Annotated in this window: 77 protein-coding genes; 46 read left to right on the top strand and 31 right to left on the bottom strand. The window is 34.9% G+C overall.

Annotated elements, in window-relative coordinates:
* Positions 1-306: 306 nt before the first annotated feature.
* The 3 genes from KO527_RS16890 to KO527_RS16880 all read left to right on the top strand — a co-directional run bounded on the left by KO527_RS16890 (position 307) and on the right by KO527_RS16880 (position 4206).
* On the top strand, positions 307-1551 hold the full coding sequence (locus tag KO527_RS16890) for an SPOR domain-containing protein (RefSeq protein WP_216041465.1): 1245 nt from the start codon (positions 307-309) through the stop codon (positions 1549-1551).
* Between the two features lie 110 nt (positions 1552-1661).
* Positions 1662-2531: a LysR family transcriptional regulator gene (locus tag KO527_RS16885; protein ID WP_216041464.1), complete on the top strand. Its 870-nt coding sequence runs from the start codon at positions 1662-1664 to the stop codon at positions 2529-2531.
* Positions 2532-2691: 160 nt separating this feature from the next.
* On the top strand, positions 2692-4206 hold the full coding sequence (locus KO527_RS16880; protein WP_216041463.1) for a leucyl aminopeptidase: 1515 nt from the start codon (positions 2692-2694) through the stop codon (positions 4204-4206).
* Positions 4207-4441: 235 nt separating this feature from the next.
* Here KO527_RS16880 and KO527_RS16875 read toward each other — a convergent pair whose 3' ends face one another.
* The 3 genes from KO527_RS16875 to KO527_RS16865 all read right to left on the bottom strand — a co-directional run bounded on the left by KO527_RS16875 (position 4442) and on the right by KO527_RS16865 (position 9646).
* On the bottom strand, positions 4442-7588 hold the full coding sequence (locus KO527_RS16875) for an efflux RND transporter permease subunit (protein ID WP_216041462.1): 3147 nt from the start codon (positions 7586-7588) through the stop codon (positions 4442-4444).
* A 3-nt stretch (positions 7589-7591) separates the two neighbouring features.
* Positions 7592-8788: an efflux RND transporter periplasmic adaptor subunit gene (locus tag KO527_RS16870; RefSeq protein WP_216041461.1), complete on the bottom strand. Its 1197-nt coding sequence runs from the start codon at positions 8786-8788 to the stop codon at positions 7592-7594.
* 291 nt (positions 8789-9079) lie between these two features.
* Positions 9080-9646 carry a DUF4136 domain-containing protein gene (locus tag KO527_RS16865; RefSeq protein WP_216041535.1) on the bottom strand — a complete coding sequence of 189 codons (567 nt, stop codon included), beginning with the start codon at positions 9644-9646 and terminating at the stop codon, positions 9080-9082.
* A 152-nt stretch (positions 9647-9798) separates the two neighbouring features.
* Between KO527_RS16865 and KO527_RS16860 the strand changes: the two genes are divergently transcribed.
* A complete protein-coding gene (locus tag KO527_RS16860; RefSeq protein WP_216041460.1) occupies positions 9799-11568 on the top strand; it encodes a DEAD/DEAH box helicase in 1770 nt (589 codons plus the stop codon).
* Positions 11569-11629: 61 nt separating this feature from the next.
* Here the strand turns inward: KO527_RS16860 and KO527_RS16855 are convergent, their stop codons facing one another.
* Positions 11630-11971 (bottom strand): ribonuclease E inhibitor RraB, encoded by a 342-nt coding sequence (locus tag KO527_RS16855; protein WP_216041459.1) that lies wholly within the window; start codon positions 11969-11971, stop codon positions 11630-11632.
* Between the two features lie 122 nt (positions 11972-12093).
* Between KO527_RS16855 and KO527_RS16850 the strand changes: the two genes are divergently transcribed.
* Genes KO527_RS16850 through KO527_RS16830 form a run of 5 tightly spaced genes read left to right on the top strand, consistent with a single transcriptional unit; the run spans position 12094 to position 19818 of the window.
* Positions 12094-12642: a type II secretion system protein gene (locus tag KO527_RS16850; RefSeq protein ID WP_216041458.1), complete on the top strand. Its 549-nt coding sequence runs from the start codon at positions 12094-12096 to the stop codon at positions 12640-12642.
* A 30-nt stretch (positions 12643-12672) separates the two neighbouring features.
* A complete protein-coding gene (locus KO527_RS16845) occupies positions 12673-14403 on the top strand; it encodes an autotransporter assembly complex family protein (RefSeq protein ID WP_252733825.1) in 1731 nt (576 codons plus the stop codon).
* Entirely contained in the window at positions 14400-18065 is a 3666-nt protein-coding gene (locus KO527_RS16840) for a translocation/assembly module TamB domain-containing protein (RefSeq protein ID WP_216041457.1), read from the top strand. Before KO527_RS16845 ends, KO527_RS16840 begins: the two co-directional genes overlap by 4 nt.
* 33 nt (positions 18066-18098) lie before the next feature.
* Positions 18099-18938, top strand: a complete 840-nt coding sequence (locus KO527_RS16835) for a transporter substrate-binding domain-containing protein (RefSeq protein ID WP_216041456.1) — start codon at positions 18099-18101, stop codon at positions 18936-18938.
* On the top strand, positions 18931-19818 hold the full coding sequence (locus tag KO527_RS16830; protein WP_216041455.1) for a peptidylprolyl isomerase: 888 nt from the start codon (positions 18931-18933) through the stop codon (positions 19816-19818). Before KO527_RS16835 ends, KO527_RS16830 begins: the two co-directional genes overlap by 8 nt.
* A gap of 51 nt (positions 19819-19869) precedes the next feature.
* Here the strand turns inward: KO527_RS16830 and KO527_RS16825 are convergent, their stop codons facing one another.
* Positions 19870-21420, bottom strand: coding sequence for a winged helix-turn-helix domain-containing protein (locus KO527_RS16825; protein WP_216041454.1), 1551 nt, complete (start codon positions 21418-21420; stop codon positions 19870-19872).
* A 185-nt stretch (positions 21421-21605) separates the two neighbouring features.
* On the opposite strand from KO527_RS16825, the gene KO527_RS16820 reads away from it, so the two are divergent.
* On the top strand, positions 21606-23048 hold the full coding sequence (locus tag KO527_RS16820) for a serine hydrolase domain-containing protein (RefSeq protein ID WP_216041453.1): 1443 nt from the start codon (positions 21606-21608) through the stop codon (positions 23046-23048).
* A gap of 64 nt (positions 23049-23112) precedes the next feature.
* Here KO527_RS16820 and queF read toward each other — a convergent pair whose 3' ends face one another.
* Positions 23113-23961 (bottom strand): NADPH-dependent 7-cyano-7-deazaguanine reductase QueF, encoded by an 849-nt coding sequence (gene queF, locus KO527_RS16815; protein WP_216041452.1) that lies wholly within the window; start codon positions 23959-23961, stop codon positions 23113-23115.
* 67 nt (positions 23962-24028) lie between these two features.
* Here queF and syd point away from each other — a divergent pair, with 67 nt between their 5' ends.
* Entirely contained in the window at positions 24029-24580 is a 552-nt protein-coding gene (syd, locus tag KO527_RS16810) for a SecY-interacting protein (RefSeq protein ID WP_216041451.1), read from the top strand.
* 107 nt (positions 24581-24687) lie between these two features.
* On the opposite strand, the gene KO527_RS16805 is transcribed toward syd, so the two are convergent.
* The 3 genes from KO527_RS16805 to KO527_RS16795 are packed head-to-tail and all read right to left on the bottom strand — an operon-like array spanning position 24688 to position 26836.
* Positions 24688-25359, bottom strand: coding sequence for a M15 family metallopeptidase (locus tag KO527_RS16805; protein WP_216041450.1), 672 nt, complete (start codon positions 25357-25359; stop codon positions 24688-24690).
* Positions 25356-26486: a succinyl-diaminopimelate desuccinylase gene (dapE, locus tag KO527_RS16800; protein ID WP_216041449.1), complete on the bottom strand. Its 1131-nt coding sequence runs from the start codon at positions 26484-26486 to the stop codon at positions 25356-25358. Before dapE ends, KO527_RS16805 begins: the two co-directional genes overlap by 4 nt.
* A complete protein-coding gene (locus KO527_RS16795; protein ID WP_252733823.1) occupies positions 26483-26836 on the bottom strand; it encodes an ArsC family reductase in 354 nt (117 codons plus the stop codon). The genes dapE and KO527_RS16795 overlap by 4 nt, the downstream gene beginning before the upstream one ends.
* Positions 26837-27107: 271 nt before the next feature.
* Here KO527_RS16795 and KO527_RS16790 point away from each other — a divergent pair, with 271 nt between their 5' ends.
* Complete coding sequence (locus KO527_RS16790) at positions 27108-27434, top strand: hypothetical protein (protein WP_216041448.1); 327 nt, start codon at positions 27108-27110, stop codon at positions 27432-27434.
* A gap of 45 nt (positions 27435-27479) precedes the next feature.
* On the opposite strand, the gene KO527_RS16785 is transcribed toward KO527_RS16790, so the two are convergent.
* The 4 genes from KO527_RS16785 to KO527_RS16770 form a co-directional block, all read right to left on the bottom strand.
* On the bottom strand, positions 27480-27986 hold the full coding sequence (locus tag KO527_RS16785) for a PTS glucose transporter subunit IIA (protein ID WP_216041447.1): 507 nt from the start codon (positions 27984-27986) through the stop codon (positions 27480-27482).
* Positions 27986-28375, bottom strand: a complete 390-nt coding sequence (locus tag KO527_RS16780; protein WP_216041446.1) for an ACT domain-containing protein — start codon at positions 28373-28375, stop codon at positions 27986-27988. Before KO527_RS16780 ends, KO527_RS16785 begins: the two co-directional genes overlap by 1 nt.
* Positions 28376-28826: 451 nt before the next feature.
* Entirely contained in the window at positions 28827-30965 is a 2139-nt protein-coding gene (gene pta / locus KO527_RS16775; RefSeq protein ID WP_216041445.1) for a phosphate acetyltransferase, read from the bottom strand.
* Positions 30965-32164 carry an acetate kinase gene (locus tag KO527_RS16770; RefSeq protein WP_216041444.1) on the bottom strand — a complete coding sequence of 400 codons (1200 nt, stop codon included), beginning with the start codon at positions 32162-32164 and terminating at the stop codon, positions 30965-30967. The genes pta and KO527_RS16770 overlap by 1 nt, the downstream gene beginning before the upstream one ends.
* A gap of 169 nt (positions 32165-32333) precedes the next feature.
* On the opposite strand from KO527_RS16770, the gene yfbV reads away from it, so the two are divergent.
* On the top strand, positions 32334-32780 hold the full coding sequence (gene yfbV, locus KO527_RS16765) for a terminus macrodomain insulation protein YfbV (RefSeq protein ID WP_216041443.1): 447 nt from the start codon (positions 32334-32336) through the stop codon (positions 32778-32780).
* A gap of 93 nt (positions 32781-32873) precedes the next feature.
* On the opposite strand, the gene sbcB is transcribed toward yfbV, so the two are convergent.
* Positions 32874-34325, bottom strand: a complete 1452-nt coding sequence (gene sbcB, locus KO527_RS16760) for an exodeoxyribonuclease I (protein ID WP_216041442.1) — start codon at positions 34323-34325, stop codon at positions 32874-32876.
* Between the two features lie 564 nt (positions 34326-34889).
* On the opposite strand from sbcB, the gene KO527_RS16755 reads away from it, so the two are divergent.
* On the top strand, positions 34890-35303 hold the full coding sequence (locus KO527_RS16755) for a hypothetical protein (protein ID WP_216041441.1): 414 nt from the start codon (positions 34890-34892) through the stop codon (positions 35301-35303).
* Positions 35304-35490: 187 nt separating this feature from the next.
* Here KO527_RS16755 and KO527_RS16750 read toward each other — a convergent pair whose 3' ends face one another.
* From KO527_RS16750 to KO527_RS16740, 3 genes are all read right to left on the bottom strand, one after another.
* Positions 35491-36291 carry a hypothetical protein gene (locus KO527_RS16750; RefSeq protein WP_216041440.1) on the bottom strand — a complete coding sequence of 267 codons (801 nt, stop codon included), beginning with the start codon at positions 36289-36291 and terminating at the stop codon, positions 35491-35493.
* Positions 36292-36406: 115 nt separating this feature from the next.
* The gene (locus KO527_RS16745) at positions 36407-36925 is read right to left on the bottom strand and encodes a hypothetical protein (protein WP_216041439.1); all 519 of its coding nucleotides are present in this window, start codon (positions 36923-36925) and stop codon (positions 36407-36409) included.
* 192 nt (positions 36926-37117) lie between these two features.
* Positions 37118-37393, bottom strand: coding sequence for a hypothetical protein (locus tag KO527_RS16740; protein ID WP_216041438.1), 276 nt, complete (start codon positions 37391-37393; stop codon positions 37118-37120).
* Positions 37394-37592: 199 nt separating this feature from the next.
* On the opposite strand from KO527_RS16740, the gene KO527_RS16735 reads away from it, so the two are divergent.
* Both KO527_RS16735 and KO527_RS16730 read left to right on the top strand, forming a co-directional pair.
* Positions 37593-39242 (top strand): cytochrome c peroxidase, encoded by a 1650-nt coding sequence (locus tag KO527_RS16735; RefSeq protein WP_216041437.1) that lies wholly within the window; start codon positions 37593-37595, stop codon positions 39240-39242.
* Between the two features lie 274 nt (positions 39243-39516).
* Positions 39517-40650 carry a CsgG/HfaB family protein gene (locus tag KO527_RS16730; protein ID WP_216041436.1) on the top strand — a complete coding sequence of 378 codons (1134 nt, stop codon included), beginning with the start codon at positions 39517-39519 and terminating at the stop codon, positions 40648-40650.
* 52 nt (positions 40651-40702) lie between these two features.
* Here the strand turns inward: KO527_RS16730 and KO527_RS16725 are convergent, their stop codons facing one another.
* Complete coding sequence (locus KO527_RS16725) at positions 40703-41869, bottom strand: acyltransferase family protein (protein ID WP_216041435.1); 1167 nt, start codon at positions 41867-41869, stop codon at positions 40703-40705.
* A 183-nt stretch (positions 41870-42052) separates the two neighbouring features.
* Between KO527_RS16725 and KO527_RS16720 the strand changes: the two genes are divergently transcribed.
* Together KO527_RS16720 and KO527_RS16715 are read left to right on the top strand one after the other, a co-directional pair.
* A complete protein-coding gene (locus KO527_RS16720) occupies positions 42053-43195 on the top strand; it encodes a histidine kinase (protein ID WP_216041434.1) in 1143 nt (380 codons plus the stop codon).
* Positions 43192-43806 (top strand): response regulator transcription factor, encoded by a 615-nt coding sequence (locus tag KO527_RS16715; RefSeq protein WP_216041433.1) that lies wholly within the window; start codon positions 43192-43194, stop codon positions 43804-43806. Before KO527_RS16720 ends, KO527_RS16715 begins: the two co-directional genes overlap by 4 nt.
* A 61-nt stretch (positions 43807-43867) precedes the next feature.
* Here the strand turns inward: KO527_RS16715 and KO527_RS16710 are convergent, their stop codons facing one another.
* Positions 43868-45823, bottom strand: coding sequence for a methyl-accepting chemotaxis protein (locus tag KO527_RS16710; RefSeq protein ID WP_216041432.1), 1956 nt, complete (start codon positions 45821-45823; stop codon positions 43868-43870).
* Between the two features lie 464 nt (positions 45824-46287).
* Between KO527_RS16710 and KO527_RS16705 the strand changes: the two genes are divergently transcribed.
* Positions 46288-48435 (top strand): tetratricopeptide repeat protein, encoded by a 2148-nt coding sequence (locus KO527_RS16705; RefSeq protein ID WP_216041431.1) that lies wholly within the window; start codon positions 46288-46290, stop codon positions 48433-48435.
* Positions 48436-48538: 103 nt separating this feature from the next.
* On the top strand, positions 48539-49408 hold the full coding sequence (locus KO527_RS16700) for a carboxylate/amino acid/amine transporter (protein ID WP_216041430.1): 870 nt from the start codon (positions 48539-48541) through the stop codon (positions 49406-49408).
* A gap of 68 nt (positions 49409-49476) precedes the next feature.
* On the opposite strand, the gene KO527_RS16695 is transcribed toward KO527_RS16700, so the two are convergent.
* The 3 genes from KO527_RS16695 to KO527_RS16685 all read right to left on the bottom strand — a co-directional run bounded on the left by KO527_RS16695 (position 49477) and on the right by KO527_RS16685 (position 51130).
* Positions 49477-50013, bottom strand: a complete 537-nt coding sequence (locus KO527_RS16695; RefSeq protein ID WP_216041429.1) for a DNA methyltransferase — start codon at positions 50011-50013, stop codon at positions 49477-49479.
* Positions 50014-50144: 131 nt separating this feature from the next.
* The gene (locus tag KO527_RS16690; RefSeq protein WP_216041428.1) at positions 50145-50405 is read right to left on the bottom strand and encodes a hypothetical protein; all 261 of its coding nucleotides are present in this window, start codon (positions 50403-50405) and stop codon (positions 50145-50147) included.
* A gap of 293 nt (positions 50406-50698) precedes the next feature.
* On the bottom strand, positions 50699-51130 hold the full coding sequence (locus KO527_RS16685) for a CBS domain-containing protein (protein ID WP_216041427.1): 432 nt from the start codon (positions 51128-51130) through the stop codon (positions 50699-50701).
* Between the two features lie 380 nt (positions 51131-51510).
* On the opposite strand from KO527_RS16685, the gene nagK reads away from it, so the two are divergent.
* From nagK to KO527_RS16650, 7 genes are all read left to right on the top strand, one after another.
* Positions 51511-52407, top strand: coding sequence for an N-acetylglucosamine kinase (nagK, locus tag KO527_RS16680; RefSeq protein ID WP_216041426.1), 897 nt, complete (start codon positions 51511-51513; stop codon positions 52405-52407).
* A gap of 71 nt (positions 52408-52478) precedes the next feature.
* Positions 52479-53609, top strand: coding sequence for an N-acetylglucosamine-6-phosphate deacetylase (nagA, locus tag KO527_RS16675; protein WP_216041425.1), 1131 nt, complete (start codon positions 52479-52481; stop codon positions 53607-53609).
* Between the two features lie 98 nt (positions 53610-53707).
* Complete coding sequence (gene nagX / locus KO527_RS16670) at positions 53708-54850, top strand: transmembrane glucosamine N-acetyltransferase NagX (RefSeq protein ID WP_216041424.1); 1143 nt, start codon at positions 53708-53710, stop codon at positions 54848-54850.
* 282 nt (positions 54851-55132) lie between these two features.
* Positions 55133-55930 carry a glucosamine-6-phosphate deaminase gene (gene nagB, locus KO527_RS16665; RefSeq protein WP_216041423.1) on the top strand — a complete coding sequence of 266 codons (798 nt, stop codon included), beginning with the start codon at positions 55133-55135 and terminating at the stop codon, positions 55928-55930.
* A gap of 176 nt (positions 55931-56106) precedes the next feature.
* On the top strand, positions 56107-56463 hold the full coding sequence (locus tag KO527_RS16660; protein ID WP_216041422.1) for a helix-turn-helix domain-containing protein: 357 nt from the start codon (positions 56107-56109) through the stop codon (positions 56461-56463).
* Positions 56456-57385 (top strand): NAD(+) diphosphatase, encoded by a 930-nt coding sequence (gene nudC, locus KO527_RS16655; RefSeq protein ID WP_216041421.1) that lies wholly within the window; start codon positions 56456-56458, stop codon positions 57383-57385. Before KO527_RS16660 ends, nudC begins: the two co-directional genes overlap by 8 nt.
* Before the next feature lie 178 nt (positions 57386-57563).
* Positions 57564-58733: a cystathionine beta-lyase gene (locus tag KO527_RS16650; RefSeq protein ID WP_216041420.1), complete on the top strand. Its 1170-nt coding sequence runs from the start codon at positions 57564-57566 to the stop codon at positions 58731-58733.
* A 46-nt stretch (positions 58734-58779) separates the two neighbouring features.
* Here the strand turns inward: KO527_RS16650 and KO527_RS16645 are convergent, their stop codons facing one another.
* Complete coding sequence (locus KO527_RS16645) at positions 58780-59805, bottom strand: LacI family DNA-binding transcriptional regulator (protein WP_216041419.1); 1026 nt, start codon at positions 59803-59805, stop codon at positions 58780-58782.
* Positions 59806-60109: 304 nt separating this feature from the next.
* On the opposite strand from KO527_RS16645, the gene glk reads away from it, so the two are divergent.
* Both glk and KO527_RS16635 read left to right on the top strand, forming a co-directional pair.
* On the top strand, positions 60110-61093 hold the full coding sequence (glk, locus tag KO527_RS16640; RefSeq protein ID WP_216041418.1) for a glucokinase: 984 nt from the start codon (positions 60110-60112) through the stop codon (positions 61091-61093).
* Positions 61094-61123: 30 nt separating this feature from the next.
* Positions 61124-62146 carry a LacI family DNA-binding transcriptional regulator gene (locus KO527_RS16635; protein ID WP_216041417.1) on the top strand — a complete coding sequence of 341 codons (1023 nt, stop codon included), beginning with the start codon at positions 61124-61126 and terminating at the stop codon, positions 62144-62146.
* A gap of 78 nt (positions 62147-62224) precedes the next feature.
* Here KO527_RS16635 and KO527_RS16630 read toward each other — a convergent pair whose 3' ends face one another.
* Both KO527_RS16630 and KO527_RS16625 read right to left on the bottom strand, forming a co-directional pair.
* Positions 62225-62470, bottom strand: coding sequence for a YdcH family protein (locus tag KO527_RS16630; RefSeq protein WP_216041416.1), 246 nt, complete (start codon positions 62468-62470; stop codon positions 62225-62227).
* A 9-nt stretch (positions 62471-62479) separates the two neighbouring features.
* The gene (locus KO527_RS16625; RefSeq protein ID WP_216041415.1) at positions 62480-62794 is read right to left on the bottom strand and encodes a TraR/DksA C4-type zinc finger protein; all 315 of its coding nucleotides are present in this window, start codon (positions 62792-62794) and stop codon (positions 62480-62482) included.
* A gap of 182 nt (positions 62795-62976) precedes the next feature.
* Here KO527_RS16625 and KO527_RS16620 point away from each other — a divergent pair, with 182 nt between their 5' ends.
* On the top strand, positions 62977-64014 hold the full coding sequence (locus KO527_RS16620; RefSeq protein ID WP_216041414.1) for an isoaspartyl peptidase/L-asparaginase: 1038 nt from the start codon (positions 62977-62979) through the stop codon (positions 64012-64014).
* A 35-nt stretch (positions 64015-64049) separates the two neighbouring features.
* On the opposite strand, the gene KO527_RS16615 is transcribed toward KO527_RS16620, so the two are convergent.
* Entirely contained in the window at positions 64050-65090 is a 1041-nt protein-coding gene (locus KO527_RS16615) for a GGDEF domain-containing protein (RefSeq protein ID WP_216041413.1), read from the bottom strand.
* Positions 65091-65330: 240 nt separating this feature from the next.
* Between KO527_RS16615 and hrpA the strand changes: the two genes are divergently transcribed.
* Positions 65331-69272, top strand: a complete 3942-nt coding sequence (gene hrpA / locus KO527_RS16610) for an ATP-dependent RNA helicase HrpA (protein WP_216041412.1) — start codon at positions 65331-65333, stop codon at positions 69270-69272.
* A 137-nt stretch (positions 69273-69409) separates the two neighbouring features.
* Positions 69410-69706: a PilZ domain-containing protein gene (locus tag KO527_RS16605; protein WP_216041411.1), complete on the top strand. Its 297-nt coding sequence runs from the start codon at positions 69410-69412 to the stop codon at positions 69704-69706.
* 159 nt (positions 69707-69865) lie between these two features.
* Here KO527_RS16605 and KO527_RS16600 read toward each other — a convergent pair whose 3' ends face one another.
* Positions 69866-71056, bottom strand: coding sequence for a class I SAM-dependent methyltransferase (locus KO527_RS16600; RefSeq protein ID WP_216041410.1), 1191 nt, complete (start codon positions 71054-71056; stop codon positions 69866-69868).
* A 127-nt stretch (positions 71057-71183) separates the two neighbouring features.
* Here KO527_RS16600 and KO527_RS16595 point away from each other — a divergent pair, with 127 nt between their 5' ends.
* From KO527_RS16595 to KO527_RS16580, 4 genes are all read left to right on the top strand, one after another.
* A complete protein-coding gene (locus KO527_RS16595; protein WP_216041409.1) occupies positions 71184-71453 on the top strand; it encodes an acylphosphatase in 270 nt (89 codons plus the stop codon).
* Between the two features lie 100 nt (positions 71454-71553).
* Entirely contained in the window at positions 71554-72096 is a 543-nt protein-coding gene (locus tag KO527_RS16590) for a YtfJ family protein (protein WP_216041408.1), read from the top strand.
* A 119-nt stretch (positions 72097-72215) separates the two neighbouring features.
* Complete coding sequence (locus KO527_RS16585) at positions 72216-73184, top strand: ABC transporter substrate-binding protein (protein WP_216041407.1); 969 nt, start codon at positions 72216-72218, stop codon at positions 73182-73184.
* Entirely contained in the window at positions 73177-74709 is a 1533-nt protein-coding gene (locus KO527_RS16580; protein ID WP_216041406.1) for a HAMP domain-containing sensor histidine kinase, read from the top strand. Before KO527_RS16585 ends, KO527_RS16580 begins: the two co-directional genes overlap by 8 nt.
* A gap of 34 nt (positions 74710-74743) precedes the next feature.
* On the opposite strand, the gene KO527_RS16575 is transcribed toward KO527_RS16580, so the two are convergent.
* Positions 74744-75622, bottom strand: a complete 879-nt coding sequence (locus tag KO527_RS16575) for a LysR family transcriptional regulator (protein ID WP_216041405.1) — start codon at positions 75620-75622, stop codon at positions 74744-74746.
* Positions 75623-75721: 99 nt separating this feature from the next.
* Between KO527_RS16575 and KO527_RS16570 the strand changes: the two genes are divergently transcribed.
* From KO527_RS16570 to KO527_RS16550, 5 genes are read left to right on the top strand one after another with little or no spacing between them, the layout of a single operon-like run.
* Positions 75722-76909 (top strand): MFS transporter, encoded by a 1188-nt coding sequence (locus KO527_RS16570; protein WP_216041404.1) that lies wholly within the window; start codon positions 75722-75724, stop codon positions 76907-76909.
* An 18-nt stretch (positions 76910-76927) separates the two neighbouring features.
* A complete protein-coding gene (locus tag KO527_RS16565; protein ID WP_216041403.1) occupies positions 76928-77467 on the top strand; it encodes a GNAT family protein in 540 nt (179 codons plus the stop codon).
* Positions 77468-77490: 23 nt separating this feature from the next.
* Positions 77491-78627 (top strand): hypothetical protein, encoded by a 1137-nt coding sequence (locus KO527_RS16560; protein ID WP_216041402.1) that lies wholly within the window; start codon positions 77491-77493, stop codon positions 78625-78627.
* Between the two features lie 28 nt (positions 78628-78655).
* Complete coding sequence (locus tag KO527_RS16555) at positions 78656-79033, top strand: hypothetical protein (protein ID WP_216041401.1); 378 nt, start codon at positions 78656-78658, stop codon at positions 79031-79033.
* Position 79034: 1 nt separating this feature from the next.
* Positions 79035-79781, top strand: a complete 747-nt coding sequence (locus tag KO527_RS16550) for a transporter substrate-binding domain-containing protein (protein WP_216041400.1) — start codon at positions 79035-79037, stop codon at positions 79779-79781.
* Between the two features lie 21 nt (positions 79782-79802).
* Here KO527_RS16550 and KO527_RS16545 read toward each other — a convergent pair whose 3' ends face one another.
* Together KO527_RS16545 and KO527_RS16540 are read right to left on the bottom strand one after the other, a co-directional pair.
* Entirely contained in the window at positions 79803-80036 is a 234-nt protein-coding gene (locus KO527_RS16545; protein ID WP_216041399.1) for a hypothetical protein, read from the bottom strand.
* A 96-nt stretch (positions 80037-80132) separates the two neighbouring features.
* The gene (locus tag KO527_RS16540; RefSeq protein WP_216041398.1) at positions 80133-80945 is read right to left on the bottom strand and encodes a 4'-phosphopantetheinyl transferase superfamily protein; all 813 of its coding nucleotides are present in this window, start codon (positions 80943-80945) and stop codon (positions 80133-80135) included.
* A gap of 383 nt (positions 80946-81328) precedes the next feature.
* Between KO527_RS16540 and KO527_RS16535 the strand changes: the two genes are divergently transcribed.
* The 5 genes from KO527_RS16535 (at position 81329) to KO527_RS16515 (ending at position 100030) form a co-directional block, all read left to right on the top strand.
* On the top strand, positions 81329-82123 hold the full coding sequence (locus KO527_RS16535) for a helix-turn-helix domain-containing protein (protein WP_354668633.1): 795 nt from the start codon (positions 81329-81331) through the stop codon (positions 82121-82123).
* Between the two features lie 16 nt (positions 82124-82139).
* Positions 82140-90125 (top strand): type I polyketide synthase, encoded by a 7986-nt coding sequence (locus KO527_RS16530; RefSeq protein ID WP_216041396.1) that lies wholly within the window; start codon positions 82140-82142, stop codon positions 90123-90125.
* Positions 90118-92517 carry a PfaB family protein gene (locus KO527_RS16525; protein WP_216041395.1) on the top strand — a complete coding sequence of 800 codons (2400 nt, stop codon included), beginning with the start codon at positions 90118-90120 and terminating at the stop codon, positions 92515-92517. The genes KO527_RS16530 and KO527_RS16525 overlap by 8 nt, the downstream gene beginning before the upstream one ends.
* Before the next feature lie 10 nt (positions 92518-92527).
* Positions 92528-98338 (top strand): beta-ketoacyl synthase N-terminal-like domain-containing protein, encoded by a 5811-nt coding sequence (locus KO527_RS16520; RefSeq protein ID WP_216041394.1) that lies wholly within the window; start codon positions 92528-92530, stop codon positions 98336-98338.
* A 102-nt stretch (positions 98339-98440) separates the two neighbouring features.
* Positions 98441-100030: a PfaD family polyunsaturated fatty acid/polyketide biosynthesis protein gene (locus KO527_RS16515; RefSeq protein WP_216041393.1), complete on the top strand. Its 1590-nt coding sequence runs from the start codon at positions 98441-98443 to the stop codon at positions 100028-100030.
* Between the two features lie 61 nt (positions 100031-100091).
* Here KO527_RS16515 and KO527_RS16510 read toward each other — a convergent pair whose 3' ends face one another.
* Entirely contained in the window at positions 100092-101051 is a 960-nt protein-coding gene (locus KO527_RS16510) for an integron integrase (protein WP_216041532.1), read from the bottom strand.
* Positions 101052-101227 lie beyond the last annotated feature (176 nt).

Raw genomic sequence — 101227 nt, 5'->3', positions numbered from 1 at the left:
AATAAATATGTGATCAATCTAAATGGCTTAAATATACAATAGCTGCGTTGCTTTCAATCCCAATAGCCAGCTATTGCTCAATCAAGCGCCTTGCCTATATGGATATAGGTACTTAGGTTTTGTCTGGAACAAATAACCTGTGCTCTTGAAAATTTATCCTAATTTATATTAGGCCACTTACTTAACAGAATTGGTATAATTTGCTTAACTGAGGTTAAATTGATAGCCTCAGTTAATGTGAAAAAAGCTCGGTTTTCACCGAGCTTTTTTGTATCTAAATTTTAATTGAACCAGAAGGATTTTGTTTTGTTTAAGTATTTTGCTTTTTTTATTCTGAGTTTATTATCTCTTTCGGTTTTTGCTGATTGTAAAAGTGAGTTTGAGAAGGGGAATTTCGTTGAAGCATTTGGTTTATGTCAAGAAGAAAGCCTAAATGACGCATCACCTGATGCACAATTCATCATGGCCAAAATCTATGCAAAAGGGTTAGGCGTAGGGCGAGATACAACACAAGCGATAAATTATTTAAGCCAAGCGGCACAAAATGGGCATATAGAAGGCATGTTTAACTTAGGCATGGCGTTTGAACTGGGTAAAGGTGTTGATAAAAACATTAATGCAGCATTTGAATGGCAGTTAAAAGCAGCAGAGAAGGGGTGGCTAAAAGCACAACGTAAAGTTGCTAAAATGTATGAGCACGGAAGCGGTGTTCAAGGTGAACCAATTGAAGCATTTAATTGGTATCAAAGAGCGGCAGAACAAGGTGATGCAGATAGCCAATTAGAATTAGGCGCTATTTATATGCAAGGCATATCATTACCAGGCAAATTGATACCACAAGATAGCGTTAAAGGGTTACATTGGATCCGAGAGTCAGCAAAACAAAATAATGCAGAAGCACAATTTGCATTAGCAAGTTTAATCATCGATGAAAAGCCAGAAGAAGCGATTCGCTTTTATAAAAAAGCAGCAGAAAATGGCAATAAATTCTCTATGCATAATCTCGCATCAATATACTTAAAAGGAGATGTTGTTGAAAAAAACTTAGTAACCAGTAAATATTACGCTCAAATGGCAGTTGATGTGGGTCAAAAGTCTAGTCAGAGTATTCTTGACCATATTAATAAAATCGAAAATACAGCCAATGAAGTCAACATGTTAGCTAAAGTTGAATCGGTTATCACAAGCCCAACACCTGAAAGCTTAGTAGCTAAGGAATCCAAGAAATCAGCAATAAAAACCGAAAAACCGGTGTCAAAAAAAACAGTATCAGTAGATAACAAAATCATCTCATTATTAGAAAATACAAATTACATTATTCAACTGGCGAGTATGTCAAAACGGGCTAGTGTAGAAGCATTTTTAAAAAAATATAACCTTAAAGATAAAACCCATATTTTATTTATTTCAAATAAAAATCGCTATCTTGTGTTATCAGAACCAAAAGAATACCTTACTCAAGCTAGAGCGCTTCAAAGTGAATTAAATACACTATTAAATGGATCGTCATGGCTGAGAAAAACGCCAGATATTATATCGCTTATGCAATGATAAAATTTGCTGTATTCATAAATTCTAAAAGCTGTATTCATTATTTATGAATAGTGAAAATATTCTAAGAGTTTAAAATAGCTTTAAATAGATAAATAAAGAGCATAAAAATGGAGTTTTACCACTTAAGATCATTTGTCGTTGTCGCTCAAACTGGCAATCTAACACTTGCAGCAAAGCAATTATGTACAACACCTCCTGCAGTCAGTGCGCATATTAAAAGTTTAGAATCTGAACTGAAAACGGTATTGTTCGAACGTTCTAGTCGGGGTATGGCAATTACTTTAAAAGGTGAAATGTTATTAGAAAAAGCGAAAATCATTTTAGATTGCGCTTTAGATATGGGCAATTGTGCGTTAGAAAATCAAAATGAATTAATAGGAGACTTTAAATTCTCTATTAATCAAAATCCAAAATATCTTAGAGTAACTGATTTATTATCAAATATAGCAGAGCAATTCCCAGGTATAAGCACTCAGCTTATTAACTTTTCATCAGGTAAAGCCATTAAAGCGATAAAGTCAGGAGAACTTGATGGCGGGTTCGTTTATGGAGAAATTCCCCCAGAATTTGAATCGATAGAAATTAAAAAACAAAAAATAACAACAATATCCCCGATTGAATTTGAAGCGACAGATGATACTTTAATGACGGAGTTACCTTTTTTTCCTTGGATCACTATGGGACAAGATTGTCCTTTTGATCAATTTTTAAAGCTAAAGTTGGGGCTAAAATTTACCGAAATCTCAAAAGTTAATGACGATAACTCTCGACTGGAATTAGTTAAATCAGGTTTAGGTTTAAGTTTTTATGAATTAGAAGAGGCATTAAACTATGCTAATCAAAATCAATTAAAGATTCTTGACCAACTTGATTTTGAAGCGCAACTGTATTTTGTAGTTGCTAAAAACCGCATTGATGAACCTGTTGTTAAAGCCATGTTACAAGAAGTGAGAGTTGCTTGGGATATAAAATTATAATTTCCCTTTTAGTGTTTAAGTTATATTTAATAGCATGTTATAAATATTTTAATCGCTGAAAACTAACGGGTAAAACCGCTCATTCATCTCTATTTAATTCTAAAAAAAGTCGATTTAAGGTAAAACAATGCGATATTTTGCACTTAATTAGGTATTCTTCATGCATCTTAAAAAATCACTACTAGGGTTAGGCCTTGCTTTATCTACTTCATCATTTATCGCAAATGCTGAGACAATTCAATTTGAAAATAAAATAACAAAAGACTCTGATACTCTAGTTGTTTTTTATCATCAAGATCAGGCAAGTTCAGATTTTAAAAAATATGATAAGAAAAGCCAAGGACAGCTAAAGCGTGCTATTAAAGCAAATGAATTTAGTGGTAAATATGGTGAGATGCTTGAACTAACTGTACCACACAATATCGCTGCAAATCGCATCGTGATTGTTGGTTTAGGTGAAAAGAAAGCCCTAGATAAAGCTAAAGTAGCTAAACTAGGTGGTAATTTAAGTGGTAAGTTAGAGCAAAAATTCATTGAAAAAATTACAGTTAAGAGTGATGGGATCAGTATTAAATCAGGTGATTTCTCTGCATTATTAGCACAAGGTATTAATTTACGTTCTTACCGTTTTGAAAATTACCATAACGAAAAACGCAGTGTAAAATCATACTTTTTTGATGTAGATAACGCTAAATCTTCTAAAAAAGCATACAAAACTTTAGCGAACATTGAGCAAGGTGTTGTTTTAGCTCGTGATTTAATTTCTGAAACTGCAACAGAAATGACGCCAGTAGATTTTGCAAACGCGGCTAAAGCGCTAGAGTCTTTAGGTGTTGAAGTTAAAATATTAAAACCTGCTGAACTTAAAGAGCTAGGCATGGGCGCTTTAGAAGCAGTAGGGCGTGGTAGTAATGAAGGCGCACGTTTAGTTGTTGCGCATTATAAAGGTAACTCAGATGCACCAATCGCATTAGTGGGCAAAGGTATTACTTTTGACTCAGGTGGTTATAGCATTAAAACCGGCGCTTCAATTGCACGTATGAAGTCAGATATGGCTGGTGCAGCAGCAGTTTTAGGTACTGTAAAATCACTTGCTTTAAATAAAGTTGATGCAAATGTAGTTGCTGTAATGGGCATGGCTGCAAACATGGTATCTGAAAGCTCAGTTGCCCCTGGTGATGTAGTAAGAACTGCTGAAGGTTTAACTGTAGAGATTGTAAATACTGATGCTGAAGGGCGTTTAGTGCTTTCTGATGCGATGTGGTACGCAAGAAAATTCTATGAGCCAAGTGTGATGGTTGATGTTGCAACTTTAACGGGTTCAAAAATCCGCGCTGTTGGTAACGATTATGCCGCTGTTTTTTCTGAAGATGATCAATTAGTAGCGGATTTAACTTTTTCAGGTAAGCAGGTGAATGAAAACTTATGGCGCTTACCATTAGGCTATAAAGATATGCTTAAAACAGATATCGCAGATCTAAAAAATACAGGTTCAGGTGGACCAGGCGCAACAACTGCAGCAAGCTTTTTACAGTACTTTGCTGGTGATGTGAAATGGGCACATATTGATATTGCTGGTAATGCACTTTCAAGCAAAGCAAAAGGAGAAATCTCTACAGGTGGCACAGGCTACGGTGTAAGATTACTTTCTGATTGGATCATGAATAAAAAGTAATATATACCAATTCTAATAAATATGTGATCAATCTAAAAGGTCTAAATATGCAATAGCCAGTTGCCTGCATGGATGCAGGTACTTAGGTTTAGTCTGGAATTATAAACCTGTGCTCTTGAAAAATTATCCTAATTTATATTAGTTCACTAACTTAGTAGAGTTGGTATTTAATCATTAAAAACAAAAAAGGCGCATATGCGCCTTTTTTAATTCCTATAGATAAAGTTCTTATAATTTATTGAACAACCGTATCTGTTTTAATTTCATTAGTATCAATATTTTTCTTACGGCGTATTAAACGCTTAAAGTCTTCAAGCGCTACATACTGACACGGTATTAATAATAAAGTGATCACAGTCGCAAACAATACACCAAAGGCTAAAGAAACTGCCATAGGTATCACTATTTTGGCCTGTAGACTTGTCTCAGTAATAATTGGTATTAAACCGATAAATGTAGTGATTGAAGTTAAGAAAATTGCTCTAAAACGCTTACAGCCAGCTTCTACAACAGCTACCTTCATTGGTATGCCAGCTGCGCGTGCTTTGTTAACAAAATCTACCATTACTAATGAATCGTTAACCACCACACCTGCTGCAGCAATAATGCCAAAGAAAGATAAGCTACTCATAGTCATACCTAAAATAATATGACCAAACATCGCACCAATAACACCAAACGGGATCACTGACATTATTAAAAATGGTTGTGAATATGAGCGTAATGGAATTGCGAGTAATGCAAATATAAGCATCATTGATAAAGCAAAATTACGAATTTGCTCATTCATGCTATCCATTTCTTCTTGAATTTTACCTGCCACTTCGGTACGAATACCTGAATGAGATTTAAGCAGTTGTGGTAAGTAGTTATCTCTGATGTCATTTGCAATTTTAAATGGTTCAGCTTGCTCAGTATCAACAGAAGCCCACACGTTAATAGTACGCATCGCGTTTTCACGTCGGATACTGTTAACACCTTGAACCAGTTCAATTTCAGCCACTTCAGATAATAATACTTCACCGCCAGCAGGTGTACTAATGCGTACATCTTGAATTTGACCAATTGAATTACGTTCTTCAATTGGGTAGCGGATCATTACTTTAAGTTCTTCACCATCTCGTAAAATACGTTGTGCTTCTAAACCATAAAAACCAAAGCTCACTTGAGATGCGATATCGGCTAAAGTTAAACCTAAGCTATGTGCAACCGGTTTTAAATCTAAGCGCACTTCATCAGTTGCTGTTTGCATTGAGTCATTAACATCACCAATACCTTTAATCGTATTAAGTTTTTGTTTTAATTGATTAGCAGCTAAACGAAGCGTTTCAATATTTTTCCCTTCAAGACGGAAGCTAATATCGCCATCATCACGGCCATTACCACCTATGCTATCTCGAATATTTAAACTTTTCAGACCCGCTATTTGAGGCAATTGTGCACGCCACATATCTGCAAGCGCAAAAGTATCCATAACTCGAAGTTCAGGTGATACAAGTTTTGCCATGATACGTGCACGTGTTCTACCTTGTAGACGAACTGTTAACGCTTCAACCATTTTAGAACCGTGTTCTTTTTCAATCTGATTATCAACATCAACGATGAGTTGTTCAAACTGAAGTGCAGCTTTTAAAGTGGCTGCCTCAGATGAAGATAACGTCATATCAATATCAACATTTGCAAAATCATGCGGAATTTTAGGTGAAGCAACAAATTTAACTAATCCACCTGCAAATAAACCACCGCTAATAATCAAAATACTGACAAAACCCATAATAACGGTATATCTATAATGAATTGCTTTTTCTATAGTAGGGCGGTAAACATTTTCAACAAAACGCTTTAAGTTAGTATCTATCAATTCACGAACTACATGTAATGGATTTTTAGGGTTGTGTGGTCTAGGCGTCATACGTGCTAAATGCGCTGGTAAAATAAGTTTAGATTCTACTAATGAGAATATAAGACATAAAATAATCACACCACCAATTGCCATTGAGAATGCTCGGCCAGGTCCATCATCTAACATCATAGGTAAAAAGGCTGCAATTGTAGTTAAAACACCAAATGTAGCCGGCATAGCAACACGTTTTACGCCTCTAACAACACTCTCTAAACTATGGCCATGCTCTTCAATTTCGGCATGAGCCGATTCTCCTATTACGATGGCATCATCTACCACAATTCCGAGCACCAGAATAAAGGCAAATAACGATGCAATATTAATGGTGATATCAAGTCCTGCGGTCGGCATTAATAAAAATGCGCCTAAAAATGATACTGGTAGTCCCATCATTACCCAAAATGCTAAACGTATACGTAAGAACAGCGCTAACATCAAAAATACTAATAAACCACCCCAAACCATATTACTGATCATCATATCTAAACGGCCGTTTAGGTAATAAGTCATATCAATAAATGATTCTAAAGTCACATTTTGTGGTAACTCTTTCTCTTTCGCTTCTAAGTATGAATACATTACTTTAGCTACTTTGGTAATATCTTGATCTTTAGATGCACCAATTGAATAAGTTAATGAATTTTCACCATTAAACTTAGAGTATTGAATACCTTCTTGGAAACCATCGTTGATAGTTGCGATATCACCTAATCGGATCAGAGTACCATCTTCTAAAGTGATAAGCGGTAATTGCTCAAACTCATGACCTTTATAGGCTTGGTTTTCAACACGTAAAGATATATAACCATTTTCAGCTTTGATTTGACCAGCAGACATATTTGCAGAAAAACCACGTACCTTAGCTGCAATATCTCTAAAGCTTAAGCCGTATTCTCTTAATTTATCTGGACTGATCTCAATGCCAATTTCATAAGCTAAACCACTATAAAATTCGGCAACATTGATACCAGGTAACGCTAAAATCTCGTCATGGATTTTATTACCTAAATCTTTGAGTTCATGATTTGTTAAGTCGCCATGTAAGCTTAAAAACATTACTTCTTGAGTGAATTTTTCTTGGCTGACGATTGGTCTTTCCATGCCATCTGGAAAGCTAGAAATAGTATCAACTTGAAGTTTAACTTCATCTAATACTTCTTTGGCATCATAACCTTCATCTACTTCAATCCAAGCTTGTGAAAAGCTACGGCGAGAATAAGTTATGACACGTTTTAAGCCTTGTAACCCTTCTAAAGCGTCTTCAATTTTAACAGTGATCCCTTCTTCCACTTCCTGTGGTGCAGCGCCGGGGTAGGCAACTTGTACTTGAAGCCAGTTACTTTCAAAATCAGGAAACATTTGTTTGCGTATTGTGCCAGCCGTTAAAAGGCCGCCCACTAAGATGAATATCATTAATAAATTTGCCGCAACTGAATTACGAGCAAACCAAGCAATGATACCTTTATTAGTATCAATCATGGTCTAATCCTTTTTCATTGCAAGTTGCGTTTCATCTTTTTCTTGATCAGATGCTTCAGGCTTGGCATATTCGGTTGTTAACTTCATGCCTTCACTTGGATAATCAAGCGCAGTCATTATGACTTTATCACCATGACTTAAACCATTGCTTAATACAATCTGATCGTCAAACTCTCTTAAAATATCAACAGTCTGATAAGTTAAAGTATTATCTAAACTTAATACTGCAATTTTATTATTTTTTACTAAGTGCCGCGCAACCGTAGTAGTATTTTTGATTTCTAACCCTTGGATTTTAGCATTGACATAAGCGCCAAACCTTAAAGGTGGAAAGTCAGAGTTTTGTGCATATGGGTCTTGTACTTGTGCTACTAAATAGCTCATACGGCTTTTTTGATTGATCACGCCTTCACTTCTCACAATTGTGGCTTGCCAGTCGTAATCTTTACCTGCATATTGTGTGGTTAATACAACACTCGCATTTATGCCGCCCTTTATTAGGTATTGCATATCTTTATCTGCAACAGGTAACCTTACTTCGGCTAAGCTAATTGAGTTTAATTCACCAATATTACTGCCAGGGCTAACAACACTGCCTAAACTGACTGTACGTTGTGCAATAATTGCATCATAGGGTGCGCTGATATAAGTGCGTTCTAAATTACGTTTAGCACGTTTTAAAGACGCTTCAGATGCTTTAAAACGTGCCAGTTTTTCAGCTAACTGAGGTTTTCTTAAATACAGTTCAGATGGAATAAACTCATTGCTATTTTTACGAATACGTTCCCATTCAGATTTAGCAACATGGCCTTGAGCGCGTTCTACTTCAAGTGCTGAGCGCGCTTGTGCTAACGTTGCTTGTGCATCTATTAATGCCGCTTCATAATCATTAGGATCAATTCGCGCTAATACATCACCTTTTTTTACAAATCCACCTTTTACAAAGGCTTCAGATACTTCAACAAGTTGGCCGCTTAATTGCGCTACAAGTTTGGTTTGATTTTTTGGTGTGATAAGCCCATAAGAGCTGACGTCTAATGTAATTGACTCAACTGATGCAGGTTGAACTTGAACCAAAGGTAGAATTTCTTTCTCTTCTTTTTTCTCTGGTGGTTTTTTCATAGCTGAGAAGCTGGCCGCAATTCCAACTCCTAGCACTAAAATTCCGACTGGGAATAATATTTGTTTTTTAGTAGCCACAGTGCATTCCTTAGTAACTCATATTGATGACAGTTATAGGATAATCAATATATTGTTTACATAGTGCGTAAAGATGTAACACGGTATGTCATAATTATAGCTGTTAATAGCTAAACTAGCGGGGCTTAAAATATACCCATCTGATTTATAAGGAATAATATAATTTTAGGATATATCTTATGAAGAAATTTAATTTTACAATTGTATGTAAACTATTTTGGAAATGAGAATTGTTTAACTATTTGATATTAAAGATAAAGCCACAAGGTGGCTTTATTCAATATTATTTTTTTAAAGTACTTCTGTTGCTTGAGGAGGGAAGTTACTCAAAATGTTGATGACAGTTTCATTAATGACTTGTGTTCTTTTTTCTGGTTTTTGATTTTTCTTCAATCTACCTTCTTTAGCACCACGCCAAATAAGTTGATTTGAGTTTTGATCAACGATATCAATAATTAAAGTACCTACTTCATATTCACGTACTTTATTATCAGCATGAATATTTGTGCCCCATGGATTACGCCAGTGGTTCCAAGTTGCACTGTAATGAGTAGAGAATGTATCTATATCAATTTTTTTATCAACAGAGGCATGGTAATTGATCAAAACATCTGCCTTATCAATTGAAACCATAGAAAGGCCTTTTTGAGTTAAGTCTGCATTAACAGCTTCTCTAACACGCTTTTCCATAATTGGGTTGATTTGATAATTTTCTACATCTTTAGTGAGGCTGGCATCTTTAACCCAAGCAAAGGTTTTGAAGTTGCTAAAATTAGTAGACTGATCATAATCCCAATCAGGGGTTTGCGAACATGCAGCTAAAAGCAATACTGTGGTTGCTATTAATAGGTTTCTCATCATTTTTACTCCTAAAATCTAATCTGCCAAGAACATATCATAAAAAATGAAAAAATGTGTTTGTTTTAGTCTAGTTAACTCAAATGAACCTAAGATGAACTCTTTATAGAAAACTTCAGTTATAATGACACTATAAAGATTTAGCGTGAGCAATGACTATCTATCAGTTAAGACCTTATCAAAGTGAAGCCGTTCAAAATACCGTATCACATTTTAAAAAATCAGATGATGCAGCTGTTATTGTATTACCCACTGGGGCTGGTAAAAGCTTAGTAATTGCAGAATTAGCACGTATCGCAAAAAGAAAAATTTTAGTATTAGCTCACGTTAAAGAACTGGTAGAACAAAACAGCGAAAAATATAAAAGTTATGGTTTAGAAGCAAGCATTTTTTCAGCAGGTTTAAAACAAAAATCTTTAATCCATCAAGTGACATTTGCCAGTATTCAGTCTATCGCAAAAAATTTAGATAAATTAGATGAAGCTTATTCACTCGTCATCATTGATGAATGCCATCGCGTCAATTTAGAAACAAGCTCTCAATACGCACAAGTTATCAATCAGCTTAAAATCCATAATACATCGTTAAAGGTATTAGGACTTACGGCAACACCCTATCGTATGGGCATAGGTTGGATTTACCATGAGCATTATCATGGATTTGTAAGAGGTGGCGATGATGCGCCATTTAAAAAGTGCATATATGAATTACCACTTAGATATATGATAAAAAATGAATTTTTAACACCGCCTAATATGATAGATGCTGCCATTAGTCATTATGATTTTTCATCAATACCAACAGATAGTTTTGGACGGTTTGATAATCAAGAAATGAGCTTATTACTGAAAGACTCACAAAGGGTGACTAAAGCCATAATTGACCAAATAGTAGAGCTTGCTCAAAATCGCTTAGGTGTGATGATTTTTGCCTCAACTATTGAGCATGCTAAAGAGATTTTAACTTATTTACCACAAGACGACTGTGCTAAAAGTAGATCAGCATTAGTGATAGGCGATACAGAGATATCTCAAAGAGATCGCATTATCACTGAGTTTAAACAACAAAAAATTAAATTTTTAGTGAATGTATCAGTATTAACAACAGGCTTTGATGCCCCGCATGTTGATTTTATTGCAATATTACGTCCTACTGAATCGGTCAGTTTATACCAGCAAATTGTGGGTAGGGGATTGCGCTTAAGTGATAATAAAAAAGACTGTTTAGTGATAGATTATGCTAGTAACGGTTATGACATTTTTTACCCTGAAGTGGGCTCTAAAAAGCCAGATAGCGATAGTGAACCTGTGCAGGTTTTGTGTCCTGGGTGTGGTTTTGCGAATATGTTTTGGGGAAAAACGGATAACGATGGCAAAGTCATAGAGCATTTTGGTCGTCGTTGCCAAGGTGTGTTAGAAAGTGAGGATACATCGCAACAATGTGATTTTAGGTTTAGGTTTAAGCAATGTGATAGTTGTGGTGCAGAAAATGATATTGCAGCACGAAAGTGTCATGAATGCGACTGCGCAATCGTAGATCCAGATGATAAACTCAAAGCAGCACTTAATTTAAAAGACGCACTTGTTTTAAGGTGTTCAGGTATGCAGTTTGAGGAAATCAGTGAGTTTAAAGTCAAAATAACGTATTTTGATGAGGATGGTGCTAGTTGTGATGAGGTATATAACTTTGAAAACTCAGGCTCTATTTTTTATTTTAATCAAGCATTTGGAAAGCGATTATTAGCAGGGCAAGAACCCACGTACTTTAAGTCATTATCACAAGCTCTGGATAAACAGGCCTTTTTTACAGCCCCAGATTTTGTAATAGCCAGAAAAATGAATAAAAAGAATCGCGGAGCGTGGAGAATTGTAGAAAAGCTATTTGATTATGAAGGTAATTACAGAAAGGCGAATCAGATGTAGTTTATGTTCGCCTACAATAAAAGTAGGCGAATTTTTTTTAGCAAAAACGATTAGCTTAAAGCTATTCTTCAGCCATTATTCCCCAGCCATCACCATAGCCATTTAATGGATTAGCAAAGCTTTCAAAATACTGTTCCATTTGGCCTAATAAAGTATGATCGGGAACCATTTTAATAGAAGTGATCACTTCCCAAACACCCGTTTCAGAACACTTTTGTAATTGCGTTTTTGGTGCTAAATCATCTTTTGCAATTTCAATCTCAAATTTTTCAGCATCTGGTTTTTGCTCAAACAAGATAAAAAAGTCAATAACGTGAAGTTGGCTAAGATCTATGCCTGCTTTTGCCATGTCAGCGAGTAATTCACCGTTCTCATCGTTTGGAAATTGTACTTGATTGCTCATTTTATGACTGCTCTTTGTTTCAATTGTGTATATTGTCTTAGAAAATGAGAAAAATAGAAAGATGCAGAGCTAAATATGTTATATTTGGCTGAAAATTATGAGTGAAAGGTGGTTTTTATAATATGTACTTTCATAACAATAAAAAGAATTTAAGTGGGTTCACTTTAATTGAACTTATTATGGTTATCATCATCCTAGGCACTATAGCTATATCTGCAGCAACGCGATTTTTAAATGTTCAAAGTGAAGCAAAGATTGCAAAAATAAAAGCGATTTCAGCCGCAATGAAATCAACGGCAGATCTGGTTTCTGCGAAGGCAATAATAAATAATGTAGTTAGTGGCAATATGGACTTTAATGGTACAAATATTTCAGTGATTAATGGTCATATTGGTGCTCATTGGAATAAATCTTGGCGCTATGCATTAGATATAGGTAAAGAAATATCATACACATCAAAAAATAGTATCTGTACCAAGCATTCTTTGTGTGGAGTGGGTCAGCAAAATTCAGCTCCTGCTTTACCTTTTGTAGTGCAATCACCTGGTAAAGTCGCTTTCATCTGGCTGCAAGGCGAAAAGTTGGCTGATAGGTGTTATGCGTTTTATTACAATCCCAACGATGTAAATAAAACTTCACCTGAGATAGGAACAGTCACTTCAGGCTGTTAATGAGTTTAATTAAATTTTAAAGGAATTAAATTGTTACGTTATTTTTCATATCTTTGGTTATTTTTATTCAGTATGTTTTTACAGGCTAAAGAAAATAACATTTCAGATTTTGAACTATCTGGAATTGAAGGCCAGTTACTTGATAATGTCAGTTTTTATTTAGCAAAAGTAAAAAATGAATCTGCAACAAAGCAATTAAAACGTCATAGCATAGATCAAATTAAGACTAGCTTGAAAGCACTTGGTTATTATGAACCTAAAATAACACTTTCTTTTGAACAAGATGGTGATGTGCAAGACGAGCTAGTGATAATGAAAGTCGATATTGATCCCGGAACAGAAGTGAGAATTGCAAAGTTAAATTATCACCTTCAAGGAGAAGGTAAAGACGATAATGCTTTAACTCAGGTTATTAAAAAGCTTCCTTTGGTTCAGGGAAATGTAATAAATCATGCAATATATGAAAAATCCAAATCTATGATTGAAAGCCAGTTGCTCGAACTGGGCTATTTTGACGCTCAATGGCAAGCAAATGAACTGGGTATATCACTAAAAGATCACAGTGCTATTGTAACTTTTAAGATTAATACAGGCCCTCGTTATACCTACGGGCCAATTGTGATTTCATCAGATACGCCTGCTGTAAAATATATACGTTCATTAGCATCTTTTAAAACAGGTGAAGCTTATCAAGCACATATCATTTCACAATATAATTTAGATATAGCGAGCACCCCTTATTTTAAAAGTGTGCGTGTATATGCCGATATAGAGCAAAGAGAAAATAAACAAATTCCCATCAAAGTTCACGTATTGCACAAACCTGCGAATAGTTATGAAATTGGCGGTGGTTTCTCAACAGACTTAGGAGCGAAAGCAAGAATAAAATGGAGCAAACCTTGGGTTGGCACAGATGGTCATTATTTTGATACCGACGCAGTAGTTACTGAGTTAGAAAAAGAGTTTGAATTCGCATATACAGTACCCGTAGATGATCCTGTAGATGATGTATGGCGTTATGCATTTGGTTATAAAAGTGAAAATAACTCAGATACTCAGAAATATATCCGAACATTGACCACACAATTACAAAGACAGTGGGTTACTCAGTCTAATTGGGTACGCACAGCTTTTATAAAACATGAGCGAGAAGATTTTGAAATAGCGGATGACCCGGGCACAACAGAAATGTTATTACCGGGTATTAGTTTTGCAAAAAAGAAAACAAAAGGTGGAACAACACCATTTTGGGGTAATCAATGGCTACTGTCGGCTGAAGTGGGATTAGATGATGTATTATCTGATACTGATTTATTAAAACTGCAATTTCAAACTGCGCTGTTACGAACTTATCGTAATAACCATCTCTTTTATGTTAAATCAAAGTTAGGCGCAATTTTGGTTGATGATATCAACGACGTACCTGCATCAATGCGCCTTTTTGCTGGTGGCGACCAAAGTATTCGAGGATTTAAATACGAATCAATTTCACCAGTAGATGAGAAAGGAAATCTTGTTGGTGGTAAATATTTAGTCACAGGCACGTTAGAGTATAACTATCAGTTTGCGCCTTCATGGCGGGCGGCTTTGTTTGTAGACGGAGGTACGTCAACAAACGATTTTTCAGAGGATATAGAAGTTGGTACAGGAATTGGTATTCGATGGTTAACACCCATTGGTCCAATTAGAATTGACCATGCTTGGGCAATAACAGATAACAATAATACTCGGTTCAGTGTGACAATAGGACCGGAAATATGAGCAGTAAATTACCAAAAAATATGAATAATTCAAAAGAAACAAAGTCTTTCTTCAAAAAATTTAAACGTTATCTCACATATACTTCGCTGATTCTGTCAACGTTAATATTTTGCATATTATTTACTAGTCCTGGCAATAAGCTAATTGCTTTTACTGCGAATAAGTTAGTCACTGGCTTATCAATAAAATTAGATGATGGACGTTTTTTATATCAAGACCCGTTTTCAGTGACATATGAAAATAGCGCGCTCAATGCCCATATTGAAAATGTCACGATAGGTTTAAATATCTGGCAATGTGCCTATGGTTATCTTAAAAATGAAAATGCAGTGTGTTTAGATGCTTTAGCGTTAAATTCAGCTGATATTACACTGTCTGATGGCGAACTTAATATTGAAAAACTGTCATTACTCATAGGAATTGATAAAGGTGTTAACCAACCCATCCTGAACGTCAAAAAACTACAAGTTGAAAAGATTCGTTTTAAACAAAAACCGGCAGTTGTAATAGCCAAATCTAAACAAACGCTTATTTTTGAACCAATTGATGATGTACTGTTTAAAACACCTATAGATTTTATTTTAACTGAATTGAAATTAAATCATCTGGAGGTTCATCAAGAAAAACAGGTTCATGTTATTAATAATATTAATCTAGCCGCAGATTTTTTTGATAGTCAGCTCAATTTAAATAATTTAGCTTTGTCTTATCAAGATATTCAGCTCTCGTCACAAGGCATTATTAACCTTATTACGAATAATCCATTAGATGTTAACCTAGATATAAAACAAATTAATAATAAAGAGCTTCTCCATGGTTTAACATTTAAGGCAAAGGGAGATTTAGCTGCACTTAGTTTTGATTTACAAACAATAGGGCAGTATCCATCAACAACAAATGGCAAGTTAAATTTAAAAACAAAAAATTACCCATTTAATTTAAATACGCAAATACAAGACTGGCAGCACTTTGCAGATGATAAGAATTATAAATTAAATCACTTGTCTCTAATATCTGGTGGCACACTTAAAAATTATGATATAAAACTGGTCAGTCAACAAGGGGTTAATGCTTATCCATTAATAGACTTAACGCTTTTAGGTAAAGGTGACTTAACACAATTTACATTAGAGCAGTTATCTCTAAATACTCAAAAAAGTGCGGTATCAATTCAAGGTGATGTGACGTTTAAAGATGATTTATTGGCCAATATATCAGGGGAGCTGACTAAATTAAACTTGCAGGAATTTGCTGCCAATATAAATACAGATCTAAATGGTGCATTTGATCTGAACTTTAAACAATCAAAATCAAACTGGTTATTATCGGTTAATAACTTTGATTTAGGTGGTTCATTCGCTTTAGATAAAGATAATACAGTACCCTTTGAGCTCAATACCCAGTTTAATTTGGACAATCAGATAAATGCAAACGTCGATTTAATTAGCTTAATAAGCGGTTCAAATACACTGAGTTTAAGTGGTGAGATAAATAATAAATGGGATCTTCAAGGTAATTTAGATATAAACCAGCCAAGTGACTTTTTAAATGAATTAGCGGGTAAAGGTTATGGCAGTTTAGCGATAACAGGTGAGCGAATAAAACCTGAGATAAACTGGGAGTTAGGTTTTAGTGATTTAAGTTATCAACAAATTAAATTACAACAAGCAAAAACCCAAGGTTTTATATCTGTAGCTGATAACTTTAAAACCCACATCAATTTATTAATAAAGAATGGTGAACTTGAAGGCAAAAAATTACAAACACTTGATTTAAATATCAAAGGTGATAAATCAAATCATCATGCGAATTTTAAACTCAATTCTGATTTACTAAAAAGTGCCTTTAAAATTACAGGCGGTGTAAATAATAAAAATGTATGGCACTCGGTTATATCTGATTTGTATATCACTGATAATGTTCAAGTCGTTCGACCAAAAACAAATATTGACTTACAGCTTGATATTAATAGTAAAGCAATACAAATCAAGAGTCATTGTTGGCAATCAAATGAATCAGACCTGTGTATTGAACAATTAACGGCAAGTGAGCAGCAAGGCGATATCAAAGTAGACTTAACTGAATTTAATTTAGCCAGCATAGCGCATTTATTACCAGAAGATTTAACCGCTACGGGCTCATTTACAGGTGGTTTAAATGTAAATTGGCAACAAGGTAAATTAGAGAAGCTGGATATGAATTTAGCTTCTCAAGTATTAGAATTTGCACTACAGCAAGAAGAGAAACACTTTGTTTTACCTGTAAAAGAAATCAAAATTAATGCAAACTCAACTTCACAAAAGGCATATTTTAATGGATTTTTAAATTCAGATTTATTTGGCTCAATATCAAGTGAAATGACCATTTCAGATATCACTGCTGCAAGAAATCTAGATGGCATAATTAAAATGAATGGTTTTAAGCTTGATAAGTTTAAGCCTTTTATTCAAAAAATAGATACTTTGTCTGGAGATGTTTTTGCAGATATAAATATTTCAGGGCCATTAAAAAAACCATATTTATCAGGCGAATTAAGTGCAACAAACATCGATATATCAGGGAATAATATTCCTGTTGCGATTAAAGGTAGCCATTTTAATATTGGTTTTAAAGAGCAAAAACTGGTACTGAATGCTGATATATCTGATGATCAACAAGGCAATGCAAAACTAAAAGGCGAATTAGATTGGCAAGGTACGCGTCTTGGTGGTCAATTAAATGTCAAAGGGCAAGACTTTAATTTAAAACTGGAACAAGGCGTTAAAATACGATTGAACCCTGATTTACAAGTTGTAGTGGCAAATAATGAGTTAGATATTAAAGGTCGAGTTGAAATTCCCTATGGGCGAATTACGATTGAATCCTTACCTGAAGGAGCTGTAAAAGTCAGTGAAGATGAAGTGATTTTTGAACATGAAAAACAAGTGAAAGACCCCGGTTTTTTCTATTCATTAGATTTGTCTTTAACCGTAAAAGATGATGTTAAAATAGATTCGTTTGGTTTAATTTCAGAGCTTGAAGGAGATTTATCTCTTAAAAAAGGCTATCACAGCCCTTTACTGACAACGGGCGATATTAATTTAATCAATGGTGTATATCAGTCTTTTGGGCAAGATTTACACATTCAAACTGGTCAAGTCGGTTTTAGTGGTGCGATTGATAAACCTTATTTAAATATTAAAGCCATTAGAAACCCGGAGAAAACAGCTGATGATGTGATTGCTGGTATTACGCTTACTGGTAATGTAGATAAACCTAAGTTATCGATTTTTTCTGAACCAGTTAAAGACCAAGCAGAGGCGTTATCTTATTTATTAAATGGTCAACCTTTAGGTGAAGGCGAAAGTAGCTCTAACAGTGCGATGTTAACCCAGCTCTTACTTTCTCAAGGACTTGCTAGAGGGGAGGGACTTGTAAGTAAAATTGGTTCTCGACTTGGTGTAGAAGACATTGCACTTGGTTCAACAGGGTCAGGTGATGATACTAAGGTAGAAATCTCTGGTTACTTAATGCCAGGTGTGCAAGTAAAATATAGCGTAGGTGTATTTGAGCCACTCACAGAAATTGTTATTCGTTACCAACTATTGCCTCAATTGTATATTGAAGCTATAAATGGAGTGAATGACTCTTTAGATATACTTTATAAATTTGACTGGAATTAATCGTATATTTTAAATATAAGTGAGGTTTTGATGATGAAAATAGCCTTTATTCTATTTATATTGATAGGATTCAATGCATTTTCAAAAAATGATGTCATGAATATACGTTATCATGCACCCGCAAATAATTATATCGCAGAGCTGTTTGTACTCGCACTTGAAAAATCAGACGTTGAATTTAACTGCATACCGGTAGAAAATTTACCAAGCCAAAAACGAAAAATATTGCTTTTAGGGAAAGAAAAAACACTCGACTTAGCTTGGACAGTCACTAATGTGATAAGAGAAGAGCAAGCCTTAGCAGTTAAGATTCCCTTAGATAAAGGTTTATTAGGCTATAGAATACCGCTGATCCATAAAAACAACTTAGATTTATTTAAAGGTAAGCGACATACAACGGATATAAAAAAAATTCATTTTGGCCTTAGCTTTGATTGGCCAGATTTAGAGATTTTCAAGCAAAATGAATTATCAATATTAAGTTTTTCATCTCATAGTCAGGCAAATAATTTGTTAAAATCCGGACGGATAGATGCAATTCCTGATGGCTTACTAGAAGTCGGTTCTTATAAACTCCAATCTGAATTAACCTATGATAAACATGTTGTTTTATATTACCCATCAGCAGTTTATTTCTTTGTGGCAAAAGAAAATCAAGTGCTTCATGATGCACTTGAAAAAGGTCTTAATTTATCTCTTAAAGATGGGAGCTGGCAAAAGTTATTTAATAAATATTTTTCTCAAGTGATAGAAAATGTAAACTTAGATAAAAGAACATTGATTCGATTAGATAATCCAACACTGCCAAGAACGGCACCAATAGATATGCACCAGTATTGGTATAATAAAAAGAATAAGGTTTCAAATGAATAAAGTTAAAAGTTTAATTGCTTGCAGTATCTTAGTTGCAAATTTTGCATCAGCGAGTAATCAAGTTATTGAAAAAGTAGCTTCTCCTGCCGAAATTATCAAAAAGGCACCTACAACCGACTGGCGTAAATTGGATCCAGAAAATACTTTATATCTTGAGCTTGAAGAGGGCACTGTTGTAATCGAACTTAACCCAGAACTGGCGCCTGGACATGTAAAAAATATAAAACAATTAGCCAGAGAAGGCTTCTATAAAGACTTAAATGTTTATCGTTTTGTTGAAGGGTTTGTCGCCCAAGGTGGCGATGCGAAAGAAACCAAAAAACCAAAAGTTGGAAAATCAGCCATTAAAGCCGAATTTTATAAATCAACACAATCAGCACAGGTAATCACATTAGTTGATGATAAAGATGGCTATGCAAGTCGTACAGGCTTTTTAAATGGTTTTGCTGTTGCGCAAAATGATGATGCGACAAAAACATGGCAAACCCACTGCCCAGGCACTTTTGCTATGGCAAGGGGAAACTCAGCTGATAGTGGTGGTACTGAGTTTTACGTGGCTTTAGGTGCGATTAGATATCTAGATCATAATATTACTTCTTTTGGTCGTGTGATCACGGGTATGGAGCACATTCAACGTCTCGAACGCCAACCAAAAGATGATACTGATTTAGCATTTAAAAATTACAATGTGATCAAAGATGTTAAAGTGGCAGCTGACTATTTAAAAGAAAGACCTTTAGTAATCGATATTATGAAAACAGAATCAGAGTCTTTTAAAACCTTAATCAAAGCAAGAAAAAACCGCCCTGAAGATTGGTTTTTAGCGACACCAAATTACACAGACATATGTGCTGTATCTGTACCTATGCGTCAAGGTTAAATATGTTTTGATTTCCCTTTAAATACTCACTTAAAGGGAAATCAAAAAAGACTATCTAGGCACTCGCTTTAATCTATTTAGTCTATTTTTTTGAGTTAATTTATGAAGAACATTTTTAAATTTAGACTCCTGATCAATACTTAAAAGTATAGATATATTTTCAAAGCGATATTCGAGAGTGAAACCCGACTCGATAGCAAGGATCAGTTCGCCTATTGCTTTTTCGGTGGCGTTATTGGCAAATAATAAGAGTCCTTTAATAAATTTCAGCTCAGGCCATTGATTTCCTTTCTCTATCTCATTTTCAATTTGTTGTGTTAACAGTTTGACTTGATATTTATCTTTATTAATAACTGAAATATATACTTGAGCAGGTAAGCTATATCTACCACCTAATAAGGCTGCTTGTTCAAAACTGTGTTTGGCTAATTGTAGGTTACCTGTTTGTAATAAATGTTGTGCCGTAAGCCAATGTTCAAACTGAGAAATTGTATTTTTGTCGTCATCTCTTTGTGTAATTAACTGGGATAATGAATCATCGTTCGTAATTAAATTTAATTCAGTAAGATAGTTTTGAGATAATCGATAATCGGGGTTAAATTCTAAAGACTGCTCTAGTGTCGCTTTTGCATAATTAGGCATACTTAATTTCTGATATGTCTGAGCTAAAATAATCATTACCTCAGGATTATTAGGAGATTTATCTATGGCTTTTTTTATAAGGGGGTAAGCCATTATGGGATTGCCAACCTCAAGGTGTATTAATGCTTCATATGCTAAGGGTACTCCCCAATTAGGAGCAAGTTCACTTGCTTTTTCGAATAAGCTTATAGATTCAGTAAAATAGCCCTTAAGGTAAAATGAAAAACCTAATGATTGGTATCCCCAAGGTTTGTTTGGCTCGACAATTATTGACTGTTTAGCGAACTTTATTGCATTTCGTAACCAAGGTTCAGTTTTTCCAAACTGATAATATCCTTGTGCATACACATTAGCTAATCCACTATTGATTGAACCTTTGTTAGGATTTAATTTAATTGATTTTTGATAAAGTGAAAGTGCTTTATCATTATCTTTTTGGTTAAAGCGAGCATAATATTGTGCTGCTTGAAATTCATAATCAATATTACTGCTATTGGTTTCGTCATCTTTTGAACTTAAAAGAAACAATGCGGTTAGTAATGTTATAAATATCAAAAAGAAAGTAATAAATTTGAACAAGTTTTTATTACTTTTGGTTTTTATAAGGTCGTGTGATTTTTCTGTAAATTCTTCTTTAGTATTATCGGCCTTGCAAACAGTTGTAATGCATCGGTAACCGAGTCCGCGTTCGGCAACAAAATATTTGGGATTATCAGAAGAGTCCCCAAGAGAATCTCTTAGTCGAGATATTCGTTTTTTTAGGTTTTCATCAGATACGACCCGATCTGGCCAAACAGCTTTCATCAACTCATCATGACTTACTATATTTGGGGTATTTTGAACTAGCGTAAGTAATAAACGATATGATAGCTCTGAAAGGTTAAGCTCAATGTCGTTTTTCAAGACTGATCTTTCGCTTGGGATTATAACTAAACTATCGCCTACTAATAATTTATCCATTTGTTATATGCTATTTTATTTCCATTAATACAATATGTTACAAGGTATATTTTAGGTTGTCACTTTATGTCACCGAAAAAGACTTTGTTTGTCAGCTAGATTCTTACTTTTTTATATACAGTGATATTGATCAGCTAATGAGCATCATCTCCAGCTAATTGTATTTTTAATATATAAGGAAAGTTATGAAAATTAAATCGCAATGTCTGATAATTATTCTATTTGGAATCATGGTTTGGCCGGCTTTGGCATATGACAAAGCTATTGAAATTGAAAAATTCGTAAGTGAATTTCACAATATTAAAGAGTTCAACGGTACGGTTTTAGTTTCACAAAATAATAAAGTGATATTTGAAAAAGCATATGGTTTTGCTAATTTTGAATGGGATATAAAAAATACGTTAGATACTAAGTTTCGTATCGCATCTTTAACAAAACAGTTTACAGCCATGTTAATAATGCAGTTGGTTGAAGAAAATGTATTAAAACTAGATGCACCTATTAGTGAATATTTAAAAGATTTTCGTAAAGATATAGGCGATAAAGTGACAATACATCATTTACTAAATCATACTTCGGGTATACCGAATTATTTACGGATTAAAAATTTTAGAAAAGATATTAGTCGTAATAACTATTCTGTAGCTGAGTTTATTAAGAAATTTTGTAGTGATGACCTAGATTTTGAACCCGGTTCAGATTTCAGATATAGCAATTCAGGATACTTTATACTTGGAAGTATTATTGAGAAAGTGACTAAGAAAACTTATGAAAATGTGCTTAGGGAAAACATATTAGACCCTTTAGGTATGAAGAATACAGGTTATGATAATAGTTCTGTAATTATAAAAAATAGAGCAAGTGGCTATGACAAAACACTTAATGGTTATGTCAATACAGGTTACCTTGATATGTCGATACCTTATGCGGCAGGATCTATGTATTCAACCGTAAGAGATTTATCACTTTGGGATAATGCGTTATATACCGAAAGCTTGTTAAGTGTAAATTCAATTAAAAAAATGTTTAAAGTATCAAAACACAGAAATTATGCTTATGGATGGGAAGTTAACGAAATACCAACATCTGGATTAGGTCAAAAAATTACAAGTATTAACCATGGTGGTGGCATTAATGGTTTTAATTCAAGTATCACTAGAATTCTGCAAGATAAATATTTAATTGTTCTTTTAAACAATGGTGGTGGGGCGCCAATGCGAGCGCTTAATAAAGGGATTACTAATATTTTATATGGCAAACCTTATCAATTAGCACAACAGCGACTAAATAATATTTTGTATGATCTCATAGTTAATGAGGGGATAGCCTCTGCATTACAAAAATACAATAAATTGAATGAGCAAGGTAAGGGGTTTAGTGAAAGAGGGTTAAACCACTTTGGTTATGAGTTACTTAATTTGAACTTGACTGAAGCCGCTATTGAAATATTTAAGTTGAATGTTGTAAATAACCCTGAGTCGGCGAATGCCTACGATAGTTTAGCCGAAGGGTATCTATCTATAAAAAACAATACGCTAGCATTGAGTAACTATAAAAAATCATTAGCGTTAAATAAAGAAAACGAGAATGCGAAACAAGCAATTAAAAAGTTAAAAGCATTGTTATAACTATGTGATTTGAAGATAAACCGGGTAAATAAATTTGATTTTTTTACCCTGTTTAATAATTAATTTACTGACGATTAGTTTTTATTACAAATGGGATTTCATCATTATTTGTAGCACGGTATGGATTGATATCTAAGCCGCCACGTCTGGTATAACGGGCATATACCTCTAGCTCTTTTATGCCTAATTTAATTTGCATATCGCAATAGATACGTTCAACACACTGTTCATGAAATTCATTATGATTTCTAAATGAAATTAAATAACGTAATAGGCTTTCGTGGCATATTTGCGCGCCTGAGTAACGAATTACAATACTTGCCCAATCAGGTTGAGATGTGATCAAGCAATTAGATTTTAATAAATGACTATGTAGCGTTTCAGTTACTTGCTCATTGCTATCGCTTAGCTTTAATAAATTACTATCAAATTGATAATCATCTATTTCTATATCTAAATCATCAATACATAAGCCGGGAAGGGCTGTCAGTTGTAGTGATGATAGCTCATCTGATTTATATAATTTTATTTGAACTGGAGCATTTACAGCTTGAGATAAATCGCGCTCTAGATGTGCTTGTACAGTTTGCCAATCAACAAACCGGGTTTGGTTAAAGCTATTTAAGTATAGTTTAAAAGATTTAGACTCAACTAAATGGCTGCTTTGACATGGGAAAATAAACTCAGCAACGGCAACTTGAGGTTTGCCTTTTGCGTTTAACCAAGACAGCTCATAGCCAGTCCATAAGTCCTGACCTTTAAAAGGTAAGTTAGACTCAACAACGTTTAATTCATCACGATTAAGTTTGCGAGGAATAGGGAAAAGTAAACTCGCGTCGTATTGATCTTTATATTCAGTTTGTTGGCCTAAAAGCGTGCCTTTTAGTGCTTCAGAATTGTCGTATGCTGTCATATATATAAATTTTGCTTTTAAGGTTACAATTGCGTCCATTGTAACGAAAGTTAAGTGATCATGCAGTATGTCAGTTTATAAAAAGTTAGAAACCCTATTTAGTCAATATCAAAATCAAGCAAAACAAAAAACAGATCAACTTCCTGTTGTAGCCCATGATGCGCAATGGCCTAGCCCTTGTGAAGTGACTGATACCTTAGAAAATGGTCAAATTCAGTGGCAAGCTGTTGAGAAAGAGCCAAAAACTGATATGGAAAATTTAAGTCGCGCCTTAGAGGTTAAGTTTCCTCAAGAGTTAGGTGAGTTTTACGGTAGCTTTTATGCCGATAATATTACGGTAAGCTCGCCATGGGGACAATTGGTTTTACTTCAGGCTTGGAGTGAAGATGATTATGATCAATTACAACAAAATATCACAGGCCATGTTTTAATGAAGCAAAAATTAAAACATGATGAAACTGTTTTTATCGCACTAACCCAAGAAGATGATTTATTAGTGACAGTTGAGAACTGTACGGGTTACGTTTGGCTTGAATATGTTGGTAAACGTCCACATCAAAAAATTTCGGATTCTGTATCTGAGTTTTTAGAACACCTTAAAGCAGACTTTATTGCTTAGTGTGATGCCTGTTATATTTCAATAAAAACAACAGACAAGACTCCCGATAAAGCTCTTCGGGAGTGACGTTTTAAGTATATCTACATCTGTCTATATAGAGATGTTTATTAGACATTTATATTAGTGATAAACTGTTTATAGAGTTCAGGCAAATTAGCTAATACAGCTTCTTTTCCTGCAAAGTCATATTGCTTTAAAACCTTTTCAAGCTTTTTTACTGAGAACTTTTTAAGCATCATATCAGCTGTAGATTTATGGCTAATATGCCAAGGCTCAGCGGCGATGCCACCACGATATTCATCATAAGGTTTATAAAAACCAAACTCTGCCATGTTGTCATCTAGCCAAGCAGTTAAAGCTGCAAATCTACCGCCTTCACTATATTCATCTTGTTGTAAACGAATTTGATATTTATCAGTAATTGCGGCTTTATCATAAAAATCGAAATCAGTACCCCAATGATGCCGACTCGCACCAGGAATCGCGGAGAACAACATAATTGCTTGGCATTTTTCTAAATCAGATAATCCATTTAACTCTATAGGGTCATCATTGATATCAAATACAGGGTTAATACCATTGTATTTCTTTTGCCAAATCATTAGTTGTCTATCGAAATCTCTAAAACTTGAAGCAATTGCTAAATCAAAGCCTGCTTTTTTCGCGGCAATCGTTAATGACTGCAAATCAGTGACTATTGCCCAATTAACAAGAGAACCATGAAACTCGACTAAGTGTTTTTCAGTTTGCCCTGTTAAAACTTCAGATGAAAAAATCATGTTAAAGTCTCTATTAAAATTTGCTCATAAACATCTGTTAATATTTCAAGATCATCTGCTTTTACACATTCATCAATTTTATGAATTGTTGCGTTACAAGGCCCTAATTCAATTACTTGCGCGCCTGTTTGTGCAATAAAACGACCATCAGAAGTACCGCCTGATGTTTCTAGCGAAGTATCTATATTTTGAATATGCTTAATTGCTTTTACAGTCGCATCTACCAAAGGACCGGTATCAGTTAAAAACGGTAAACCATTTCTAACCCAGTTTAATTCATAATTTACATTATGTTTTTTTATGATCTCATTTACTTTCTCTTGTAGAATTTCCATGGTCACTTCAGTACTGAATCTAAAGTTAAATTGAACCTCTACAGAGCCCGGTATTACATTGCCAGCACCTGTGCCGCCATTGATATTAGAAACTTGAAAGCTGGTGGCAGGGAAGTATGCATTACCTGAATCCCAGTGGGTATTAGTTAATTCTTCAATAATAGGCGCAGCTAAATGAATTGGGTTCAGTGCTAACTGCGGGTAAGCTACGTGACCTTGAATGCCTTTTACAGTTAAAAAGCCGGTTAATGAGCCACGACGACCATTTTTAACAACATCACCTAACACTTTTGTTGAAGAGGGCTCTCCAACGAGACACATATCCATCTTTTCGTTACGTTTTTCAAGTTCGTCAATGACACGTGTTGTGCCATTAATAAATGGACCTTCTTCGTCAGACGTAATTAAAAATGCAATAGAGCCCTTATGATCTGGATATTTAGCAATAAAACGTTCAGTTGCTACCACCATAGCGGCCAAAGAGCCTTTCATATCCGCAGCGCCACGGCCATGCAAATAGCCATCTTTAATTTCACCGCTAAAAGGGGGGATTTGCCATTCATTTTCAGGACCTGTAGGCACAACATCAGTATGACCTGCAAAACAAAAAACAGGTGACTTATCACCTTTTCTGGCCCACATATTTTGAGTATCTACAAAAAACATGTTTTCAATATTAAAACCGACATCAGTTAAACGCTCAGCCATTAATTGCTGACAACCCTCATCATGTGGCGTAATCGAAGGGCGCTGAATAAGTGCTTGTGCTAAATCGATAACAGAGGAGGTCATTTATTAAAAATCTCTTTATATTGTGCGTCTTTAAAAGCTAAATGTGATGTATTGTTATGTACTAATAATGGTCGTTTGATCATCGCAGGAAACTCTAATAACAACGCAAGGGCAGTGTCTTTATTTAAGCCATCTTTTTGTTCTTGTGTTAGTTGGCGGTATGTTGTGCCTCGTTTGTTTAATAACAGTTCCCAGCCAAGTGCAGCTTCAAACTCAACTAACATCTCGCTTGTTAAACCTTGTACACGATAATCATGAAATTCAAATGCAATATCATTGGCTTCTAACCATTTTTTTGCTTTTTTGATGGTGTCGCAGTTTTTTATACCGTACATAACTGTTTTGTTCATTTTTAATTCCAGTTCTTTGAAGTCTTTAAATTACCGACATTTAAACATATTTGTAAGTGCTTTTCAGCTAATCAATTATTCCTATGCTGGACTACAAAACATGTAACTCTGATTACAACAATTTACTTCATGGCCATAATTTAACGATATAATGAAGATGAATAACAAATGAAATTTATCTAAAAAATGTGACTTTATCTAGTTATATGAATGTTTTCGGCGAATTTATTAATTACTTCGTTACATATTTAGATATCAATTAAGAGTTAAAATGAACAAATTATTCATAACTTTAATCGCTTTGGCGCTTGCATTTCTATTAACAGGGTGTTTTAAAGTGAGGCATGAAAAGATATCTGGAGAGCAGTTTCTATATGATAAAACTGTGATGCAATATACAAAATATAACGCTAAGACTTTATCTAAACTTGCTATAGATGAGATTAATTGTGAGTTACATCATGAGCACACGGGCAATTTTGTTTTGAGCATGATTGAAATTGTAGGGGTAGAGAAAGTTAAAGCCTATGCAAAAAGTGATTATGCTAAACAACAAATTCGTCAATATGAAAGAAGTCGGTTTTCTACAACAAGGTAATAGAATACACCTTATAAAGTATGATTAGTATTCTAGGCTCAGTTATTAACGTTTTTTAGCTGTAACTTTAAACAGTACATCTTCTCCTGCGGTGATTTGATTGTGAGAATAATATATCGCACCTAATTTTTGGTAGTTTAAAATAGTCACCGAAGCAATGATAGGAGTGGGTACTTTTCTTAAATCAAAATGAACGATAGCTTCTGAAGCTTTAACATTTTGGTTTTCATGTTTTAGGATTGCTAAACCTGGTAATGGAAAATAGCTAGGATCAATATTTAGCGCTACTAAAAGCCTTAAGCCATTTCTAGCTTTAAAATATACTTCAGTTCCACCCATTTTTATTTTTTCTATTATGCCATCAAATGGCGCTATAATTTTATGACTACTGATCTCAAGTGCTAAACCACAGCCAAGTACACCTGTAGAAAAGATAACTTCAGGGTGTTCTTCTAGAGGTTTAATTCTGCCTGATAAGGGTGACATTACAGGGAAACCGAGATTGACGACTTGTTGTTGTGTTGCAAAAATGATTTGTTTATGAATCGACATTATTGACCGCTGATAACGTTATATCCGTTTTTTTGAAGACTATTAATTGCATTATCCATAAATTCTTGTTTAATTAAAATATAATCGGTATCAAAAGTTGAGATAGCAAAAATAGAGATTTTTTCTTGTGCTAAAATACCTGAGATATTTGATAAAATTCCCGTCATTGAAAACCCTAAAGGTCCTAAAACTTCTAAAGCTGCCCAGCCAGACTCGGATTCATTACTATTGAGCTTTAAATAATCAGGACACACAATGGAAAGTTCATCGTAAGTTTTGGCGATAAAATATACCGGTGCATTATAGACTTGTTCAGGTATTTGCTCTGAAGGATCAAAACTATGGATTGTAAATGTTTCTTTCATTAACTCTAAGGATTGTTTTGACATGAATTTCCTTATTTAAAATTACGATACTAAAAATTTTAGTCTAGAAAGCTATTTATTAAAATTACGCGCATTAGCCAGTTTAGGCAAGTTTAACTTAGTTTAATTTTAATGAAAATTTTTATATAAACTGTGTTTCTACTTTGTTTAGTTTAATTTTAGTACATATAGCCCAAAAGAGGTGCTTTATAAAAAGTACTTTATTTAGGTCACATTGAATTGTTAGCGCTTTTGTTTTCCACAGAATCTGTGGATAACCTTGTTGTTAACCTGGTGGTTTCTATTTAAGTTTATGTTATTTATAGCTAAAATGATATGGCACAAAAATTGATTGATTTTGTTATCAGTAAAAAGAGAAATAAACAGAGTAAACAAACAGTTTATTTCTCTTAACTTAAGTTTTTAATGTTATTTCATAAAAAAACACCATTTAACTCATACTTTATATGTACTTTTATTGCGTAGCCTGTATTGCCGTTAATGCGATGGTGTAAATAATATCATCAACTAAAGCGCCACGACTTAAATCATTTACTGGCTTCTTCATACCCTGAAGCATAGGACCTATGCTTATAAGGTCAGCACTTCGCTGCACAGCTTTGTAGGTTGTATTACCAGTATTTAAGTCTGGGAATATAAATACAGTAGCTTGACCAGCTACAGGGCTATCAGGTGCTTTTTTACGAGCAACATTCTCCATAATAGCCGCATCATATTGTAAAGGACCATCTATGACTAAATCAGGGCGTTTAGATTGTGCAATTTCGGTCGCTAATCTGACTTTTTCAACATCAGCACCAACACCAGAACTACCAGTACTATAACTGATCATAGCGACTTTAGGTTCAATTCCAAAGGCGGCTGCAGAATCAGCTGATTGTATTGCAATATCAGCAAGTTGTTCGGCTGTAGGGTCAGGGTTGATTGCACAATCACCATAAACCAATACTTGATCTGGTAATAACATGAAAAATACAGAGGATACTAAAGAAGCATTTTCAGCTGTTTTAATTAATTGCAGTGGTGGGCGTATGGTATTTGCTGTGGTATTAACTGCACCTGATACTAAACCATCAACTTCGTTATTTGCTAACATCATAGTGGCAAGCACCACATTGTCTTTAAGTTGCTCAGCGGCTATGACATCTGTTAGTCCTTTGCTTTTACGTAGTTCCACCATATTTTCTATGTAGTTTTCACGTATATCACTCGGGGTCAGTACAGTCACATTTTCGTTTAACTGAACGCCTTGCTGCTCTGCAATTCTGTATATTTCTTCTTTATCGCCTAATAAAATTGTTTTCGCGATATTTCTTTCGCCACATATTGCCGCAGCTTTTACTGTTCTAGGTTCTTCACCTTCAGGTAAAACAATCGTTTTTTGAGATTTACTTGCTTTACTTGCAAGTAAATGACGAAATGCTGGAGGCGACATTTTACGCGTAGTAGCAACACCATGGGTAAGGCTTTTTAACCAATCGGCATCTAAATAAGCTGCATTGTGATCTTTTACTTTTTCAATACGTTGCTCATCATCTGCTGGTACTTCCATATTAAAGTTATGCAATAATAGAGATGTGCGCCAAGTATCAGTTTGAGTTGAAATGATGGGTAAGCCAGTTTGCATTGCCTGCTCACATAATTTCATGATACTCGGTTCAGGTTTAAAACCGCCTGTTAATAATATGGCACCAAGCTTAGTGCCATTCATTGCTGATAAACACGCAGCAACAAGAATATCGGTTCTATCTCCAGGAGTAACTAATAAAATACCCGGTGTAAAATGACTTAACATATTTGAAACTGTTCTTGCACAAAATGCCACACGACGTAAACGTCTATGTTCTAAATCACCTTCATTGATAATTTCAGCATCTAAGTACTTAACTAAGTCCATTACACGCGGTGCTACTAAGTCAAAGTTCCAAGGAACACTGCCAAGTAATTTAAAAGGATGCTTTCTAAATAGTGGTAAAGCAGCCAGTCTATGCTGCTCGCTTTCTAACTTTTCAACATCAAATTGTTCAGCTAAATCTGCGCGTGCTCTACCTTCTTCGTCAACGGGTGCATTGACTTTATTAAAAATACAGCCTAATACACGTTTATGTTCTACACCGCCATAATTGCCTGAAGCGATTTCTAACTTTTCTTCAAGTTGTGCATTAGTATCATTACCTGGCGTAATAACAAAAATGATTTGGGCACCTAAAGCTTGTGCGATTTCTCTATTTACACGCCCAGCATAAGGCTGTTTACGAGTTGGTACCATACCTTCAATGATAGCTACATCGCCTTTGGTAATATGTTGCTCAAAACGCGATACGATTTCCTCTAATAAAACATCACCCTTACCTGTGCTGATCATTTGTTCAGCATAAGGCAAGTCAATTGAAGGTGGAGGCTGGATCAAAGAGCCAATCTTCACTATTTCAGTTGATTTTTCAGGGCCTTTATCATTGCTTCTAGGTTGTGCAATAGGTTTGAAAAAGTTAACTTTAACTGCTTTTTGCTCAAGGGCACGTACTAAACCAACAGAAATAGATGTTAGACCAACTCCTGTAGATACAGGAATTAACATAATACGATGAGACATTATTTTACCTCCTTAACTAGCTGAGCAGAATCTTGTGCGATCACCCATTCTTCATTTGTAGGAATAACAAGTGCGATAGGACCTGAATTGTTATTGGTGATGATACCCGACTTGCCAAAACGCGCTTTTAAATTTTTATCGTTATCAACTGATAAACCAAATATCGTTAGCAAGTTAAGTACTTTTTCTCGAATTAAATTCGAGTTTTCACCTATGCCACCAGTGAAAATAATGGCATCAAGTTTACCTAATGGCACAGTATAAGAAGCAATATATTTAGCTAAACGATAACAAAAAACATTTAAAGCCAGAATTGCTTGTGGGTTTTGTTTTTCGTATTGCTCTTCTATGGTTCGGCAATCATTTGATAGTTGGCTTAAACCTAATAAACCACTTTCTTTGTTTAGTAAGTTATCTATTTTTTTTGCACTGTAGCCTAAGTTACTTAAAAAGCTAAACAAACCTGGATCTACATCACCACTTCGGGTACCCATCACTAAGCCTTCAAGTGGTGTAATACCCATACTTGTATCAACACTTTTACCACCTTTAATAGCGGTAACAGAGCAGCCATTGCCTAAATGCGCACTGATTAAATTAATATCTTCGATTGGTTTTTGTAAAACTTCAGCAGCTTGTCCAGATACAAAGTAATGACTAGTGCCATGAAAGCCATACCTGCGAACACTATGTTCTTTATATAAAGCGTATGGCAATGCATATAAATAAGCTTTTGAAGGCATAGTTTGGTGAAATGCGGTATCAAATACTGCAATTTGAGGTAAAGTGCCAAAAGCTTTAGTTGCGGCTTCAATGCCAACTAAATTAGCTGGGTTATGCAAAGGTGCAAGGGCTGATACTTTAGTAATTGCCGAAATCACTTCTTCATTGATAATAACAGAGCCGGTAAATTGTTCGCCGCCATGAACAACACGATGACCAACGGCAATAAGTTGATCTGATAATTTATTATCATTTATAAGTTGCACTAATAGGGAAATTGCTTGAGCGTGTTGTGCATTTTGAGCCAAAGAAACGGTATGTTTATTGCCATTCAATTTATATGTTAAGCTTGCATTTTCAAGGCCTAAGCATTCAGCTAAGCCTGATAGTGTTTCCTTACCAGATTGCGCATCTATTATGGCAAATTTAAGACTAGAACTACCGCAATTTAAAACAAGTACATACTGCTGGGGCATGATTTTTCCTGATATGAGAGTGGTTTTATATAAAAACCATAAGTTACAAAATAAATTAACACTAAGGCGATAAAGACAATTCCCCTAGCTGTGGTATAGTCTATACTATATATGGATTATAGAATTGATTTAGACCAATTTTTAGTAAGTTATTTTATGAGGAGTCACTATGCAAAAAACTTTGATGGTGCAAATTAGAGAAGGCCAAAAATATTGTAAGTTATGGCCCGATCGCATTGAGTTAGCTCCTATATTTATAGAACGCCGTGTGATTAAGGCAACACAATTAGCAATGTTGGTTATGCCTGCTTTGGCATTAATTAGCATGTTGGTTCAAATTCAATATTTTGGTGCCGATTATTTACCGCAAGCGTTAGCATGCAGTTTGTTTTTTTTATCTTTACCTGTTCAAGGTTTATTATGGTTAGGTAAACGTTCAGATACTGATTTACCACCGAGTTTAGCAAGCTGGTACCGTGAAATAGAAGTTAAAATGCAAGAAAATGGTCATCAGCCTAAAATAAGCAGTGCAAGACCTAAATACTTTGAACTTGCGAGTTTATTAAAAGAGATGTTTGATAAAATGGATCGCGCTTTTACTCGCGATATGTTTTAAGCCTGTTGAATAAAATAATCATTTAATTAAATAATCCCCATAGCAAAAGCATGGGGATTTTTTGTGGTTGATAACCAAAAAGGTAAATTCGTTTTATAGATTTTGTGCGTAATGGTAAAGCGATTTTAAAATTGTCAGCTTCTTCTCATCCCCATCATGCTCATGTACTAAGTTTTCAAGGGTGAGCATGAAGTCTTGCGCATCAATAGAGGGTTGATCTTCACCATTCATGATCTTATCTTTACAATAAGTACGCCACGTATCGAGTTCATGTGCTTCAAGTGTTTCAGGCCAGTTACGAGCGCGATATCTAAAAAATAAAGTTTCAAACTTTTTATCTTCAAAATCGAGTTGTAAATTACCTAAATGTTCAGGTTTGGTTTCATGGATTTCATCAAATAACTGTTTGTCATTACGTGAAGTGAAACCGTTATATAATTGATAATCAGGATTGGTAGTTTCGCCAAAATCCCTTTGCTCTGAAAATACATCAATTACTTTTTGTCTTAGAGCAGAGTCGGCTTTTAAATTAGCCAAGTTTTTTAAACATTGCTCCCTATCTATACCTAAACGGGCTGCGTTTTCAGGCAATAACGTTTTTGCTGGTGCCACAACTGGGCATTTATTGATATGAACTAACTTTAAACCTATTGGTAATTCATCAGCAGATAAATCTGCTTTTGGCGTATACAAACGGGTTTGTATTTCTTGAGCGCTTAATTCAAATAATGGCGCTGGATCATAAGTTAAGTTATAACAAATAACCGCATTTTTATTGACTGGATGAAATGCCATTGGCGCCATCCAACTTGTACAGCCTTGCGTCGCAGGGATCATAGAAGATGTATGCACAATAGGCGTCATATTATGAATATCTATCAGCTCAGCGACTTGCTTTTTAGTTCTTAAATTAAATATAAACTCATATAATTTAGGCTGTTTCTGTTTGATAAGCTTAGCCAACTCTATTGTCGCTAATACATCTGATAAGGCATCATGGGCTGCAGCATGTTCAATACCATTGGCTTTAGTCAGCTCTTCTAATCTAAAACTAGGGCTGCCATCTTCTTTCGTTGGCCAATTAATACCTTCAGGGCGAAGTGCATAACAGGCTCTTACTAAATCAATGATATCCCAACGACTATTACCGTTTTGCCATTCTCGAGCATAAGGGTCAAAAAAGTTACGATATAACGTATAACGTGATACCTCATCATCAAAACGAATACTGTTATAGCCTGCAACACAGGTTTGGTTAACACTGAATTCATCATGAATTTTTTTAATAAACTCAGCTTCAATCAAACCATGTTTTTGTGCATGTTGCGGTGTAATGCCTGTTATTAAACATGCTTCTGGATGAGGTAAAAAATCAGGCGCAGGTTTACAATAAATAATAAGCGGTTCACCAATAATGTTTAAATCAAAATCAGTGCGAATGCCTGCAAATTGGCTAGGACGATCCTTTTGTGGGTTAGCTCCAAAAGTTTCATAATCGTGCCAGTAAATGGTTTTTTGCGGCGGGGTATCGTTATATGTTTCCATAATACTCTTTATTATTGGCTTAATTAACAGCTATATCTATGTTGATGATTATAACTGTTAATTTTAAATAAGTATGTATTGGGCTTTTTAAACTCAAATGCTTAAAGTTAGCTAACTTATATCGAATATATTAATAATCATATATTTATAGCTGTTTAAAATTTCAGAGCTCAGATGTTGTCATTTTATTTAGGGTGTATGTTTTAGCTATATCCAAATAATAGTAATACTTGAAATAAAACTCTTAAATTGAGATATGTAGTTTCAATCTATTTATAAAAATTTCCAGTAACTTTCCAATATTAAGTCATTTTCTCCACAAATTCTCCTAACTTAGTATTTAAGCTGAAGCTGTACCTTAAAAGTTAAGAAGAGCGGTTTTTTTACGCATATTTGAATTGAGGTACTCATAATCAAATGCATCTTTCTTATTCCCTAGAGCAATTCATTAGGTCATAAGAAATGCTTTATACAGATGTAATGAATAATAAAATTAGCAAGCATTCAATGATTGACTGCCATTAAAAACTATCGATTTAGATAGGCTAAATTAGGAGAGTAAAAATGAAAAAAGCAATTACGGGTTTAATGATAACTGGTTTAATAATGGGTTTCTCGTCTGCTGCGAGCGCCAAATGTCACGTTAATCTTGAAATTAAAAATTCAAGTTCAGTGAGCAAGAACATTAAAGTATTAAGCTCTTACTGGAAAGCAACAAAGCGAGGTACCAGATTAACGGAAGAACCAAATCAGATGGTAGCGCTTGGAGATAGTTGTTCAACGAGTGGAACTATAGGTATTAAAAAATGTGATTCTAAGGGCCGTAAACATACAGCTAGATTTTCATATGTTTGTTGGAATCCGTACGGACAAGCACAAACGTTTTATCCATCAATTACTTTTAAAGATGGCGGTCGTCATATAAATGCAAAATATGTTGTGACTACGTGTGGTCGCGGAAATTGGACTCATTCTTAAAAGTACTTAAAATATTTTTACTGGGTTTGCATTAGACATCCTATTGCAAAGACTTTCTTTTTTGTTCATTCCTAGTAAAAATCACCCCTAATATTAATTACTTCGATAGGTGTTAATAGATTTATAATTAGCAGCCACTTATAGATAGGCTGCTATTATCAATAGAACAACATAAACAAACTTTAATTTAATTCATATTCACAGTGGCGCTATTGCCAGTCCCTACTTGCATTACATTCATATTGCCAGTAACTGTTTGATTAACAATAAGGTGGTTGCTGATACCACTTTGATGTACATTGAGATATGAGTTACTTGCAGTTTGGTTGATCTCTAGCGTTGAATCTGAAGCATCTTGCCAATAATCTAAACTATTATTATCACCAAATTGAGTGATTGTTAGACTATTATTACTACCGATAGTTGCGCCTGAAATATTATTAAAAGCACCATCTTGATTTACCGAGATCATATTTGAATCAGCGCCATCAGATGCAGAAATATCTAGGTTATTATTATTTCCGCCTTGCATTACATTTATTGAGTTACGGTATCCCGTAAATGTATTGATATTGACATTACTTTCATGACTAAATTGATCTACATGAGCGCTATTCTGCTCACCAAAATCATGGTTAATATTTACATTACTCATCATGCCATTTTGATAAACTACGGTATTACTATTTAATTCATTTTGAAAAATATTTGTACTATTGCTTTCGCCTGTTTGGTGAACTTCAGCATGTGACTGAAATGAATTGACATCTTGGTTCACATTAAGATGATTATTTAAATTATCCTGATTAATCCAAGCATTATTTAGGGAGCCTGATTGCATAATATAAGCGTGGTTTTCTCCAAGTTGATTGACCAGGGCACTGTTATCAACACCTGGTTGATCAATTGTAACATCTTGAGCTGATACACTTGTTGTATATCCTAAAGTAGCAGTTAATAAAGTTGCTAGAATAGTTTTGCGATTCATACAATATCCTTACTTTTAAATGAAATATGCATTTTAAAATGCAGTGGGTTTATCTTTTTACGATTTAAAAAATAAAAACTTCAATTCTAATTACCTGAACTCACTTTACTGAATGTTAATTTTTTATTATTGCTGTCATATGGCTTCCCATTTGAGTAATACGATTAATCTGAGTGTTGCCCTCAATGTTTATAATGACTTGGTTGTAATTTCCAAATTGTTCAACAGTTGTAAGGGAGTAATTACTTTGTTGATGTATGTTTATATTATTTCCTTCACCAATCTGTTTTGTCTGGATTATATTTTTTTTGCCAAAGATATTAATGTCAGCAATGTTGTTCGTTCCGGTTTGATAAATATCTATGGTGTTTTTAAAAGAGTAATGATTTAAGTGGGGTAGGTTGAAAGAGGCCCCTTGTTGAATATTTATCTCTGTGTTTGATGGAGAGAGTTCAGAGTGAGAAGTTTGGTTAAAATATTCAGCAAATGCACTTTGGCTAATTAACAAGTCTAGCTCGTTATTTAATAAATCTTTGCAATAGGAAAAAGGAGTTAAAAATAGCAAAAATATAAATGTGATTGAACGCACATTTTGTTTGTTAAAAATGCCACTTGAATGCATTTGCATAAACATTATTAATCCTTTAATGAGTATTAAATGAGTTCCATTTATTGAATTTTGAGTGTAGTACCTGATTTGGACAAATCAAAAAAATAATGATAATTTATTAGTTTTTTTATATTGAATAATAGTCGGAGCTAAAGGGTAAGGAACATAGTGGAAAAGAGAGCTGAATATTAGCTCTCTTATTTTTAAAAGAATTTATTAAGCAGTCTCTTCAGAAGAAGCGCTTTTGATTTTGCTTTTTAAAGATTTAGCAACAGAGCAGCCAAATAACTTAGCGCCGGCAGTTGTTAATTGAAAACAGCTTTTGTTATTACAAAAAATGAGGTCTTGGTTTTGTAAAATACTTAAAACATCATTTCTATCATCGCCTTCACCTGGTAGGTCTGATGCACCTAAAAATGTTGGAAAACTTTCAGCAAGTTTATTAAGTATAGGTAGTGCAAGTTCTTCAAAATTATTAAGATTAATGCTCATTCGAAATTATTCCTTTTCGTGTTTTAACTGATATTACAGTAACAAGCCATAGGTAAAAATACAAACCTTCAATGCTTTATAGTGACATTTTTAAATATACGCCGAATGAAATAATTACAATTAATTTTATATTGGTGTCAACCAAATGAAGTTTAATACGTTCATCACAAAGATGTAGTGATACTTTTTGAGGTTAAGTATGAAAAATAGCAGTAAAAATAAAATGAAATTTCAAATGTGTAATATCGTATTAATTGGAGCATTGAGTGTCTTTAATGCCGTTGCAAAGGAAAAGCCCAAACCTGGTGAAGGAGATGATAATAGACCAGTAAGACCAAATAGACCTGTATTAAATGAACTAGACAATACCCAGCAAAGATTAAAAGAATTATTGATCTCCCTTGAAATAACTTCAATAAATGAAACAGAGTTAAACTTACCAAAAATTGCGGATCCAATATCACAACTGGGTAAAAAATTATTTTTTGCAAAAAACTTAGGCGGTGAACAAAGTGTTGCCTGTGTTAGTTGTCATCATCCTATGCTAGGTGGTGGCGATGATGTTTCATTATCTGTTGGAGTATCAGCTGTTAATGAAATAAACCAAGCCAGCCATGACTTACTTGGACATGGCAGGTTTAATGGGCTGAACGTAAATAATTTGCCTTCTATTCCAAGAAACGCACCAACCATATTTAACCTAGGCCTTAATAATCGTGCAATGTTCTGGGATGGCAGAGTCGAAATGAGGCGAAATAATGCAATTGTCACACCTGATTCTATTATAGGCGAAAATGGCCGCCCTCGAGCTGATAGGAATATTCCTGCAGATGCAACACTTGCTGCAGCGCAAGCTAGATTTCCGCTTAATTCCCCTGCAGAAATGCGAGGGGATTTCTTAAGTACAGTTACAGATGATGAGTTCAGAGCTGCATTGGTTGATAGATTTACAAATATGGATGAATCTTTTGTAAGTGTTTGGCCAACTGAATTTAATAAAGTATTTGGTGATGATGAAGTAAATATCGATAGGATCTCTCATGCTATTGGTGAATATGAAAGATCTATGCTTTTTGTTAATAGTCCTTGGCAACAATATTTAAAGGGGGATGAAAATGCATTAACGGATGAACAAAAAGCGGGCGCGTTATTATTTTTTAGTCCAACTCAGGAAGGTGGAGCTGGGTGTTCTGGCTGTCATCAAGGATCTGAATTTACAGGATTTAGATATCAGATGGCTGCATATCCACAATTCGGACCAGGTAAAGGCAATGAAAGTGCGACGTCAACTAGCCAAGATTTTGGTAGAGAAAATACCACAAAGAGAGTTGAAGAGCGTTTTCATTTTAAAACATCTAGTTTGTTAAATGTAGAAGTAACAGGGCCTTATGGGCATACAGGTGCATACCAAACATTAGAAGAGGTTGTAAGGCATTATAACAACCCTCGCGAATCAATAAATATTCTATTTGGTATGCAAGATACGAGTGAAGCGGTTAATGAAAACGCACCATTTTGCCAATTACCTCAGGTACTAGATTTGATGATTAAAAACGCCAAAACATGTGCTCAACTATACCCAAATGCTTATGCAAATTCAGTTGAGGTAACTGATTATCTTGAGTTAGCCAGAGATGAAGTAGTTGAAACACGCTTTGCGCTAAGAGGACGAAGAAACTTAAATGATGAGCAAATAACGCGAGTGGTTAGCTTTTTAAAAGCATTAACAGATCCATGTGTAAAAGATAGAAACTGTTTATCGCCTTGGATACTAGAGGAAAATGAACAATTAGCTTTTCCAGATAACAACCCATTAAAGGCTCATGATAGGAATGAGAGTAGTTTATAGTTTTTAATTTGATATAAATAAAAGTACTAAAATTATTATTTAGTACTTTTATTTTATTTCTAGAGCTTTTATCAATTTTTCGGAACAAAAAAATTATTTACCTATTGATATCCGTATCTAAAATTTAAATTATGTATTGTTTTTAACCAGATGATTTATATATACTATGTAGGAATAAAGGAATTAATTTTAAATGCTTTAATATGTATTATCTGATTTATCAAATCAGTAAATACGATTCTAAGTATTTAATTATAATAAATATAGGATCAATATGTTAACTCACACTCCAAAGCTGCTTATTTCAGCTTTAATCGCAGTAAACCTCTTAGCTTGTCAAAGTACTTCAACAAAAGTGACATCTAATCAAAATGCAGCCAATATAAATGAGGTTGCAAAGCAAGATTACAATGGGCCTAAAGCACGTATTGCAGTTGCGCGTTTTACCGATAAATCGAATGATGCTCATTGGTGGCGTAAAGAGATTGGCGAAGGTATGGCCGATCAGCTAACAACTGCATTAGTAGGTACAAATCGGTTTATTGTTTTGGAACGTCAAGCTCTTGATGCTGTTTTATCTGAGCAAGATTTAGCTGTATCAGGTCGAGTGAGTGCAGATTCTGGGGCTGCATATGGTCAAATTGAAGGTGCTGAAATGGTTGTTGTTGCTTCAGTAACTGAATTTGATGATGATAGTTCTGGTGCAAGTGCTGGTGGCTCAGGTTTAATTGGCGATGTTTTTAGTTCTGTTTCAGCAGGGTTTTCAAGTTCTCATATGGCAATCGATTTGCGTTTAATTGATACTCGCACTTCACGTATTTTGGCTGCTACAAGTATTGAAGGGGGCAGCAAAGATTTTGATTTTACAAGTGCTGCAACTAACTTTGGTGGTGCTTTAGTTGGCGGTAATATCAGCGGTTGGTCTAATACACCAAAAGAAAAAGCATTACGTGAAGTGATCATAAAAGCAGTGTCTTACTTAGAGACTAAAGTTCCTAAAACGTATTATCGCTACAATTCTGATAATTCTCTAGCTCAAGGTCATAAAGCACCTGCACCTTTGAAAGTAAGTACTAATACGACTAAAAAAACAGTAGCAGCACAACCAGTTAAAGTTGAAATACCAAATAATCGCTTAACACATTATGAAAAAATGGATATTGCGATGTCGCGAATGAGCCTTATTTGCTTAGGGTATTTGAAGACGAAACCTGAATATGAAGAATTTGAAATCGCAGACCTGAAATACGATCAAAATACTGTAGTAGCATTACGAGAGTATCAAGGTGAAAATAAACTTAAAGTAACTGGTTTAGCTGATCCTGAAACAAAAAAATCACTCGGAGATACTGAATGCATTGCTAAAACCAATCGTTCAGCTTTAGAAAGCTTAGGTCGTATCTTTTAAAAAAGAAATTACTAAGAAAACAGGCAAATTTGCCTGTTTTTTTGTTTTAAGCTTACACTGTTTTTGGTGTACGATTATGATTTATGCCATTTAATAATTTACCAATAAAACTAAATCTTACCAATATATGATAGCTTGCAAAACTTACGATTAATGTGATTGTTACCCCAATGATAAACTTTAAAAATACTGAGATATCAAGACTTAAGAGTGGCATTTGAATATAAAGCAAAACAGGCACATGAACTAAATAAACCCAATAGGAGGAATCAGTAATATAACGGGTGAATTTATTAGCATGATCTAAATATCTACTTGCAAATATTAAGGCTAATAAAGACCAATACACAACAGAAATACTTTGAGCTAATACGTGCATTAAATGTTTAACGCCACGTACTTTAATCGCACCATCTTGTGAGAACTTTATTACTTGTTCAATAGTTAGCGCTGGCGGCATAAGTTGCCAAAAAATAATGTAGCTGATAATTGCAGTTGCTAATAAATAGCGTGTAAAAGGAATGAGTTGTTTTATGACAGTTTGGTTAATAAATATTCCCGCGCCGACTAAAAATAATATGCCATAAAATCCATAAGACCAAAATTGAGGTATAAATTTGTCAGGTGCAGGAAATGGTGCAAACTGACTATATAAAGCGGGTGTAATTAATAAGGGCAGAATGAACAATAAAAACCATTTGTTTGTTAAAGTTTTTAATACACTCAGCATAACCCTTCTAAAAAACATTAAAAAAGATAATAAAACACTGAAACCAAATAAATTCCATAAAAACCACAAATGCATGGTACTTGGCGGTAAATCTTTTACTTGTTCAAATAAGGTGAAAATAGGGGGTAAGGTTTCTGGAAATTGTGAACCCCATTTTAAAGCATGTAAAAATAGACCTGCTAAAAGAGGAAAAAAAACAATGAAAGGTAATAAAACGCGTTTTGTTCTGTGTTTTAAAAATGATTTAAGACCTTTATTTTCTATTAATAGATATGCAAAAAACCCCGCAATAATAAAAAATACCGGCATTCTGAATAAATGTAACCAGTGACCTAAAATATCAAAAATTGCGTTGTTATTTTGATCGGCAGTAAACCATAAGTTTGCCATAAAAGGGCTATAAGCCAAAGATGCATGGTAAATAACGCCAAGAATTAGTGCAACAGCCCTTAAATTATCCATATAGTGAAAACGTTCACGGGTTTTCATATTTTGTCCTTCTGATCTTGTTTCTAAATAAATTTGAAATTAGATTAAAGGCTTAACAATTTTCATAATAGTGTCATCCCTCATAGCTTGAGGTATGACATATGTCACTGTTTTAATAATAGGATGTTTGTCATAATTACTTTTTACTATTTAAAATCAATAAAAAAGGCTGCTACCGAGTAAATGGAACATACAATAAGACATACAACAGATTGGACTTACTCGACCATTGCTTCTTGGTTAGGGGTCACAATTGCAAGCCTTTATTATGCAAATTCTAAGATGTTAATTATAGCTCAAATACCTGTGCATCTAACGATATTCGTAGTGTTGTGGTTTGTGATAAAACGTCCAAACGATCATGTGAATTTTGTTTCAGTGAGCTACTTTTTATTAATATCTTGTTTGATGCAATTGACATCAACTACGTTAGTATTCATTCATTTAATTATGTTTACAGCAATATTTAGTGCCCATTTTAAGCCATTAAAGATGATTGTTTCTGTTATTGCTATTTTGGCTGTTTATTCGATTACAAACTTTGAAAGGTGGCAAGGAGATATTCCTTGGGTCACGCTTATTGTTTGGGCGTTCTTTTGCATGATGAATTGGTTTGTAAGCAGAAAAATAATTGAAAGTCTCAATGTGCATTATCAGTCACGACAAAACTATAAAGAATTAAAAGCAACTCAAAGTATGATGAATGCGATGAGCGCGGAGCAAGAAAGATTAAATTTGTCTCGAGAGTTACACGATACTTTAGGCCACAAATTAACAGCTTTAAGCATTAATCTTGATTTTGCAAAAAGAAAAGCGACACCTGAACTTGAAGAAACACTCTCTACTTGTCACAGCTTAAGCCAAGAGTTATTAGAAGAAGTAAGGTTTATAGTCTCAAATCAAAGGTCAGATCCATCATTATTAAAAACAAGTTTAGAGCAAGTATTTTTAGCGACGCCACAGCTCAAATGCCAATTGAATCTAAATGAGCAATTAAAGATGCTAAATCAGGATGATAGCTTATGCATAATACGTTTTTGCCAAGAAATGATAAGCAACACTTTAAAACATACTCAAGCTACAGAAGTAACGTTTGATGTATGCCTTCACTCAACAATGAATGAAGATGAAAGTCAGGTTATTGTCACTGCAATACATAATCAAAGTGAAGACGCTATCCCAAAACCTGGTAATGGCTTAACTGGGTTAAAAGAGCGTATGACGTTAATTAAAGGGCAATTTAAACAAGATATAAAAGAACACAGACTGGTAAATGAAATATCTTTTCCTATAAAAACAATGACAAATAATGTGGTTATATCATGATCAAATGTTTATTAGCTGAAGATCAAACCCTTGTTCGTTTAGGCCTAAAAAACTTACTCGAGTTAGATGATGAAATTGCTGTAATTCATAGTGCTGAAAATGGTGCTGTGTGTTTAGATTTATTAGAACAACATAGCTTTGATTTAGTGCTGCTAGATATGCGCATGCCTGAAAAAACAGGTTTAGAAGTTCTACGAACGATGCAACAAGGTAAAGATACAACACCTGTATTGATTATTACAACATTTGAAGACTGCGATGTTTTAGTCAAAGCAATGAATTTGGGTGCGCGTGGTTATATTTTAAAAGATGCCCAATTAGAATGTTTAATTGACGCCATTAAAACAGTATATAAAGGGCATCAAGTATTACAGCCGGCTTTGACTAATTACCTGCTATCTCACACTCAAATAAAAACTGAAAAGCTAACAGCTAAAGAATATGAAGTGTTGAAATGTTTATCTCTAGGCTTATCTAACAAAGCGATAGCTAATACTTTAAATAACTCTGAAGGCACTATTAGAAATCATGTTTCTCAAATTTTAGCTAAATTAAATGTCTCAGATAGAACACAGGCTGTAGTTAAAGCAATAAATGAATGTTTGATCTAAAAATTTTAAATGATTAAAGCTGACAAAAGTTAGCTTTAATCATCATTATAAAAATGGTTATTTAAATGGTAAATTTAGAAGCCATTGAATTTAATTTACTCGCCATATCATTAACCTCAATACTTGCTGTTCTTGCTTGTTGGGTTATTTCTGTGGTTTCATCTAATTTATCTTTAATTGCTGACATATTATCAGTGATTTCAGCTGCAACACTGGATTGTTGTTCAACAGCGGCGGCAACTTGCATATTCATTGATGAAATTTCATTGATAATATCATCAATTGCACTTAGTGCTGTATTGGTCGCTTTAGATTGCTCTACTGTATCAGCTGCTTTTAAAGTACTTTGCTCCATAACTGCTACTGTTTTTGCTGTACCATCTTGCAGGTTATTTATAATTGAGTGTATTTCTGCTGTAGAATCTTGTGTTCTTTGTGCTAAAGTTCTGACTTCATCGGCTACAACTGCAAAACCTCTACCTTGATCTCCTGCTCTAGCTGCTTCAATCGCTGCATTGAGCGCTAGTAAATTTGTTTGCTCCGAAATACTTTGTATTACTTCGATAACTGATCCTATTTCATTGCTTTGTTTTTCTAAATCTGTGATTACTATCATAGAGTCAGCTAAATTTTTAGCTAAATCATTAACAGATTCAACGGTTGCTTGCACAGCGACTTTGCCTTTTGTAGCTTCTTCTAAACCTACTTCTGATTTTTGTGCTGAATCAGAAGCATGTCTAACAACCTCTTGTATACTATTTGACATTTCTTCAATAGCAACCACAACCATATCAGTCATTTGTTTTTGGTCGAGTACAATATTTGTGTTTTTTTCTGCTATTTCAGCGCTATTATTAGCTGAACCGATTAGTGTTGTACTTGTTTCCATCATGGAACGAATTAGCGCTCTTAATCTTTGTGACATTTGTGCCACAGAACGATATATCCCACTATCACTATCTTTTAAATTAAAGGACTGGCTAAAGTTACCCTCTGCTATTTTATTCGTGATTTTGGCTATTTCTGTTGGCTCGCCACCGATAGGTTTACGAATAATTTTAGCCATAAAAATTGCAATTGCGATACCAGCAAACAATGCAATGAAAGATATTATCCCAACTAAATTTTGTGTGTTATTTGCATTATCTTGAACTCTTGGGCCTAAGCTATCTTGATCTTTTTTAACAGAGAGTTTTACCTTTTCAATTTTATTAGCAACTGAAGGGCCAACTTTATTAAGCGTATTATTAATTAGGTCATTTCGCTCTTTAATAATATCTATAACCTGCTTAAATGCGTCGATATAGTTTTTATGATTCTCGCGAACGGTACTAAGTAATTGAAGTCTAGTTTCACTTTCAATTTGTTCATCTAGTGCTTCAAGCGCTTTGTTCATTTTATTTGTTAATTCATCTAGGGCTCTTTGTGAATCAGTATCAGCATTTGTGACTAAGTACTTAGTTACAAAAAGCCTTCCTAATAATAAATGTTCTTGTACGCGAGATGCGTAAAAAGCCGCATCAGGCTCAGCTTCATCATAGGCTGTTTCTATAATTTCAGTAGTTGCTTTGCGCATTGCTAAACCTGCAGGGTCTAATTGTTTGGAGACAATTGAATTCCTATCTGCAAATAAGCTTATGACTTTAGAAAACCCATTTTTATACAGTTCAACTTCTGATGTTACTTCAGACACTAATGCTGCTCTACTTGGATTTTGGATTTCCTTTTGAGCTTCTAAAAGGAATTTATCCATATTTTCACGTCTTTGCTCAAATTGTTCTATTGTTGATTCTTTTCTAGTGTTTAAAAAGCTGAGTACGGACAAACGCATTGTAAGCATATTGGCTTGGACTCTGCCTGCTAAATTCGTATCTTTAGCAAGGCCTCGATACTCAACAAAACCGTCATATGTTTTGGATAACCCTTGATAGGCAATAAGTGATGTAATGAGTAAAATAGCTAATATGACCCCAAAAGAGAAATTGAGCTGCATATTGAGTTTCATTTTATTAAACATGTTTGCCTCATATAGAGAAAAATGTAAATTTGAAGACATTTCCATTATGAATAAAGTTGATGAAATCAAGTTAAATGAATTTCATTGTTTTACTTACTTCCATGCTAATTTTAGTATAGATAAAAAATTTGAATTTACTGAAAAATAAAGAGTGTATGAGGTGATTTTTTATGGTTTAAATTCGGTTAAGCTTAAATGCGTTAATGAAAAGTATATTTTAGAATATAAAATTTTATTGTGATAAATGACTGTTTCATAGGTGTTTTTATGTCAATTTTAAAATAGAAATCTAAATTTTTTATAAAACGTCATTTTTTAACTTGCTTAAGTAATACATGAACGGTTTATTTAGGTAATAATAACTAACTTCTTTCATTGAAAATTATTATAATAAACTTATTAAGTTAAATCATAAAAGCAACCATAATTTGTATATTGTAAGCAAACAGTTACTATTTTTAGTTATGTTAATTATCATTTCTTTTTCAAAGAAAGTTGATGCTAATAACATCCCTCAAATAGAGCAGCTTTTAATTGATAACCCTCAAAAAGCGCTAGCGTTAACTAAAACCGCTTTAAAGCAGTTCCCTAAAGGTGAAATCCCTGTTGAGCAAAGTTATTTTGAACTTAACATAATGCAAATAAAAGCACTGGTTAAGCTTGGTCACTTTGCTTTGGCAACCACAAAATCTCACAAATTATTACAGAAAACTAAACATATCAAAAATAAAATATGGCAAGCGCGATGTTTAAAAGTTTTGGGATTGATACATCAGCAGCAAAATAACTTTGCTCAAAGTATGGAATATTTTAATCAGGCTGAAACTATTTTTATTGGTCATAAACAACAAATTGAACTTATTGAGTTATATACTTTTAACAGCCGAAATTATCGTGAGCAGACACAATATAAATCTGCTTTAGCTTTATTAGATAAAGCATATAAAATAGCTGAACCACTAAAAAGTTATCAACTATTAGCAAATATATACAATGCCCAAGGTGTTATTTATGATTACTTAGGTAATTTTAAACAAGCCTTAGAGAAACATGAACAGTCGTTTAACTTACAAAAAACGGCAAGAAATCAGCAGGGTATGGCTAATTCTTTATATAATATTGGAGAAATATACCGAGATACCGATCATTTAGATTCTGCGCTTACCTATTTTACACAAGCATTAAAAATAGATATAAAACTTGGCGATCCTAGGCATATAGCAAATAGCCATAGTAAATTAGCGCAAGTTTATTTGTCTTTAAATAAGCTTGAAATTGCTTATGAACATGCTAATAAAGCAGTGAAAATAGCGAATAAAACAGGCGCGCCTAGTGAAGTGAGTTGGGCACAAACTAATTTAGCAAAAGTACTCATTGCCGAGAAAAAATTTGAAGAAGCTGAGAATATACTTCAAAGTGCATTAAAGTTTGCAGTTAACTCTGGGGCAATACGTACTGAGCAAACAGTTCGTATTACTTTAGTTGAATTAGCTCTCGAAGAGCTTCGTTTGGATGATGCAATGGCATTAATTGACAGAGCATTAAAATTTGAAGATCTTGGCTTAACTTATAAAGCAAAACTTAACCTTCTACAGTCTCAAGCGCAGGAGTTTATGGGTGAGTTTAAAGGCGCTTTAAAAAGTTATCAACAATACAGTGCCATTAACAATGAATCTGAATTAAATCATAATAAAGACTATATTAATTTACTTAAGCAAAATATTGAATTGGTCAGGAAAGATCAAATAATATTAGAGTCGAAAAATGTGCAATTACAAACGCAAGTACAATTAGAACAGTATCAACTTAGATGGTTACTGATAATTATTGTATTTGTTTTGTGTGCGCTTGGTACTGTTTTTATATTTTGGAGACAACTGCAAAATCAACAACTCACTAACTTAAGATCTCAGCTTGCCGATCAAAAATTAATTCAAAAAAATCAATTGTTAGCGAATGTGAGTCACGATTTACGTACGCCTCTCACTATTTTAAAATTAAGTATTGAGTCATTAGAATTTAATTTAGAGCCAGATCCTAAAAAAAGCTATTTAAATGTTTATAGCAAAATAGATCAGCTCAACAACCTTATCGAAGATCTTTATCAGTCATCACAGTTTGATAAACAAGAACTTGTTTTAAATAAAGTAAATATTAACCTCGATCATCTTATATCAATGGCTTGTTATGACTTTACGGCATTAGCAGAGTCTAAAGGCATCACTATTAGTTTTAAAAAACTAACTAAAGGTAAAATTACTTGCGATATCGATGCTGAGCGGACGAATCAAGTTATTGGTAACTTAATTAAAAATAGTATTAATTACACTGATCCCGGTGGCGCCATAATAGCTTCATTAAAGAAGGCTGATGGAGCAATATATATATATGTTGATGATACTAGCCCAAGCTTAGAGCCAGATGAATTTGAAAAAGTATTTGACCGTCATTATCGTGGTGATCAAAGCATGACTCAAGATAAAACAGGTTCAGGTTTAGGTTTAACTATTTGCCAACAAATCATTTCAGCACATGGTGGTGAGATCAGTGCATCTAAAAGTGAACTGGGTGGCGTGAAGATCCAAATTGTTATGCGTCAAGAAACTAGCTAACTGTAATAATGAAGGTGAACAAGTTTATATTTTTCTTTCAAATATATGCTTTAAAATCTCCTTTTGTTTACAATAAACCAAAATAATTAAAGTAGTGTGTTTAATGCCATATCTTATTTCGGTCACTGTATTATGGGCCTTTTCGTTTAGTTTAATTGGAGTGTACTTAGCGGGGCAGGTTGATGCTTGGTTCTCTGTATTTATGAGAATTGGTTTAGCTATGTTAGTGTTTTTGCCATTTTTAAAATTATCACACATACCTAGAACAACCGCTTTAAAATTAATGGGCATAGGGGCGATTCAATTAGGTTTGATGTATGTATTTTATTATCAATCATTCTTGTATTTGTCGGTACCTGAAGTGTTATTGTTTACCGTTATGACGCCTATTTATATCACGCTGTTAAACGATGCTTTTGAACGAAAATTTCACCTTAACTTTATGCTAACTGCACTTCTAGCAACTTCTGGTGCCGTAGCAATTCGTTATAACGGAATCAATGCAAATTTCATATTAGGTTTTGTTTTAGTACAAGGCGCTAATCTATGTTTTGCAACAGGGCAAGTATGCTACAAGCGTTTAATGACAACGCAACAGAATGAACAAAACTTAGAGCAAAAGGCGGTATTTGCTTGGTTTTTCATTGGTGCATTTTGTGTCGCAAGTGTGTGTTATTTAATATTTGGTGATACAACAAAACTACCAACTACAGATTTACAATGGGGCGTTTTAATTTACTTAGGAATAGTGGCATCAGGCTTAGGATATTTTGCTTGGAATAAAGGGGCAACTTTAGTGAATGTAGGCGCTTTAGCTATTATGAATAACTTACTGATCCCAGCAGGAATTATCGTTAATTTGGTGATTTGGAATCGTGACGCTGATGTTCTTCGCTTAGTATTTGGAGGCTTGTTGATTGTTATGTCATTAGTGCTCAATCAGTGGCTAGAAAAACGCAGAAAGACTATTTGATTAGCTGTTCAGTGATGTTATTCAACATGAGAACCCCGATAAAACACTTCGGGAATGATAAGGATAGTTTAGTGCTCAGTTGCTTTACTTATTAAGTGACTTAATCCTTCTGGAATATTAAAACGATTTCCACGATCCCAAATAAACCAACAATATTCACAGCTGTCAGATCCCGCATTTACAAAGCGTGGTCTGGGAATAATAATGGGGGTTTTATTTGGGAAACCCACTTCAGCCCAAAAGGGCACACGTTTTTTACTGCCTAAAAAATTGACTCTTTGTAAATATGCCATAGTGCCATTTGGCGCTAATTCACTCAGGCTCTTTTTAATAAATTCTTCGGTTAATGAAAACGGTGGGTTAGTAATTATCACATCTACTTGTTTAAAGTTAGTTGTTAAATAATCAACACCCAAGGATAGTTCAGCCCATTTTTTATTTGCTGCAGGCAATTTCACTTTATTAAAGATAGCGTCAGTACCACGACATGGCTCTAAAAAAATATCATTAGGTTTAAAAGTTAAACTCGCAAGTAATCGATTTACTACGAGATCTGGGGTCGGGTACAACTCTCTCGTTAATGTTTTTCCATTGGTTGAACTCATAGTGTCTTAGATGATCCCTAAATAATAAATGGCAGCGAAAAGTGTGCTAGTGTAAGGGAATTACAGACAAGGATATAGGGTTTATTGTTTTAATCTGGCCTATGTTCAAATGAGTGAACTTCTTAAAGAGCTTACATAAATGATATATCGCCTTTACATCCTGGTCTAATTAAATAAATATCATTTATCTGAAAAGGGGTTCCCCATTGCTGAGTGGTTTTTATATCTTTAATTTCTTTACCTGAAAATTCTACAATAGCACCATTCTGTCGATATTTTTCTGTTAGGTTACTAGGTAAAAGATTTAAATTATTATCAGTCACTATGCCATAAAAGCCACCTTCAAGTTCTATAAATTTTATAGTGCCTTTATACTGAATAATAGAGGTCAATATGAGTTTCTCCATTTTGGTTTATAATTAATTTTAGCGTGTCTGTATGTTAAAGTTTAAATAGAGTTTGAACTTATAAATTCAAGTTACCGGTGGCAAACTTTATTATTCAATATTACATCACAACAGCAAAAAATTTGACATAAAATAACGATGTTATCTCATGATTTGGCTTGAAAATATATTGTGAATACTATGCAAAAATTTATAAAGTGGAATCTATGAATAATGAACTAATAAACAAGCGTTGAAGGACGATTAGTTACATAATTTCAACAGCTTGCTTATTCATATTAAACGATACGATCATGACCTTTTTCATAAAACGAACGTAGATGTATATCTATTGCTTTTAATATATCACTACGTGTAATAATACCTAATAAGCGTTTGTTTTTGTCTACGACAGGATAGATTTTGGGCTTATTACCTTGAATTTGTTGTGCTAAATCAAGAATAGAATCATCTATGCCAACTGTTAACACATCTTCTTTCATCATCGTTGCCACGGTCGTGTGAGGGTCGCTCAAATAAGTATCTTCTAACAGCCGCGATAGACACTCTTGCTCTGATACGAAACCGATAACGTGCATATAAGAATCTACTACGGGGCCTCCTATTTGGTTTGAACGAATTAATTTTTCAGAGGCCTCAGCAACTGTCATATCAATATTAAAGGTGACAGGGCGTTTGTTCATGTAATCCGCAACTCGAATGGATTTCATTTATTTCTCCAGATCTATTTTATTTTATTGAAGATAGTGCTTATATTAATAAGCGTAGTTATGTTTTAATAATTTGCACTAAAGACTTTAAAATTAAACTATTACAGTGAAACAGATATTGATATTAAAATGCCTTATACTTATTGGTAAACCCTCAATTAAGCATAATTAGGCTATAATTTCTTAAAGTAATAATTAACAGTATTATTATTAACTTATAAAGTTATATTGTTTTTTTATGACTTTTTTAAAAAAACTTAATGACAACGCTGTCATTAATTGTGTAACATTAATTCAACATGAGTTGGGAATTAAATACTTGTTAACCGTTAAATCACAAGTAAATAAAGAGAAAAAAATAAAAGACTAAGGGTCATTTGATGATTGAGATCAGTGAAAAAGAAAATCAGTTATATATAGGAATAGATGGCGGCGGTACTAAATGTCGCGCAACTGTGTTTTCTACTAAAGATGGAGTAGTAGGTACTGGATTAGGTGGTCCTGCAAATCCACTTCATGGTCTTGAGCGTACTTTAGAGTCGATTATGGTCTCAACTCAACTTGCAATGAAAGATGCAGGACTTGGTACTAATGATGTTAAACAGGTTGTAGCTGGGCTTGGCTTAGCAGGTGTTAATCTTCCTGGTTTATATCAAAAAATAAATGAATGGCACCACCCATTTAAAAAAATGTTTTTAACAACTGATTTGCATACTGCATGTATTGGCGCACATAAAGGTGAAGATGGCGCTGTGATCATTACAGGCACAGGATCATGTGGGTTCTCTGTTGTTAATGGTAAAAGTACAATTTTAGGTGGTCATGGTTTTTCACAAGGTGATAAAGGCAGCGGCTCTTGGATGGGTTTAGAAGCGGTTAAAGCATGTTTACTAGATTTAGACGGATTAGGACCACAAACTATGATGTCGCAATTAATGTTACAACACTTCGAAGTTAATGATGCGATGAGCATAGCAGAAAAAATGGCGGGTAAACCATCGAGTGCCTATGCCCAACTAGCACGTATTGTTTTTTCTTGCGCAGATAAAGGCGATTTAATTGCATCTGTAATAGTTCGTGATGGTGCGTCTTATATTAGTGATTTAGCACGTAAATTGTTAGAGCAAAACCCACCGCGTTTATCTATGATAGGTGGATTAGTCGAACCTTTACACAAATGGTTAGATGAAGATATATCAGTTATTGTAAAACCTCCAATTCAGCCACCAGAAATGGGTGCTGTTTATTATGCACAACAGTCACTATTAAGTAATTAATTTGAGTGTGTTCAGGCTACATAGGTAGTAATTGATTTTTAATAATATTTCGTAATTAAGGCAAAATAAATATGGCACAGTTTTTACAAGTAGATCGCGTTTTTACAGGTACTGAATTTCTTAATAACGTGACTTTAAAAATTGAGCAAGGAAAAATTACTGAACTTGGTCATGATAGCGTTGAGTCGGCACAAAAATTAAATGGTTTATTAGTACCCGGTTTTATTGATGTACAAGTTAATGGCGGCGGTGGTGCATTTTTTAATGCTGAGCAAACGCCAAGCTGCTTACATAAAATAGCGCATTCACATGGTCAATTTGGTTCAACTGTTGTGATGCCAACTTTGATAACAGATAGCATTGAAGTGATGAATAAAGCTGCAGACGCTATCGCTCAAGCAATTAATGACAAAGTGCCAGGTGTGTTAGGTGTTCATTTTGAAGGGCCACACTTGTCATTACCAAAAAAAGGTACCCACAGTGAAAAGTTCATCCGTGGTATTTCTGAAGCTGAATTTGCAGTGTATGCTCGTCAAGATTTAGGTCTTAAAATGGTGACATTAGCACCTGAGAATGTATCTGTTAACGATATCAAACGCTTAGTCGATTGTGGTGTAAAAGTTTGTTTAGGCCATACTAATGCTGATTTTGATACGGCTATGGCTGCGCTTGATGCTGGCGCAGATGGCTTTACCCATTTATTTAACGCAATGTCAGCTTTCACTTCAAGAGAGCCTGGTGTTGTAGGTGCCGCACTTTGGCATAATACAAGTTGGTGTGGATTAATTGTTGATGGTCATCATGTTCATCCAGCTTCTGCAAAACTAGCAATTAGCACTAAGTCTAAAGGTAAAATCATGTTAGTGACAGATGCGATGCCACCGGTCGGTACAGATGATACAGAATTTGACTTCTTTGATGGACGTACTGTTATTCGTACAGGAGACAGGCTGAATTCTTCAACAGGTGAATTAGCGGGAAGCGTATTAGATATGGCTTCTGCAGTTCGAAATACAGTGAATACATTAGATATTAGCTTAGATGAAGCACTCAGAATGGCTTCTACTTATCCGGCTGAATATCTAGGGTTAGAAAAATCTAAAGGGAAAATAGACGTTGGTTTTGATGCTGACTTTGTATTGTTGGATAATAATCAAAATGCATTAGCAACTTATGTTTTAGGTAATAATATTACTGAGTAAAAAATTATTTAAGTAAGCCCTGGACAAAACCCGCTCCTACAAGCGGGTTTTTTTTAGTTTTTAGACTTATTTAAATTTTGCAGTTAAAAGGGTAAAAAATGACAATAAATGATACAAAAAAGAAAGTTGCAAAAAAGCGGTTAGCTTCATTAGATGCACTGCGTGGTATGGATATGTTTTGGATTTTAGGTGGTGAAAAATTATTCGCTGCCTTATTTGTTTTAACCGGTTGGGCAGGTTGGCAAGTCGCACATGCACAAACATTGCATAGCCAATGGCATGGATTTACCTTTTACGATTTAATTTTCCCTTTATTTATCTTTCTTTCCGGTGTGGTAATGGGGTTATCACCAAAAAGAATCGATCATTTACCTTTATCAGAACGTTTACCTTTATATAAAAAAGCGTTTAAAAGATTACTATTATTATGTGTTTTAGGCATATTTTACAATCATGGTTGGGGCACAGGTATTCCGGCCAGTTTAGATGAAATCAGATACGCCAGTGTATTAGGGCGAATCGCTGTCGCTTGGTTTTTTGCAGTGATGTTAATTTGGCATACCTCTTTAAGATTTCAAATGCTCACAGCGTTTAGTATTTTAATTGGTTACTGGATTTGGTTAAGCTTTATTCCAGTACCAGGCGGTAGTGCAGGAGTATTAACGATGCAAGGAAGTTGGAATGCTTGGATAGACCAACACCTTTTACCAGGTATTACTTATCAAAATCGCGCGACAGATCCTGAAGGGTTATTATCTAACTTACCTGCAATCGTAAATGCTATTTTAGGAATATTTGCTGGTCGTTTAATTGCCAAAGCACCAGACTTAGGCGAATGGAAAACTGTGGGTATTTTATTTGCTTCAGGGCTTATTTGTTTAGCACTAGGTTGGACTTGGAATTTAGTATTTCCTGTTAATAAAGATTTATGGACTAGCTCATTTGTACTCGTCACATCTGGCTGGAGTGCCATTTTACTAGCGGTATTTTATGCATTTGTGGATGTATTAAACTTTAGAAAAGCGGTTTACCCATTTGTTATTATTGGTGCAAACTCAATTATGATTTATTTAGCATCTAGTTTATTAAACTGGGAATATACAGCAAAAAGCGTATTTGGTGGTTTAGTGGTTGCGGGTTCTGAAAGTTGGCAACCTCTTTTGAGTGTATTTGCACTATTAGGTGTACAACTACTTGTTTTACATTGGATGTATAAACGAAAAATATTAGTGAGCGTTTAGAGTTAATTATACATTAGGCTGCTTTATACCAATTGTTGATATTAAAATGATCAGTTAATTAGCCAAATAGTATAAGTAATAACAATAATTACTTAAAATAATTCACTTTTACTTTACAAGTTAAAAATTAAGAGTAATAATGACAGCGTTGTCAATTATGGTTTAAACCTAAAATTTGTCGTATCCCGATTAGGTTTTTTGACCTATGGTTATAATATCTTGCACGGGTTGTTAGCCATAGGTCCCATTTTCTTTTTCTTCTTTTTATAAGAGTTTATTCATATGCAAATCGTTATTTTAAAAGATGCCGCTCAAGTTGCCGAATATGGTGCTAATATATTTATTGAGCAAATTAAAAATAAAGCGAACTCTGTAATTGGCTTGGCAACAGGTTCAACTCCGGTTGCACTTTATCAAGAACTTATTCAAAAGAATCAGCAAAATGAAGTGTCTTTTGCTGATGTAACTAGCTTTAACTTAGATGAATATTTAGGTTTGAAAGGGGAACACCCACAAAGCTACCGCCATTTCATGGGTGAGCAATTATTTAACCATATTGATATCGATTTAAATAATACACATGTTCCACCAGGTGATGCTAATAATCCATTAACTGCATGTAATGACTATGAAGATAAAATTACTAAAGCAGGTGGGATTGATGTACAGCTGCTAGGTATAGGTAGAAATGCTCATATCGGTTTTAATGAGCCTTCATCAGGTTTAACATCTCGTACGCGTGTAAAAACATTAACACAAGCAACGATTGACGATAATGCACGTTTTTTTGCTGAAGACGAATACCAGCCACATCTATCTATCACTATGGGGATCGGCACTATTTTAGATTCTAAAAAAGTAGTGCTTCTTGCAACAGGCGAAGGTAAAGCTGATGCAATCAAAGATATGGTCGAAGGTCCTCTTGCTGCAATTTGTCCTGCATCAGCACTACAATTACACCGTGATGCGGTGATCGTAATCGATGAAGCAGCAGCTTCAAAATTAGCAGATACAGAATTTTATAAGCATATCGAAGCAGAAAATCAAAAATTAATCGCGCACTTAGCTAATTTAAAGTAATTAATCTCTGAAGCGGTTAATGAGCAAGAATATTGCTTTAATCAATTTCACATACTTTGTTCAAAAAGACTCTTAATCGGGTCTTTTTTTTGTTTAAGGTGCTACATATTGTGTAGCGGTGTTGTTTGAGTTAATCTAAATGTAAATAGACTCTCATCTTTAGTAAAGGACAAATTATGGCACTGCCAATACCTGGTAGCCCTGTGAGGGGAGCATCTTCTGGTAAACCGATCATGGCCCTTTTTGATTTATTAGGTCGCACTTGGTGTTTAGGCATAGTGTGGCAATTAAGTTTTGGTGATGCCACTTTTAGAGAATTGCAAAGACGATGTGAAGATATCTCTCCGACGTTATTAAACAATAGGTTAAAAGAGTTAATGCAACTGGATATAGTTGAGAAAAATTCACAAGGTTATGGTTTAACCATTCAGGCAAAAGAATTGGCTAACTTAATAAAACCTATGGGTGATTGGTCACAAACTTGGGCTGAAAACTATTTAAATAAGAATGATGTAAGGGATGATAATGCTTAAATACTGTGAAATGAACTTAGATCGCGCATCAAATTTTAGAAAAGATAATACTTGGCTAGAAACTAAAAAAAATAACAATAGCAAATGGCTAGTCATGTTTGATGATAAAAACTTATTTTGTAACGATAAAAACGAGCCAATATTTTTATCATTTGATGAACTCTTATCTCTAAATATGGATTCACTCGAAAATGCTATTTTTTTAGGGTTAGAAGGAGAGGTATCATATTTTGCGCTAGATCTGACAAACTCAAATGAGCAATTATTAAATAATGCGAACCAAATGGGCGAGTTTTATGATATTCGTCAGTGTGGTCCTAATATTGAAAACCAAGTTGCTTCAATTTTAATATTGGCGCGCGCTTTATGCCATTGGCATAGAACACATAAATTTTGTGGACGATGCGGTAGCGTTAATACATTAGTAGAAGCAGGACATAGCCGAACTTGTACTAATCTTGATTGTTCGCATCAAACATTTCCAAGAACAGATCCCGCAGTGATTATGTTAGTTGAAAAAACATTCCCAGATGGCATTGAACGCTGTTTATTGGGACGTCAATCAAGTTGGCCACAAGGTGTGTATTCAACTTTAGCCGGGTTTGTAGATCCTGGTGAAACACTTGAAAAAGCAGTGCAAAGGGAAGTGTTAGAAGAGGCGGGTATTGAAGTTAAAAATGTAGAGTATATCGCCTCTCAGCCTTGGCCTTTTCCATCATCTATTATGCTAGGATTTATTTCAACGGCAGTCAGTAGCACAATTGAAGTTGATCAAGATGAATTAGAGCAAGCAAAATGGTTTACTAGAGCAGAGCTGAAAACTTTCTCTAATTGGGGAGATGAAGATGAGGGACTTAAATTACCACGCAAAGATTCTATTTCGCGATTCTTGATTGATTATTGGATAGAAACATCAAAATAACCATAAACACAGATATTATGATTATATATTTACAAAGATGATGAAAATTCCTCAACAGGAATATATGCCAAATTCTGTCACAATAGTGATATAAGGTTATTCAAATTTTATTGTGAAGCCTTTTAATGAAAATGCTTTAATTTCACAATAATAGATAAATTGTATGGAATAAATATAAATGAAAAATGATACTAAAATTGTAGCCGCAGGAAGAAAAAAAGAATTTACCCAAGGCGTTGTAAACCCAGTTGTTCAAAGAGCATCAACAGTGGTATTTGATTCAGTTGCAGATATGCAACATGCAGTTAAAAATCGTGCTAATGAAACTTTATTTTATGGCCGTCGCGGCACCACTACCCATTTTGCCTTTCAAGATGCTATTACACAATTAGAAAATGGCGCAGGATGTGCGTTATACCCTTGTGGTGCAGCAGCAATTACACAGGCAATTTTGTCTTTTGTAAAAACAGGCGACCATATTTTAATGGTGGACAATGCGTATGAACCAACACGTGATTTTTGCGATAAAATTTTAACTAATATGGGCGTTGAAACGACGTATTATGATCCTATGATAGGTGCAGGTATTGAAGGTTTAATTCAAGACAATACCAGTATTTTATTTTTAGAGTCCCCAGGTTCTTTAACCATGGAAGTACAAGATGTACCTACATTAGCCAAAATTGCACATAAACATAATATGGTTGTAATGTTAGATAATACTTGGGGCAATGGTTTTCATTATAAACCACTTGATTTTGGCGTGGATATTTCTATCCAAGCTGCCACTAAATATATCGTTGGTCATTCAGATGTTATGATGGGCGTTGCTATCGCCAACGAAAAACATTGGGATCAGTTAAGAGAACATTCCTATTTATTAGGCCAATGTACTTCACCCGATGATGCTTACCTAGCGCTACGTGGTTTAAGAACCATGCCAGTTAGATTAAAACAGCATGAAACAAGTGCGATTAAAGTAGCAAAGTGGCTGGAAAAACATCCCTTAGTAGATCATATTCGTCATCCTGCTTTTGAGTCATGTCCTGGGCATGAGTTTTTCCAACGAGATTTTTCTGGCAGTAATGGTTTGTTTTCATTTGTAATGAAAGCAGGTAATCAAAAAGCCATTACAGCGATGCTTGATGGTATGCATCATTTTAAAATGGGATTCTCATGGGGTGGATTTGAGAGTTTAATCACAGCGAGTCTTTCAATCAAACATTTACGTTCTGCCACTGGTTGGGATAAAGGCGCATTAATTCGTTTGCATGTCGGTCTTGAAGATGTTGAAGACTTATTAGAAGATTTAGAAGCGGGTCTTAACAGATATCAAGCCCAACTTTAAATAATTATTAAAAACCCCAAAATAGGCAATTTGGGGTTTTTAATGTTTAGTGTGTTTTTGTAGAACCTCGAACAATGAGCTCAGGTAATAACGAGTTTACAGTTATATCTTCATCATTAATCATTTTAAGCAAATTAGTCACTAACATTTCACCCGCTTTAGAGGTATCTTGTTGTACAGTTGTTAAAGGTGGATTAGTAAAGCTTGCAATTGGAATATCATCAAAGCCAACTACAGCAACATCTTCAGGTACTTTTATCCCAGCCTCAGTTAATGCTTTTATCGCACCTATCGCAATTAAATCACTGGCAGCAAATAAAGCATCAAATTTTATATTATTACTGATCAAAGATTTTGTAGCTTGAAAACCAGATTCATCTGTAGAAATCGCATTCGCTATTTTTCTAGAATCAATACTGAGATTCTTTTTGGTAAATTCGTCATTAAATCCATTAAAGCGTGCAAAAAATTCAGGGCTATGTTCTGAAGCATCACCAATAAAAGCACAGTTTGTTCGCTGTATATCAATTAAATGTTTAGCGGCGAGTTGTCCACCATGATAATTATCGCAGCTAATAGATAAATTAGGGCTTTGTGTAACCTTTGCACCCCAACATACAAACTTAGTGCCTTGAGCTAGCAACTTATCTAGCTTTTCTTGGTAATCAATAAAGTCACCATAACCAAGTAAAATAATGCCATCAGCTCTATGGCTATCTTCATAATCGGCATGCCAATCTTTGCTTGCTTGTTGAAACGAAATAAGTAAATCATATCCAACATTGGCACAGGCACGTGTAATAGAGCCTAACATCGCTAGAAAAAAAGGATTTATTTGGGAGTCATCTTTGGTCGGATCTTCAAATAACAATAACGCTAAGGTATTACTTTGTTGAGTTCGTAAGTTACTGGCGTTTTTATCTACTTTATAATTAAGTTCTTTAGCAACTTCGTGTACCTTTTTGCGTGTTTCTTCATTCACTAATGGGCTATTTCTTAAAGCACGAGAAACTGTAGATTGAGATACTCCCGCATAATGCGCGATATCAAATGACGTTGCTTTGCCTTTCATTTTTATTCCCGTGAACGTTTTTTATAGATACTTTTCTTCTAACAGAATAAATGTTTTTTGAGATTATTATCAAACTATTTTTAAAGATATGTCTTTTTTATAGTAAAAATGACATGACACCGGTGTCACAATGAAGGTATGATAATGTTTAGAAATTTTTTGGCGTATTTTACATTGCTTACAAAAGATATAAACAAAAACTTAAAGCATGTTAACAATAACCATTAAATTATCGAGGAATGAGGTTATTAACTGTGATTAACCAAATATGGTTTTTCAGAAAATATATTAAAGAGAGAATGATATGCATCACAACAATGCATTTGAACCTATTGTAGTTGCTGATATTGGTGGTACTAACGCACGATTTGCATTAGTAACTGACTTTGATGAAAGCACAATGAAATTCAAAATTGAGCAATCACAAACATATCCAAGTGCTAATTATTCCTCTTTAGAAAGTGTTTTGACCCAGTACCTGGAATTTGTATCATCCTTTGCACCAAAATATGCCTGTTTAGCAGTGGCAGGTCCAATTAAAGGTGAATCAGTAAGATTGACAAACTTAGGCTGGAATTTTGTTGTTAGCGATATTAAACGCGAATTTGGTTTTGAAAAACTAAGTGTTATCAATGATTTTGCCGCTTTTGCTTATGCTTCACCTTATTTAGATAAAAATGATAATGTGCAAATTAAAAATGGGGTTAGCGCAGAGAAAAATAATATCGCTGTGATTGGACCGGGTACTGGTTTTGGTGCTGCAGCTTTAGTTATAAATAACGGCCAACAAGCTGTATTAAGTTGTGAAGCTGGTCATATTAGTTTGGCTGCAGTTACACCACTGCAAATATCTTTATTGGCAGAATTAAAAGCCGAATTTGACCATGTTTCAGTTGAAACTGTATTTTCTGGCATAGGTTTAACCCGTTTATATAAAGCGATGGCATTAGTTAATAAAGTTGATGCTGAAAATTTAGACCCTGCACACATTACACAAAAAGCTTTGGATGGCAGTTGTGATATTTGTATGAAAACATTAGCAGAGTTTTGTTCTTGGCTTGGCTGTGTTGCGGGCGACTTAGCCCTTACATTTGGTGCCAGAGGCGGAGTATTTATAGGTGGTGGCATTTTACCTAGAATGCAACAGGTATTATTAGAGAGTCATTTTGCAGATAACTTCAATAAAAAAGGCATTATGACTAATTTTGTACAAGATATTCCGGTGACATTAGTTGTACAAGATAATATCCCTTTAATTGGTGCAGCGGCCTGTATCGTAAATCAATAATTATGATTAAAAATTTAAAAAGAGAATTAAATGAGTAAAGCAACGATAAACAGTGTTGCAAAATATGCGGGTGTATCTAAAAAAACGGTATCTCGCGTATTAAATGAAGAGCCGAACGTGAGTAGTGCGACTCGAGAAAAAGTGCAACAGGCATTTAAAGATTTGGATTATAGACCAAATCCAATCGCACGTGGCCTTGCCCATAATAGAAGTTTTATCATTGGCTGTATCTACGATAATCCGAGTAAAAGCTATATTACACGTGTTCAAACGGGTGCATTATCTGCCTGCCACGAGAAAAATTACAACCTTTTAATACATCCATGTGAATTAAGAGGCCAAGCATTATTAGATAATATTGATGCTTTGATCCGCCGTACTAGACTCGATGGCATAGTACTTACGCCTCCGTTTTGTGACAAAACGGAAGTACTTGAGTATTTAAAAAGTAAAAATATTCCCTACGCTAGGGTTGCGCCTGGTACATTAGATGATGATTCAATTTCTGTGCGAAGTAATGATGAACAAGCTGCATTTGAAATTACAGAGCTGTTGATTTCATTAGGCCATAAAGATATTGCTTTTATCAAAGGACACCCAGATCATAGCTCAACTACATTGCGCTTTAGTGGTTATTTAAATGCATTGAAAAAGAATAATATTGAGTTTAAACCTGAACTTGTAGATGAAGGTAACTTTAGTTATCACTCAGGTGAAGACAGTGCGCGTAAAATATTAAGCCTATCACCTAGACCTTCAGCCGTATTTGCATCAAATGACTATATGGCTGCGGCAGTTTTAAAAGTGGCCTCACAGCTTTCTTTAAAGGTGCCTGAAGAAATGTCGATAGCGGGCTTTGATAATGCACCAATCGCACGTCATATTTGGCCTGGGTTGACCACAATAGCGCAACCCGTAGAACAAATGACATATACAGCCCTAAGTAAATTAATTGAGCAGTTTACAGAGCAAGATGATGAGCTTCCTCTTCATCAGGAAACGCTTGAAGCGCAATTAATCATCAGAGAATCAACGGATAAAGTTAAAAACTAATTATTATAATACCGGAGAATAATCTCCGGTATTATTCGTTTAGACAAGATAAAAGCGCAACTTAGCGTACTTTAAAGGTTACGATGCATGTTGCTTTAACATTGCATATAGCTCATCTTTTAAAGCTAATCTTTTCAACTTTAAGTTATCTAAATATTGATCAGAGGTATTTTCAACACCTTCTTCTATTCTTATCACTTCATGATCAAGCTCATGATAATTTTTAAATAACCGAGAAAAATGCGCATTATTCATTTTTAAATCTCTGATCTCGACTTTAAACTCTGGAAATTCATGGTGAATGTCGTGTTTTTCTATATTCATATTATCGTCCTAATGTGCACAGTGGATACAAGTTTGGGTATAAGGTAAAGCGTGTAATCTTTCGGGGTGAATATCATTAGAGCAATGACTACATACTCCGTATTGATCATTTGCTAATTTACGAATAGCTTCATTAACTAGCTGTAATTCACTTTTAGCTTCATTACGAATTTCATCTAAAACCTGATCATTTTCGGTTTCAGTTGCTTGCTCTGAAAAATCCTGAGAGCGGCCTTTTTTAAAATCATTTTCGATTGCGTTAATTCGTGAAATTAATTCAATTTGCTTTTGTGTTAATGAATCTAATAATTGATTTACTGGCATTATCATCTCCTTTCTCTATAAATCCAGATTACGCCTAAGATTTATAACAACCTTGATCTAGCTCAAAAAATTAATCATATTAATTTAAAATTATCATTCATCTCATTTTCTTGTATTGATTCAATATTTAATTCAAATTGAATGTATAACTAAAAATAAGAGATAACTAAAAAGAGAGTATAATGAAAAAAATAATGACTTTAGCAAGCTTAATATGTGCATTAAGCACTTCAGGCTTTTCTGGTGGCATAAGCGCCAAAGAAGCTCCCTTAGCTATTGCCATTCATGGTGGTGCAGGAACAATTGAAAGAAGTAAATTTACCCCCGAAAAAGAAAAAGCATATAGGGCAAAACTAAAAGAAGCAGTGGAAGCAGGTTATAGAGTTTTAAATGAAGGTGGAGAAAGTTTAGATGCAGTAACAACCGCAATTAATATTTTAGAAAATTCGCCATTTTTCAATGCGGGTAAAGGCGCTGTATATACCTATGATGGTAAGCACGAAATGGATGCCTCTATCATGGATGGCCGAAACCGCCAAGCAGGTGCGGTTGCAGGTGTTAAACATATAGAAAACCCAATTAATTTAGCGCGTCTGGTTATGGATAAATCTGTTCATGTAATGCTCGCTAAAGAGGGCGCTGAAGAATTTGCCAAACAACAAGGCATAAAGCTAGTTGATAATAAAATATTTGATACTGAACACAGATATCAATCTTTATTAAAAGCAAAGAAAAAACTCGATACAGCTCACAGCAATAAAGATTACCAAGCAAATCATCAAGCCTTACCCGTTAATTATAAAATGGGCACTGTAGGTGCAGTTGCGTTAGATATAAATGGTAATATAGCTGCGGGTACATCAACAGGCGGTATGACTGCAAAACGTTTTGGTCGTATTGGTGATTCGCCGGTTATTGGTGCGGGTACCTTTGCTGATAATAATTCTTGTGCCGTATCTGCAACAGGTCATGGTGAGTATTTTATTCGTTATAACGTGGCAGCTGATATTTGTGCTCGGGTGCAGTATCAGGGAAAAACTATCGTACAAGCAGGTAATGAAGTCATACATGATGTATTACTACCAGTTGGTGGTACGGGTGGTGTAATAATAATTGATACTAAAGGTAATATCAGTTTACCATTTAATACCAAGGGTATGTATCGCGCTTCTAAATCAAATACATCAGCGACTTATGTTGGTATCTTTAAAGAAGACTAACTTGCCTATGGAGTGCTTAATATAAATTAAGCACTTTAATTAGCCTGTTTATTGAGTTTGTTCTTATACATATTTTGATCAGCTAAATTTATTAAGTCATATTCATTATTCTTATATTCTGGATCTGTTTGTGAGATCCCAACGCTAATTTTATATTTAGGATATTTATTTGTAAAAGAAGTGAGTATTTTCTGACAGATAACTTCAGCATTGACTTTATTACATTCAGGTAATATTAAGCAAAACTCATCCCCTCCAGCCCTACAGGGGATATCGACTTCTCTGACATTATGGAGCATTAAATTACTGAAATATAAAATAACTTGATCTCCTTTGTTATGTCCTTCTGTATCATTTATTTTCTTAAAATCATCGATGTCAAAATAAGCAAGTGACAAATGTGTATTACGTCTTTTTGCCACTTTTAATTCTCGAGTCAAGAATCTTTCCATAGAACGTCGGTTAAACAAGTGAGTCATAGGATCTAATTGCGTTAAACGTTCTAATTCAGTTGATTTTTCCTCTAAATTTTTAGCATAAACTTCAAGTTTTTTCTTCGAAGAAATTACATCATTGAGGAGACTATCTATATAAGTATCAATTACTAAGCTTGAATCAAAAATGAGGAGTTTGTCCAGTGAACACAATAATAAATTATGATCATCTGAAGACTTTTTAAGTACTTCATTTAAAATATATTTTAAATCGGACATGGCCGACATATAAAGTTTAGGTTCAACGCCTATTCTTTTATGTACGAGCCCAATTCTTAAACGGTTGTTTACATAATGATTGTCATAACAACCTGAAAATAAATCTAAAATATACTCATGTTGTGCACATTTGAGTTTTTGTAATGTATCTATATCACCAATTAGTATTGACACTTCTTCATTTTGGGTTTGTTTTTCATAAAACTTATCAATAATAAAATCAATGTTTTCTTCGATTAACACTCTATTTGCAAACAAAATATCAAAGTTTATTTTTTTTAGCCCTAAAATTTCAAATCTATTTGAAATCTCTATTTGGGTTATTTTCATTTTTTCTAACAGTGTCATATCTGTGAGATTCAATTGCGTAACCTTTATTATTCAAGTTTATGTTTTAGTGTTAAAATTAATACATATAGATTTAGTGTAGTACAAAAAATACAAATTTTTTGAAGTGCTAAAAAGTCGATATATTTATCAATATTTTAAGCTTCAAAAAGGATATTTAGATGAAAATTATAAAGGAGGTCAAAATGCGCTATTCGATAAAAGTATTTTTTGGTAAAATCAGCGTCCTTTTTTAGATTGAAAGCTGAAGTTTGTATGTCGTCTGAGCCACAAAAAATAAATAATAAAGATTTATACAAAAAATTAAATGAATGTCTCAAGAAAGATCAGTTCTTTTTTAAGCGCCGTATTGATGGTGTCAAAAAAATAAAAGACGAAACTAAACAGCAAGATGCACTTAATAAAATACATCAATCTATTGAAGAGAGTATTTTAAGTCGCGAAATTCGCGCACAAAATATTCCTGAAATTACTTATCCAGAAAACTTGCCTGTCAGTCAAAAGAAAGACGAAATTAAAGAGGCCATCGCTAATAATCAGGTGGTTATTTTAGCTGGTGAAACAGGTTCAGGTAAAACCACTCAATTACCTAAAATATGTTTAGAATTAGGACGCGGTATTGCAGGTTATATTGGTCATACGCAACCTAGACGATTAGCTGCAAGAAGTGTTGGTACACGTATCGCACAAGAACTTAATACTGAATTTGGTAAGCAAGTTGGTTATAAAATTCGTTTTAGTGATCAAGTAACAGAACAAACCTATATAAAGTTGATGACTGATGGTATTTTACTTGCTGAAATTCAACAAGATAAGTTTTTAAATCAATACGATACCATCATTATTGATGAAGCCCATGAACGCAGCTTAAACATTGATTTTATTTTAGGTTATTTAAAAGAGCTTTTACCTAGACGCCCAGATTTAAAAGTAATTATCACGTCAGCAACAATCGATCCTGAAAAATTCTCAAAGCATTTTGATAACGCACCTATTATACAAGTATCAGGTCGTACGTATCCGGTAGAAGTGCGTTACAACCCAATATCTGATTACAGTGTTAAAGATAATGATAAAAAATCAGAAGGTGAGGGCGATCAACTACAAGGTATTTTTGATGCCGTTGATGAATTAATGCATGAAGGGCCAGGTGACATTCTTATCTTTATGAATGGTGAACGTGAAATTCGCGATACAGCTGATGCATTAACTAAGCGTAATTTACGCCATACTGAAGTATTACCTTTGTATGCACGTCTATCTAATGCAGAACAAAACCGTATATTTTCAAGTCACAGTGGACGACGTATCGTACTCAGTACCAACGTTGCAGAAACCTCTTTAACTGTCCCAGGTATTCGGTATGTTATCGACCCTGGTACAGCACGAATTAGCCGATATAGTGCACGTACTAAAGTACAAAGATTACCAATAGAGGCGATTTCTCAAGCAAGTGCCAATCAACGTAAAGGGCGTTGTGGTCGTGTTGAAGCGGGTGTGTGTATTCGACTTTATTCAGAAGAAGACTTTAATGGTCGCCCTGAATTTACCGACCCTGAAATATTACGTACAAATTTAGCATCTGTAATTTTAAAAATGATTTCTCTTGGCTTAGGAGATATGGAAAAATTTCCATTTGTTCAAGCCCCTGATAGCCGAAATATCAACGATGGTTTAACGCTTTTACAAGAACTTAAAGCGATTTCAAATAAAAAAGAACGCCACGCTAAACATGTCAACATTACGAAGCTGACAAAAAGCGGCCGAGAATTAAGTCGATTACCTGTTGATCCAAGATTAGCGAAAATGGTATTAACAGCGGCATATGAAGGTGGTTTATTTGAAGTTATTGTTATAGTTGCTGCTATGTCTATTCAAGACCCAAGAGAGCGCCCATCAGATAAAAAACAAGCCAGTGATGAAAAGCATAACCGATTTAGCGACCCTGATTCTGATTTTGTCGCATTTTTAAACCTATGGCGTTATTTAGATGAACAACAGCAAGACTTAAATCGCAATCAATTTAGACGTTTATGTCAAAAAGACTTCTTAGCTTATATGCGTGTTCGTGAATGGCAAGATATTGTTTATCAGTTAGTGACGATTTGTCAGGAAATGGGCTTTAAAGTTAATCAAACAAATGCCGATGGCGAAGTAATACATAAAGCACTTTTATCTGGCATGTTAAGTCATATTGGTTTTAAAGATGAAGATAGACAATTTGTAGGTGCAAGAAACTCTAAGTTTTATGTATTTCCAGGTTCTAGTTTATTTAAAAAGAGCCCAAAATGGTTAATGTCGGCTGAGCTTGTTGAAACTTCAAAACTCTATGCGCGAATTAATGCAAAAATTGATGTGAAATGGCTAGAGTCATTAGCATCACATTTAGTTAAGCATAGCTATAGTGAACCGCATTACGAGAAAAAACCTGGCTGTGTTATGGCGTTTGAACAACAAACTTTATATGGCTTAGTGATAGTCAATAAACGCCGTTGTGTTTATAGTAAAATTGATTCAAAAGTGAGCCGTGATTTATTTATCCGCACTGCTTTAGTAGAGCAAGAACTTGGGCAGAATGAAGGGTTTTTACAGCATAATCAAAACTTAATTGATGACATTCAAAGTTTAGAAAATAAAGCGCGTCGCCGTGATATTTTAGTTGATGAACAAACGCTTTATGAGTTTTATGTAGAAAGATTACCTGAGCATATTAATAACCGTACTGACTTTAATACGTGGTGGAAAAAACAAAAGCAAACGGATAAACGCTTTTTACATATGACACGTGAATACCTGATGCAGCATCAGGCCGAACATATTACAGATGCAGAACATCCAGATACGTGGCAGCAAAATAACATTATTTTACCGCTGAGTTATCATTTTGATCCTGGTAAAGATATTGATGGTGTTGCAGTTCAAATTCCATTGGCTTTATTAAATCAAGTGGAAGAAACTGGTTTTGATTGGCATATACCTGCATTTCGACATGAATTAGTGTGTGCTTTGCTTAAATCTTTACCAAAAACAATTCGACGTAACTTTGTGCCTGTACCAAATTATGCCGATGCTGTAATGAGTGCAATTGAACCTATGCAAGGCAGTTTTATCGAGGCTATTTCAAAACACTTATTACGTATGAGCGGTACGCGAATTGACCCTCAAGCGTGGGATTATTCTGCTTTAGCGACGCATCTTAGAATGCAATTTGAAGTACGCGGTGATAAAGACAAACTCTTAGGTCGTGGTACGGATTTAGAAAAACTAAAACGTGAATTACAAGGTAAAGTAACAGATACTTTGTCTAAAGTAGCAGATAAAGGCATAGAGCAAACTGATATTACTCATTGGGATTTTGGCGAATTACCAAAAGCCTATGTTAAAAAACAAGGCAGTTATGAAATCAAAGCTTTCCCAGCGTTAGTAGATAAAAAAACCAGCGCTGCAATTGAGTTATTTGATTCAGAAGAAAAAGCAATTACAGCGCATAATCAGGGCTTACGTCGTTTAGTTTTATTAAATGTGCCATCGCCAATTAAATATTTACAGCAGAAGCTGCCAAATAAAGCAAAATTGGGTTTGTATTTTAACCCGTTTGGTAAAGTGAATGAATTAATCGATGATTGTATTGCAGCTGGTGTTGATAAATTGTGTCAGGATATGAGTAGTGAAGTTGATATTCGAAATGCGGATGATTTTGAAAAAATAAAAGAACATGTTCGTGCTAATTTAGATGATACTGTGGTTAAGATCGCCATAGATGTCGAGCAAGTATTGAGGTTGGCACATGGGGTTAATAAACGTTTAAAAGGGCGTGTAGATTTATCTATGATAAACGCGCATGGTGATATTAAATCTCAGCTAGAAAGTTTGATTTTTAAAGGTTTTATTAGCAGTTTTGGCGCTCAAAAAATTAAAGACTTGATCCGTTACTTTAATGCTGTAGATCGCAGGCTAGAAAAACTACGTATTGATCCTAATCGAGATAGATTATGTATTTTAGAGCTAGATAAAGTTGAGCAACTATATAAATCTGAAGTTAAAAAGGTGCCTAAAGGCGTTAAAATGCCGCAAGCTTTAGAAGATATTTTTTGGATGCAACAAGAGCTGAGAGTATCATTTTTTGCGCAAACTTTAGGCACACCATATCCCGTTTCAGCTAAGCGGGTGATCAATGCAATAAAAGAACTCAGTTAAGGATTTAATAGTTATTAACTCTAATTGAATAAAATGCAGGCATTATTTTAAGATAATAGCTTGCATTTTTTTTACATCTCTTTAATTTATAGGTATTGCAGTATATAAATTTCTCGATAACAGGAGCATGGAGCAGTATGTTACACGAAGATAAGCGTAATTTTTTTAGAATGATGGTAAATGCACAAGCAGTATTAGTTTTACTTGATTCAGAGTCTGGTCGTGAGATAGATGGCGTGTGTCGTGATTTAAGTGCCACAGGTATGTCAGTTGAATTAGACGAACCATTAGAAGTAAATACTGAACTTAAAGTAAAAGTTGGCTCAACCAATAATGGCGTACCATCTTTGGATGCGATTGCAAAAGTGATACGTTGTTCAAGTCTTGAGACGCAAGAGTATCTTGTTGGGCTGGAGTTTATTGAAGTAAACTAATAAAACTTGCTACGTAAATTTTATTGATGCCCACTACGTGGCGAAAAAATAAGAATACAAAATTAAAAAAATACTTAGAGGGATTTATTGTATATACCTTTAAGTATTTATGTTCTGCCGCGCAGTTGCTTTTAATAAAACTGCGCAGCAGAATTATTTTTAGAAAACCTTACAGATTAAACCTTTTAAGTAAAAACCTTCAGGGTAGAATCCTGCAATTGGGTGATCCGCAGCTTGATTCAATCTTTCCATAAATAATATATCTTTGTTTGCATCTAATGCGGCATCAGCAACGACTTTTTGGAATAGGTTTTGTTCCATCAAACCTGAACAAGAGAAAGTTAATAATGTGCCACCTGGTTTTAATATTTGCATTGCAATCATATTAATATCTTTATAACCACGACATGCACCTGTTAATTGTGCTTTATTATCAGCAAATTTAGGTGGATCCATTACGATAGTATCGAATTTTTTACCATCTTCGCGGTATTGGCGTAAAAGTTTAAAAACATCTTGTTTTTCAAAATTAGCTTTATTTAAATCAAGTTCATTTAATTCAACATTACGTTTTGCTGTATCTAATGCTGGTTGTGAAACATCAACATTAGTAACACTTGAACAACCACCACGAAGCGCGTATAAACCAAAAGTACCGGTATAAGAAAAACAGTTTAAAACGTCTTTATCTTTTACAAAACGTTCTAACGCAGCACGGCTATCACGTTGATCTAAGTAGAAGCCAGTTTTATGTCCTGATTTAATGTTAACTTCAAGTTTTAAACCGTTTTCTTCAATAATTACAACCTCTGGTGGCTCTACGCCCCAAAGTACGCCGGTAATAGGCTCTAAACCTTCTTTTTTGCGCACTTCTACGTCTGAGCGCTCATAGATGTTACAGTCAGGGAAAACATTACGAAGCGCTTGTACTATCTCTCCTTTATGGCGTTCAGCTCCGGCACTTAAAAATTGACCAACTAGGTAGTTACCAAACTTATCTATTGTTACACCTGGAATAGAGTCTGATTCAGCTGCAATTAAACGAAAACCTGTTAAACCACCTTGTGCAATCGCATCTTCTCTGGCAAAAAGTGCGCGACGAATACGTTTTTCAAAAAAAGCGGTATCAATCGTTTCATTTTGGTCAAAAGTCCAAATACGCGCACGAATTTGTGAGTGCGGGCTATAAGCAGCAGTCGCTAAATAGTTACCATTTGAATCATGAATTTCGACACAATCGCCTAAACCTGGCTTACCTTTTATCTTTTTTATCCCTTTTGAAAATATCCAAGGGTGTTTGCGTTTTAAAGACTTTTCACGGCCAGCTTGTAAAAATAGGATTGACGACATATGGTTTCCAAATACTGAGACTAAAATTCAGTGTTTTATCTGCTATAAATTAAGGCGCTAATTTTAGTGTGCTATCAACAATTAATAAAGTAAAAAGCTAAATACATTAAATAATAAAAGGTAAATCATGAATAAAACGATTAAAGCAATGGTATCTGGCAAAGTTCAAGGTGTCTGGTTTAGAGCTTCTACTAAAAAAGAAGCGCAAAAACTGACTTTACATGGTTATGCGAAAAACTTAAGCAATGGCAATGTAGAAGTCATGGCAACAGGTAAACAAAAAGACGTCGAAGCACTTGTTGTTTTTTTATCTCAAGGACCTGAATCAGCAGTGGTTGAAGATTTACAGTGGCAGTGGGTTGATGAAAAAATGTTTGCACAATTTTATATTTTTTAGGGTAATTACAATTTTACAAAAACAAATATATTTAATTACATCTAATTGTTATTAAAAACTTTACTCTAATTAATATTATAGATGTATTTAAGAATAAAAAATGAAAAAATTACTTTTAGCATTATGTTGTGTGCCAAATTTATGTTTTGCTCATAACATTAAATTAAACAAAGTATTACCCCAAGTTGAAGTTAAAACCCATGGCGAGCTTTTACTTAAAGATAATGATGTTGTATACGAAAAATGGAATACAAAACAGTTACAAGGAAAAGTAAGGGTGATCCAAGCGATTGCAGGGCGAAGTGCTTCAAAAGAAATGAATGCGCCTTTAATGAAGTCAATCACAGCACAAAAATTTGATACTAAAGATTATCAAACTATAACCATAATTAATCAAGATGATGCAATGTGGGGCACGGGTGGTTTTGTAAAGTCGTCTGCCCAAGATAGTAAAAAAGAATTTAGTTGGTCATCCTTAGTATTAGATGAAAATGGTGCAGCTGCAAAAGCTTGGCAATTAAAGAAAGAAAATTCAATTATCATTATTGTAGATAAATCTTCAAAAGTAATTTTTGTTCATGAAGGTGCGTTATCCAAAGATGAAATCAAAAACGCAATATCAACGATTAAAAACACCCTTTAATTTTTCCCTTACGTTTTTAGATATTTTAAATTCATATAAATGAAGATTAAGCGCTTATTTGATATGTATTGAATAAGTGCTTTACTTAAAAAGAATCTATTCATTTTATGACTTGAAACATGATAATTAAACGTTTTATCTCTCTTCTGATTTTATTGTTATTTTGTAGTATCTGCTATGGGAAAACAAGTAAAAATAAACAACCAATTAGTATCATTATCAATGATTGGAGCAGTCAAATTGTACTGGCTCATATCACAGGCAGAGTATTAAATTCAGCTGGATATAAAACTAAATATTCATTCTCACCCATAAATGAGCAATGGGGTTCTCTTTCTCAAGGGATCGATCATGTTCAAATTGAAGTCTGGGAAGGTACGATGGCCACTATGTTTGAACGCGTAATTAAATCAGGAAATGTACTTGATGCAGGCAGCCATAAAGCAACAACAAGAGAAGAGTGGTGGTACCCTAGTTATGTCGAGCTGTTATGTCCTGGATTACCAGATTGGCGAGCATTAAAAAAATGTTCGGCTTTGTTTTCAAATGATGGGTCTAATACAGGTCGCTATATTGCAGGACCTTGGGAAAAACCAGAAGCTGCGCGCATTCGCGCATTAGGACTCAATTTTAAAATTGATACAGTTAAGAAAACTGATGATTTGTGGTCTGAACTTAAAGATGCAGTGAAACACAATAAAGCGATAGTACTATTTAATTGGAGCCCTAATTGGGTAGAAGCGGTTTATGAAGGGAAATTTGTTGAGTTTCCTGAGTATCAAAAAGAATGTGAAATAGACCCTAAATGGGGAATAAACCCTGAATTTCATTATGACTGTGGAAACCCCAAAAATGGTTATTTAAAAAAGGCTGTATGGAAAGGCTTAAAGAAAAAATGGCCATGTGCATTTAAAATTATTAAAAATATTAGTTTTGATAATCAAAGTATTTCAGCACTTGCAGCTACAGTTGATTTTAAAAAGCTTAGCTATAAAGAAGCTGCAAAGCAGTGGACTGATGAAAATAAACATATCTGGCATCAGTGGATCCCTAATACATGTAAACTAGGGAGTACATTAAATGACTGATAGTGTGTTTATAAAACAAAATTCAATCGCAACGCAATTGATCAATTATGTTTTTGCTATTTATTGTGTTGTTGCGGTTGTTATTACTATCGGACAAGTCGCAATAGAATATAAGCATACTCAAAAAGCAGTCGAAGATGAACTTAAAATAAACCAACAAATATTTGAGCCTGTTTTAAGTGCAGGGGTTTGGAATTTAGATAAGGAGCAAGTCATAAATACACTTAATGGCATGTTAGCAATCCCCATTGTTATGGGGGTTAAAATAGAACAAAATGAAGATATATTTACAGGTATAGGCATTATAAAGTCGGATACAGGTGAGGTACTAAAATTTAATGAAAATTCAGAGCTCATAGCTGTATCTGGCGCTGAATTTACCGATGTATTCTCTTATCAATTTCCAATAAATTATGTATTTAGAGGTAAATCTAGAAAAGTAGGAATCGCTACTTTATATTCAAACGCTTCTGTTATTATTCAAAGAGTACAATTTGGTGTGATATTAATTATTATCAATGCCATTATTAAAACAGTTGCCCTATGGTATCTATTTGTTTGGGTTGGCAACAAGTTATTAATCAAACCTTTATTAAAGTTAGTTCATGCCATAGAAACTGTGGATTTTGACGAGTTAGATGAATTTAAAATTAACTTAGATAATAAAAGAGAAAATGAATTAACCATTATAGAAAATGCTTTTTCAGAAATGCTTAAAAATTTAGCTGATGCTCGAATTGAAATTATTAAATCTCACCTTTTACTTGAAGATAAAGTAAAGGAGAGAACACAAGATCTATCAGCAGCGAAAAATGTAGCAGATAAAGCAAATAAGGCGAAATCAGATTTTTTATCTCGTATCAGCCATGAACTCAATACACCTTTAAATGCAATTGTCGGCGGTTCACAAGTACTACAATGTAATATGACACAAGATGATAGTGATAATTCAATTTTATTAAAACATATTAATACTGCCGGGCTGCACTTATCTATGTTAGTAAAAGATATTATGGATTTTGTATATTCAAATAAAGATGAATTTGAAGTCAACTGGCAGCAGTGCAACTTAAATGACATTATTATATCAAGTATTGTGATGGTTCAACCTTTTACTCAAGCGCAAAATATAACCATAGACTATGAACAAAAGGAGCATTTTGTTTATGCTGATCCTGGTAGAGTCCGTCAAATTTTAGTTAACTTACTAAACAATGCGATTAAATATAATAAAAAAAATGGCTTTATTGAGGTCTATACCTCAGTTAATACTGAGGGGGAAGTTGAAATGCATATTAAAGATTCTGGAATCGGCATTGATAGCGCAGATCAAGCGTTAATATTTGAGCCATTCTTAAGGTTAGACTATGCCAAAGAGAACTGTATAGATGGTATAGGAATCGGTTTATCTTTAGTAAAAAGCTTAGCAGATCGCATGCAGGCGACTGTACATGTTAATAGTAAAATAAATATAGGCTCAACTTTTACGATTGTATTTAAAGTTAAAGATCCACACGTTATATAATTTAAAGCTTTTAATTTTTAACACTTCTTAAATGTTAGACCATCTTAGATTTTAAATGATCAATAAACAGCCTGGTTTTTAATGGGGTAAACTCTGTATTAGGGTAAAATATCCATAGTTGTTTACTGGCAGATTTTATATTTGGTAATATTGGCACTAATTGATTTTTTGCTAACTCTCGTTTTATATAAGAAGGTGAAATAAATATAAGTCCCATTCCTTGTTTCGCGGCGATTAAAATTGCCTCAAGGTGATCTGTCACAAAATTGAAGTTTGTAAATTCAAAAAACTCTCCATTATCTAACTCTAAATAGCCTTGTTTTCTGTAAAAATTACTTAATATCATTTTATGATTATTCAAATCTGCTAAAGAAAGGATTGCACTGTGGTTTTCTATATATTCTGGAGAGCCAAATAAACTCATCTGATAATCAACTAATTTAGTGCCTTTATGCGCAGTAGAGTCAAATTCTTCATGCTTACGAGTTAATACTAAATCGTGCTCTAAATCAGGTAACTCTCCAGGTGTTAAAACATTAAGCTGAATTTTTACGTGAGGATAAATCGCTAAAAATGTTTCAATATGTGGCATTAAAACTGTATTGCCGACAGCTAAGGTCGCAGCTATTTTTAATACACCACTGGGATGAGAAGCTTCTTGCTGAGTATCAGTGATCATAATATTAAATTGATTTAAAAAACTTTTAGCCCGTGGAATGAAACCAATGCCTGCTTCAGTTAAATTCACTTGACGTGTGGTTCTAATAAATAAGCTTAAACCAAGCTCTTTTTCTAGCCAATCAATTCTTTTACTAACAGCTGATGGTGTTACTTCTATTGCTTGTGCGGCTTTAGTAAAACTTTTATGTTCTACTAAAGCGCAAAAACTTTTAGTCGCAGTTAACCAATCCATAGATTCATTCCAGTTAAGAAGTAATGTTTTGCCTATTACAGCATTTTTATTCCTATAGTTAAATAATATAGTGGTACTTTAATTTTAAGGAGAAAGCATGTGCCGCTAGTTTTAGCTATTTTATTTTTATCTTGCTCACAATTAGCGAGCCAAATATTTTTACCGGCTATGCCGGATATCGCTTTATCACTGAATATCACAAAAAGCCAATTGCAACAAATTATGATGTATTACTTTATATGTCTTGGCGTATCTCAATTAGTTGTAGGCCCATTATGTGATTATTTGGGAAATAGAGCTGTTTTTTTATTTTGCCAAATATTATTTATATTGGGTAGTTTGACCGCAGGTTTTGCTCATAATGAAGTAATGTTTGCGCTCGGAAGAATATTACAAGGTCTAGGAGCGGCAGCGCCTTTATTGATCAGCAGAACAATATTGGCTTCAAGCCTTGAAGGTAAAACATTAAAAAGTGCGACAGCAAGTTTATCGATAGCGGCGAGTTTAGTTGCAGTGATTGCTCCTTGGTTTGGTGGTGTAATAGCCACACAATTCAATTGGCAAATTCTTTTTTTAGTCGTTACTGTATATTTTTTATCTATTTGGTTTATTGGTTTTTTCTTTTTATCTAATAACAAAGCAATAGCTGTTACACAAAAATTGAAGTTTTTAGCTATGTTTAATGAGTATAAGAATTTAATTATACAATCAAAGTTTTTGAGTATAGCGGCATTTAAATGGGTACCCACTTTTTTGTATTTAACCTCACAAATCTATTATCCATTTGAGTTACAAGAAAAATTTAATTTGTCTGCTGCCCAATATGGTACAGCTATGATGATCCCAACATTAGGCTTAGTATTAGGCACTGTTTTGGCAAAAATATTACAAAAGAAACTTTCATTTAAAATTATGTTACTTATGTTTTGGCCTCTTATTTTCCTCTCAGGGCTAACACTATATGTTTTGCCATTTTCACTATTTTCAAGTTTGTTTAGCTATAGTTTATTAATGATTGCATTTGGTACATATTATCCATGTTGTATCCATTTAATCGTAACTTCGTTTAAACAATCTGCCGCAACTGCAAGTGCTTTAGTTGGCGCGATTGAATTATTGTGTTTTTCATTATTAGCTATGTTGATGTGCACATATTTGATCACAAGTTATGTTGCTTTGTCACTTTTATACTTAGTTTCATCTCTTGTGCTTTTATTTAGTTGGTTTGTGATGAATACAAAGGTAAACCTTAGCCAAAAAAATACAACGTTAAACGTCGTTTCATAACTAAAATAGGATTTAAATATGATACTTATAGAAACACCAAGATTAATAATTCGTTGTATGAGAATGAGTGATTTATCCGATAGTTTTGAGCACAGAAGTTGTGCTGATGTAAATAAATTTATAACTGAACCACTTACATATGAGCAAACAATAATAAGGTTAGAACAAGCCGTGCAGCCTTGGTATGCCAATGAAAATGAAAAGCTTGGTCTTGCCATAGAGCTTAAAAAAGAGAAAAAGTTAATTGGTGAGCTAATGTTTAAATATACAATTTTAGCGAGCGGTATTGGAGAAGTTGGTTATCGTTTAAATAATAAGTATCAAAAATGTGGATATGCATTTGAAGCTGTTCATGCTTTATATACGCATTTATTTCAAGAAATGAATGTGCATAAACTAACGGCTCAGTGCTTAGCTGACAATAATGCTTCTTGGAAGTTAATGGAAAAACTGGGTATGAAAAAAGAAGGTATTCTTCGAGAACACTATAAAATATCTGAAAACTGGTTTGATGGTTATTGTTATGGCATATTAAATAAAGAGTTTAATTTTCAATAGTGAGTGTTTCAATAGGTGCTTAATTGAACATCAAAAAGATAATTTTATTGTGTTTTACATTGCTTTTGTTAATCATGGTTTGGTTATCGCTCAAGCAAGATAATCTAATTTATATTCAACAAGTAAACCCGACTAATACTTTGACAAGTGATTCAGTTGTATCTGCTGACACAATCCAAGAGATTGTAAAAGATGGAAGTGCAGAAGTCACTTTAGCCGATAAACAGCAAGACTATATTCTTGAATGTAGCCCAAAAACAAAAGAAATTGATTTAACCCAATATGCAGATCAAAGTATAGGAGAAATTAATAGCAAATTAAAAAACTCTGGCAGTAGTTTTGATTTATTAGCTTATAATTTAATGCAAGACTTTAAAGTCTCAAAAACGAATAGTCAAAAACAAGCTCAAATAAATTTTGATTGGTTATTAGAGTATTCACAAAGTAATGGGTTTAATAACCTTGTGTTATTTAGTTTATTACAAGCTTGTGCTGCTAATATTAAATTACTAGGATGTGACGAAGTAGAAATAAAAGCAAAATCTACATTAGTCGAAAATGCAGCTATGTGGCAAGTAATCGCCAGTAAATATATAAAACAAGGAAATGAAAAAGAAGCAATAAATGCAATAAAAAATGCTGAAAAATCTACTTTTTATACTAATTATAATTTTGAATTTGAAGATTTGTATCGTGAAAGTTTACTCGCAAATGGTTTTGCTAACGACTATAACCAATCAATTATATTAGCAAAAGGCTATTCAATGGCTCGGCCAGTGACAGGTTTGAATGATATATATAAATCGTGTAAAGATAATCTAAACACGATGAAAACTGCTTGTTTAGATATGGCTTTAGTGATGAAAGCTAAAAGCACTAGTACTTTGATCAGTGTTGTTGGCGCTAATTTATTAAAAGAAATATTTAAAGTTAGTAATAATGTTGATGAAATCCAAAAATTGGATAAATATATTAAAGAAATTTATCCTGAAAATAATGAAAGACAATTAAAAATATCTAGTTTGATGACATATGATGAATCACTAACGATTAATTTTATTGAAAATTGGCGTAACCATGGAGAGATAATTGCTAATAAAATGCTGATCCAAGAGGCTATCGATAAATCTAGAGATCCAAGTTATAACCCATGTATTTAAAAATTTTATCAATGAAATAGAGCTAAAAATGAAACAAGACTTTAGACAAGCTAAATATTTAAATGAAAGCGGCTCAAAAAAAGGCAACTGGTTTTTAAATCGTTTAGATTATTTTGAGTTTCATCAATATCCGGGATATAAAAAGCATTTGATTGGCAGTTTTGCTTTGTTTATTTTTTCAATCGTAATGATAATAGAGCTAATGCTTAACCATTTTTTTATTTCTTTGGTCTTTTGCTATTTGGCTTATTTTTCTTGCCTCACCTTAATCATTTTAAAACGTAAGATATGCAAGCTTAACGGCTATACTTTATATCCAAGTAAGATTATTCAGTTTTTTAGGCATAGAGAAAAACAAATTAATTTGAAAGACTTCGATTCGTCAGCAACGATAAACAGACAATAAAATGAAAATATTACTTATTCTTTTATCAATTTTTTACATAAACGCTGCTTTGGCTAAAGACTTTAAAGTGGGCGTAGAAAATATAAATTATTACCCGCATTATGATTTCACTGATGGGAAAAAGTCAGGATATATATATGAGCTTTTAGAGCTATTTTCCGTTAAGAATAATCATAAGTTTACTTATGTGGTTTTACCTATAAAAAGATTAAGAAAAAAATTATTAGAAACGAATCAAATTGATTTTATGTACCCCGATAACCCAATTTGGGAGAAATATCTGAATTCTGTTGATAACAAGATATATAGTGATGCGATCATTACAGCAGTTGGGGGTACTTTGGTTAGGAAAGAAAATTTAGGGAAAGGTGTTTATAGTGTAAAGTCACTTAGTGCTCCCCACGGATTTACATCTACAGAATGGCTTAAAATTAAAAAACAACGAAGCTTAAAAATTTTGGCAGTACAAGATGCTCAATCAGCATTAGATGTGATAATAAAAGACAGAGTTGATGCTGCTGATGTTGAATTTAATGTCGCTCAACATTTACTTAAAGCTATGGGTAAGCAAAATGAAGTGAAATTAGATCCGAGCTTACCTTACATAGATATTTCTTTTAAATTGTCTACAAAAAATCATATCAGCATTATTAATGAATTTAATGTATTTTTAAGCGAAAATAAACAATCAATAGATGCATTAAAAAAGAAGTATCAGTTAATTGAATCTATTAACGAAATTTTATAAATACTGAGGTTATAGTTTAAGTTATTGCTTGATATTTTTATCAATCTTTAAGTTAGGTAAATTAGTTGTAGCCATAGTCAATAATACAATTGCTGATGTAAAACAAAAAAAAGCAGTTGCTGCAACATTCGATTTAAATACAATAGAGACACTTTCCCCTTTAAATAGTAACCAAACTGTACTACAAGCAGCACCGATAAAAAATAAAATCGAAAATACATAAGATACTTTTTGTAATCGCGTTTTTTGATACATGTTTTTCCCTTGCATGTTTATAGTGGGTATAACTATAAAGGAGGATATTTTTTAATTATTGATATCACGCATGTTTTAATCATAAATAATTAGCTTTTATATTGAGAAAATGGCTGTTTCTTTATAACTTTTTAATGGCACGCTATTAAAAAACCTTATTTTATAATTAATGTGCTGATTATTTTGTTTCGCTCTTACTGATAGTGCGATTCTATGCGACTCATTAGGATAAATTAACCAGCTTTGCCATATCTCTGGCATATCCTTCCTATGCGTGGCAAAGCTTAGTTTTATATTGTTATTAAGCTGACTGCTTTGTGATTGTGCGATATCAAAACTGAAATCAGCTAATGGAATAGATAAACCTAATCCCCATGCTTTTATATATGATTCTTTTAATGTCCAATAATCAAAAAATCGACTGCGCTGTTTATTCTCAGGTAACGAAAATAATTCTGCAACTTCACTTGGTGAAAAAAAACGCTCGGCGATAAGGTGTGGGTCTGTGTTTCTATTAATATTTTCTACATCACAACCAATATCATCATTAAGCATTACAGCGCAAATAATCAATTTGTCTGTATGACTAATGTTAAACCTCAGTGGAATAGGGGGATTGATGATCTCTGGTTTATCTTTTTTACCTTTACTAAAGCGCCAATCACTTGGTTTTACATTTGCATAATATGAGAGCAAGTCTCTAACAAAAGCACGGGTGATCAGAGCACTATGTTTATCTTTTTCAAAACGATATCTTTGTTGTTTATTTGTTTCATCTTCAGTTAATAATTTTTTATATTGTTTGAGTAAATTGTCAGATGTAATTTGTGTTGGATCGATTGACCAAAGGTGAATTTCATTATCAATTAGTTTTAACTTTGAAGATATTGCTTTATTTTTATTATTCATAAAGTATCACTATATTGTATCGGTTTAAAACTAAAGGTTTATATGGCTATTAAATTCAGAGTTTAACATGATGAAGCAGGAACTATGAGGATTAATTGTATGGCATGTTACTAAATTAAGCTAAAACAATAGAGTTTAGATTCTACACTCTAATTTTGAGGCGTTTACTTCTTACTGAAAACTATTATTTACAGCAAGTTTGTTTTACATCATAAATTCAAGTATCGGGAGATTGTACTGGGTTTGAAACCTGTGTATATTAGCGCGATTAAGTTTTATCTTATGTCGTTTTTTAAAGTAATTACTTTAAAAATGAATAATGGAAATGATTAATCAAATTAATTTTGATTAACTTTATCAAGCGATAACATGGAACGCTTTTAATAATGACAAAACAACATGCCAATGCGACAACAACGCTAGAAATGCGTGCATTTATCCATGAATCTGATTTACCTACCGCTGTTTTGGCGCGTTTACTTAAAATATCTGAATCTACCGTTCGTAAATGGCGCAAGCGCGACACTGTAGATGATGAATCTCATACACCAAAACAACTCAATACCACTTTAAGCCCCGCACAAGAATATGTAGTGGTTGAGCTCAGAACCCGACTTCTGCTTTCACTAGATGAATTACTGGCAGTAAGTAAAGAGTTCATCAATGTGAAAACATCAAGAGCAGGGTTACAGAGATGTTTAAAGCGCCACGGTGTTTCAAGATTGGCAGATATGGATCAAAGTGGGGAAGCAACTGATGCTGATAGCCCAGACCATGCAGCCATTCAAGTCCCGATACAGAATTTAGAAGAAAAGAATATTGTTTTATCTGATGTATCTCCAGAAGCGATGCGTGAAGTGTTAAATCAAACACAATCTTTATCTGAAGATGAAGTTGTGCAAGTTAAGGTAACACAATTACCTGAGTTTGATGATGAAACAACAAAACGCCGTTTGTTAATTGCAAATGATCCCGCATCGGGATGGGTTTATGTAGATATTTATGATGGTGATGAAAAAGCCGCCGCCAGCCGTTATATGAGTCATGTACTAACTAAAGCCCCATTTCATATCCGCCGCATTTTGGCTGGGAACTATACCGAATTTTTAAGTCGTTTTCGTATGTTAGATGCAGAATTAGATTCTGATACTGATACACCAAACGCAACCGAATCTTAATTGGAGTAATAATAGAATGTCGAATAAAAGCCAGGCAAAACCTGCTTTAGCAAAAACAGTTAAAGACGTTGATGCACTAGTTGATGAACAACAATTTAATTCCCGTTTACAAGAATGTCCAATTGCCATCGTAGGCATGGCATCAGTATTTGCTGATGCAACAAACTTAGATCAATACTGGGATAATATCTTTGAATCTGTTGATTCAATAAAAGATGTACCTGCTGATCGTTGGGCGATTGACGATTATTACTCTGAAGATAAATTTGCTGCAGATAAAACATACTGTAAGCGTGGTGGATTTTTACCTGAAATAGATTTTGACCCTATGGAGTTTGGTCTGCCGCCAAATATTTTAGAATTAACTGATATCGCTCAATTATTATCATTAGTTGTTGCACGTGATGTACTCAATGATGCTGGCATAGGTGAAGGTTCTGGTTATGATCGCGATAAAGTGGGCATCACTTTAGGTGTAGGCGGTGGCCAAAAGCAAATTTCTCCACTGACATCACGTTTACAAGGGCCAGTACTTGAAAAAGTATTAAAAGCTTCAGGCGTAGATGCTGATGATCGCGCTATGATCATTGAAAAGTTTAAAAAAGCTTATATCGGTTGGGAAGAAAATTCATTCCCAGGCATGTTAGGCAATGTAATTTCAGGTCGTATTGCGAATCGCTTTGATTTTGGAGGCACTAACTGTGTTGTTGATGCTGCATGTGCTGGCTCTTTAGCGGCTGTTAAATTAGCAATTTCAGATTTATTAGAACATAGATCAGAAGTGATGATCTCAGGTGGTGTATGTTGTGATAACTCACCATTTATGTATATGTCATTCTCTAAAACACCTGCGTTTACAACCAATGATGATATTCGCCCATTTGACGATGATTCAAAAGGCATGATGATAGGTGAAGGTATCGGCATGATGGCGTTTAAACGTCTTGAAGATGCTGAGCGTGATGGCGATAAAGTTTATGCTGTACTTAAAGGTATTGGTACTTCTTCAGATGGTCGCTTTAAGTCTATTTATGCGCCACGTCCAGATGGTCAAGCTAAAGCATTAAAACGCGCTTATGACGATGCAGGATGGGATCCAAAAACATGTGGTTTAATTGAAGCCCATGGTACAGGCACTAAAGCAGGCGATGCCGCTGAATTTGCTGGGTTAACTAAACATTTTGGTGCAGATAATGATAAAACACAACATATTGCGTTAGGTTCAGTCAAATCACAAGTAGGTCATACTAAAGCTGCTGCGGGTTCGGCGGGCATGATCAAAGCGATTCTTGCATTACATCATAAAGTATTGCCAGGCACACTTCATATTGATCAACCAAATACCAACTTAGATATCGAAAACAGCCCTTTATATTTAAACAGCCAAACGAGACCTTGGATGCCAAGAGAAGATGGTTTACCTCGTAGAGCGGGTGTAAGTTCATTTGGTTTTGGTGGTACTAATTACCATATGGTACTAGAAGAATACCAGCCTAAAGCACAAGGCGAATACCGTATTACAGCAGTACCACAGTCTATTTTAGTAACTGCTGAAAATGAAGCTGGCATTGTTGCAAAATTAAATGATCATCTAACACAATTATCAGTAGATGCAGATGCGCAAGTTTTTGCATTTAATGCTTTAGTAACACAAAGTATTGCGACTAAGCCAGCTGCAGAATTAGCACGTTGTGGTTTTGTTGCTAAAAATGCAAGCCAAGCCATTGATATGATCAACGCTGCGCTTAAGCAATTTAAAGCAAAAACGGGTAACGTTGAATGGTCAGTACCAACAGGCATTTACTATCGTCAATCAGGTATAGATGCCAAAGGTAAAGTGGTTGCTTTATTCTCAGGTCAAGGTTCACAATATGTGAATATGGGCAATGAATTAGCATGTAACTTCCCAAGTGTGATGCAAAGTGCTGCAGATATGGATGCACAATTTGCATCGGCTGGTTTATCTCATTTATCAAATGTTACTTTCCCAATTCCTGTATTTAATGATGCAGACCGTAAAGCACAAGATGAAGCATTACGTTTAACACAACATGCACAACCGGCAATTGGTTGTTTTAGTGTTGGTTTATACAATACATTTAAACAAGCCGGTTTTGCGGCTGACTTTACAGCAGGGCATAGTTTTGGTGAATTAACCGCTTTATGGGCAGCTGGTGTACTAAATGATAATGACTACATGATGTTAGCGCGTAGTCGTGGTCAAGCGATGGCTGCACCTGAAGATGAAAACTTTGATGCAGGTACTATGATTGCGGTTGTTGGTGACCCAGTTAAAGTTGCTGATGATATTAAAGACATAAAAGATATCTCAATTGCTAATTACAATTCAAATAATCAAGTTGTTGTCGCGGGTGTTACTAGTCAAATTGAAATTGCAATGGGCGAGCTAAAAGCGAAAGGTTATAAAGTGGTACCTTTACCTGTTTCTGCTGCATTTCATACGCCGCTTGTTGGTCATGCACAAAAACCATTTGCTAAAGCAATTGATAGCGCTAAATTTACAAAACCGAGTATTCCTGTATTTGCTAATGGCACAGGTAAAGCACACCCAAATAAAGCCGCTGAGATTAAAAAGAGCTTAAAAAATCATATTTTAGAATCAGTTCATTTTAATGAAGAAATAGATAATTTATATGATGCGGGTGGTCGTATCTTTATCGAGTTCGGTCCTAAGAATGTGTTAACAAAACTAGTTGAAAACATTTTGACTGAAAAGTCTGATGTTACGGCAATTGCAATTAATGCGAATCCTAAAAAGTCTGCAGATTTACAAATGCGTCAAGCTGCAATGCAAATGTTGGTATTAGGCCTAGATTTAAATGAGATTGACCCATACTCAGCAATTAAACGCCCAACGCAAGCAGTTAAAATGTCACCTTTAGCGATGAAGCTAACGGGTGCATCTTACGTAAGCCCTAAAACTAAAAAAGCATTTGATGATGCATTAACTGATGGTTGGACAATCAAGCAAGCTAAAGCGCAGCCAGTAGCAGTACCAGAGCCTAAAGTTGTCGAAAAAATAGTAGAAAAGATTGTTGAAGTAGAAAAAGTCGTTGAGAAAATCGTTTACGTACAAGCAGATGGCAGCCACACAAGTTCACCAAACGCTGTAAATTCAGCATCTAATGCTGATGAATTAGCTTCTAGCATTGAGCGCAGTGTAGGCCAGTTTGTTGAGCATCAACAACAACTATTAAATGTGCACGAACAATATATGCAAGGGCCACAAGACTACGCTAAGACTTTCCAAAATGTGATTGAAGCACAAACAGGTAACGAGTTACCTGAAAGCTTAGACCGTACTTTAGGTATGTACCATGAGTTCCAATCAGAAACATTACGTGTTCATGAGCAATACCTAAATAATCAAACTGACAATATGTCAGCAATGCTTAATGATGTACAAGAAGCACCATCTGTTTCAGTACAAACAGTAACACAGGCTCCTGTTGTAACAACTCAGCCAGTCACTGCTAAATCAGTACCGGTTAAACCAGTAGCTGAAATTAAAACAGCTGTTACTCCAGCACCTGTTAAAACCGTTGCAAAAAGTATTACACCAGTACAAACAGCTGCCACTGCGGTTGCTATCACGCCTGAAGTTGTAACAGCTGCTCCTGTCGTTCAGCCTCAAGTAGAAACTGTTGCTGCATTTGATTTAAATAAAGTAAACACAGTTATGCTTGAAGTAGTAGCCGATAAAACGGGTTACCCAGCTGAAATGTTAGAACTTGAAATGGATATGGAAGCCGATTTAGGTATCGACTCGATTAAACGTGTTGAGATCTTAGGTTCAGTTCAAGAAATGATCCCTGATTTACCAGATTTAAATCCAGAAGACTTAGCTGAATTACGTACATTGGGTGAAATTGTTGACTATATGAAGTCAAAGGCACAAGCGGCAGCACCAAGTACTGTATCAAGTGCACCTGCATTACATTTAGTTGAAACAGACTCAGTACCTAGCATTGACTTAAACCATATACAATCTGTGATGATGGAAGTGGTAGCAGATAAAACAGGTTACCCTGTAGAAATGCTAGAACTTGAAATGGATATGGAAGCTGATTTAGGCATAGATTCTATTAAGCGTGTTGAAATCTTAGGTTCAGTACAAGAAACAATAACTGACTTACCAGATTTAAACCCAGAAGATTTAGCCGAGCTACGTACTTTAGGTGAAATCGTTTCTTACATGCAGTCTAAAGTGTCAGCTGCACCAGCTCCTATTTCAGCGCCTGTAGCACAAGCTGCACCTAGTATTGATTTAGGTCACATCCAATCAGTAATGATGAGCGTCGTAGCAGAAAAAACAGGTTACCCTGTTGAAATGCTAGAGCTTGAAATGGATATGGAAGCTGACTTAGGCATAGATTCTATTAAACGTGTTGAAATCTTAGGCTCTGTTCAAGAGACAATTACAGATTTACCAGATTTAAACCCTGAAGATTTAGCAGAGCTACGTACTTTAGGTGAAATCGTTTCTTACATGCAGTCTAAAGTATCAGTTGCTCCAGGAGCTGTTGTTTCAGCTGAAGTCACACAAGCTTCACCTAGTATTGACTTAGATCACATACAATCTGTAATGATGACAGTAGTAGCAGATAAAACAGGTTACCCTGTTGAAATGCTAGAACTTGAAATGGATATGGAAGCTGACTTAGGCATAGATTCTATTAAACGTGTTGAAATCTTAGGCTCTGTTCAAGAGACAATTACAGATTTACCAGATTTAAACCCTGAAGATTTAGCAGAGCTACGTACTTTAGGTGAAATCGTTTCTTACATGCAGTCTAAAGTAGCAGCACCAGTTGTAACAGCAGAAGTTGTTTCAGCGGCAGCATCTCAAGCAACACCTAGCATTGATTTGAACCACATTCAGTCTGTGATGATGACAGTGGTAGCAGAGAAAACAGGTTACCCTGTTGAAATGTTAGAACTTGAAATGGATATGGAAGCGGACTTAGGCATTGACTCTATTAAGCGCGTTGAGATTTTAGGTGCAGTTCAAGAGACTATCACTGACTTACCAGATTTAAACCCAGAAGATTTAGCAGAGCTGCGTACTTTAGGTGAAATCGTAACGCATATGCAATCTAAAGTGGCTGTGCCAGTTGCTTCATCTGCAAATGCTGATGTACAAGCTTCACCAAGTATTGATTTGAACCACATTCAATCTGTGATGATGACAGTAGTAGCAGAGAAAACAGGTTACCCTGTTGAAATGCTAGAACTTGAAATGGATATGGAAGCTGATTTAGGTATAGATTCAATTAAACGTGTTGAAATTCTAGGTGCGGTTCAAGAAACAATCACAGATTTACCAGATTTAAACCCAGAAGACTTAGCAGAGCTACGTACTTTAGGTGAAATCGTAACACATATGCAGAGTAAAGCGGGTGGTACAACAGATACTTCAGAGGTAGCTGCTGTAAAAAAGCCTGAAGCAGTCTCTCAAGTAGTAGAGAAAGTCGCAGGTGCACCCAGTGCCACAGTGGCAATTTCACGCTTAACAGCGGTAAATAAAATAAGCCAAAATACAAAAGGTGCAAATGCATTAGTTGTTAATGATGGCAGTGAAGCAGCAGTTGAATTAAGCGAGAACTTAATTAACACTGGCTGGAATGTGACTGTATTGAGTCCTAGCTGGGTTACGACACAATCAAGTAAAACATTATCAAATGCGATAAATGAAATTACAATTTCAAGTGTTGATGAAGCTCAGATCGGTGAGATTATCTCTAATAATGCGCAATTAGATTCAGTAATTTATTTACACCCTGAATCAACAATTGACAGTATTGTTTACCCACAAGCATCAAAACAAGGCTTAGAGTTAGCATTTATCTTAGCGAAATTATGTAATGTGAAAGCAGCAAAAGTTACGCGAGCATCATTTATGGTGGTAACACACCAAGGTGGACAAATTGGTTTTGAATCAAATGATGTGTCAGTAGATTTAGTCCAAGGTGGTTTAAACGGTTTAGTTAAAACGTTATCACATGAGTGGACTGAGGCTGGGGTATTTTGTCGCGCAATTGATGTGGCATCGAGCTTATCAGCAACAACAGTTTCAAACATTATCACTGATGAATTAGCTGATGTGGATACTGTACTGAGCGAAGTTGGTTACGATGAAACTGGCCGTTTAACTTTAATCGGTGAAGCAACAGATAGCTACGCATTGACAACAGGCAACAGCATAGATAAAGACTCTGTATTTTTAGTCAGCGGTGGCGCAAAAGGCGTAACTGCACATTGTGTGATTGAAATTGCAAAACAGTATCAAGCTAAATTTGTTTTATTAGGACGTTCATCTTTTGATGCAAATGAGCCTAGCTGGGCTAAAGGCATTAATGATGAAGTCGCACTTAAAAAAGCGGCTATGCAAGCATTAATCGCAGCAGGTGAGAAACCAACTCCGGTTAAAGTATCTCAGTTTATTCGCCCTGTGTTGGCAAATCGTGAAATTGCGCAAACATTAACATCAATTGAAGCTGCTGGTGGCCAAGCACAATACGTTTCTGCTGATGTGACTAATAGCGAAAGTGTACAAGCTGCTGTAAAACCTATCGTATCAGATTTTGGTGCTGTTACGGGTATTATTCATGGTGCAGGTGTACTTGCTGATAAATTTATTGAGCAAAAAACATTAGCTGAATTTGATGCTGTATACCGTACAAAAATTGATGGTTTAACATCATTATTATCAGTAACTGAACAATCAAATATTAAACATTTAGTATTGTTCTCTTCAGCTGCGGGTTTTTATGGAAATCCAGGACAGTCAGATTATTCAATTGCTAACGATATCTTAAATAAAACAGCTTACCGTTTTAAAGCCTTAAATCCACAAGCTCAAGTATTAAGCTTTAACTGGGGTCCTTGGGATGGCGGCATGGTAACGCCTGAACTTAAACGTATGTTTGATGCCAGAGGTGTATATATCATACCGCTAGATGCCGGAGCGCAATTATTAGTAAGTGAACTTGCTGCAACAGATAACCGTTGTGCACAAATTCTTGTTGGTAATGATTTGTCGAAAGATCAAGCTGAAGGTACTGATGTAAAAAAGCCACAAGTTAGTCGTTTAACTAAAGCATTAAAAACGACTAACGGTACTTTTACGAATGCATTTCTAGCTGATCACGTTATAGGTGGCAATCAAGTATTGCCAACTGTATGTGCTATTGCTTGGATGAGTGAAGCTGCTATATCACTTTATACTGGTTACCATTATCAAGGTCTTGAAAACTATAAATTGTTTAAAGGGCTAGTATTTGATGGTACGCAAGCTGATGAAGTTAACATTGATTTTAAAGTATTAGCCCAAAGTGCTGATACTTTAAAGCTTGATGCAAAAATATCGAGCACTGTTTCTAATGGCAGTTCAAATGTCAAAACAGTATTTCATTATGGCGCTGAGTTAACACTTGTTCGCAGCCGTAATGAGGCACCAGTATCAGCTTTAGAACTTCCTGTATTGAAATCTGATATTTCTGATGAAGCCAAAGCCCTTTATCAAAATGGCACTTTATTTCATGGCGAAAGCTTGCAAGGGATCACTGATGTGATCTCTTGTGATAACTCATCGTTATTATTAGGGTGTTTAGTACCAAGCATTGCGCAATCTAAACAGGGAGAGTTTTTGCTTCCTGTACAGGTGGGGAGTACAAGTCAAAATATATTTGCTAATGATTTAGTGTATCAGGCGATGTTAGTTTGGGTTCGTAAGCAGCTTGGAATGGGCAGTTTGCCTTCTAAAACATTAGCTTGGCAGGTTAACCGTGAAGTGATGTTAGGTGAAGCGTTTTACATCGATTTAAAAGTGGTAGAACAAACTGCATCTAAGTTAGTGGCAGATATTGCTTTAATTTCAGAGCAAAAGCAGGTTTTAGCGCAAGTTAAATCTGCTGAAGTGACGATCAGCGAAAACTTGAATAACCTTTTTACAAAAACTGGCGAGGATAAAAATGTTTAATACAAATTTATCTATCGTTGGCTTAGATGCCAATTTTGGTGGTTATTCAAATATAGATTTAGTTGAACGTGCTTTTTATCAAGGCAGTGCTGCTAAGCAAGTAAATTTATCAACAAGTTCAGTTAAATCTGAACTTGTAACATCATCTGTTTTACGTTTAGCAAATGCAAATAAGTTAAATATTGATGCGCTTAATATCATTGAGTTGTCAAAAAACACAGATTTATCAGCTGCTTTAGCAAAAACACAAGAACTTGTTAATGCAAATAAGCTTGTTGTTTTAGTTGGGGTTAATTTATTAACCTCACCTATTGAACAAGACAATATATCGGCAACGATGGCGTTTGATGAAAGCTTTACGCATTATAATCAAGTAGAAGGCATAGTGAGTCTTTTAATTGCACCAAGTGAGTTTGCAGTTAAAAATGCTTTGTATACTTATGCCAATATAAAAAGTTTTGTTACTGGTTCTGATATTGCTCACACAACAGCCCAAGCGCTTGAAAAAGCGAATATTAGCGCTGAGCAAGTACACTTATTGGAAGTATCTGCAAATGCCGATAAAGCGTTAGCAAGTATTGAAGAACAAGGTTTATTACGCGCTTATAAAGCAGATACAAAATTAAATACCGCAATAAGCTGTGCTAAAAGTGTGACAGGTGAGGGCGATGCGTTCTCACAATTAGCGGGTTTGTTAAAGTGTATTATTTCACTTCAGCAAAGATATATTCCTGCGATCAGTGATTGGCAAAATGTTCAGCCTGATGTGTTATCTCAATATCAAGACTCTGCTTTTTATGTACCAACAGAGTCTCGTCCTTGGTATCCAAATTCAGATGGCAGTGCACATATCGCAGCTTATAGTTGTCAAACAGCAAATAACTATTGTCATATTGTATTAGAAGAAAACTTGTTAATGGCTACGACATTAACAGCGGGTGAGCGTTTTCCTGCTGAAGATGTACGTAATAATGGTTTTATTGCAAATAACGATTTATCAGTATTTTTATTATCGGCTGATGATGAAAAGTCATTGTTAGATAAAGTAGCGAGTTTAAATAGCCAAACATCTGTGCAGATAAATGAACTTGCTAAGTCATGTTTTGCGCAGTTTGATGCGCAAAAGCAATTTTCTGTTGTATTACTTGCTGAATCTTTCGATGAGTTAAGCAAGGAAATCGCATTAGCTGAGCATGGCATAGCAAAAGCATTTTTAGATAACAGTGATTGGAAAACACCTAAGGGCAGCTATTTTACTGCTAACCCTGTTGGGGCAGGTGAGAATATCTCTTTTATGTATCCAGGCATAGGTGCAACTTATGTGGGTTTAGGTCGTGATTTATTTCATATATTCCCGCAAATATATCAAGGTGTAGCTGCACTTGCAGATGATATTGCGATAACACTAAAAGATACATTACTTAATCCTCGAAGCATTAATCGTTTAGGCTTTAAAGAGCTTAAACAAAGAGATTTAGCGCTTAGAGGCAGCTTAGCTGATATTGCTGAAGCGGGTGTGGGTTATGCATGTGTATTTACAAAAATATTTGAAGATGTATTTAATGTAAAAGCCGACTTTGCGACTGGCTATAGTATGGGTGAAGTAAGCATGTATGCTGCATTAGGCTGTTGGCAACAACCAGGCTTAATGAGCGCGCGTTTAGCTGCATCAGATACTTTCAATAATAAATTATGTGGTGATTTACTGACTTTACGTGACCAATGGAATATGCCAAAAACGTCTTCTGAAACAGCAGTGATTTGGGAAACTTATACCATTAAAGCCACTGTTGAAGAATTTGAGTTAGCAAGTGTTGATGAGCCGCAAGTTTTCTGCACCATAGTTAATACACCAGACAGCTTATTAGTTGCGGGTTATCCGCCAGCGTGTCAAAAAGTGATTAAAAAGCTAGGTGTACGTGCAATGGCGCTGAATATGGCTAATGCAATACATAGTGCACCAGCGAATTCTGAATATGATGCTATGACAGGCCTGTATACGATGGATGTGACTGAACGCATCAAAACCAAAATGTATTCAAGTTCATGTTATTTACCTATACCACAACGAAGTAAAGCAATTGCAACCAGCATAGCTAAATGCTTGTGTGATCGTGTTGATTTTCCACGTTTAGTCAATACCTTGCACAATAAAGGTGCACAAGTATTTATTGAAATGGGACCTGGGCGTTCATTATCTAGTTGGGTGGATAAAATTTTAGATACCGATGTTACTCAAAATCCAGATTCAAATCATTTATCAGTGCCAGTCAATGCAAAAGGCACAAGTGATGAACTAACGTATATGCGCGCTGTAGCTAAGTTGATAAGTCATGGTGTGACGATGGAGCTAAGTCATTTGTTCCACGGTTCTATCGTGGTCGAAAAATAAGAGAATAACAATGGAAAATATTGCAGTAGTAGGTATTGCTAATTTATTCCCAGGTTCACAAGCACCTGAAGAATTTTGGCAAAAGCTGCTAGAACAACAAGATTGTCGCTCTAAAGCAAATAGCGAACAAATGGGTGTAGACCCAGCAAAATATTATGGTAACAAAGGCGATACAGATAAGTTCTATTGTATTCATGGCGGTTACATACGTGACTTTAATTTTGATGCAGATGATGTATTACAAGAAAACAGCCCGCTTAGCCCGCAATATTTAGAACAATTAGACGACTTAAACCAATGGTCACTTTATGTAACCAAACAAGCATTAAAAGATGCGGGTTATTGGGGCAGTAATGTACTTGAAAACTGTGGTTTGATTTTAGGGAATTTATCTTTTCCAACGAAATCATCAAATCATTTATTTATGCCGTTATATCATCAAGTAGTTGATAACGCGTTAAAACAAACAGTACATAAAGATTTTTCACTGAGTCACTTTACCCAGCCAAAATCAGATGTGCATCCAGATAATGCATTAGTAGCGGGTTATCCTGCTGCTTTATTAGCGCAAGCTGCAGGCCTAGGTGGCTCACACTTCGCACTTGATGCAGCATGTGCTTCTTCATGTTATTCAGTAAAACTGGCGTGTGATTATTTACATACAGGCAAAGCAGACATGATGTTAGCGGGCGCAGTATCAGGCTCTGATCCTATGTTTGTAAATATGGGTTTTTCAATATTTCAGGCATATCCAGCTAATAACATCCATGCACCGTTTGATAAAAATTCACAAGGTTTATTTGCCGGTGAAGGCGCGGGTATGATGGTGTTAAAACGTCATAGTGATGCGGTACGTGATGGCGATAAAATTCACGCCATTATTAAAGGCGGCGGTTTATCAAATGATGGTAAAGGGGAGTTTGTTTTAAGCCCGAATACCAAAGGTCAAGTGTTAGTATATGAACGCGCATATCAAGATGCCGACGTTAATCCTAAAGATGTTGATTACATTGAATGTCACGCAACGGGCACACCAAAAGGTGACAAAGTTGAATTAGGCTCAATGGATACCTTCTTTAGCCGTTATGATAATAAACCGCTGTTAGGTTCTGTTAAATCTAATTTGGGCCATTTATTAACGGCTGCAGGTATGCCGGGCATGACCAAAGCAATTTGGGCGCTTAATAAAAAGCAAATTCCAGCCACAATTAATTTAAATGAACCACTTAGTTCTAAAAATGGTTATTTAACTGGCGAACAGATGCCAAGTGAATTAACGCCTTGGCCATCCACTATGGTCAATGGTGCACAAAAGCCAAGAACAGCGGGTGTCAGTGTATTTGGTTTTGGTGGTGCAAATGCCCACTTAGTTTTGCAAGAGCCCACTCAATTTTTAGAGCCTATTAACGAGGTCGCTAAAAAGAGTGAGCCATTATCCATTGTTGGTATGGATGCACATTTTGGTCATGCTCAAAATATAACTGAATTTAAAAAAGTCATTGAATCTAATAGCAATACATTTAGAGAGTTACCTACAAATCGTTGGAAAGGTATCGAAACTGATAGCCAAGTAATGCAAGCATTACAATTAGAAAAAGCGCCAATCGGTGGTTACGTTGAAGACTTTGATATTGACTTTTTACGCTTTAAAGTGCCGCCAAATGAGCAAGACTGTTTAATTCCACAGCAACTTATGATGATGAAAGTGGCTGATAATGCAGCTAAAGATGCAGGGCTTAAAGAAGGCTCAAATGTTGCAGTTTTAGTAGCTATGGGTGTTGAGCTTGAATTACACCAATATCGCGGTCGTGTAAATTTAACAACGCAAATTGAAACCAGTTTAAAACAGCAAGGTATTGCGCTTACATCAGAGCAACAGACTGAACTGACTAATATCGCCAAAGATGGTGTGGCATTTGCTGCACAGCTTAATCAATATACCAGCTTTATTGGTAATATTATGGCGTCACGCATCTCGGCTTTATGGGATTTTTCAGGTCCGGCATTTACATTATCTGCTGAAGAAAACTCCGTATACCGTTGTGTTGAACTCGCACAAAACTTGTTTCAAACTAGCGATATTGATGCTGTTATTATTGCAAGTGTTGATTTAGCAGGCTCTGCTGAAAATATCACATTACGCCAACATTACGGTCCTGTATCGAAAGATTGGCAAGATGATAAAAATCACTGGCTAGTGGGTGAAGGCGCAGGTGCCTTTGTAGTTAAGCCACAATCAAAAGTGAATGCACAAAATACCTATGCAACAATTGATGGAATTGGTTTTGCTGCAGGTGTTGATGAAAACTCAGTACTTAATGCGGCTCAAAAAGCCTTAACTGCAGCGAATGTATCTGCGCCTGATATTAGCCAAATAGAAGCGCATGCAAGTGGTTTTATTGCCGAAGATAATGCAGAGCAAGCTGCTTTTAATTCACTTTATACAGAACAAGTTGCAAATGATAAAGTGAGTAGTGTTAAATCGAATGTAGGTCATACGTTTAATGCATCTGGTGTTGCCAGTATTATTAAATCAGCACTTGTTTTAGATAAGCAAAGGTCATCGCATATTGCAATTAGTGGCTTAGGTAGAGATGCAACGAGTGCACACTTAGTGTTATCTGGCACAAATACACCTTATCAATCCAGTGCCGTTGCGCCTGTTAAAAAACGCCCTCAGTTGATTAAAAAAATTAACTTAGGCGGTCAAAAAATTGCTGACTCAATTACATCACATGATTCGGCAGTTATTGCACAAATAAAACAGAATCTTATTACTAAAACATTGGCACCGATTTCATGCCCTGTAGATATTAGTAATTTACCCCCTAAGCAGATAAATACTATTAAAGCAGTGGCAGAGGTAAAACCTGTTATTGCACAAGCTGCTAACGTTGGAGCAACTGTGAAAAGTACTCAATCAAATACGAAAAAAATAGCCAATACAGTAAACGTGAGTAGCAAAGCGAGTAAAGAGATTTACCAGCAATCAGCAACTCATGAAGCATTTTTGAAAACGCGCCAAGCAGCTCAACAGCATATTTCTCAATTAGTAGAAATACAGGCAAAGCTGGCATCGGGTGGTCAAGTAAATACGGTTGCTAAAAAGCCTGTGTTATCAGTTGTGCCAGAGCAAACACCATTAGCACCAGTAGTAGATAAAATTGAATCTGGTTTTCAAATAAAAGGCCCTGCAGGGTACAGTTATCCAACGTTACAGCTTCAAGAGCGCTTTAACCAACCTAAAAATATTATTTGGGATACTGCAGATTTAGTTGAATTTGCAGAAGGTGATATTGGTAAAGTATTTGGCAGTGAATACGACATTATCGATAACTATTCTCGTCGTGTACGTTTACCTACTACCGATTATTTATTAGTAAGTCGTGTTACTGAGCTAGATGCTAAAGTAAACGAATATAAAAAATCATACATGTGTACTGAATATGATATTCCGACAGATGCACCATTTTTAATTGATGGCCAAATCCCTTGGTCAGTATCAGTTGAATCAGGTCAATGTGATTTATTATTAATTTCATATATCGGTATTGATTTTGAAGCAAAAGGCGAACGCGTTTATCGTTTATTAGATTGTGAATTAACCTTCTTAGAAGAAATGGCCTTTGGTGGTGAAACATTACGCTACGAAATTCATATCGATTCGTATGCTAAAAATGGCGATCAGTTATTGTTTTTCTTCCACTACGATTGTTATGTTGGCGATAAAAAAGTACTTATTATGCGTAATGGTTGTGCAGGCTTCTTCACTGATGAAGAACTTGCAGACGGCAAAGGTGTTATTCATAACGATAAAGACAAAGCACAATTAGCCAATGCTAAAAAGTCGTACTTTGAGCCGCTAATGCACAATAACCAAGCGACATTTGATTACACTGAAATGATGAAATTGGTTAATGGTGACGTTGCTGGGTGTTTTGGTGATAATTATGACCAAGGTGGTCGTAACCCTTCATTGAAATTTTCGTCAGAAAAATTCTTAATGATTGAACGTATCACAAAAATTGATACCCATGGCGGTCATTGGGGCTTAGGGTTACTTGAAGGTCAAAAAGATTTAGATCCAGAACATTGGTATTTCCCGTGTCATTTTAAAGACGATCAAGTAATGGCAGGCTCTTTAATGAGTGAAGGTTGTGGTCAAATGGCCATGTTCTTTATGCTGAAATTAGGCATGCATATTAATGTAAATAATGCACGTTTTCAGCCTATGCCAGGTATGTCGCAAACAGTACGTTGTCGTGGTCAAGTTATACCACAACATAATACTCTGACTTATCGCATGGAAGTAACAGAAATGGGCATGAAACCATACCCATTTATGAAAGCGAACATTGATATAATTCTTGATGGCAAAGTGGTAGTAGATTTCAAAAACTTATGTGTGATGATCACAGAGCAAGATGAAAACTCTCCTTACCCAGTAACTTTACCGGATAATACACAGTTACTTGAAGTTAAACCGACAAGTGTTGAAGTTACTAAAGAAAGTCACATTGATGAAAGCCAGTTAGATGAAAGAGGTGTAAACCCTTTTAAAAATCCTGAACGTCCATTAATGCGTGTTGAGTCTGATTTAACTGCACCAAAAGAAAAAGGTGTAACACCTATTCAGCATTTTGAAGCGCCAGTTGTTGCAGGGCAAAACCGTGTACCAAATCAAGCACCATTTACCCCTTGGCACATGTTTGAATTTGCAACAGGTAATATTTCTAACTGTTTTGGTCCTGACTTTGATGTGTATAAAGGCCGAATTCCGCCTCGTACACCTTGTGGTGATTTACAGGTAGTAACACAAGTTGTTGAAGTAAAAGGTAAACGATTAGACCTTAAAAATCCTTCAAGCTGTATTGCTGAGTATTATGTGCCTGAAGACGCATGGTACTTTACTAAAAATAGTCACGAAAGCTGGATGCCATATTCATTAATTATGGAAATTGCATTACAACCAAACGGCTTTATTTCAGGTTATATGGGCACGACGCTTAAATACCCTGAAAAAGACCTGTTTTTCCGTAACCTAGATGGCAGCGGTGATTTAGTTAAACAAATTGATTTACGTGGCAAAACGATTGTTAATAAATCAGTATTATTAAGCACCACTATGGCCGGTGGCATGATAGTACAAAGCTTTACGTTTGAGCTTTTAGTCGAAGATGAAGTGTTTTATAAAGGTACTGCCGTATTTGGTTACTTTGGTGCAGATGCACTAACAAATCAGTTAGGTATCGATAATGGTAAAATCACCCATGCTTGGTTTGAAGATAATAAAACACCCGTATCACAAATTGAGAAACTAGATTTAACTAACAAAAACTTAGCTCTTTATCAAGCACCACAAGGTAAACCGCATTACAAATTAGCGGGTGGCCAAATGAACTTTATTGATACGGTTTCAATTGTTGAAGGTGGCGGTAAAGCGGGTGTTGCTTATGTACATGGTGAGCGTCAAATAGATGCAACCGATTGGTTTTTCCGTTATCACTTCCACCAAGACCCAGTAATGCCAGGCTCTTTAGGTGTAGAAGCAATAATAGAATTAATGCAAACATATGCACTTAAAAATGATTTAGGTAAAGACTTTGCAAACCCAAGATTTATTGCACCTACTACCTTAGTAAAATGGAAGTATAGAGGTCAAATTACACCTATCAACAAACAAATGTCTTTAGATGTGCATATTACTGACATTATTAAAACAGATGGTGAAATACGCTTAGTGGGCGATGCTAATTTATCTAAAGATGGCTTACGTATCTACGAAGTAAAAGATATTGTACTGTCAATCATTGAAGCATAACTGAGCGGTTTCATATTTCAGTTTAAGCCACAGTTTAAGATAGTTAGTGGTGTTGCAAGGGGTAACACCCTTGCAAAGCAAATAAAAGATTTAGGAATAAACATGTTAGATATAAATAACAATAATATTGATTGGGCATGGAAAGTTGATAACTCAACTATTCAAACCCAAAGCAGTGCCATAAAAGCAGCCTTAATGGATTTAACTAATCCAGTATATGTAGCAAAAAATGGCGCACAAGCAGGCTTAGCAAATAGCATATCAGCGTCAGGATCTGCAGCTGTGTTAGCTTTTGCACAAAAGCTTAACCCAGAAGATTTAGGCGATGATGCTTATAAAAAACAGCATGGCGTGAAATACGCGTACCATGGTGGCGCTATGGCAAATGGCATCGCATCAGTAGAATTAGTGGTTGCTTTAGGTAAAGCAGGTTTTTTATGTTCATTTGGTGCAGCAGGCTTAGTACCTGATGTAATAGAAGAGTCAATTAAGCGAATTCAAGCAGAGCTACCAAATGGACCATATGCTGTAAACTTAATTCATGCGCCGGCAGAAGAAGCGCTTGAACGTGGTGCTGTAGAGCGCTTTTTAAAATTAGGCGTAAAAACAGTAGAAGCATCAGCTTACTTAGGTTTAACTGAGCACATTGTTTGGTATCGTGTTGCAGGTTTATCAAAAAATGCAGATGGCTCAGTGAATATTGGCCACAAGGTAATAGCAAAAGTATCGCGTACAGAAGTTGGTCGTCGCTTTATGGAGCCTGCACCTAAAAAACTACTAGATAAGCTATTAGCGCAAGGAAAAATCACCCAAGAACAAGCTGAATTATCGCAATTGGTGCCAATGGCTGATGATATTACTGCTGAAGCCGATTCTGGTGGTCATACCGATAATCGTCCATTTTTAACTTTATTACCGACTATCATTGCATTACGCGATGAAGTGCAAGCTAAATATAACTTCTCACCCGCATTACGCGTAGGTGCTGGCGGTGGTATTGGTACGCCTGAAGCAGCTCTTGCTGCATTTAATATGGGTGCAGCCTATATTGTTTTAGGCTCGGTAAACCAAGCATGTGTAGAGGCGGGCGCTTCTGAATATACGCGTAAATTATTAGCAAATGTTGAAATGGCTGATGTGACTATGGCGCCAGCAGCTGATATGTTCGAAATGGGTGTAAAACTGCAAGTTGTAAAACGCGGCTCTATGTTTGCTATGCGCGCTAAAAAACTTTACGACTTATATGTAGCTTATGACTCAATTGAAGATATTCCAGTTGATGAGCGTTTAAAAATCGAAAAACAAATTTTTCGTTCTAATTTAGATGATGTTTGGGCAGGCACTGAGTCATTTTTCCAACAGCGTGACCCTGAAATGTTAGCTCGTGCACAAAGCAGCCCTAAACGTAAAATGGCATTGATTTTCCGTTGGTACTTAGGTTTATCATCTCGTTGGTCAAATATAGGAGAAAAAGGCCGCGAAATGGATTACCAAATTTGGGCAGGCCCAAGTTTAGGCGCATTTAATAGCTGGGTAAAAGGCACATATTTAGAAGACTTTACACGTCGTGGTGCAGTTGATGTGGCATTACATATGCTAAAAGGTGCCGCATATTTACAACGTGTGAACATGCTTAAATCACAAGGTGTAACACTCACTACCGATCTTGCAAGTTACCGTACAGATGATTAGTTAAAAAAGATTAAAGTTACAATTTAAAAAACCAGCTAAATTTAGCTGGTTTTTTAATATTTTATAAGTCATCTAGAGGACTGGAGGTCCCGGCAAAGTGCTGGCCTATGACATGGGTATATATCTGAGTGGTTGATATATCGTTATGGCCTAATAACTCTTGTATAGAACGGATATCGCGACCACTCTTTAATAAATGTGTCGCAAAAGAATGACGAAAGGTATGACAATTAACTTTTTTATGAATATTGGCTTTACGCACAGCGGGTTGTAATGCTTTTCGAATACAGCTGTCATGTAAATGGTGACGACACAATTCACCTGTTTCTGGGTGAGCACATAAATTAGATGAAGGTAATATAAACATCCAACCGGGATCTTTAAATGCGTTCGGATATTTTCGTGATAAAGCATATGGAAATGAAGGTCCGCAGCCTATTTTATTATCTTCTCGCTGGGTTTTTATTGCTTTATCAATTAGTAGTTGTAAAGGTTTTACAGATGTTTCAGCGAGTATAGTTTGTCTATCTTTATTTGCTTTACCGTCTCTGACGACTATTGAAAGGTTATTAAAGTCAATATCTTGAATTCTTAACCTTAAACATTCATTGACACGTAAGCCGCTGCCAAAAAGTAACGCTACAACAGTTTTTGCATAACCAGTCATGTGGGATAGAATCTCTGAAACTTCTTTATCATCGAGTACTACAGGCAAATGCCTTTGTTTTGTTGCTAAAGAAAATCCAAGATCACCTAGATTGATTTTTAAGCACTTAGCGTACAAAAATACAATTGAGTTTAAAGCTGACTTTTGTGTATTTTTAGCGACATTTTGAGAAGTTGCTAGCCATGATAAATAACCTTTGACTTCTTCTTTTCCCATATCTAATGGGTGGCGCTTATTATTAAATAAAATAAATTGTTTGATCCAATATAAATAACTTTTCTCGGTTCGAATACTATAACCACGCAGCCTGATTTCATCTCGAACCGATTCTAAAAAAGGACTTTTTGACTTTATGAAAACACCTTTAACTGTATTTATAAACAGTATCGTTTGTATTTTTGATAAATCAAGCACGCTTTACATTTTTATGTCGCACGCTTTGTCTTGCTGCAAAAAAATAAAAGCTGTATAGTCAATCACATACGAAAATATGTACCGATATAATAGGCGCATATAAATTACAAAGCGTG

The organism is Pseudoalteromonas sp. C2R02, from assembly GCF_018860845.1.
Lineage (GTDB): Bacteria > Pseudomonadota > Gammaproteobacteria > Enterobacterales > Alteromonadaceae > Pseudoalteromonas.
The sequence above is the reverse complement of the archived record's forward strand: the minus strand, read 5'-3'. Positions and strand labels throughout refer to the sequence as shown.

What these genes read in the sequence shown, in the direction of transcription:
- KO527_RS16885 (WP_216041464.1), top strand. Translation starts at nt 1,662, where the DNA reads ATGGAGTTTTACCACTTAAGATCATTTGTCGTTGTCGCTCAAACTGGC.
- KO527_RS16880 (WP_216041463.1), top strand. Translation starts at nt 2,692, where the DNA reads ATGCATCTTAAAAAATCACTACTAGGGTTAGGCCTTGCTTTATCTACT.
- KO527_RS16875 (WP_216041462.1), bottom strand. Translation starts at nt 7,588, where the DNA reads ATGATTGATACTAATAAAGGTATCATTGCTTGGTTTGCTCGTAATTCA.
- KO527_RS16865 (WP_216041535.1), bottom strand. Translation starts at nt 9,646, where the DNA reads ATGAGAAACCTATTAATAGCAACCACAGTATTGCTTTTAGCTGCATGT.
- KO527_RS16860 (WP_216041460.1), top strand. Translation starts at nt 9,799, where the DNA reads ATGACTATCTATCAGTTAAGACCTTATCAAAGTGAAGCCGTTCAAAAT.
- KO527_RS16855 (WP_216041459.1), bottom strand. Translation starts at nt 11,971, where the DNA reads ATGAGCAATCAAGTACAATTTCCAAACGATGAGAACGGTGAATTACTC.
- KO527_RS16850 (WP_216041458.1), top strand. Translation starts at nt 12,094, where the DNA reads ATGTACTTTCATAACAATAAAAAGAATTTAAGTGGGTTCACTTTAATT.
- KO527_RS16840 (WP_216041457.1), top strand. Translation starts at nt 14,400, where the DNA reads ATGAGCAGTAAATTACCAAAAAATATGAATAATTCAAAAGAAACAAAG.
- KO527_RS16835 (WP_216041456.1), top strand. Translation starts at nt 18,099, where the DNA reads ATGAAAATAGCCTTTATTCTATTTATATTGATAGGATTCAATGCATTT.
- KO527_RS16830 (WP_216041455.1), top strand. Translation starts at nt 18,931, where the DNA reads ATGAATAAAGTTAAAAGTTTAATTGCTTGCAGTATCTTAGTTGCAAAT.
- KO527_RS16825 (WP_216041454.1), bottom strand. Translation starts at nt 21,420, where the DNA reads ATGGATAAATTATTAGTAGGCGATAGTTTAGTTATAATCCCAAGCGAA.
- KO527_RS16820 (WP_216041453.1), top strand. Translation starts at nt 21,606, where the DNA reads ATGAAAATTAAATCGCAATGTCTGATAATTATTCTATTTGGAATCATG.
- queF (WP_216041452.1), bottom strand. Translation starts at nt 23,961, where the DNA reads ATGACAGCATACGACAATTCTGAAGCACTAAAAGGCACGCTTTTAGGC.
- syd (WP_216041451.1), top strand. Translation starts at nt 24,029, where the DNA reads ATGTCAGTTTATAAAAAGTTAGAAACCCTATTTAGTCAATATCAAAAT.
- KO527_RS16805 (WP_216041450.1), bottom strand. Translation starts at nt 25,359, where the DNA reads ATGATTTTTTCATCTGAAGTTTTAACAGGGCAAACTGAAAAACACTTA.
- dapE (WP_216041449.1), bottom strand. Translation starts at nt 26,486, where the DNA reads ATGACCTCCTCTGTTATCGATTTAGCACAAGCACTTATTCAGCGCCCT.
- KO527_RS16795 (WP_252733823.1), bottom strand. Translation starts at nt 26,836, where the DNA reads ATGAACAAAACAGTTATGTACGGTATAAAAAACTGCGACACCATCAAA.
- KO527_RS16790 (WP_216041448.1), top strand. Translation starts at nt 27,108, where the DNA reads ATGAACAAATTATTCATAACTTTAATCGCTTTGGCGCTTGCATTTCTA.
- KO527_RS16785 (WP_216041447.1), bottom strand. Translation starts at nt 27,986, where the DNA reads ATGTCGATTCATAAACAAATCATTTTTGCAACACAACAACAAGTCGTC.
- KO527_RS16780 (WP_216041446.1), bottom strand. Translation starts at nt 28,375, where the DNA reads ATGTCAAAACAATCCTTAGAGTTAATGAAAGAAACATTTACAATCCAT.
- pta (WP_216041445.1), bottom strand. Translation starts at nt 30,965, where the DNA reads ATGTCTCATCGTATTATGTTAATTCCTGTATCTACAGGAGTTGGTCTA.
- KO527_RS16770 (WP_216041444.1), bottom strand. Translation starts at nt 32,164, where the DNA reads ATGCCCCAGCAGTATGTACTTGTTTTAAATTGCGGTAGTTCTAGTCTT.
- yfbV (WP_216041443.1), top strand. Translation starts at nt 32,334, where the DNA reads ATGCAAAAAACTTTGATGGTGCAAATTAGAGAAGGCCAAAAATATTGT.
- sbcB (WP_216041442.1), bottom strand. Translation starts at nt 34,325, where the DNA reads ATGGAAACATATAACGATACCCCGCCGCAAAAAACCATTTACTGGCAC.
- KO527_RS16755 (WP_216041441.1), top strand. Translation starts at nt 34,890, where the DNA reads ATGAAAAAAGCAATTACGGGTTTAATGATAACTGGTTTAATAATGGGT.
- KO527_RS16750 (WP_216041440.1), bottom strand. Translation starts at nt 36,291, where the DNA reads ATGAATCGCAAAACTATTCTAGCAACTTTATTAACTGCTACTTTAGGA.
- KO527_RS16745 (WP_216041439.1), bottom strand. Translation starts at nt 36,925, where the DNA reads ATGTTTATGCAAATGCATTCAAGTGGCATTTTTAACAAACAAAATGTG.
- KO527_RS16740 (WP_216041438.1), bottom strand. Translation starts at nt 37,393, where the DNA reads ATGAGCATTAATCTTAATAATTTTGAAGAACTTGCACTACCTATACTT.
- KO527_RS16735 (WP_216041437.1), top strand. Translation starts at nt 37,593, where the DNA reads ATGAAAAATAGCAGTAAAAATAAAATGAAATTTCAAATGTGTAATATC.
- KO527_RS16730 (WP_216041436.1), top strand. Translation starts at nt 39,517, where the DNA reads ATGTTAACTCACACTCCAAAGCTGCTTATTTCAGCTTTAATCGCAGTA.
- KO527_RS16725 (WP_216041435.1), bottom strand. Translation starts at nt 41,869, where the DNA reads ATGAAAACCCGTGAACGTTTTCACTATATGGATAATTTAAGGGCTGTT.
- KO527_RS16720 (WP_216041434.1), top strand. Translation starts at nt 42,053, where the DNA reads ATGGAACATACAATAAGACATACAACAGATTGGACTTACTCGACCATT.
- KO527_RS16715 (WP_216041433.1), top strand. Translation starts at nt 43,192, where the DNA reads ATGATCAAATGTTTATTAGCTGAAGATCAAACCCTTGTTCGTTTAGGC.
- KO527_RS16710 (WP_216041432.1), bottom strand. Translation starts at nt 45,823, where the DNA reads ATGTTTAATAAAATGAAACTCAATATGCAGCTCAATTTCTCTTTTGGG.
- KO527_RS16705 (WP_216041431.1), top strand. Translation starts at nt 46,288, where the DNA reads ATGTTAATTATCATTTCTTTTTCAAAGAAAGTTGATGCTAATAACATC.
- KO527_RS16700 (WP_216041430.1), top strand. Translation starts at nt 48,539, where the DNA reads ATGCCATATCTTATTTCGGTCACTGTATTATGGGCCTTTTCGTTTAGT.
- KO527_RS16695 (WP_216041429.1), bottom strand. Translation starts at nt 50,013, where the DNA reads ATGAGTTCAACCAATGGAAAAACATTAACGAGAGAGTTGTACCCGACC.
- KO527_RS16685 (WP_216041427.1), bottom strand. Translation starts at nt 51,130, where the DNA reads ATGAAATCCATTCGAGTTGCGGATTACATGAACAAACGCCCTGTCACC.
- nagK (WP_216041426.1), top strand. Translation starts at nt 51,511, where the DNA reads ATGATTGAGATCAGTGAAAAAGAAAATCAGTTATATATAGGAATAGAT.
- nagA (WP_216041425.1), top strand. Translation starts at nt 52,479, where the DNA reads ATGGCACAGTTTTTACAAGTAGATCGCGTTTTTACAGGTACTGAATTT.
- nagX (WP_216041424.1), top strand. Translation starts at nt 53,708, where the DNA reads ATGACAATAAATGATACAAAAAAGAAAGTTGCAAAAAAGCGGTTAGCT.
- nagB (WP_216041423.1), top strand. Translation starts at nt 55,133, where the DNA reads ATGCAAATCGTTATTTTAAAAGATGCCGCTCAAGTTGCCGAATATGGT.
- KO527_RS16660 (WP_216041422.1), top strand. Translation starts at nt 56,107, where the DNA reads ATGGCACTGCCAATACCTGGTAGCCCTGTGAGGGGAGCATCTTCTGGT.
- nudC (WP_216041421.1), top strand. Translation starts at nt 56,456, where the DNA reads ATGCTTAAATACTGTGAAATGAACTTAGATCGCGCATCAAATTTTAGA.
- KO527_RS16650 (WP_216041420.1), top strand. Translation starts at nt 57,564, where the DNA reads ATGAAAAATGATACTAAAATTGTAGCCGCAGGAAGAAAAAAAGAATTT.
- KO527_RS16645 (WP_216041419.1), bottom strand. Translation starts at nt 59,805, where the DNA reads ATGAAAGGCAAAGCAACGTCATTTGATATCGCGCATTATGCGGGAGTA.
- glk (WP_216041418.1), top strand. Translation starts at nt 60,110, where the DNA reads ATGCATCACAACAATGCATTTGAACCTATTGTAGTTGCTGATATTGGT.
- KO527_RS16635 (WP_216041417.1), top strand. Translation starts at nt 61,124, where the DNA reads ATGAGTAAAGCAACGATAAACAGTGTTGCAAAATATGCGGGTGTATCT.
- KO527_RS16630 (WP_216041416.1), bottom strand. Translation starts at nt 62,470, where the DNA reads ATGAATATAGAAAAACACGACATTCACCATGAATTTCCAGAGTTTAAA.
- KO527_RS16625 (WP_216041415.1), bottom strand. Translation starts at nt 62,794, where the DNA reads ATGCCAGTAAATCAATTATTAGATTCATTAACACAAAAGCAAATTGAA.
- KO527_RS16620 (WP_216041414.1), top strand. Translation starts at nt 62,977, where the DNA reads ATGAAAAAAATAATGACTTTAGCAAGCTTAATATGTGCATTAAGCACT.
- hrpA (WP_216041412.1), top strand. Translation starts at nt 65,331, where the DNA reads ATGTCGTCTGAGCCACAAAAAATAAATAATAAAGATTTATACAAAAAA.
- KO527_RS16605 (WP_216041411.1), top strand. Translation starts at nt 69,410, where the DNA reads ATGTTACACGAAGATAAGCGTAATTTTTTTAGAATGATGGTAAATGCA.
- KO527_RS16600 (WP_216041410.1), bottom strand. Translation starts at nt 71,056, where the DNA reads ATGTCGTCAATCCTATTTTTACAAGCTGGCCGTGAAAAGTCTTTAAAA.
- KO527_RS16595 (WP_216041409.1), top strand. Translation starts at nt 71,184, where the DNA reads ATGAATAAAACGATTAAAGCAATGGTATCTGGCAAAGTTCAAGGTGTC.
- KO527_RS16590 (WP_216041408.1), top strand. Translation starts at nt 71,554, where the DNA reads ATGAAAAAATTACTTTTAGCATTATGTTGTGTGCCAAATTTATGTTTT.
- KO527_RS16585 (WP_216041407.1), top strand. Translation starts at nt 72,216, where the DNA reads ATGATAATTAAACGTTTTATCTCTCTTCTGATTTTATTGTTATTTTGT.
- KO527_RS16580 (WP_216041406.1), top strand. Translation starts at nt 73,177, where the DNA reads ATGACTGATAGTGTGTTTATAAAACAAAATTCAATCGCAACGCAATTG.
- KO527_RS16575 (WP_216041405.1), bottom strand. Translation starts at nt 75,622, where the DNA reads ATGGATTGGTTAACTGCGACTAAAAGTTTTTGCGCTTTAGTAGAACAT.
- KO527_RS16565 (WP_216041403.1), top strand. Translation starts at nt 76,928, where the DNA reads ATGATACTTATAGAAACACCAAGATTAATAATTCGTTGTATGAGAATG.
- KO527_RS16555 (WP_216041401.1), top strand. Translation starts at nt 78,656, where the DNA reads ATGAAACAAGACTTTAGACAAGCTAAATATTTAAATGAAAGCGGCTCA.
- KO527_RS16550 (WP_216041400.1), top strand. Translation starts at nt 79,035, where the DNA reads ATGAAAATATTACTTATTCTTTTATCAATTTTTTACATAAACGCTGCT.
- KO527_RS16545 (WP_216041399.1), bottom strand. Translation starts at nt 80,036, where the DNA reads ATGTATCAAAAAACGCGATTACAAAAAGTATCTTATGTATTTTCGATT.
- KO527_RS16540 (WP_216041398.1), bottom strand. Translation starts at nt 80,945, where the DNA reads ATGAATAATAAAAATAAAGCAATATCTTCAAAGTTAAAACTAATTGAT.
- KO527_RS16530 (WP_216041396.1), top strand. Translation starts at nt 82,140, where the DNA reads ATGTCGAATAAAAGCCAGGCAAAACCTGCTTTAGCAAAAACAGTTAAA.
- KO527_RS16525 (WP_216041395.1), top strand. Translation starts at nt 90,118, where the DNA reads ATGTTTAATACAAATTTATCTATCGTTGGCTTAGATGCCAATTTTGGT.
- KO527_RS16520 (WP_216041394.1), top strand. Translation starts at nt 92,528, where the DNA reads ATGGAAAATATTGCAGTAGTAGGTATTGCTAATTTATTCCCAGGTTCA.
- KO527_RS16515 (WP_216041393.1), top strand. Translation starts at nt 98,441, where the DNA reads ATGTTAGATATAAATAACAATAATATTGATTGGGCATGGAAAGTTGAT.